At 42.4% G+C, this 115,343-nt stretch carries 82 protein-coding genes and 2 pseudogenes (2 of these 84 cut by a window edge); 17 read left to right on the forward strand and 67 right to left on the reverse strand.

Annotated elements, in window-relative coordinates; translation table 11 throughout:
• From EZ428_RS17985 to EZ428_RS17995, 3 genes are all read right to left on the reverse strand, one after another.
• Positions 1-389, reverse strand: partial view of a Crp/Fnr family transcriptional regulator gene (locus tag EZ428_RS17985; protein ID WP_131554591.1) — the 5' portion only. It extends 220 nt beyond the left edge of the window; the window shows 389 of its 609 coding nt (coding positions 1-389); it begins with the start codon at positions 387-389; its stop codon lies beyond the left edge, outside the window.
• Between the two features lie 149 nt (positions 390-538).
• The gene (locus EZ428_RS17990) at positions 539-1,531 is read right to left on the reverse strand and encodes a hypothetical protein (RefSeq protein WP_131554592.1); all 993 of its coding nucleotides are present in this window, start codon (positions 1,529-1,531) and stop codon (positions 539-541) included.
• Between the two features lie 5 nt (positions 1,532-1,536).
• Positions 1,537-1,944, reverse strand: a complete 408-nt coding sequence (locus EZ428_RS17995) for a hypothetical protein (RefSeq protein ID WP_131554593.1) — start codon at positions 1,942-1,944, stop codon at positions 1,537-1,539.
• Between the two features lie 244 nt (positions 1,945-2,188).
• Here EZ428_RS17995 and EZ428_RS18000 point away from each other — a divergent pair, with 244 nt between their 5' ends.
• The 7 genes from EZ428_RS18000 (at position 2,189) to EZ428_RS18030 (ending at position 12,114) form a co-directional block, all read left to right on the forward strand.
• Positions 2,189-3,271, forward strand: coding sequence for a sensor histidine kinase (locus EZ428_RS18000; protein WP_131554594.1), 1,083 nt, complete (start codon positions 2,189-2,191; stop codon positions 3,269-3,271).
• On the forward strand, positions 3,268-3,996 hold the full coding sequence (locus EZ428_RS18005) for a LytR/AlgR family response regulator transcription factor (protein ID WP_131554595.1): 729 nt from the start codon (positions 3,268-3,270) through the stop codon (positions 3,994-3,996). The genes EZ428_RS18000 and EZ428_RS18005 overlap by 4 nt, the downstream gene beginning before the upstream one ends.
• A 216-nt stretch (positions 3,997-4,212) precedes the next feature.
• Positions 4,213-4,818 (forward strand): RNA polymerase sigma-70 factor, encoded by a 606-nt coding sequence (locus tag EZ428_RS18010; protein ID WP_131554596.1) that lies wholly within the window; start codon positions 4,213-4,215, stop codon positions 4,816-4,818.
• Between the two features lie 68 nt (positions 4,819-4,886).
• Positions 4,887-6,017, forward strand: coding sequence for a FecR family protein (locus EZ428_RS18015; RefSeq protein ID WP_131554597.1), 1,131 nt, complete (start codon positions 4,887-4,889; stop codon positions 6,015-6,017).
• 202 nt (positions 6,018-6,219) lie between these two features.
• Positions 6,220-9,513: a SusC/RagA family TonB-linked outer membrane protein gene (locus EZ428_RS18020; RefSeq protein WP_131554598.1), complete on the forward strand. Its 3,294-nt coding sequence runs from the start codon at positions 6,220-6,222 to the stop codon at positions 9,511-9,513.
• An 11-nt stretch (positions 9,514-9,524) separates the two neighbouring features.
• Positions 9,525-10,946: a RagB/SusD family nutrient uptake outer membrane protein gene (locus EZ428_RS18025; RefSeq protein WP_165501812.1), complete on the forward strand. Its 1,422-nt coding sequence runs from the start codon at positions 9,525-9,527 to the stop codon at positions 10,944-10,946.
• A gap of 40 nt (positions 10,947-10,986) precedes the next feature.
• Entirely contained in the window at positions 10,987-12,114 is a 1,128-nt protein-coding gene (locus tag EZ428_RS18030) for a TlpA disulfide reductase family protein (RefSeq protein WP_131554600.1), read from the forward strand.
• 140 nt (positions 12,115-12,254) lie between these two features.
• Here the strand turns inward: EZ428_RS18030 and EZ428_RS18035 are convergent, their stop codons facing one another.
• The 3 genes from EZ428_RS18035 to EZ428_RS18045 form a co-directional block, all read right to left on the reverse strand.
• Complete coding sequence (locus tag EZ428_RS18035; RefSeq protein ID WP_131554601.1) at positions 12,255-15,359, reverse strand: efflux RND transporter permease subunit; 3,105 nt, start codon at positions 15,357-15,359, stop codon at positions 12,255-12,257.
• Positions 15,360-15,370: 11 nt separating this feature from the next.
• Positions 15,371-16,429 carry an efflux RND transporter periplasmic adaptor subunit gene (locus EZ428_RS18040; protein WP_131554602.1) on the reverse strand — a complete coding sequence of 353 codons (1,059 nt, stop codon included), beginning with the start codon at positions 16,427-16,429 and terminating at the stop codon, positions 15,371-15,373.
• Between the two features lie 92 nt (positions 16,430-16,521).
• Positions 16,522-17,850 (reverse strand): TolC family protein, encoded by a 1,329-nt coding sequence (locus EZ428_RS18045; protein ID WP_131554603.1) that lies wholly within the window; start codon positions 17,848-17,850, stop codon positions 16,522-16,524.
• Between the two features lie 591 nt (positions 17,851-18,441).
• Here EZ428_RS18045 and EZ428_RS18050 point away from each other — a divergent pair.
• Positions 18,442-19,380: a hypothetical protein gene (locus EZ428_RS18050; protein WP_131554604.1), complete on the forward strand. Its 939-nt coding sequence runs from the start codon at positions 18,442-18,444 to the stop codon at positions 19,378-19,380.
• 135 nt (positions 19,381-19,515) lie between these two features.
• Here EZ428_RS18050 and EZ428_RS18055 read toward each other — a convergent pair whose 3' ends face one another.
• The 5 genes from EZ428_RS18055 to EZ428_RS18075 form a co-directional block, all read right to left on the reverse strand.
• On the reverse strand, positions 19,516-20,382 hold the full coding sequence (locus EZ428_RS18055) for a hypothetical protein (protein ID WP_131554605.1): 867 nt from the start codon (positions 20,380-20,382) through the stop codon (positions 19,516-19,518).
• Positions 20,383-20,387: 5 nt separating this feature from the next.
• Entirely contained in the window at positions 20,388-20,633 is a 246-nt protein-coding gene (locus EZ428_RS18060) for a hypothetical protein (protein WP_131554606.1), read from the reverse strand.
• A gap of 46 nt (positions 20,634-20,679) precedes the next feature.
• Entirely contained in the window at positions 20,680-21,744 is a 1,065-nt protein-coding gene (locus tag EZ428_RS18065; RefSeq protein WP_131554607.1) for a DUF932 domain-containing protein, read from the reverse strand.
• A gap of 36 nt (positions 21,745-21,780) precedes the next feature.
• A complete protein-coding gene (locus EZ428_RS18070) occupies positions 21,781-22,182 on the reverse strand; it encodes a single-stranded DNA-binding protein (RefSeq protein WP_131554608.1) in 402 nt (133 codons plus the stop codon).
• A 238-nt stretch (positions 22,183-22,420) separates the two neighbouring features.
• Entirely contained in the window at positions 22,421-22,999 is a 579-nt protein-coding gene (locus EZ428_RS18075) for a UPF0758 domain-containing protein (protein ID WP_131554609.1), read from the reverse strand.
• A 116-nt stretch (positions 23,000-23,115) separates the two neighbouring features.
• On the opposite strand from EZ428_RS18075, the gene EZ428_RS18080 reads away from it, so the two are divergent.
• Positions 23,116-23,517, forward strand: coding sequence for a hypothetical protein (locus EZ428_RS18080; RefSeq protein WP_131554610.1), 402 nt, complete (start codon positions 23,116-23,118; stop codon positions 23,515-23,517).
• 237 nt (positions 23,518-23,754) lie between these two features.
• Here the strand turns inward: EZ428_RS18080 and EZ428_RS18085 are convergent, their stop codons facing one another.
• Entirely contained in the window at positions 23,755-24,651 is an 897-nt protein-coding gene (locus EZ428_RS18085; RefSeq protein WP_225871091.1) for an NAD(P)-dependent oxidoreductase, read from the reverse strand.
• Positions 24,652-24,965: 314 nt separating this feature from the next.
• Here EZ428_RS18085 and EZ428_RS18090 point away from each other — a divergent pair, with 314 nt between their 5' ends.
• Positions 24,966-25,319: a hypothetical protein gene (locus EZ428_RS18090; protein ID WP_131554611.1), complete on the forward strand. Its 354-nt coding sequence runs from the start codon at positions 24,966-24,968 to the stop codon at positions 25,317-25,319.
• Positions 25,320-25,936: 617 nt separating this feature from the next.
• Here EZ428_RS18090 and EZ428_RS18095 read toward each other — a convergent pair.
• The 5 genes from EZ428_RS18095 to EZ428_RS18115 form a co-directional block, all read right to left on the reverse strand.
• Positions 25,937-26,623 (reverse strand): RNA polymerase sigma-70 factor, encoded by a 687-nt coding sequence (locus EZ428_RS18095; RefSeq protein ID WP_131554612.1) that lies wholly within the window; start codon positions 26,621-26,623, stop codon positions 25,937-25,939.
• 353 nt (positions 26,624-26,976) lie between these two features.
• A complete protein-coding gene (locus EZ428_RS18100) occupies positions 26,977-27,543 on the reverse strand; it encodes a gluconate 2-dehydrogenase subunit 3 family protein (protein WP_131554613.1) in 567 nt (188 codons plus the stop codon).
• Between the two features lie 66 nt (positions 27,544-27,609).
• The gene (locus EZ428_RS18105; protein ID WP_131554614.1) at positions 27,610-29,304 is read right to left on the reverse strand and encodes a GMC oxidoreductase; all 1,695 of its coding nucleotides are present in this window, start codon (positions 29,302-29,304) and stop codon (positions 27,610-27,612) included.
• A 10-nt stretch (positions 29,305-29,314) separates the two neighbouring features.
• Positions 29,315-30,508 carry a Gfo/Idh/MocA family protein gene (locus EZ428_RS18110; RefSeq protein ID WP_131554615.1) on the reverse strand — a complete coding sequence of 398 codons (1,194 nt, stop codon included), beginning with the start codon at positions 30,506-30,508 and terminating at the stop codon, positions 29,315-29,317.
• A gap of 30 nt (positions 30,509-30,538) precedes the next feature.
• Positions 30,539-31,468 (reverse strand): sugar phosphate isomerase/epimerase family protein, encoded by a 930-nt coding sequence (locus tag EZ428_RS18115; protein ID WP_131554616.1) that lies wholly within the window; start codon positions 31,466-31,468, stop codon positions 30,539-30,541.
• A gap of 316 nt (positions 31,469-31,784) precedes the next feature.
• On the opposite strand from EZ428_RS18115, the gene EZ428_RS18120 reads away from it, so the two are divergent.
• Together EZ428_RS18120 and EZ428_RS18125 are read left to right on the forward strand one after the other, a co-directional pair.
• Positions 31,785-34,514 carry a glycoside hydrolase family 95 protein gene (locus EZ428_RS18120; protein WP_131554617.1) on the forward strand — a complete coding sequence of 910 codons (2,730 nt, stop codon included), beginning with the start codon at positions 31,785-31,787 and terminating at the stop codon, positions 34,512-34,514.
• A 24-nt stretch (positions 34,515-34,538) separates the two neighbouring features.
• Positions 34,539-34,889 carry a response regulator gene (locus tag EZ428_RS18125; RefSeq protein ID WP_165501813.1) on the forward strand — a complete coding sequence of 117 codons (351 nt, stop codon included), beginning with the start codon at positions 34,539-34,541 and terminating at the stop codon, positions 34,887-34,889.
• Between the two features lie 215 nt (positions 34,890-35,104).
• On the opposite strand, the gene EZ428_RS18130 is transcribed toward EZ428_RS18125, so the two are convergent.
• Entirely contained in the window at positions 35,105-36,850 is a 1,746-nt protein-coding gene (locus EZ428_RS18130; protein ID WP_131554619.1) for an ABC transporter ATP-binding protein, read from the reverse strand.
• A gap of 66 nt (positions 36,851-36,916) precedes the next feature.
• Entirely contained in the window at positions 36,917-37,072 is a 156-nt protein-coding gene (locus tag EZ428_RS24025; protein WP_165501814.1) for a hypothetical protein, read from the reverse strand.
• Positions 37,073-37,493: 421 nt separating this feature from the next.
• Here EZ428_RS24025 and EZ428_RS18135 point away from each other — a divergent pair, with 421 nt between their 5' ends.
• Together EZ428_RS18135 and EZ428_RS18140 are read left to right on the forward strand one after the other, a co-directional pair.
• On the forward strand, positions 37,494-37,739 hold the full coding sequence (locus EZ428_RS18135) for a hypothetical protein (protein ID WP_131554620.1): 246 nt from the start codon (positions 37,494-37,496) through the stop codon (positions 37,737-37,739).
• Positions 37,740-37,901: 162 nt separating this feature from the next.
• A complete protein-coding gene (locus tag EZ428_RS18140) occupies positions 37,902-38,414 on the forward strand; it encodes an RNA polymerase sigma factor (RefSeq protein WP_131554621.1) in 513 nt (170 codons plus the stop codon).
• 138 nt (positions 38,415-38,552) lie between these two features.
• Here the strand turns inward: EZ428_RS18140 and EZ428_RS18145 are convergent, their stop codons facing one another.
• From EZ428_RS18145 to EZ428_RS18185, 9 genes are all read right to left on the reverse strand, one after another.
• On the reverse strand, positions 38,553-41,369 hold the full coding sequence (locus tag EZ428_RS18145; protein ID WP_131554622.1) for a glycoside hydrolase family 88 protein: 2,817 nt from the start codon (positions 41,367-41,369) through the stop codon (positions 38,553-38,555).
• Between the two features lie 2 nt (positions 41,370-41,371).
• On the reverse strand, positions 41,372-43,216 hold the full coding sequence (locus EZ428_RS18150; protein WP_131554623.1) for a metallophosphoesterase: 1,845 nt from the start codon (positions 43,214-43,216) through the stop codon (positions 41,372-41,374).
• A 36-nt stretch (positions 43,217-43,252) separates the two neighbouring features.
• A complete protein-coding gene (locus tag EZ428_RS18155) occupies positions 43,253-45,214 on the reverse strand; it encodes a metallophosphoesterase (RefSeq protein WP_131554624.1) in 1,962 nt (653 codons plus the stop codon).
• Between the two features lie 50 nt (positions 45,215-45,264).
• Positions 45,265-47,544 carry an FAD-dependent oxidoreductase gene (locus EZ428_RS18160; RefSeq protein ID WP_131554625.1) on the reverse strand — a complete coding sequence of 760 codons (2,280 nt, stop codon included), beginning with the start codon at positions 47,542-47,544 and terminating at the stop codon, positions 45,265-45,267.
• A 10-nt stretch (positions 47,545-47,554) separates the two neighbouring features.
• On the reverse strand, positions 47,555-49,261 hold the full coding sequence (locus EZ428_RS18165) for a sodium:solute symporter family protein (protein WP_131554626.1): 1,707 nt from the start codon (positions 49,259-49,261) through the stop codon (positions 47,555-47,557).
• A gap of 45 nt (positions 49,262-49,306) precedes the next feature.
• Positions 49,307-51,019: a RagB/SusD family nutrient uptake outer membrane protein gene (locus tag EZ428_RS18170; protein WP_131554627.1), complete on the reverse strand. Its 1,713-nt coding sequence runs from the start codon at positions 51,017-51,019 to the stop codon at positions 49,307-49,309.
• A gap of 84 nt (positions 51,020-51,103) precedes the next feature.
• Positions 51,104-53,914 (reverse strand): SusC/RagA family TonB-linked outer membrane protein, encoded by a 2,811-nt coding sequence (locus EZ428_RS18175; RefSeq protein ID WP_131554628.1) that lies wholly within the window; start codon positions 53,912-53,914, stop codon positions 51,104-51,106.
• Positions 53,915-53,930: 16 nt separating this feature from the next.
• The gene (locus EZ428_RS18180; RefSeq protein ID WP_131554629.1) at positions 53,931-55,724 is read right to left on the reverse strand and encodes a RagB/SusD family nutrient uptake outer membrane protein; all 1,794 of its coding nucleotides are present in this window, start codon (positions 55,722-55,724) and stop codon (positions 53,931-53,933) included.
• 1 nt (position 55,725) lies between these two features.
• Positions 55,726-58,788, reverse strand: a complete 3,063-nt coding sequence (locus EZ428_RS18185) for a SusC/RagA family TonB-linked outer membrane protein (protein ID WP_131554630.1) — start codon at positions 58,786-58,788, stop codon at positions 55,726-55,728.
• 290 nt (positions 58,789-59,078) lie between these two features.
• Here EZ428_RS18185 and EZ428_RS18190 point away from each other — a divergent pair, with 290 nt between their 5' ends.
• Positions 59,079-60,251: a LacI family DNA-binding transcriptional regulator gene (locus EZ428_RS18190; protein WP_131554631.1), complete on the forward strand. Its 1,173-nt coding sequence runs from the start codon at positions 59,079-59,081 to the stop codon at positions 60,249-60,251.
• A 158-nt stretch (positions 60,252-60,409) separates the two neighbouring features.
• On the opposite strand, the gene EZ428_RS18195 is transcribed toward EZ428_RS18190, so the two are convergent.
• From EZ428_RS18195 to EZ428_RS18210, 4 genes are all read right to left on the reverse strand, one after another.
• Positions 60,410-62,857 (reverse strand): bifunctional YncE family protein/alkaline phosphatase family protein, encoded by a 2,448-nt coding sequence (locus EZ428_RS18195; protein ID WP_131554632.1) that lies wholly within the window; start codon positions 62,855-62,857, stop codon positions 60,410-60,412.
• A gap of 18 nt (positions 62,858-62,875) precedes the next feature.
• Positions 62,876-63,685 (reverse strand): hypothetical protein, encoded by an 810-nt coding sequence (locus EZ428_RS18200; protein ID WP_131554633.1) that lies wholly within the window; start codon positions 63,683-63,685, stop codon positions 62,876-62,878.
• Positions 63,686-63,939: 254 nt separating this feature from the next.
• Entirely contained in the window at positions 63,940-64,290 is a 351-nt protein-coding gene (locus tag EZ428_RS18205) for an RNA recognition motif domain-containing protein (protein ID WP_131554634.1), read from the reverse strand.
• Positions 64,291-64,522: 232 nt separating this feature from the next.
• On the reverse strand, positions 64,523-64,753 hold the full coding sequence (locus EZ428_RS18210) for a hypothetical protein (protein ID WP_131554635.1): 231 nt from the start codon (positions 64,751-64,753) through the stop codon (positions 64,523-64,525).
• A 196-nt stretch (positions 64,754-64,949) separates the two neighbouring features.
• Here EZ428_RS18210 and EZ428_RS18215 point away from each other — a divergent pair, with 196 nt between their 5' ends.
• Positions 64,950-65,312: a nuclear transport factor 2 family protein gene (locus tag EZ428_RS18215; RefSeq protein ID WP_131554636.1), complete on the forward strand. Its 363-nt coding sequence runs from the start codon at positions 64,950-64,952 to the stop codon at positions 65,310-65,312.
• 124 nt (positions 65,313-65,436) lie between these two features.
• Here the strand turns inward: EZ428_RS18215 and EZ428_RS18220 are convergent, their stop codons facing one another.
• The 16 genes and pseudogenes from EZ428_RS18220 to EZ428_RS18295 form a co-directional block, all read right to left on the reverse strand.
• Positions 65,437-65,613 carry a histone H1 gene (locus tag EZ428_RS18220; protein WP_131554637.1) on the reverse strand — a complete coding sequence of 59 codons (177 nt, stop codon included), beginning with the start codon at positions 65,611-65,613 and terminating at the stop codon, positions 65,437-65,439.
• A 59-nt stretch (positions 65,614-65,672) separates the two neighbouring features.
• The gene (locus EZ428_RS18225; protein ID WP_131554638.1) at positions 65,673-66,668 is read right to left on the reverse strand and encodes a hypothetical protein; all 996 of its coding nucleotides are present in this window, start codon (positions 66,666-66,668) and stop codon (positions 65,673-65,675) included.
• A 67-nt stretch (positions 66,669-66,735) separates the two neighbouring features.
• Positions 66,736-67,785: a conjugative transposon protein TraM gene (gene traM / locus EZ428_RS18230; protein ID WP_131554639.1), complete on the reverse strand. Its 1,050-nt coding sequence runs from the start codon at positions 67,783-67,785 to the stop codon at positions 66,736-66,738.
• Between the two features lie 36 nt (positions 67,786-67,821).
• Entirely contained in the window at positions 67,822-68,058 is a 237-nt protein-coding gene (locus tag EZ428_RS18235) for a hypothetical protein (protein ID WP_131554640.1), read from the reverse strand.
• Positions 68,059-68,061: 3 nt separating this feature from the next.
• Positions 68,062-68,673, reverse strand: coding sequence for a conjugative transposon protein TraK (gene traK / locus EZ428_RS18240; protein ID WP_131554641.1), 612 nt, complete (start codon positions 68,671-68,673; stop codon positions 68,062-68,064).
• A 63-nt stretch (positions 68,674-68,736) separates the two neighbouring features.
• Positions 68,737-69,936: a conjugative transposon protein TraJ gene (gene traJ / locus EZ428_RS18245; protein WP_131554642.1), complete on the reverse strand. Its 1,200-nt coding sequence runs from the start codon at positions 69,934-69,936 to the stop codon at positions 68,737-68,739.
• Positions 69,937-69,947: 11 nt separating this feature from the next.
• Entirely contained in the window at positions 69,948-70,580 is a 633-nt protein-coding gene (locus EZ428_RS18250; protein ID WP_131554643.1) for a TerB family tellurite resistance protein, read from the reverse strand.
• Complete coding sequence (locus EZ428_RS18255) at positions 70,567-71,271, reverse strand: hypothetical protein (protein WP_131554644.1); 705 nt, start codon at positions 71,269-71,271, stop codon at positions 70,567-70,569. The genes EZ428_RS18250 and EZ428_RS18255 overlap by 14 nt, the downstream gene beginning before the upstream one ends.
• Positions 71,255-71,938 carry a conjugal transfer protein TraI gene (locus tag EZ428_RS18260; protein WP_131554645.1) on the reverse strand — a complete coding sequence of 228 codons (684 nt, stop codon included), beginning with the start codon at positions 71,936-71,938 and terminating at the stop codon, positions 71,255-71,257. Before EZ428_RS18260 ends, EZ428_RS18255 begins: the two co-directional genes overlap by 17 nt.
• A gap of 29 nt (positions 71,939-71,967) precedes the next feature.
• Positions 71,968-72,339: a hypothetical protein gene (locus EZ428_RS18265; protein WP_131554646.1), complete on the reverse strand. Its 372-nt coding sequence runs from the start codon at positions 72,337-72,339 to the stop codon at positions 71,968-71,970.
• 109 nt (positions 72,340-72,448) lie between these two features.
• Entirely contained in the window at positions 72,449-74,917 is a 2,469-nt protein-coding gene (locus tag EZ428_RS18270; protein ID WP_131554647.1) for a TraG family conjugative transposon ATPase, read from the reverse strand.
• 1 nt (position 74,918) lies between these two features.
• Positions 74,919-75,254 carry a DUF4133 domain-containing protein gene (locus EZ428_RS18275; protein WP_131554648.1) on the reverse strand — a complete coding sequence of 112 codons (336 nt, stop codon included), beginning with the start codon at positions 75,252-75,254 and terminating at the stop codon, positions 74,919-74,921.
• Between the two features lie 17 nt (positions 75,255-75,271).
• Positions 75,272-75,385 (reverse strand): annotated as a pseudogene (locus EZ428_RS18280) (DUF4134 family protein); the annotation flags it as partial.
• A 65-nt stretch (positions 75,386-75,450) separates the two neighbouring features.
• Positions 75,451-76,746, reverse strand: coding sequence for a group II intron reverse transcriptase/maturase (ltrA, locus tag EZ428_RS18285; protein WP_131554649.1), 1,296 nt, complete (start codon positions 76,744-76,746; stop codon positions 75,451-75,453).
• 532 nt (positions 76,747-77,278) lie between these two features.
• A pseudogene (locus EZ428_RS24240) lies at positions 77,279-77,521 on the reverse strand (DUF4134 family protein); the annotation flags it as partial.
• Between the two features lie 84 nt (positions 77,522-77,605).
• The gene (locus EZ428_RS18295) at positions 77,606-78,283 is read right to left on the reverse strand and encodes a hypothetical protein (protein WP_131554650.1); all 678 of its coding nucleotides are present in this window, start codon (positions 78,281-78,283) and stop codon (positions 77,606-77,608) included.
• A 146-nt stretch (positions 78,284-78,429) separates the two neighbouring features.
• Here EZ428_RS18295 and EZ428_RS18300 point away from each other — a divergent pair, with 146 nt between their 5' ends.
• Positions 78,430-79,860, forward strand: a complete 1,431-nt coding sequence (locus EZ428_RS18300; RefSeq protein WP_131554651.1) for a ComEC/Rec2 family competence protein — start codon at positions 78,430-78,432, stop codon at positions 79,858-79,860.
• Between the two features lie 516 nt (positions 79,861-80,376).
• Here EZ428_RS18300 and EZ428_RS18305 read toward each other — a convergent pair.
• The 19 genes from EZ428_RS18305 to EZ428_RS18395 form a co-directional block, all read right to left on the reverse strand.
• Complete coding sequence (locus EZ428_RS18305; RefSeq protein WP_131554652.1) at positions 80,377-81,405, reverse strand: LacI family DNA-binding transcriptional regulator; 1,029 nt, start codon at positions 81,403-81,405, stop codon at positions 80,377-80,379.
• 380 nt (positions 81,406-81,785) lie between these two features.
• On the reverse strand, positions 81,786-84,200 hold the full coding sequence (locus EZ428_RS18310; RefSeq protein WP_131554653.1) for a glycoside hydrolase family 3 N-terminal domain-containing protein: 2,415 nt from the start codon (positions 84,198-84,200) through the stop codon (positions 81,786-81,788).
• Between the two features lie 284 nt (positions 84,201-84,484).
• Positions 84,485-87,673, reverse strand: a complete 3,189-nt coding sequence (locus EZ428_RS18315) for a family 78 glycoside hydrolase catalytic domain (protein WP_131554654.1) — start codon at positions 87,671-87,673, stop codon at positions 84,485-84,487.
• 21 nt (positions 87,674-87,694) lie between these two features.
• Positions 87,695-88,600, reverse strand: coding sequence for an alpha/beta hydrolase (locus EZ428_RS18320; RefSeq protein WP_131554655.1), 906 nt, complete (start codon positions 88,598-88,600; stop codon positions 87,695-87,697).
• Positions 88,601-88,610: 10 nt separating this feature from the next.
• Positions 88,611-90,521 carry an alpha-L-fucosidase gene (locus EZ428_RS18325; protein ID WP_131554656.1) on the reverse strand — a complete coding sequence of 637 codons (1,911 nt, stop codon included), beginning with the start codon at positions 90,519-90,521 and terminating at the stop codon, positions 88,611-88,613.
• Positions 90,522-90,699: 178 nt separating this feature from the next.
• Positions 90,700-93,213: a carbohydrate-binding protein gene (locus tag EZ428_RS18330; protein ID WP_131554657.1), complete on the reverse strand. Its 2,514-nt coding sequence runs from the start codon at positions 93,211-93,213 to the stop codon at positions 90,700-90,702.
• A 199-nt stretch (positions 93,214-93,412) separates the two neighbouring features.
• Positions 93,413-94,360, reverse strand: a complete 948-nt coding sequence (locus tag EZ428_RS18335; protein WP_131554658.1) for a heparin lyase I family protein — start codon at positions 94,358-94,360, stop codon at positions 93,413-93,415.
• 27 nt (positions 94,361-94,387) lie between these two features.
• Positions 94,388-95,347, reverse strand: a complete 960-nt coding sequence (locus tag EZ428_RS18340; protein ID WP_131554659.1) for a heparin lyase I family protein — start codon at positions 95,345-95,347, stop codon at positions 94,388-94,390.
• Positions 95,348-95,750: 403 nt separating this feature from the next.
• Entirely contained in the window at positions 95,751-97,607 is a 1,857-nt protein-coding gene (locus tag EZ428_RS18345; RefSeq protein ID WP_131554660.1) for a glycoside hydrolase family 2 protein, read from the reverse strand.
• Positions 97,608-97,610: 3 nt separating this feature from the next.
• A complete protein-coding gene (locus EZ428_RS18350; RefSeq protein WP_131554661.1) occupies positions 97,611-98,423 on the reverse strand; it encodes an alpha/beta hydrolase in 813 nt (270 codons plus the stop codon).
• Positions 98,423-101,023, reverse strand: coding sequence for a glycoside hydrolase family 3 C-terminal domain-containing protein (locus tag EZ428_RS18355; protein WP_131554662.1), 2,601 nt, complete (start codon positions 101,021-101,023; stop codon positions 98,423-98,425). The genes EZ428_RS18350 and EZ428_RS18355 overlap by 1 nt, the downstream gene beginning before the upstream one ends.
• A gap of 294 nt (positions 101,024-101,317) precedes the next feature.
• Positions 101,318-102,892 (reverse strand): glycoside hydrolase family 43 protein, encoded by a 1,575-nt coding sequence (locus EZ428_RS18360; RefSeq protein ID WP_131554663.1) that lies wholly within the window; start codon positions 102,890-102,892, stop codon positions 101,318-101,320.
• A gap of 79 nt (positions 102,893-102,971) precedes the next feature.
• Complete coding sequence (locus tag EZ428_RS18365) at positions 102,972-104,132, reverse strand: glycoside hydrolase family 88 protein (RefSeq protein ID WP_225871092.1); 1,161 nt, start codon at positions 104,130-104,132, stop codon at positions 102,972-102,974.
• Positions 104,133-104,155: 23 nt separating this feature from the next.
• Positions 104,156-105,937, reverse strand: coding sequence for an alpha-L-fucosidase (locus tag EZ428_RS18370; RefSeq protein ID WP_131554665.1), 1,782 nt, complete (start codon positions 105,935-105,937; stop codon positions 104,156-104,158).
• Positions 105,934-108,225 (reverse strand): GH92 family glycosyl hydrolase, encoded by a 2,292-nt coding sequence (locus EZ428_RS18375; protein WP_131554666.1) that lies wholly within the window; start codon positions 108,223-108,225, stop codon positions 105,934-105,936. Before EZ428_RS18375 ends, EZ428_RS18370 begins: the two co-directional genes overlap by 4 nt.
• Before the next feature lie 31 nt (positions 108,226-108,256).
• Positions 108,257-109,771 carry a hypothetical protein gene (locus tag EZ428_RS18380; RefSeq protein WP_131554667.1) on the reverse strand — a complete coding sequence of 505 codons (1,515 nt, stop codon included), beginning with the start codon at positions 109,769-109,771 and terminating at the stop codon, positions 108,257-108,259.
• A 15-nt stretch (positions 109,772-109,786) separates the two neighbouring features.
• On the reverse strand, positions 109,787-111,232 hold the full coding sequence (locus EZ428_RS18385) for a sulfatase family protein (protein ID WP_131554668.1): 1,446 nt from the start codon (positions 111,230-111,232) through the stop codon (positions 109,787-109,789).
• Between the two features lie 32 nt (positions 111,233-111,264).
• Positions 111,265-114,111, reverse strand: a complete 2,847-nt coding sequence (locus tag EZ428_RS18390; RefSeq protein WP_131554669.1) for a heparinase II/III domain-containing protein — start codon at positions 114,109-114,111, stop codon at positions 111,265-111,267.
• A gap of 23 nt (positions 114,112-114,134) precedes the next feature.
• Positions 114,135-115,343: the 3' portion of a glycoside hydrolase family 97 protein gene (locus EZ428_RS18395; protein WP_165501815.1), read on the reverse strand. The gene runs 609 nt beyond the window's last position; only the last 1,209 of its 1,818 coding nucleotides appear in the window; its start codon lies beyond the right edge, outside the window — the gene reads right to left on this strand; the stop codon is at positions 114,135-114,137.

The raw sequence follows: 115,343 nt of genomic DNA on the forward strand, positions 1-115,343 counted from the left end.
TTGAATTTTGGAGCCCTAGTATAAAGTTCTATCAGATTTTCATGGCTGATCTGAAAAACCATAGTATCTTCAAGCGCATCGATATTGAGTTCAGATGGTGTCTTTCCATGAAAACTACCAATGTCCATTAGCCACCAGTTCTCTGCAGTGAATTGTATAATGTGGGTATTACCTTTCTCATCAATCTTATACATCCTCAAACATCCACGAACCACAAAATTAAACTGTACACAGATATCCCCCTCTTGCAAAACGTACTGTCTTTTCCTGTACAAGCGTGGTTTGAACAACTCTGAAACCAATTGTTTTTCCTCTCCACTAAGGGGAATGAAGCGATTGAAATAATCCAATAGTGGCTCAGTAGGGGTCTGTAAGAGATTTTCTTTCATAAGGGTCTTCACCTCGTAAAGATAAGCAAATCTACTTCAATCATTCTACCCATACCATATCAGCCTCGATGGGGCATATATCCACATTCCCAATCAAACATTAAAATAGCCAATGAAATCTAATCATCATTGGCTATTTGATAAAACTTCTATTTGTTCTTTTTAAGAAGCGTAAATGGATTGAAGGAAACCCCTACGTTAAAATAGAATGTCGGATCAGGCTTGGTTTCAAATACAGCATCCTTGAATGAATCTTGTTTTCTAAATAATCTTCCAGAAGGAGTCATCTTAAACCCTGTTTTTCCAGTGATTACAAAATTACCTATTGCATGTTCATAGATTACCCCACTATTAATATCTAACTGTCTATATTGATATCTCTGATCTGTACCATCTATGTTATATAGGTAAAATGAGGTTTGGTCCATTTCAGTACCTAAAGAAACGCGTCCGGTATTACTGAAAACATATTTTCTAAGATAGATACTTCTTGGAAGCGTAATATCGGCAATCAGACCATTATTGAATTTGTGTTCATAGGTAAATATCGGTATTACAGGCGTCTGTGCAGTAGGGTCAATATTGGCCGCTAACCCTAAAGTCATTTTTGTACGTTCATTGGCTTTTAAAACCATCACACCTGTTATTACCCCCCTAATCCGTTCAAAATGCTTATCGCTACCATCTACTACAACACTAGAAGAGTAGATCGTTCTTTTTCCAAAAAGTTTCGAGAAATAGGTAAAGTTTAAAGATGAAAAAAGGTAGTGAAAATCTTCATCAAGCACCGTTGACTTTCCCGTAAAAGGATCGGTCATATCAGCTTCTGCACTAGTATATCTATATCCCACAGTGGCACCCAATAACCATGTCTTTCTTTTGATAAAATTGAAGTTAGCACTGATCTTTGCTTGAGTAAAGTTGTTGACTTTACTTTCTTGTAAAGAAGTACTTCCCCGTTTAGAAGTAAAACTATAGGGTGCTGCGTTTGAGAACTCGATGTTTAAAGGACGGGCGATTGCAAATTTATCAGCTGCATATGCAACTGCTCTTTTTGGGACACTGACACTATCCTGAGCAAAACATTCCATCGAGAAGAATAAAATACCTAATATTACTGTTGCTTTTTTTATCATTTTCATTTTATCTATTTTAAAATTTTAATTGTTGACTGAGAAGAATTAAAGTAAAAGATCTTATCATATAAGTTAGCCACCTTATTGTTTTTGATAAATTCTTTCGAGGTTGTTAGATCGCCCGCATAAAAGCTTTCCTCGATAATGACAAACCATAATTCTTTAATCCTTAATATTTTCCTCAAAGAAATCAGTTCGCTTGGCATATATAAAAGTCTGTCAAAAGAATACCTGGTGTTGCAAAGAAGGTCACAGAAATAAATCCCCTTTTGAACACCATCCTCATCTACAATATTAATCGTATCCCGATAATCGTTTATCTTCAAGGGCTGCTTGTAGGTGCGAATAAAACGGAACAGGTCAAAGACCTGGATGATCTTTTCCTCTTGCTGGACTTCTGATAAAAGACGATCATCCATTATCTGTGTGGTAAATTCCTGAAACATGTATGATAGATTCATCGTTGCTTAAAAATATGAACAGGACAAAAGAAGTAATAAAAGGAAAGGCAATTTTCGTTATTATACCAACCGACTTACATTTTATACTAAATGCCAGCTCCCAATGGTTTAGTATAAAGAAAGGTATGGTTCGTATAATTTCTCATTATCGTGGCTTAGTTAGTCCTATATTTGTTTAGCGTTTAATTTTTCACAAAAAGCTATGGAATACGGCAAACAAGAGGTTCAGGAAACAAAGGTGATCAGATTTATAACTGAAGATAATTATAGGCTCCTGCGCCATGTTGTACTTTTACTTGGCATCTTGGCTATCATATTCTTTTCAAAACAGGCAACAGAATATAAGGGATCGATTAGGTATCTAAAAGTTTTGCTCATATACATCCCTTTGGTAGCCATGTGTTATATCAATATGAATATCCTAGTCCCGATACTTTTCTTTAAGGGCAAATATGTGATGTATTTTGTATCTCTTTTTATATTGGTCTTTATTTCCCTCGCAACCATTTCTAATGTTATGGAAGTGTATTTTCCACATAATGACTTCATAGACAAAGAAATTGACCCCGATACCAGAAGAGGATTCTATGAGGGAATGGTGATATTGATCCCGATCATACTTGTTACCACAATGATTAAGCTTTTTCAGCAATGGATGAGGGATAATAAAAGGATCCGTGAGTTGAACAATATTACTTTCAAAATGGAATTGAATGAACTTAGAAACCAGATCAATCCACATTTTCTTTTCAATATGCTTAATGGGATCAAGTCTTTGGTTCGTGTAGATCCGGAAAAAGCGACGACCGTTATCATGAAACTATCCGAGTTTCTTCGCTATCAACTTTATGAAAACAATGAAGAAAAAACACTGTTAAAGTCTGAAATACATTTTCTATCCAACTTTCTAGACCTGGAAAAACTGAGGAGGGATAATCTCTCGGTTAAGATTACAAGTAAGACAGAAGCTAAAATAATCAACAGTGTTTTTCTCCCACCAAACCTTTTTACCACTTTTGTAGAAAATGCGGTAAAGCATAGTGTAGATATCAATGGCTCAAAATCATTCATACATATCGACATTGATGTAGTTGGAGATCAACTTTTTTTTGATTGTGTCAATTCAAAAGACCCTAATTACAAACCCTCTTCTAATATAAAAAGTGGAGGATTGGGATTGGGAAATATAAAACGCCGACTCGAACTTTTATATGGTGATAATCATATTCTTGATCTCAAATCGACCCAGACCAAATATGAAATTAAATTAACAATACCATTATGAACTGTATCATAGTAGATGATGAACCCCTTGCAAGACAAGAAATGCAGGCCTTGATAATGGATGTATCCGATTTGGAAATACTTGGCACATTCACTAATGCCCTAACGGCAATTATTTTTTTAAAAACAAATTCTGTAGACCTTATTTTTCTGGATATTGAAATGCCCATGGTTTCTGGACTGGAATTTGCAGCGCAACTTCCTAAAGACTCATTGATCATTTTCACTACAGCATATCCGAAGTATGCATTGGAAAGCTACGAACTGGATGCGATTGACTATCTGTTGAAACCTATCGTAAAATCTAGACTCGAGAAAGCCATTAACAAAGCGAAATTATATAAGGGATTGCTAGCTGATGACACTATAAAAAACACACTAGAAGCCAATACCGGAGATTTTTTATTGATAAAGGCAGATCGGAGATTTTACAAGATCAATTTCTTAGATATTCGCTTTATAGAGGGCCTGAAAGACTATGTGGTTATATATGTCGGCAATCAGAAACTGATTACAGCCATGAACCTAAAGACTATCCATCAAAAAATTCCCCAACATCTATTTTTAAGGGTCAGCAAATCGTACGTCATCAATATCAATCTTGTGGATTCATTTGATCACCATAACATCTACCTTGGCGAAACAGAAATCCCATTGGGCGATGTATACAAAAAAGACTTCTTTAAATTATATTCGGGAGGAACGCTCAATTCCGATATGCCTTAGACAGTTAAAAAACATCCGAACTCAACGAACTGCATAACCACCAATTTGAAGTTTTATTGACTTCCAATCGTCTCTGATGCTTTAAGGAAAAAACCTATTTCACACATGCCTTCAAAAGAAAAGTAGGCATGACACTTACAATTTTTCGGATAGAAATCTCCTCAAGGATCCCAAGAGAGCAAACTTGTAACAAATTCATATATTAGTCTCCTCAATATGCAGGTAAATAATATTCCAGATGACCGGACCCTTCTGGACGCAATGCGTCTAGGAGATGAACGTGCACTGGGGAAATTATACGACCGCTATTGGATGAAGCTGCTTTCAATTGCCATGAATAGGCTCAATGTACAAACCGAGGCGGAGGAATGCGTTCAGGATGTTTTCATTGGAATATGGCGTAGAAGAGAATCGATTGTCGTTACCCATAACCTTGGCGCTTACCTTTCGGCTGCCATCAGAAATCAGGTACTCAATAGGTTGGCACAACGCTATACTAAAAAACATAATCCCGAGTTCCGACCGCAAAAAGATTTGGCCTATGAAACAGCGGACTCAGGAATTTTAGCAAAAGATCTTTTGGCCCTTGTCGAAAATACCGTTTCTATACTTCCCGAAAAATGCCAAATGATCTACCGTTTGAGCCGAATGGATGGAAAGAGTAACAAGACCATTGCCTCCGAGCTTAATATCAGTGAAAAAACGGTAGAGGGTCATATCACAAAGGCGATTCAGGCCATTCGCAAACGTTTATCATCCGATATTACAATCATCCTTTGGACCACATTGGAATGGTATGTCAATTCCAAAATAAAAAATTGAAAAATAATTGATACCAAAGCAAGGGTAACATCAAAATGTCTTGACTTAGTAGGAAAACAGACTTATAGATGAAGCCCATGATCAGCCAGTCCGAACTTGAAGAACTTGCGTACAAATATCAAATTGGAACCATTACGGCAGCAGAAAAGTTATTGCTTGACGAATGGTACGGTGCCCATGATGATAGTTTTTTTTACCATAGTGATGAACGCGGTATTGTTCAACATCGGATGTGGAACGATATCCGTAATGCCATAAGCAAAAAAAGAAAGTTAAAGCTCTGGCCCAAACTGGTTGCAGCGGCCTGCATCGTCTTAATTAGCGGTGTTGCATTATATTTTACCTCAAAAGATAAAGTGTCAAGTGAAACCATATTCACAGGTACCCTAAAAGACATCAACCCGGGTAGTAATAAGGCCATTCTCGTTCTTTCAGACGGAAAGCGTATAGACCTGACCACCTCAAACGGTGGCAACATTGCATATCAGTCTGGTACGGAGATCAAAAAACTTAATGGTGGTACATTGGAATATACTTCAAGTAACTCCGAAATTAAAAAAGCGGGTACGGGCTTTAATACCATTGAGACACCGGTTGGTGGAGAATACAAATTAATCCTCCCCGATGGCTCAATGATATGGCTAAATTCCAGTTCGTCACTACGCTATCCTGTCAGCTTTGACAATAGAGAAACCAGAGAGGTAGAACTCAAGGGAGAAGCATATTTCGAGATTGCAAAGAACCCGTCCCATCCCTTCATCGTGCGCTCAAGAACACAAAAAATAACCGTACTTGGCACCCACTTCAACGTCAACAGCTATGATGATGAGCCCGAAACCAATACCGCTCTCCTTGAAGGTGCAATCAGCCTTTTCAATGGATCTATAAGTAAAAAATTGGAGCCAGGAGAGCGTTCCGTAAATAATGGAAAGGATATCAAGATTACCAAGGCTAATTTAAGCCAGGATATTGCATGGAAGAATGGATATTTTGAATTTCAGGAAACCGATCTAAAGACAGTAATGCGGCAGATCTCAAGATGGTACGGTCTTAGGGTATCGTATTCTGGGAAAATGCCTACGAAACGCTTTACAGGAAAGATCGGCAGGGAGCTCAAACTTTCAAGTGCACTTAAAATACTTCGGTACTTTGAGGTAAACTTCACTGTATCGGATAACGATATTTATATCAACAACTAACCTTTATCATTAACCTAAACCAGACCACATGAGAGAAAACGTACATTAACCAATTTGACTGAGGAATCAAAAAACCGCAGGGGCTCTTCGAACTTCCACCTGCGGCCGTGAGGCCTTGGCTAAATCCCTTTCGACGCTTTGGTATATTCCAAGGACGTCCTGCTATTAAAAAAGATCAATTAACCAAAACCAAACAAAAGTAATGAATTTTTACACAAAGGCAGGGGCTGTATTCGCTATGCGATTTTTAGACGATCCCCAATTCAAAAAAAGGCTGATCATGAGAATTAACCTAACATTTTTTATCGTCCTGGCCTTTCTTGCCCAGATCAGTGCAAAAGGGTTTTCCCAGATCACCATTAAGGCCAGGAACATTTCGGTAAAGGAGATCATCGGGATTATCGAGAAACAGTCCACGTATGTTTTCCTCTACGATGATGCCAATCTGGTAAAGGGAAAGGTTAACCTGGATATTAAGGGGGCTAGCATTGAAGCTGCCCTTTCCGAGGGACTAAGGGGAACTGGCATATCCTACACCATCATTGAAAATAGCGTACTGTTGAAAAAATCCGAGCCTACCATAATTGAAAGGATCAAACAAATATTCAGCGTGGGAAGGGATATTGAATTTAAGATCGCCGGGGACGACGGACAGACGCTTATTGGGGCAACGTTGAAGACTAACCGGTCAAACCTGATTTATATGAGCGACATTAATGGTATTTTTCACTTGAAGGACATTGAGGATAATACCATTCTGGAAATTTCATTTATCGGTTATGAGACGCGTACAATTAAGGCAAGCGAGGTCAAAAGCCTCGTGGTACTTAAGAAGTCCAATGTAAATCTTGAGGAGGTGGTGATCAATAAAGGGTACTATACCACAAGCAAAAAACTCAATACCGGATCTGCCGTACAAGTGACAGCAAAGGAACTGGAAAGACAACCGCTTACCAATCCAATTACGGCACTTCAGGGACTCGTTCCGGGAATGTACATCAGGCAGGCATCTGGGGTTTCTGGCTCTCTGAATACCGTACTCATCAGAGGCAGGAGTTCGCTGAACTCAGGGGTTGTACCGCTGTACATCCTTGACGGGGTACCGTTCAATGGAAGAGCGGTTGATAGCCAGATTGGCACCGGGGGAAACCTAATAGGTGGACAAGCCAATGGGGCCACCGATCCGATGAGCGTACTGAACCCTTTGGATATCGAGAGTATTACCGTACTCAAGGATGCTGATGCAACGGCTATTTATGGTTCCCGTGGTTCCAACGGCGTGGTACTCATTACCACGAAAAAGGCAAAGGCAGGAACAACAAATTTGAGTGCAAACTTTCAGAGGGGTTTTGGCAAAGTCGTCAAACAAATGGAGCTTTTACCCTTAAACGATTATCTGGCACTTCGCCGCAAGGCCTTTGCCAATGACAACCGTACACCTACGGCAGCCATTGCCCCGGATCTCATGCTATGGAGCCAGAGCTCGGGAACGGATTATCAGGATATGCTCATCGGCAATACCTCACAGATAACAGATGCCTCAGTCTCCCTTGGTGCTGCCACCAACAAATCATCAATACTTGTTGGGGGAACCTACCATGATGAGCTTTCCATACTATATGGCGGAAAGGGATACAAGAGAGGGACGATAAATCTATCGGCATCTACCAGCTCTGCTGATGATAGGTTGAAGATCACCATTGGCGGAAATCTTTCCTTTGGGAAAAACAACATGCCGGGAGGCGATTATACATCCTCGTTGTATGGCATACCGCAGAACTATCCACTTTATGATGCCTTGGGCAAGCTGTTTTGGGTAACCAACTTTGCCAATCCAATTGCAACATCAAAACAGGTATTCACAAATGATAACACCAATATTAACCTAAGTACAAACATTTCCTACAAGATTATTGATGAACTGACCTTCAGGACAAATCTTGGATACAACAAGATTGAACAGGACCAGACCTTTCAGGCTGGTGCCAGCACCCTCAATCCGCTGTCCAGCACTCCGGTTTCCGTAGGGTTATATGCAACAAGCAATACACAGGCCATAGTTGCAGAGCCGCAACTGGATTATTCGAAGAAGATAGGCAGGGGTACCTTGAGCCTTTCAACGGGAGGAACGTGGCAGGGAACAAATTTCGAACAACCCTACCTCATTCAGGCCAATACCTTTGCCTCAGAGACGCTTCTTGGCACCTTTAGCAATGCGGCAAACATCACTACCGCAGTTGCACTCACATCACAATACAGATACCTTTCATTCTTCGGCAGGGCAAACTACAGTTTCGAGGAAAAATATGTAATCAATGCCACTTTTCGCAGGGATGGTTCCTCGAGGTTCGGGCCGAACAATAAATTCGGAAACTTTGGCTCAGTGGGGGCTGCCTGGGTATTTTCCGATGAGAAATTCTTCAAAAAACTCTCTTTCCTTTCATTTGGAAAACTTAGGGCAAGTTATGGCATTACCGGAAATGACCAGATTGACAACTATGGTTACTCGGATACCTACACCAGTACATCATCAAGTTATGGCGGAAATCCTGGTTTCTATCCAACAAGGATTGCAAATCCCGACTATAGCTGGGAAACCAACAAAAAATTCGAGATAGCCCTTGAGCTAGGGTTTCTCAAGGACAGGATTACCTTTACCCCTGCTTTCTACCGAAACCGTTCAGACAACATGATCGTGAGGACTACCCCCCTTCCGGGGCAAAGCGGTTTCAGTTCGTATGTAACCAATCTGGATGCCCTTGTTCAAAATCAGGGCTTTGAGCTGGAGCTCAGGGTAAAGGCCATTAAGAGCAAAGAGGTAAATTGGGATTTGAACTTTAATATTACCAGGACAAGAAGCGAACTTAAGAACCTTCCAGCATCCCTGAATACATTATATGCCAACACCTATCAGGTTGGTCAGCCGATCAGCACTTTCATTGGCTATCATTTTCTGGGCTTTGAGAACGGAGTGGCACAGTTTGAGGATAAAAATGGTGATGGAGCAATTACAACAGGCCTGACAGGCGATTATTACATCATCGGGCAGCGTGATCCGGAATACTATGGTGGCTTTTCATCTGGACTGAGCTATAAAAGATTCAGGTTGGATCTATTATTCAACTTTACCAAACAGAAAGGATCGCTTCCAATTTCCTATCCAGGAGCCTTAGGTGCACAGCTCGGCAGTTTGGCAGAATCACCCTTTATACCAAGTACCACAACAACCACTGCATCCTATACCTCTTATAACAGGTACCTGTTATCGGATGCCATGTACGTTGATGCCTCTTACATCCGCCTAAGGAATGTTTCCCTCGCCTACTCCCTTCCTGAAAAATGGATAAATACGATAAAGGTACGGCAGGCGTCAGTTTTTGTACGCGGGCAAAACCTTTTGACCATTACCGACTACAAGGGACTGGATCCTGAAACGCTATCAGGGGTTCTTCCTCCGCTAAAGATATTCACCGCAGGCCTTCAATGTTCATTCTAACCAACAAAAAAATGAGAACAGATAAAAAATATAGCTTTTCAGCACTTGCTATGGTTATACTTACCCTGGCAACCTTACTATCTCTTTCCGGATGTAAAAAACTCCTGGAAATAAAAACACCATCAAACCAACTCGAGAGCAAAAACATCTACCTGGACTCGGTTTCTGCTCAGGCAACCGTAAATGGGCTTTATACTGTAATGTACAATACAACCTCGGGCGGAACGGTCGTGACCACCACCTATGGGACTTTCCTGACCACATGTCAGGGACGCTCTGCAGATGAGGTATATGCTCCAGCTTCTACGACTGATGAATTCGTAAATAATAGCCTTGTTCCCACTACAGGGCTCGTGAATACGGTTTGGGTTGCACTTTATCAAACTATTTACCAGGCGAATAAAGTAATCGAGGGTATGGAGGCTTCCGCGCTATCGCCTACCCTAAAAAGGCAACTTATAGGCGAGGCTAAGTTCTTAAGGGCCTATGCGCATTTTCATCTGGTCAACTTATGGGGTGATGTTCCACTTATTACAACGACCGAAGTAAGCTTGACCAGCATACAGGGAAGAAATTCTACAGATGTTGTTTATGCACAAATGATCCAAGACTTAAAAGATGCCCAAGGAGCTTTGTCGACGAATTATAGCTGGTCAGCCAATCTGAGAACGAGGGCGAACAGTTCAGCTGCAACTGCCTTACTTGCAAGAGTCTATCTATACAACAAGCAGTATGCACTCGCAGAACAGGAAGCATCAAAAATTATCGCCCAAACGGCACTTTACACTTTGCCAAGTGCGCTGAATACGGTATTCCTTAAGGCCAGCAATGAGACCATATGGGCATTCAACACCAATCAGTTTGGCTACCCCTTTATTGGCAGGGCATTGCTTCCAACCTCCGCAACGGTCGATCCAAGCCTTGCGCTAACGCCGTCATTCCTAAGCGCTTTCGAACGGGATGCTACCCGTGCGGATTATGAGGATGATCGTTATGCGGCATGGACTAAAGCGGCACCTAGCGGCCTGCGGTATGCGGCTAAATATATTTCCAATACCGCAGCCGCCAATACCGAGTTTCAGGTCGTACTGAGGCTTGCCGAACAGTACCTTATAAGGGCGGAAGCAAGGATTCAACAGAACAACCTCACTGGCGGAATTTCAGACCTCAACGTGATTAGAACAAGAGCCGGCCTCCACGGAACCTTCGCCACTACACAGGCGGATCTCCTGCTTGCCGTTGAGCATGAGCGCCAAATTGAGCTTTTTCTTGAATATGGAACCAGGTTCTATGACTTGAAGAGAACGGGAAGAATTGATGCGGTTTTGGGAGCAGTAAAAGGAACAATATGGGGGCCTACCGATGCCCTGTATCCAATACCGACTACGCAGATCAACGCCAATGTGAACCTATCACAGAATAAGGGCTATTAATTTAGATAAATAAAGACTATTAAAATTTAAGGATTATACCATGAAAAAAATCATTTTATTACTTATAACAATCTTTCCGACGGTCATATATGCCCAACGGGAAGATTTTAAGATAACGGGCTCGTTTAGTTCAAAAGTGGAGGGCAAGGTCCACTACAATTATAGTGAGCGGGGCATTAGTGTTCAGGACAGCGTAGAGGTTGTGGATGGAAGATACGAGCTTAAGGGCAAGGTATTAGGCATCCAAAAGGCGTATTTTTCTTTCAAGCACAAAGGATCAACCGATATCAAGCAGGCCTGGAGAGATTCCAGGGTCATCTTCATCGCACCCGGGGACTTCAATATAATTGCCGAGGATTCAATATACAAGGCAAAAATTATTGGCTCGGAGATAAATACTGAGTATGATGCTTACATGGCGCCACTGAACGGGATAGCAAAAGAGCGAAAACCATTCTGGGACGAGTATATCAAAATCAAGGCGGCAGACAGAGTGAACAACCCAAGGGCGACAGAGTTGAAGGCCAAAATTGACCAATCTACAAAGGAAAGAGAAGATTTGTTAAGGACATACGTAAGGACACACCCAAAATCATACTTTAGTATCGAGGCTGTGAATGAATTGATGGGACCATACGCAGTAGTTGAAAAAGTTGCAGATCTTTGGGCGGGGCTTGACCCCCAACTAAAGAACAGCTATAATGGCAAAGTTATTAATGCATTATTATCGGGATCCAGGGCCACAGATGTAGGCGCTAAGGCACCGGGTTTTGAACAACCTGATACCGCAGGAAAGATGGTTAGGCTCTCCGAAATTAAGGGCAAATATGTGTTTGTAGATTTCTGGGCATCATGGTGCAAGCCGTGCCGTGCGGAGAATCCAAACGTACTGAAGGCCTACAACACCTACAAAAACAAAAACTTTACCATTGTTGGGATATCAATTGATTTTGAAAAAGACCATGACAAATGGATAAAGGCCATAAAGGAAGATGGTATGCCATGGACCCAGCTCCTTTCTCCTGCCAATATAGATAGAGGTGCAATGAAAACTTATGGAGTGCGGGCAATTCCATCGAATTTTCTAGTTGACCCCAATGGAGTTATTGTAGCAAAAAACCTTCACGGTCCAGAGCTACAGATAAAGCTGGCCAAATTGTTCGAGTAAGCATTGCTCAACACAATGGGCAGCGTTGCACAAGCATAAATTAGGTAGTTAATAATGAAAGCATGCTCGGAGGATTCCGGCATGCTTTTTTAGTTTATAATAAAATATTCCTTTTATGTTTACTTTCTTACTCTTCAATGCTATTCTTTAATCTTTTTCCCTTTTGAGAATCTGGCAATCATATTTTCGATAATAAGGTACATACTTGGCACCACGAATAGCGTCAAGATCATGGAACTGGTCAATCCACCGATAATTACCCAAGCCATTCCGTTTTTGATTTCAGACGCAGCCCCACTGGCAATAGCTATGGGAAGCATCCCAAAAATCATCGCCAGGGTGGTCATCAATATCGGTCGTAGCCTTTCCTTTCCGGCTTCTATCAAAGCATCTTTCACCGCATAACCTTCGGCTTTCAGGTTATTGGTAAAATCCACGATCAAGATAGCATTCTTTGACACAAGCCCCAGGAGCATAATCATCCCGATAATGGTAAAGATGTTCAATGTTTCCATGGTAATGGCTAGGATCAGAAATGCACCAACCAGTGCTACCGGTATAGAAAACAATACCACAAAGGGATATACGGCATTTTCGTAAAGAGCCACCATAATCAGATAAACCAACAGTATTGCAGTAATCAACGCTAGTCCAAGACTACCGAAGGCATCCCCCTGGTTTTTGGAATCACCAAGAAATTCAATGCTGATACCCTCAGGAACCTTGATAGACTCCGCTTTTTTCTTGATCTCATCACCCACCGTTCCTGTAGGCCTACCCGTTACGTTCGACTGAACGGTAATAGAACCCAAACGATCGATACGTTGGAGGGTTGTTTCACCAAGAGCCTCGCTAACCTCAGCAAATTGGTTCAGCAATATCGTTTGTCCCTGCGAATTTATAAAAGGCAGGTTACGTACATATTTGATATCTGAACGATTGAACTTATCCAGGCTTACCATGATATTGTACTCATTACCTTCCTGCTTGAACTGGCTTTTATCGCTTCCACTGAAAGAATTCTGTAGCGTGGCTCCTACTGTACCGGCATTCAATCCCAACATACTCATCTTTTCCCTGTTCAGTTTGATGTCCACCTCAGGTTTTCTGTCCTTAACAGAAAATTTTACAAATTGGGTACCCGGCACTTCTTCCACAACTTTTTTATAGGCTTCTGCAATCTGACGAACCTGTTTAAGATCTACACCTTTCACTGCAATTTGTATTGGAGCACTGCTGATATTTCCGGTAATAGATGTTGATGATACCGTAAACTTAGCTCCGGTTATGGCACTGCTAAGCTTTTGTTGAATAAATGTTCCGTATTCTTCGGCAGTCATGGTGCGTTTTTTCTTGTCTACCAATGACAGGGTCAGCTCCGCCAGATTGGCATTGCTGTTGGTTCCCGATACGCTACCGCTTACAAAACCGATACTGGAAAATACCTTTTGCACTTCAGGCTGTTCTAAAAGAATTTTTTCGGTCTGTTGTACCATCATATTGGTCTTGTATATAGTTGCTGTTGGTTCAAGCTCCATATTTAGAATCAAGTCACTCTGATCTGCCTTTGGAATGAAAGCCGCACCAATAAAGCCCATTGGAACCAGTGCAACCGCTCCTATGATTAATAGTATTGTACCTGATAAAAGCCATCTTTTTTTACGGAGTACCTTTTGTAGCAGTTCTCCATAAACTTCTTTAATATTGTCAATGAAACGTTCAAAACCAACATTAATTCTTCCCCAAAGCGTATCTTCTCTTAAATGTTCCAATTTACCAAAACGGCTTGCCAAAAGTGGCGTGATGGTAAATGAAACAAATAAACTCATCAGTGTAGATATCACTACCACGAGCGAGAATTCACGTAGTATTGAACCAATCATTCCTCCGGCCATAGCCAGCGGAAGAAACACCACCACGTCTACCAGGGTAATAGAAAGTGCAGTAAATCCGATCTCGTTACGGCCTTCAAGGGCCGCCTTGCGCCGATCAGACCCCATCTCCATGTGGCGATAGATATTTTCCAATACCACGATAGAGTCATCCACAAGGATGCCCACAACTAATGATAATGCCATAAGGGTCATCAGGTTCAGCGAAAATCCAAGAAAGTACATTGCAATAAACGTTGGAATAATGGACGCGGGCAATGCTACCAATACAAACATTGAACTCCGGAAACTGTGCAAGAATGCCAGCATTACGATACCTACGATAATTACCGCCAGCATTAAATCGAACATTACTGCGTCAGCCGCGTGAAGTGTGTACACACTCTGATCTGTAGAAATATTAAAATTCAATTTTTGTCCCTTATATTGTTTTTCAATTTTTTCGAACGCCTTCTTCACCAGTTCACTAACATCAACAGCATTAGCATCACTCTGTTTAATAATCTGAACCCCAATTGATGGAATACCGTCAATGTGATTGATAGCCGTAGTCTCGGCTGTCGCATCCACCACTTCGGCAATATCTTTAAGATAAACTACTCCTTGTCCAGGCTGTTGCAGTACAATTAATTCCCGCAATTGATCCAACGACTTTACGTTGGCATCATATCGGATAGAAAGCTGCTGGTTCTGTGTCTTTATACTACCTGCAGGGAAAGAAATATTGGCATTATTAATAGCCTGCGTAACTTGTGAAATGGAAAGCCCATAGCTCAGCAGTTTGTTCTGATTGATATTGATTTGTATTTCACGCTTATCCCCACCAATTATATTTACCTGACCGACACCAGCCACATTCTGCAATATAGGTTTCAATTGGTTGTCTACAAGATCGTACAGATTACGTGATGCCATATTGGCCGTAACTCCTGCCTTGATTACTGGTGTTTCTTCTAAGTTTACTTTATTTACCTGTGGCCGCTTAGCATCGTCAGGCAAATCATTCATAGCCTGGTCAGCTTTACGCTGTACGTCACGTTCGGCTTTGTCCACGTCTGTTCCGCTCTTGAAGGATATGACTATGATGGAAACACTTTCCTGTGAAGTTGAATTGATTTGGTCAAGCCCCTCTACAGAAGAAAAAGCATCTTCCAGTTTCTTGGTCACGGTGGTCTGTACCTCAGCTGCCGAGGCACCCGGATATAAGGTACTAATGGTTACAGTCGGAACTTCGATCTTGGGAAGCAAGTTGTAATTCAAGCTCAGGTACGACTGTACCCCGAAAAGTACCAGTACCGTAAAGATAACGATAAGTAATAAGGGCCTTTTAATGGCTATTCCAGTTATTGACATAGTCCCGTTCTTTATTTAGAAATGTTAATTAATGTACCATCCTTCAAATTAATCTGTCCAGATGTAATGATTTGGTCTCCCGCTTGCAACCCGGCTGCCACCTGTATGTTACTGCCATATTCAACGCCGACCTTGATGCTGCGCAATACAGCTTTTCCGTCCCGTACCACATAAACAGAAGCATCCTGAGTACTCGCGTTGAGTGCCTCGCGGGGAATCATCAGGATTTTCTGTGCTGTTTTCTTTGAAAAATCGGCATATACGAACGTACCAGAACGTAAAGGGGCATCCTTTTCATTAGCAGCGGCAATCTCTACCAGATAGTTATAGGCCTGATTGGCTTGTGGGCTGATAAAGGTAACGGTTCCGATAAATGACCTGTCGGGGTACACATCGGTCGTCAGTTTGATCTTTTGGCCAGGTACGATCTGGTATACTTCAGCTTCGGTAAGATATACTTGCACCTTAAGCTGTGAAAGATTGACAATCGAAGTGATCTCTGCACTGGTGCTGACAAACATCCCTTCTTCAACAGCCTTTGAGCCAATGACACCACTGGTCGGTGCCTTGATGGTCGCATCAGCTATCTGTCTGCGCAACTGCTGAGAAAGGTTTATGGCGTCGTTATAGGTCTGACGAATATCGTTGACCTTTTCCTGTGTGGCCGCATTTCCTTCCAACAGTTCTGTATAGGTCTGCAGGTCACGCTTCAGCTTGGACACATTGGATTCGGATTTCTGTAGGTCGAGTTCCAGCAACCGTGTGTCAATGATAGCGAGGGTCTGCCCCTGCCTTACATTGTCGCCAAGGTTAAACAACAATCGCTGTACATTTCCGCTGCTTACAGAGAGCACTTTTACCTCCTTAAATGGAGCTAACATACCCGTTTTCACCAAGCCAACATCTTGTATTTCTTCCTTAACGATAGTGGTAGTTACAGGTATAAGCACATTCCCAACCTTTGCAGGTTGGTTCTTCTCATCAATTTTCTTTTTGTTGGTGACCAATTTGTAGGCAATAAAACCGATGATGGCAATGCAGATCAGGCTTATTATAAGTTTTTTTTTCATCCGTATAAAGTTGTTTTCAATTGAGATGAAGCTATCATGAGTTTTATACATTTCGTTTTATGATTGTAAACTCATAATGGTTTCATCGTTCTTTAGAGTGAATTATAAAAGGTTTTTAATGTACCCGTTGCTTTTTCAAGGTCAATTCGGGCTTGGTAATAGCTGTATAATGAGTTTAGGTAACTGCTCTGGGCTTCCTTTAATGAGTTCTGGGTGTTCAGCCAATCTGTAAGATTGGTGGTGCCTTTCTGAAACTGCAGGTCAGTAACCTTAAGTACCGATTCTGCCAAGGTTACGTTTCGCTGATCATTTTCTACATTTGCCTGTGCCTGTACTAGTTTCGTATGGGCGTTCTCATAGTCGACCTTAAATCGACCTTCTGACAGTTTCAAATTCTCCTCCGCATTCATACGGTTCAACTTTGCCTGTTTAGACTGGGCGCCACGCTTATAGAAATCAAGAATTGGAATACTTAACTTTAAACCTACAGCCGAATACGGAAGAAGTTCATCATAAGCGCCACTAAGTGTGTTCCCAAAACCAACCGCACCGTAACGAGCATATCCCGTCAACTTGGGAAGTCCCCCTGCCTTGATACGTGCTTGTTCGATTTCTAAAACCTTTATATTGAGTTCCGCTAATTTATAATCGATCCTTGATGCAGGAGAAAATGACCCGATACTGTCATTGGTAGGAACCGAGACTTCCATTCTTGTAGAAGCATCTACATGTAGTCGATCATTTATTGGAAAGCCCATTTCAAACTTCAGCTCATTTTCTGCCAATTGCCTGTTACTTTGGGTAACACGGATTTGAGACAGCGTGTTGTTATAGTCGACACTTACCTTATCAAGATCCTTCTGAAGGGTAGTCCCCTTGTTTACCTGCAACCGATATATTTCCATTTGCTTTTCATAAGTACCCTTATTGTATTCTAAAAGATCCAACTGTTGGTTGTATACAAAGATTTGGAAATAAGCTGTACTAATATTATAGATTATCGCTTCCTGGCTCTGCTCGATATTGAGATCTGCCTGCATTTTACTATACTTATTGGCTTTCAGACCTGTGAGCATTGATTGGTCGAAAATAACCTGATCCAATTGAGCAACGGCACCGGAGTTATATTTCTGGGTTAGGGATATCCGGCGTTCGTCGGGGCCAAATATTCCAGCGGGAATTACACTCTGTTGGAGCTTAAGGTTGTTGTCCAGTGTCGATGTCAGACTCACTTTTGGCAGGTAATCAGCCAGTACCTCCTTAGCCTTGGCATCAGCAGCCAGTTTTTGGTTGGCATAGATGGTATTGTTACGGTTATTCTTTAGCCCGTATTCGATACACTGTTTTAATGTCCAATTCTCCTGGGCCAGGGCATTTAACCAGGAACTGAACAGCAGGAATACAATAATTTTTATACGCATATGATCTTCTTTCTTGAAACCTCTCTTTGATGGAGATTTTACATTAGATGGGGCTAAAGTAAAAGATAGCACAATCCGTACTTTGCTTATTATACGAACCACCCTTGTTTTTATACAAAACATAGCTCATCAACTGCTATATTATTTCACGAAGATTCTCATATGAAATCCTATTGCATTGTATCCGCATGACTTGAAACAGAAAAGGAAAAATGAAAGACACTTTTTGGAAAATCCGTAATCCCTCCTTTATGCAAGGATTATATACCAGAAAATCTACAATACTGCAAAAATTAAGGGCATCGAACCCAGAAGTTAAAGAATTTAAATTATAGATTACTCACTGACAATCAGTTAGGTAATATTTTCGAAAGGCAACTAGCTTTTGTACCGTCAGGGTCAGTTATAGTGCTGATTTCCAGTAAGTTTATATCAGATTTAAGGGCGTGTGCAGAGCTGGATATTAGACTAAAAGAGTTCAATTCGTTGACAGGAACAAAGAAAATGATCCAAAAACCAAATCAAAATAAGGGCAAAAAAAGCACTTCTAAAACAAGACAAAAATCAACCAGATGACACTAAAATGACAGAATGACTCAAATCGCTCGAACACCGCATTTGCCAGCCGTAGTGGGACTTTTAAAAAAAGATTTGATATTCGAAGTGATCTGGCGTCGAGTTTTTTGGGCATTTTCTGTCATAACCTTCATAATTACTTTGATTCTATCGCGGGAAAAATTTGACTCGATTTTTTGTGAGAGATTTGCCAATTTTATGGTAAAATATTCAGGTATGGAAAAGAAAATCTTAAATGGAATAGAAGAAATCCGATCAGCTCTGGTCGCACTGATCGGAACCGATGACCTTCCCAAACCCAGGCAACTGTCGAAGCCCGCACTGGAAAAAGTCGCAAAAGAATTCAAGAAGCTCAACCTGCGCAGCAATGAATGGATAACTGAACAAGAGTTTGAAAAATACTTCAAGGGTTACCATTATGGAACTGGCAAATTTATCAGGGAGGAACTGGGCTTTAGTAATTTTTTCAAGAAAGGACAGTCATATTATTACAACCGTTCAGAAATACAGGCACTTGCGGCTGAACTAACCGAAAGAAAAGTAAACCTAAAAAGGTATATTGAGCTCAAAGCAGATGAGCAAGCATTTCTCACCAGGATCAAGACAGCTGCGCAGAACAGGAAGAAATCAAGCAGGCCATATTACCTCAGCGAAGACCTTTCTGACATAGAAACCTCATTGCCGCCAAGGCCACCAATAGAAATGGTGACTGAAGACCTAAAAACACTTTGCAAGGAGTTCGACCGTTATGACCTTGGTCAATACATCGATGTCTACAGGAGTAATTACGCAATGGTAAAATTTGAATACCATTTTGACCGCTATACATCAAGCAGCATTAAGAGCACCTGCAAAAAATGGTGCGAAAACTTCAATTATGCTAACACAGCCCTAGAAATGTTAACAGGCAAACGAGGTACATTCAAGCCATTGACCGCACGACGCCCGTCTTGAGCGAAGAACAAAAAAGTATCTCAGCAACCTTAAAACTAATGCAAATGACCAATAGCGATGATAAAAGTGGGTCGCGAAAAAATGCAGTCCACCTCTGTACTGCACTTGAAAAGTGAATATGAGAACTAGTCCCTGCTAGTTGTAGATCAGGTTAAAAAGTTCTTCATTTGAGAGTTTGAGCTCTTCCTCGGTCGCGTAATAAGCGATTAGTTCATCCTTTAAAGTTGCCTCTGGCGTACCGTTACCGTTTACATCCAAATTCATTGCCTTGTAAAGACTGATCGGCGCAACAGTTAGCGTAAAATCTTTATCCTGTAGATCAGGGATTTCCCTGCCCAAATATTCCCTGCCCTGATACATGATGGACACCCATTCAATACCGTTATCACCAACTGAATCTGGAACGACATAGCTCAGATAGTCGTCAATAACCTCCCACGTGATCCCAATATTACAATCGTGCTTATCCTTGAGCATATCAAGCACCTTTTGAGCCTCCCCTTTTTTAAGCTCATAACCATTATCCTTGGCACGATCTTCCACGTCCTGCAGTCCCCATAGGATAGAGATTGTTCCTTGCTGGCTGCGCTGGTAGCCTACGATCGCACGTTCATATACATATTTGTTAGACTGCTCAAATGCTGCCGTTGCCAGTGCTAGACTTCCTTCAAATTCTTTTTCAAACATCTTTTCAGCATCACCGTTGAGTTCACCGTTTACGATCTTGCAAAGGTCATCATTGCGCATGATCTCATTGCAGGAGTAATATTTGGGATAGTATTTTTCGACGAACTCCCATACTCCCTCATCTCGCTGAGGGTCTGGGGCATAAATTTCAGCCTCTTCCTCGATCTTGTTAACTTCATATTTTTGTAGCGAAAAAGTTTTGGTATTGGTTACGTTGATCATTAGATCATTGACAAAATTTTCAATTTCGGTTTTCGGTTGCTGGATGTCAGCCTCTAGCGTGAGGGTGAGATTTATTTTTATTTCCTGTGTCATTTTCTTTATTTTAATGTTATTGTGCGCTGCGTTTCTTTGCTTGGCGCCCTCAAAAGGCGGATCCCAAAGAGCCAATGGTATTTTGACCTGAAGCCGGCATATTCAATGATACCCATAAGCAACCCTTTTGTGAGCTGCACCTCAAACGCATCATGCTTTGGAAGCTCCATTTTCTCTAGGCTATCCAACAACCTTAATACCTGGGCAATCTTTTTAACCACGCGGCGCTCGTTCCCTTTCTTATTTTTCATATTTGATCCTGAGTTTAAAGTGGGGCGGTCTCCCGCCCCTGATCGGTTAATTGAATTGTAACGATCCTTTGCTGGCAAAATCTACGCAGAGGTCAAATGCAACCTGTGCCCTTTGCTTTGCCGTCCCCTCTGTGATGGATTTAAATTTAGCCTCGCCATCCTTGAACCTGCGTACATTCTGGAAATATCCCGTAACGGCGTTATAGGCACCAAAGACCGTTCCCGCAGTAGTCGTCATCTGCTGGGCATGATTGCCCATGGCATAGCTGAAAACCTCTTCCACTATGTTGCGGTAGACGCTCGAATTCTCGTCATCGGCTCCCTTCTGCAATTTTTGGAGTACTTCTCTATTTGGCGCCATGGCCACCTGCACGAGTTTTTTAAATTCTTCGTCCGAGATGCGCACCTTTGCCCAGTGGTTAAAGATCTCTTCAAGCTCTCCCGCTAGGTTGCTGGATAGGCCCATAAGGGTGTGCGCCTGTTTCAGCCTGTCACCAGCTCCCGAGCTGTGGCGGATCCTTACCGCATTCTTGTGGTTCCGCATTGCAGCATTCAGCGTATTGTTGCAAACGATGCGAACGGGCGTAAATGCCGCGGTGATGCTGCCGCCCCCGTCGTGCGAGGTGGTCAAAAATAGATACTGCTCGATCAGGTCATCAACTCCCACACGGATATAAGAGGGAAGTTTTGCAGTGATAAAAATTCGCTCGCCCTTGCCCAAAGCGCCCGCTGTTTCGTACTGTATGCCGTCCCCTCCGCCTACGATGCTATCGAAAAACGAAAAGGCATCCACGTTTTGCACCACGCTGTAATCCTTGCCCACTACCCCGAGCACCTGCTCGGTATCGGTGCGCATGGTCGCGAAAAAGTTTGGAACCTCTACGCCTGCGGCTGCTGGCAGGATCTCCCCTTGCTTAAATTCGTTGTTCAAATTATCCAAGGTAAAGAGCGGGCGTTTGACCACGGTGTAATCCAATCCCGCAAATTTTAGGGCTTCGGCTGAAGTTGGGTAGCTGTCCACGATCGTGCCCAGCCCGTGCCATGCTTTTTCCCTTACCGAAAGAAAAGCGTGTTTTTGTGTATCCTCGTTGAAATTTAAATGATGTGCCATGACTATAAAGTTTGATGCTTAAAAAAATTGAACTATTTAAAAAGGTACATCGTCGTTTTTAACTTCTCCGCCTGTCTGATCGCCACCAGTTGCCGCCACTCCAACCGCGGTGCTACTGCCTGCCTCCTTAGGACTGGAACCACCAAACAATTTGATTTCTGAAACACGGAACGTCAGCGCTGCCGCTGCCTCCGCCTCCTTGGTCACATAGGCACGAACGCCCACACGCCCGAAGACCTGCACCACGTCCCCCTTTTTTAAGTACTCCGCAACTCCAGCGTTTCGCCAATAACTGCACTCGAAATACGTCGCAATCTCCCTGCGCTCTTCCCCACTTTTATAGCTGTCGTTTACAGCTACCGTAAAACCCACTACCTTCGTATCCTCAGATACCATCCTCACGACCGCATCAGCGGTCAATCTTCCTGTAATTTCCATAACATGGTTTTTTAAGTAAAAAATTTAAACTTTGCTTCCCTTTTCCGCCATTCCCAAAAGGATTTTTTCAAAAGAAAAAACGGAAAAAAAGAAAGCAATGAAGGCCGTGACCCTTTAAGCTGGGCGGAGTACTAGAATTTACGAGACGGAACCGCGAAGCGGTAAATTCGCCGTTCGTAGCCAGCGAGGGTCACGATATTCGCAGCCTTTCTTTCCGTTTCAATTGAAAAAAAACAACTTATTCCCTACCTAAATAAAGGCGCTTTGCAATGCCCATCACCGCCATTATGGTCGCTGCCTTGGCCGGCCCAATGCCATTGAATTTGCTGAGCGTGGAAATATCCTTTCCGATAAGGCCTGAAAATCCACCCAGCGACTTGAGCATCCTATTGGAAAGTGTCACCGCATCTTCACCCGGGGTTCCAGAACCGATGAGTACCGAAAGGAGTTCGCCATCTGTCAGCACATCCGTGCCATGTTCGAAAAGTCTCTCTCTAGGTTTTTTTGCTGGATCCCAGTTAGGAATACCCCTCCTTTCTTGGATTATTACCTGTTCGTTATACAAGTCCTGAACGGTCTTCCCCTTCTCACCAAGATGGGCTGAATGATGGAACAGTGAAGACATCGCTGAAACCAGGAAATGAAAATCCTGCTCAAAAACGATCACAAAACTCCTGGTATAGGAACCATCTGATTGCTGATCGCTACGGGAAATCTGAATGAATTTGCTATCCCTTGCAGTTTTCTTGAAATCCAGAAAATAGTGCCGCTTTTCGGAGGACGAAAAGCTTTCACTCATTAATACATTGCCTAACATAACAATATGGTTTTGGTACAGGGCAAAATTGGAAAGAAAAGAAGCCTTTAGTCGTATCGCAAACTATTTAAACGTTTTAAACGTTTTTAAAACGGATATAATGCTGACTTACAGCCATGAATGGATTTAACCCAAACTTCTCACCATTTGAATGCCTGACCTGCGGAAAGGAACTGCACGGCAGGCGGGACAAGAAATACTGCAACGATACCTGCAGGAATGCAGGCAATAGAAAAAGAAAAGGCATTGACAGTTGGTACGAACCCTTGTTCATTGCCCAGATCAACGCCATTTTAAAAAGAAACTATAAGATCCTCAAGACCGAAGTGACCAAACACAACGGACCAACATCGGTGGGCAGGTTCCACTTGGTGGACAAGGAGTTTAACTTCAAGTACTACACCAGCATCCTCACCAACCATGCCGGCACCTATCATTTCATCTACGACCACGGCTGGCGTGAACTGGAAGATGGAAGGATCATGATCGTGATGAACCCAAAACAGGCCGAACTCTAGTCCAAACGTCAGCGCAAGTTGTGTTCGGGCTGGAAACGCCATCCTCTTGCGAATGCAAAAGATATAGTATACAGCCAAACGCCCAGAAAAAGAAATAAAAAAAAGAAAGCGGGAAAAACCAAAGGTCCTTCCCGCTCATCTAAATTAACGCTCTCGAAATATAAACGCAAGAAAAAGCGAAATGTTTCAATCCATTTAAAAAAATAGGCCAGCACCTATATTCCCCATTCGGCAAGTTTAGCAATTATCCTTGGCAATCACGCTCCAATCATCCGACCCATGCCCCTTTGCTATCCAGGCATCCATTTCAGCAGCTACCGCGGGCAACACGGTAAGCTTAACACCCTTCGCACTTGCAGCACTCATCATCAAACCTGCATCCTTACGGGCCATGTCCAGTTCCCACGAAGGCTTACTGAAATCACCAGTCCTTAACTTATCCAACCGAGCAGGAGCTCCGGCACCCGGATTCCACGACGCAAACAACGAGGAGATATCAGCTGAATCAATATCCAAAGCTTTTGCAAGTGCAAGTGCATCAGATAGGCCAGCGGTCATTGATATCAGAAACAGATTACCTATCAATTTAATGCCTGCAGCCTTCCCTTCTTCCTGCCCAAAGTTGATTAGCTTGCCGGTCATTTTGGAAAGTTCACCCTCCACCCGAGCAATCACTTCCTGGTCACCAGAGACCAACATATTTCCGCTGCCTTCCAGCGCATTGGGCGGACCCATGAACACCGGCGCATGCAGGTAGGTAAACCCCTTTGCCTTCCAAGCTGCAGTTCTTTCCACAGCCCCTTCTACCGAAGTCGTGGTATGATCAATAATAATAGCTCCAAACTCAAAACCTACGCTAGCAGCTTCCAACACCTCATTCACGGCTGCATCATCCTTCAAGGTAAGGTGAATAACCGCTGCTCCCCTCACCGCCTCCGTCACTTCTTCAAAAGCAAGAGCCCCATCCGTTTCAAGCGCCTTAGCCTTTGATAAGGTCCTGTTCCAAACCTGTACCTGATCTCCCCTTCGGAGCATCGCCTTCACAAAATTCGACCCCAAGAGGCCTGTTCCCAAAAATGCTTTCATAGAATATTTTATATAAGATAAAGTTAAATACTTAACTGATTGTTTCATCCCTAACTTAAGAATTTTTAAGTCCTAACCTAGTATCCTTCAGTCATGGCAAAAAAGCGATCCTAGTAACAGTGCTTAATGATTTCAATGATATCTAACAATAATTAAAAAAATAAGTGTCTATAAAAACGATTTCTATGGCGCTGATGTTATTGATATTTCGGTGCTTGTTTTTTTATTATCATTTACTTAATCAAGAACGCTCTATAAAAACTTCATTTTCTGGACAAAAAATTTTCCACATCACACTGTTGACAATTTAGCTAACAAAATCCTAATTCCATTGTTAATTTAGCGACCCAAATAAAAACGCGATGATAATTTTTAAGTGCCGCTATGTCTTAGAAAACATTTACGTGGATATCATTGAGGTAAAAAGGCCCAACCTCTCCGACGATGCACCCTTTTCCGAAAAATTCCTTTGGTTGAAAATAGAAAAAGAAGCGCTTACGGTCACTCCTCTTACCTTAAGGTCGGTAGATTCTTCGGGCGAGGTTGAAGAGCGCTATTTTGAAGAAGGTTTCCTCAAGTTTAATAATACCATCGGTACCTTCATCGAAAAATACAACTCGGCACAGCATCTCCTTCAATACAATGACTGCCTAGAGGTTTCAGAACAAACCAAAAATGCTATAATGGACTATTTTGCCCAACGAATTAACGCATAATGACAGACTCAGTTTTATCTCACTACGAGAAAATCTTAATTGCGTAAAAACTGAACATGATGTCTCCGAGCGAATCGGCTTAGATTACAACCCATTCTCGAGTCATGATGCAGCACGCATTCACCTATTTAAGTCTTGCAGCTACCTTTTAGAGGCCAATATGCAAAACCTAACCTTCCAAAATATCAAGAACCATCTTCAGGAATAGCTGCTTACTGGAATACTAAAATGAAAAGTGGAGCCCTCCCCATATTCGCTCTCTGCCCAAATCCCCCCCCATGGCGGCGGATGATCTCAGCAGATAGATAAAGTCCTATCCCAAACCCAGATATATCACTATTTTCCTGCACCCGGTAAAAGCGCTCGAATACCTTCTCCAAACCCCTCTTATGCAGCAATGCACTAGAGAATGGACTTTAAATCCAGTGGGTCAAAAACTAAAACGACTGCCCATCCAGGCAGTCATTTTTCCAAATATACCGCCCCTTGTATGAAAGCGGGTTTTTCTCAAGGCAAAACGAATCTTATAGGCAAAGAGCTAAAAACCTAAACCAGGACCCAACCATCGTTTACCATTATGCTGAACAAAAAGTACCATTACCCAGGCTCCTCTAAATCTACGCGCAAATTAATGGCGTCAACACAGCCCTGATATGACAAAGTGCCCTTGACATATGCGTCTTGACAGTGAGTGGGGAAATCTTTAGCTGGTCAGCGATCTGCACGTATGTTAGGTGCTCTTTCCTAGCCAAGGTAAATACCTCCAACTGCTTTTGCGACAGGGTGTCAAGGGTGTTTTCGAGCATTGACCCATAATCAGCGTATTGAAATTTTTCCTGCATGGAATCGTCTTCCAGATTTTGTGTTTTCTTTAGTTGCTCCATTGCTTTCCAGACATTAGCCTGTCGTTTTATCTTGTTCAGGATATTGTTTTTCCCAACTGTATATAACCAAGCCTCCAAAGGTTTGTCTCTATTGATGTCTTCACGGTGTATCCAAAGCTTCATGAAGACATCCTGAACAACTTCCTGTGCCTGTGCATCACATTTCAAATACCTCATGGCGAGCCTGTATATCCTATCCTTGTGTCGGTGGAACAGGGCCTTGAATGCCATATTGCTTCCATTTGCCAGTTGTTCGATAATTAAGTGCTCATTTTGGTTAAGTAGTTCGTTTCCGTACATAGCATTTTGATTTTCGGCCTGACTCTCCCTAAAAATATTTCCTGCGAAATCAGTAGGATGGTTGATGGGATTATCAAACCCGTTTACATTTGGTTTACTATACAAATCAAGGGATACCAAGGCAATATGATTTACTGTAACTCGTATTTATTTTACTCATTCCCGTATTTTTTATCTTCAAAAAAGCCGAAAAATGTCAAATTTAGCCTAGACTGGTGTAAGATTTAGCTTGTTCTTATTAATGTGCAAATAGAAAGATGATGGAAAAAGGATCTAAGAAAATCGAGGTAACTGTATCATATGGACACGATTGCTGAACTTTAGGATTTTTTCAGATCACCTCCTCGGCCCCTGTTTGAATTTGATATCTAAATGACAACGATCTCATAACGGCCGGTCAAAAGTTGTTTGACCCATTGCCCTTTAAGGAGATTGACCTGGCATCAACCCAAAATTAAAGGAGCCGGAAATGATCAACTCGTGGCCCAGGCTCTATCCCCTTTTACATAACTGATGCAACCCTTGAATTGACCAGGCACGGCCTGGTAACGTCTTGCCTTTGTAGCCCCAATTTCCGAGGTAAAGTAACCATCGATGGTCATTTTCTTGAAAAGGTCAAAATAATGTAGCGAACCGGCCACTTTACCCTGATTCATCCCATATCTTGCTGCTTCGCCCTGAAGCCCTAAAAACAACTCCTTTTTCTCAGCCGAGTCTAGGTCCAGAAAATCAGTTTTGAATTTTTCCCTAGCGGCAGCTTCAAATTTGACCAAACCATCCAGAAAAACTTTTCTTTCCTGGGTCGAAAGGCATTCATCAAACATCACCTTCATGTATAGACCGATCTTGGCGGCCCTTGCCCCTCCACAGTCACTCGTTTGTGGAATGATCGTCTCTCCTATCTCATCCAGCAGCAGCACATCCTCGTCCGAAATCCGATCCCTTGGACTTTTGCAACTTGACATCATACCGGTTGAAAGAAAAATAACTCCCCCGGTAAAAACCGTGATCTTCTTTATAGCGTCTCTTCTTTTCATCATTAAAACTATTTATTGATTGTACAATACCCAACTACAAAAGGGGCATCTTGGTAAATACATTGTTAGCTATAGGTTATTTTTTTTGAGTTCTTCGACCGCAAAATTCGCAGCCCTAGCTGTTAATGCCATATAGGTCAGGGAAGGGTTTTGGCAGGCTCCAGAAGTCATACAAGACCCATCTGTCACGAATACGTTTTCAGCACCCCAAACCTGGTTATTGCCATTTAGAACTGATGTTTTGGATGAGCGCCCCATTCTAGCCGTTCCCATCTCATGAATTCCCAAGCCCATTGCATTGCCAGTATCATTGGTCTGTATGTTTACCAATCCCGCCTTTTCGAGCATTTCTGCCCCACTTTTAAGAATGTCCTTCATCATATTATGCTCATTTGCACCAAATGCAGCATCGATTTCAAGTAATGGCATCCCCCATTTATCAACTTTATCCTTGCTTAAACTAACTTTATTCTGGTGTAAGGGCAAACATTCCCCCATACTCACCAAGCCTACCTTCCAAAGCCCTGGTTCACTCAGTGTTTGTTTCAATTCAGCACCAATTGCCACACCGTCATCACTCTTTATCACCCTAGATGCATTGCAAGCAAATGCATAACCCCGCAAAAAATCTTTTTGTTTATCATTTCCAAAGTTTCTAAATCTAGGCAGATAGGTTCCTGTAGGCCTTCTGCCTTCATAGTACTGATTTTCGTAGCCATGGAATTCTCCAGTTATTCTACCATTGTAATTGTGGTCCATTAAGTTGTGACCTAACTCACCACTATCATTGCCCATCCCATTTGGAAAGCGAGATGATTTTGAGTTCATCAGTATCAAGGTGGAGTTGAGCGTGCCCGCGTTCAGGAAAATAACCTTGGCAAAATATTCCCTGACCTCATTGGTCAGCGCATCGATTACCCTGACCCCCTTCGCTTTCTTCAGGTTCTGATCATAAATTATAGAGTGCACCACCGCATTGGTGACCAGGGTCAGGTTACCTGTTCGCTCAGCAGCGGGAAGGGTGGTTGAATTACTGCTAAAGTAACCACCGAAGGGGCATCCCCTGAAACAAAGGTTCCTGTACTGGCATGGCCCCCTGCCCAAATGGGCCTGGGAAAGGTTTGCAGTCCTTGAAATGACCAGGTGCCTATCGGAAAAGTTGGCGGAAAGGCTTTTTTTCAAGTGGGTCTCCATGCAGTTCATCTCCATTGGTGGAAGATACTCACCATCCGGGATCTGGGGCAGGCCATCCCTATTGCCACTTATGCCCACGAAACGTTCGACATAACTGTACCAGGGTGCCAGGTCTCCGTACCTGATCGGCCAATCTACTGCAATGCCTTCCTTGGCATTGGCCTCAAAGTCCAGGTCACTCCACCTTTGGGTCCATCTTGCCCACATCAGTGACTTACCCCCAACCTGATATCCCTTTATCCAGTCAAATGGCCTGACCTGCACATAGGGATGATCGGCATCCTTTGCAAAAAAGTGAGCTGTGGATTCTTCATAGGCGTAACAACGGCTCAATATGGGGTTTTCTTCCCTGTCCTTTAATGGCAATATATTTCTGTGCTTGAATTCCCAGGGGCTCAAGTTTGCCGTGGGATAATCCTTAATATGCTCTACCATCCTGCCCCTTTCGATCACCAGGGTCTTCAGGCCCTTCTCACATAATTCCTTGGCAGCCCAGCCACCGGTAATTCCAGATCCAATCACTATTGCATCATAGGTGTGTTGGGCAACTGCCTTTGTGTTTACATTCATCAACTTTAATTTAGGCTTTAAGTATTCTTTGGCTCACCATACCCGTTAATTTGTGCTTCAATATCGTTTTCAGGTCCTTGTTTGGCAAGACCTCTTCCTTGATCAGGAAATGCTCATCATCATAGGAAGTCAACGCTTCCCCTTGTCCGGCAAACTCCTCGCCCCTCCAATCCTCTATCAGGACAGGCTCCCATTTCTTGGTCCGGGCAGATTCATAGGCCGCATCTAAAATGGCATTTACAATATATCCATCGTAGAAGGTCTCAAGTGGTTCCCTTTTTTGCTCGATGGCATCGAACATGTCGGTGAACATATGTGGATAGCCCAGCTCGTGGGCCTCATCCCCAACGGGAAACATCCAGCCATTGTTCACTTCAGCCTTTTCAGCCACATAGGTATCCTTTTGCTGCACACTGAAAATCTCAAACCCCGTCCTCAAGAAATTATTGAGCCAAATAGATCCCTCTGTGCCTATTACCTCATCCCTTAGATCCATTCCACCCCTGAATGTCCAGCTTACCTCAAATTGACCGATGGCACCATTCGCATACCTAACCAGGCCAATAGCCTGGTCCTCGGCATCGATGGGATGGACCTGCGTCGCTGCCCAGCACATCACCTCGACCGGCCTGACCTGCTTGCCGATAAAGTTCCTTCCGATCTCCACGCAGTGGCAGCCAAGGTCGATGATCGCCCCGCCACCGGATTTCCCCTTGTCCCAGAACCAGTCGCTGTGCGGCCCGGAATGCGCCTCCCTGGATTTAGTCCAGAGCACCTTGCCGATACTGCCATTTTGAATGGCGTTCACCGACTTGAGGAACTTGGGCGTGTAGCACAGGTCCTCGAGGTAACCCGCAAATATGCCGGCACGTTCCACCATGTCCAGCATTCGCTTGGCCTCAGCGGCCGTGCGCCCCAGCGGCTTGGTGCAAAGTACATGCTTGCCTGCCCGGGCAGATTTTTCAACCGCCACCTCATGGAGGTCATTTGGCAGTGCGATCAGCACCACGTCCACATCTGGATGGTTGATAGCCGTATCCATGTCACTGGTATGATGTTCAAGTTGGTAATCCCCTGCAAAACGCTGGGCATTGGAAAGGTCCCTTGAATAGACCGTAAAGATTTTGTCCCTGCGCCTCTGGGCGTGCAGGGTAGTTGCATAGAACCTAGCTATGAAACCAGATCCCAGTATCGCTATTCGCATAATTGATAGTTGGTTATATATGATGGATGTTTACCACCCAAAAGTTTTCTTCACGTGTTCCCTGCTCAGTCTCCAGTCCATGGCCAATGGATTCACCGGCAGGTAGTCCTTGGGAAAGGCCAGTTCAATGGCTACGTTGGATCCCTTGAAGGGAACGGCCCTAAGGGCAGCGGCGATAAGCCCAAAGTCAGTTTTCCCCTGTCCCAGGTACTCGGTCCACGAGCCATCTGTATACTGGTCCCTGATGTGCAGGTAAACAATGTTCTTTCCGTAGACTCGGATGAACTCCACCGGGTCGATGCCTGCCCTGATCAACCAGTTCAGGTCGGGGCCAAGATTCATGTCGGGAATCCTCGAAAGGGTACCCTTCAGGTCATGCATCCCATTCTCCACCTCATAGGTATGGTTATGCAGGTTGGGCTCGATCCCTTCCTCCCTACAAATTACCACTATCTTTTTGAGCATATCGGCCTGTGCATCAAGCTCGGCCTCGGTCTTGAGCCTACCTGCCTCGCCAACGGATATCCCAAAGGTCTTGCCCTTCAATTGGGCCAACCTTGTCACCGACCTTGTAACGTCCTTCAAGATGAAATCATGCTGGCCACGGTCCCAAAGCTTTGGTCCAACGCCATAGGAGGTTCCCGATACCGGAAAGTCATATTTATCGATCAAGCGCTTGATTTCCCTTACCGAATCATCGTGAGAAAGATTGATATCCATCAATTCAATTCCATCCAATCCGGCAGCGCTCATGTCCGAGAATGCCTTTTCCAGGTCTGGGGTACTGTCCCAATTGGGCGGATATTTACTGGCATAGATCCACAGGTGACCATTCACCTTTACCTTTTTTCCACCAAGTACATCCGAGGCATTCAAGATTTGGGGAGCAACCAGTGCACTTGCCAATAACAGCCCTGTGTTCTTTACGAAGGCCCTTCTAGAGGGATAAGATTTTTCCATGATATTTTAATTTATTTACCTTCCCGGCCCGTTAAATTCAGGGCAGGATCGCCCGCTAATTTCCTTTACTTGTAAGACAAATGAATATTGGCTATAGAGTACATCTATTGCTGATTTTCTTTAAACCAATTGTTTTAACAAAAACCAGAAAAATCAACAACTTAATTGCGCTACCATAAAATCACTTTTTTTTTGCGAAGACCTACTCTTCTTGAAGATTTCAGGTGTATATTGTACGTATATGCCCAAGGACTTGACCAATGAATTTCAGCCCATCGGAATTCTCGATTTCCCTGGCAATAGACATTAAAAGAACATGATGCAACAATTTTCAACAAAATTTATAAAGACAACAATTTTAATCCTTGTCATGACGGGAGGCCTGAAAGCGTTCGCACAGGAAAAACGTCCAGAAAAGATTTACAGGCTATGGTATGACGCACCTGCCCCAGAGCTCCCAATCACTTCAATGGATTCGTTGAACAGGATGAGCCTCACAGAGGCCACACCCATTGACCCAGCCTGGGAAAACTGGTCGCTACCCATGGGGAATGGTTATCTAGGTGCCTCCATATTTGGCCGAACGGTTACGGAACGCGTACAGATTACAGAGAATAGCCTGGCTGCCAAAAGTTTATATGGTGGTGTGGGCCTCACTAACTTTGCAGAATTGTATATCGATTTTAATCATCGAACACCTTCAGGTTATACCCGCAGCTTAAGGCTGAATGATGCGGTTTCCACGGTAAAATACACCCAGGATGGCGTGGTTTATCAACGCGAATATTTCACCAGTTATCCCGATAAGGTAATGGTTATCAAGTTAAGGGCAAGTCAGAAAGGAAAACTCTCGTTTACCTTAAGGCCGCAAATACCTTACAAAAAAGAATTTGGTGTAGCATCCAAGAACAACGGGCGGATGGGTAAAGTAACAGCACAGAACGATATCATAACCCTGGCTGGTAAAATGGAGGTTCTAAACATTCTTTTTGAGGGCCAGTTCAGAGTTATTCCATCTGGCGGAAGCATGAAAGCGCTTAATGATGAGACCGGTGATAACGGACGCATTGTGGTTACCGATGCTGACTCTGCTGTTATAGTCGTTGCCGTGGGTACTAATTATAAATTACAAAGTAAGATTTTTTTGGAACATAATTCACTTAAAAAGCTTGATGGTACAGTTTCGCCTCATGGTAAAGTATCGGATATCCTAGAAAAGGCAACTGCTAAAAATTACGCCCGATTGCTTGCTGATCATAAGAAGGATTATATCAATTTATTCTCCAGGGCTCGAATTGATCTAGGTTCCACGGTATCCAAACTACCTACCGACAAACTATTGAAAAACTATAAAGAGGGCATAATTGACACTTACCTCGAAGAGCTATACTTTCAATATGGCCGCTATCTACTGATCTGTTCTTCTCGCCCAGGCACGCTGCCACCTAACCTTCAGGGTATTTGGAGCCAGTATGACATCACGCCATGGACCGGTGGTTATTGGCACAACATCAACGTCCAGATGAATTACTGGCCAGCATTCAATACTAATCTAGTTGAACTTTTTAAACCTTTTGTAGATTATAACCTGGCTTACCGCGAAGCAGCTACTATAGGTGCCACCCAATACATCAAAAAAAATAACCCAAAAATGTTATCGCCCGATGGTGATAACGGTTGGACCATTGGTACAGGGGCAAGTGCGTATAACATATCTTCGCCCGGGGTTCATTCAGGGCCTGGAACAGGTACCATGACCTCTAAGATGTTTTGGGATTATTATGAATTTACCGGTGATAAGAATATCCTCAGAAACATCACTTATCCCACAGTTCTTGGCATGTCCAAATTTTTATCAAAAGTGGTGATAGATACCGCCGGGTTATTGCTTACATCGCCTTCCTATTCACCAGAACAACGTTCGAGGGTTACAAAGGAGCATTATCAAACGGTAGGTTGCGCATTTGATCAGCAGATGATATACGAAAGCCATCAAGACGTGTTAAAAGTTGCAAAAATGATTGGCAGCAAAGATCCAATATTGCCTGTACTGCAGCATCAACTACCTAAACTTGACCCTGTCCAGATTGGATTGGATGGCCAGCTTAAAGAATATCGTGAAGAACAGTACTATGGCGATTTTGTAGACCCTAAACATCGGCATACTTCTCAATTGGTAGGCCTTTATCCCGGCACCATGATCAATTCTTCTACACCGGCCTGGCTTGATGCATCAAGAGAAAGCCTGGACAGACGTGGCGATAAAGCTACCGGATGGGGAATGGCCTATCGCTTAAACCTTTGGGCTAGGATCAAGGATGGCGACAGGGCTTATCTATTGTATCAAACCCTGTTGCAAAGGTGCACGCTTGATAATTTATGGGATACACATCCCCCGTTTCAAATAGACGGAAATTTTGGCGGAACAGCTGGCGTTGCAGAAATGCTTTTGCAAAGCCATGAAGGCTTCATTGATTTATTACCAGCAATCCCTCAAAAATGGAAGACTGGTTCTTTTGATGGATTATTGGCCAGGGGCAACTTCGAGGTTTCAGCCAACTGGAAGAATAACCAGGCCATGAATTTTGCAATCAAGTCTAAAGTTGGCGGCATTTGTAAGCTCAGATACCCTAATATCCAGCAAGCTGTTGTTAAAAACGCTTCAGGTAAGCAAATCATCCTGCTATCTAAAAAGAAAGACTTCGTATCATTTAAAACCAAGGCCGGAGATAGCTTCACTATCAGTGCCATTCCCACCCATTCCAAAGTTACGGCCCCGTCTGACTTGGTTATCCAAGAAAACAGGAACGATGTGGTTGTAATGCAATGGAAAAAAAGCCCGGACGCAATTGCCTATAACGTATACGCCCATTACGGCGACTCACCCGACTACCAATTAGTCCGCCAGCATGTTACCGGCACTACAGCAACTTATAAAATCGCGACAGAAAATGTTGCTAAACATTGCATCTTCAAAGTTACTGCAGTTAACAATCAGGGACGAGAAAGCGATGGGATAAGGGTTAACGTTGTAAAAGACAAGTAGAATAAGTCTTAAATGCCCTGGAGATTGAAAAACTTCAAGGCCTTTACCCTACAGGACTGCAATGCGAACTTTATCGAACTGATCGAAAAGACCAGGGCGCACATAGTGATGCTCGACTTTCCCATTGACGGCAAAAAGTGCATGGAGATCCTTCAGGTCATCAAAGACCGCTATCCTACCCTACCTGTGATCGCCATGAGCTGCAACAACAACATCAATACGGTAGCCTGTGCAAAAGGCTTTGACGGCTACATCGAAAAGCCCTTTGATATTGACCTGCTCTACAGGATACTAAGGAAAATACATCGCAAAGCTTGTCGTACAGTACCAAACAGCAGTAAAGCACATCACCACGAGAACGGAGCTCCGGGATGAGCCAGAAATACTCAGGCATACCCTAATAATGCCTAAAGACTAAAACATCAGCACTTTCTACCATACAAACCTAATTTAAGCTCGAAACCCAAAAAAAAGAAGCCGGAAAATCCAAAGATCATCCCTTCTTCTCTAAATTAATGCCCTCGAGCATATCAAGTTAACCAAACCGCGAATGTTTGTAAAACCTAAATTTAAATCCGCCCCCGAGATAACTATTCCCTACGCTCTCCAATCTGTTGGCGCCACATCGAATAGTAAAGCCCTTTATCCTCCAAGAGCTCTTGGTGCGACCCGGATTCCGATATCCTGCCCTTTTCCAGCACATAGATGATATCCGCATGCATCACCGTCGAAAGGCGATGGGCGATCAGGATGGTCATCTGGTAGCGCGAAGAGGAAATCTCCCGTATGGTACCGGTAATCATTTCCTCGGTCAAAGAATCAAGGGCCGAGGTCGCCTCATCAAAGATCAATAGCCTTGGGTTGCGCAAGAGCGCCCTGGCTATGGAAAGCCGCTGCTTCTCCCCACCCGAGAGCTTCATCCCGTTCTCCCCCAGCACCGTATGAATTCCGTGGGACGCCTTGGCGATGAGCCCAGTTGCAGAAGCCTTGGCCAGGGCAACCTCGATTTCTAGGTCAGTCGCGTCAGGCTTCACAAACAGTAGGTTATCCCTGATCGTTCCCGCATACAGCTGGGTATCCTGGGTCACAAACCCGATCTGCCTGCGCAGCGGGTTATAACGCACCAAAGTCGAAGAGGTGCCGTTAAAGGTAATATCTCCAGATACCGGAACATACAGTCCAACCAGCAGCTTGACCAAGGTGGACTTTCCCGAACCCGAAGGCCCGACAAAGGCAATGGTCTGCCCCCTGCGAATCGCAAAGGAAAGGTCATCGATCGCATTGTAACCAGCAGTCTTGTGGCGGAACACCACCCTATCAAACTCCAGGCTTTCCAGCGCGGACACCTCCACGGAATTCTCGGGCCTGGTCTCAACGGGCCTATTCATCAGCCTATCAAAGGTCCGCAGCGAGGCGTCCGCCTCCCGATATAAAATGATCATGTTGCCAAGGTCCTGCAGGGGATTGAAGATCGCCGTGGAAATGAACTGCATCGCAATCAGCTCCCCAGTGGTCAGCACCTTTCTAAAGATCAGCCACAAAAGGATAAAAAGGATCGATTGCTTCAAAAGGCTCAAAAGGTTTCCCTGCAAAAACGAAAGCATCGCCACCTTTCGGGCCTTGAGCATCTCCAAATCAAATATCTTCAGGGTCTGGGCATTCAGGCGCCTGATCTCGGAAAAGGTAAGCCCGAGGCTCTTGACCAGCTCGATGTTACGCAAACTCTCGGTGATCACCCCAGCCTGGCTGTCAGTCTGCCTATTGATCGAGCGCTGGATGAACTTGATGCGCTTTGATACAAGGCCAGTCAGCGAGCCAAGTAGCAGCACGCCCACAAAGAATACAGGAACCAGCAGCCAGTTCTTTTCCAAGGAGTACCACACCAGAAAGCCAACGCCAACAAGGGCGGAGAAAAGTACGTTCACAAAAGAATTCACGAAACGTTCGGTATCGGTTTTCACCTTCTGCAGCACCGAGAGCGTAGAGCCGCTTCTGGAATCCTCAAACTCCTGGAAGGAAAGCCGAAGAGTCTGCTTGAGCCCATCGTTGAAGATGTGCATCCCGAACCTCGCCACCGCCTTTCTTGCAACAAAGTCCTGCAAAGCCTTACAGAGCCTTGCACCAACGGCAATCCCCAGGGCCAACAGCAGCCAGTAAACGATACCAGACACCAGTCCCCTTTCAGAGAGCCCAGCCCGGTTGGTTGCATATCTATCGATAATCGTCCCGAATATCATCGGGTCCACCAAGGTAAGCACCTGTGCCAAAGCGGCAAAGAGCAAAGCCAAAACGATCAGCACCCAGTGCGGGCGCAGGTATTTCCATAAAATCTTCATAGGCATCTTAGTGGGAAGCCCCTTTGCAAACAACAGGGAACACCATAAGTTTTCCCTTCCTGTATATTAACCCTCCATCGAGGAATAGATATGTTCCAGCTCCTCGCCCAGTTCAAGGTGTACCCCCAGCAGCGCATTGACCTTTTCTGCATCTAGGTCGTTCAACTGATCCTTGGCATAAAGTTCGAGTATGCCACTCTCAATATACTTTTTGATATCCACAACATTATGGGTTTAAGGGATGTATCAGCGCTGATCATCTTTAAAAAAACGGAAAAGACCATCAGCCCTTCCCGTTCATCTAAATTAACGCTCTCGATATATTAAACGCTAAAAAAGCCAGAATGTTTTGAGCCCACCAAAATAAAAACCTTAACCTCGCGCTCCTTAGTCCTCATCACAACTGTACCTTTACAGGCAAACAATACCCACAGCAAATGGTTCCCAACGGATAATGTCCAGAAGAAAGAACATCAAATCCGAACAACAGTTCGAGGCAGCCCTGGTGCTTGAAAAGCCAGGAAACAACAACCGTGCAACAAAGGTTGAAATAATGCAAAGTCCGCGGAATATCCCACAGACTTTTTTTTGGACAACAAAACAAAAAACAGTTCTCAAACGTTAGACCAAAAAAGGAAGTAAAATGACACCCGACCTGCTTTTACGCATCAGTGCAGAGCTGACTGACTACTACAGCGAATGGATCCTAATTGCAGACCGCGACATCGATGGAAGTATCGTCATGTTTACCAAACCCTTCATCGATTTTGAAGGCTTCACCTGTCATCTCTGCGATACGATTCTTGATACCATACCGCTTAATAAAGGACTAGCCATTAAGCTCTATGGCTTCGGTCAGGATGATAACGTCTATATTAAGTTTTGCTAATACCCGCGTAGCTAACCGAGTTAAGGAATTCATCCAAAGTTCATAAAGTCCAGAATTTTAGACAGATCAACAGCGTGTAATGGCTGTCCTATTAAATTATGGGCCAACCCTTTAAAAAGGTACGGTTATTGATCTACGAAAATCAACCTAACCAATAACCTTATGGAAGCACAGCTATATAACCAACTACTAAACGATCACACCCCAATGTTACGTACGTTTGCCTACCGCTTTACCCGCGATAACGAGGAAGTAGACGACCTAATGCAGGACACCATGATCAAGGCCATCAAAAATTATGGCCAGTTCAAAGAAGGCACCAACATCAAGGCATGGTTATTTACCATACTTAGGAATACTTTTATCAACGAATACCGCCGTAACACCAGAAAGAACGCCCTGATCACAACAGAGAAAGAAATATCATCCGCTCACCTCTCCCAAAGTGCCACCAGCAATGCAGGAGAGGCAAACTTTGCCATGGCCGATATCCAAAAGGCATTAGCATCCATCCCCGAACACTACCGAATCCCCTTTGTGAAATATTTCGAAGGTTATAAGTACGAAGAGATCGCAGTTGAGCTGAACATCCCCATCGGAACCGTTAAGACTAGGATTCATATGGCAAGACAAATACTTCAGAAAAAACTGAAACCGTACCGTAGTGCGGTCTAGGTGATACCAAGACCGCCGAGCAATCTGCAACTTTAGGAAAGAATTCCTGGACTCTCCAGTGAGTGCTTCGCTCAGCTGAATTTAAACAGAACGGAACCGGGATCACCAGGATAATACGAAAATTTAAATTAGGTACCCCTAATTATTTAACCTCAAGGTTTCCGTTTGTGTGATCTTACCCGCAACTTGAACAGCCGAAATATTCCATTCAATCTGGTCGGCATTATTTTCTAATGCTATAGAAAACTCAAACGGGTAACTTTCATCAGTAATCTTGTTCCAAGTTTTTGAACTCTTTAACCGGTAGTTGAAAGTGACCTTTTTAACTTTTTCGTTATTTGCAGTCAGCCAAACATAGGCGTTGCTAAATTTGCCGTAGGAGAAAATAGCCGAATTCACTCTCCCCACTTCGGTATCGATCAGCTTATAAGGGCTATTCCCTTGGACCTGATCAGCTTTCTGTTGAAACTGCGGTGCGATCGAAATGTCATCTATCGAAATTGCCATGATTCCCTTCCCTTTAACTTGGAGGTTTATTATCCCATTTTTTATTGTAATTGGCATTGGAGTTCCGTTTTCCTTCCAAACCCTCCCTGAATAATTTTTACTTACATCAATCGGCACCAATTGTGGATTAACGTCTACCTTAAAATCAATTTCCTCATTGCTTTGGTTTAGGAATGCGATATAGAACTTCCCATTGCCATATCCGGTTAAGGTGTTGATTTGTTCATTACTCACCTTCAACACCTGCTTCGGCATCCAAAGGGTTACATCTCTATCGTCATAAAAATCCCCTGTTTCATGACCATACACGTTGCTTTTCAAATATGCATATCCGACTGCAAAAGCACCTGGAAAATTGATTTTGCCTGCTGAAGATGTATAGGCGTCTGAAACGAGGTAATCAAATAACATCGAGATCTGTGGCCAAACGTGATTGTAATAAAACTGGTTGTAGGAAACCTCATGCTGCTTGCGTAACGGATAATCTGGACGGGCATAAACGGTATTGAATTCCCCGTCGATATCATAACCTGGATAGTTGGTGTAGCGCCCAACTACTGCTGAACGGGCAACCCATCGATAAAAGTCATTTTTGGTATGGTATGCCAACCGAAGATAATGTGGGGCAAACTGAGCCAAGAATATTGCAGGATTCCAAGAGATCGTGTTACTGGCTTCTGGGGTGAGGCCAATCTGCGAAACTTGCCACGCTGGAACGGTCTGCTTGGGGGCTATCATTGCTGGTATCGTATCCCTAACTGCTTCAATACACCTAAAATCTACAATTCCTTTTTCGTTTACGGTAATGGTTCCCGAAGGTATTGTTGGATAAAACCAAATGTATTGCAAATATTGTTTAGCTCCACTTTCTGCAGCATCGAGATACTTTCTATCCTTGGACACTTCGTAGAGATTTAACATTTCCATCCATAAGGGAGCATAATCTGTCCAAAATTGAGCAGCCTGTTTTGGACCGGAATCACTAAAATCAATTTGCTTCACGGCAATCCTACGAGCAATATATGCGTCTGCACCCTGTTTCGCTTTGTCTAGATATTGCTGATCACCAGTCATTTTATATAATCCAAGTAAGTTTGGCCAATCGCTCCCAACACTTACTTTTGTTAAATTCAACTGCCGAGAAGTTTGGCTCAAGCTATCTGCAAAATATTTAAAGATGGGAGCTTGATTATTGTAGAACTTATGGAGTACGGCCAGTTCAGAAACTTCCACTGCAGGACCGGCCATTTTGCTCGATGGCTGTTGCCTTGTGATGTTCTTGTTTACAGAAAAAAGGTATTTTTCCCTAGAAATCAGGTATTCGATCATCGGCAAAGCACGTCTATCGTATATCCCTTTATTATCGGTAATGACCGCGGTTGATAGCGGATGCAGACCAGAAACATTTTTTACGGTGCTAGCTACATCGGTGGAATAGTCAAAACCCTTCATTTCTGCGCTCCAGCGACTGTAGACATCATCCAGTTGGAAATCAATCATATTTTCAATGGTCTGATTAAGATTGGCATATACGTTTTTGCGGTAATCCTTAAAACCAAAGATATTTTTTGCTGCATCCATAAAGGCATCTGGTTGTCTACCCTTGAAAGCATAAATCCGTTGTTTAAAAGCATACTTTTGACCTGCTGTCATTTTCGAATCGGTATTGCCGAACACTGGAGAAAAGATCATAGGCTGTGCATTGCCATTTGCATTTCTCAACACTACACCAAAATCGATAAATCCCTTTGGTTGGTAAGGCAAACGATACGGCAAAAAAGATGGCTCGACCAGTACACCATAGGTTAGTCCATCTGATTCAACCATTGTCCCAGGTAAACTACTACACATGTCTTCTGTTGAGAAAAAAGAAATCTCTGGAAACCTTTTTTCCTGCCACACTGGAGGCTGCCAAAGTGCATCAAGTTTGGCTGGTTCAAGTTCAGGCATTCCGGTGAAGCCTATCGTATAATATCCTGCTTCCTTCGCAATAAACTCGTAGCTTAAAACGGGTTCGGTAGCCTCTTTCAATGATAGTGTTGCTGTTAATCGAAAATCATTTGTTTCTGCAAAATCAAATGTGAGCACACCAGCCTCTAGCGAAATACCTCTTGCAACAATTACAATTGGACTTGCTACCTTAAAAAAATCTGCAACAGGTTTTTTCGTCAATGGATCTTCCCAAACTGGGATCCTTACTGCACCAATTTCTTTTTTCATGAACTTGGCCGCTCCGGAAAAACTCAGTTTCGGATCAGCCATGCTTTTCATCACCGTAAACTGTGGCTTGACGTTAAAAGTCTTTCCGGAGACCAAATGTCTTATCGCCGCTAATCCATCAGTTGTTATTTCAATCCGATAAGCCTTATTCGCGATTTGTTTCTGGGCATACAGCTGGACTGAAATAAACAACAGAACGCAGGAAAATAGTTTTGATAAAACTTTCATGATTATTTATAAAATGATTGACGAATGGCGTAGCTCAAATTTACGCACCGTTGAGCTTTTAGGTTAGAGATGGTTGCCTGTTGGAAGATGATCAGCTGTCCGGTTAAAGGTTTATATACCGCAAGGTCGGTTTTCCCGTCGCCATTGTAGTCTCCTGGTGCAGGTATGTCTCCATTTTGACCGATGACGATAGGTTTCATCCCTTCCACCAACCAAGTATTTGTATTGAGTCTTTTATTCATCCTAAATACCGAGGGAATTGACTTTCCCTGACCCTTATAGTCACCTGGAACTGGGATATCGCCCTTTTGACCAAAAACCTTGGTAGTTAGGCCATTGATTTTCCATACCGAGGTTAGCGAATTAAAGGTGGCAAAATCTGCTTTTCCGTCGCCATTAAAGTCAAATGGAATAGCAATGTCACCAAAATCAACATCATTTACCGTAATTAGCTTTTTCGAATAGAGCTGTTTCACCTGAAAGGTTTTAGTCACTGGATTAAACGTTGCAACATCAATCGTGCCGTTCCCATCGTAGTCAGCTGGAATCGGAACATCGCCAGCTTGCCCCAGTGTATCTGTCCTGCCATCCTTTATGGCCCAAAGGCCATCATTGTAGGTAGCTAGATCAGTTTTTCCATCACCATTATAATCAGCTGCCACAGGAATGGAATTCAAATCCCCAAATCTCACCTTTTGATTCAAGTATGTCCAGGTACCTTGCTTAAATCCAATCAATTCACTTCTTCCATCATTATCCATGTCATTTTTTCTTGAAGTAGCGAAGCCATGTTTCCAAGGTTTGGTAAATACTTCAATTGGTTTTTGTCCAGGAACAAACGACTTAAACTCAAGCAGATCTTTGCCAGGAATAAATTTGATCGTGCGAACTACCCCAGGTGGAAAGCTAGATTCTCCCTTGCCACACGAGTATGAAAAATCTGTGGTAAAACTTTTGACTGTCCTTCCATCAAAGGTATCTTCCCGGTAATAGCTTCCGTAGGCATGCCCTCCCAAAAACATAAAGAAATTTGGAAAAGATTTTAACTTGTCATAGATTTTTGCGGATTGGCTATAGCTTGGGTTTTGATAGGTTTGACGTCCCCAATCATTTTTCCCATCCTTGTCTGTATCAGAAGCTGAAACCGTGAAATGGGTGGCCAGGATTACTTTTCTATTGGCATTTTCTTTTTTATCCATCATTTGGTAAGCCCAGTTCAAAGCGGTATCTGCCTCTGCTTCCACGTGTTGCCATTTAAAATACAGGATCATAAATTCTCCTACCGGCGTTTGGATCACATCATAGTGGTTTTGATTGGATTGATCCGTGGGGAAACCTGCCCTATTATAGGATGGAAATTGAGATCTACCAAAATACCGGTCAAAATCCGGAACCGCCGGAAAAGAGGTACCATATTTAGGGTAGGTAAACCTTGAGGCAAAGTTCAGGTCATGGTTACCTGGCACAACACCAAAAGGAACATTTGCCTTTTTAAAAGGCTCATAGGTATCATGTGCCCGCTCCCATTGTAAATGGGTTTCTTCTCCGGGCTCATTAAAATTATCGGTTATATCACCTAAAGAGACAACATACTTGATATTTTCCTTTTCCTTATTGTTGATCACCCAACTCACCATATGCTGGAATGGGGTAAGACCCTGGCAATCTGCATCCAACTTTTTATCATCAAAATCAACGTAGTTTTGGGTATCCCCGAATACGGCAATGGTAAATTCATCAGCACCTGCAGTTGCCAATTGTTTTTCTTCGGGTTTCAGTGCCACAGTGCCCAGGTATACGAATACGGAAACAATCACAATGATCAGGTATGTTTTTTTATACTTCATTTCAATCGGGAGTAACGGGTGAATCTTAAATCGGACCTAAAAAAAGAACTTGCGAATATGGTAAGGGAGGTTTAATGGCTTGGCGTTCAATATTCCAGTCAATAGCGTAGCCTGCCCATTAATCGTTACCTTACCGTCAGTTGGGTTGTAAACCGCAATATCGGTTTTACCATCGCCATTGTAATCTCCAGGAACAGGTATCAAGTTGCTTGTTGTTCCAATCAGGATAGGTGTTGCATTACCGTATACATACCATTCGTTATGTGTCATCGTTCCTGTTTTCTTACGGAAGATCGCCCTGGTATTCCGACCTGTGCCATTATAATCGCCAGGAACAGGAATATCACCTGATTGTCCATAAACCGACGAGCTGATGCCTGGGATCACCCATTGCGCCGTGCCAGTGTTAAAGGTTGCAAAATTTACCTTTCCATCTCCATCATAATCTGCAGCAACCGGAATATTCCCAAAACCTGAATTGGTATAAGTGGTATTAGCGCTCGAATAAGTTTGGCGCACATAGAACTTCTTTTCGGATGGTCTATAGATTGCGCAATCAGAAGTTCCATTGCCATCATAATCTCCCGGAACCGGGATATCTTCAGCAAGAGAACCTAGTGTCACATCTGGTTCAACATTTTTACGCTTCCAAACACCATCCCTAAAAATCGCTGGATCGGTCGTGCCATCACCATCATAATCTCCAGGAACAGCAATATCGGTGCTTAGTCCGTAATTTACATCAAGGGTTGGATTGGTTATTTTCCAAGTAGCCCCAACATAAAAGGTCGGCTGGCTTTTTGAATAGTTGAAATAATCGTTAGTTCTTGATGTGGTGAACCAGCGTGTCCACGGCCTATCAAATTGATTGGTTACCTCACCCGTGCTCGCCACAAAGGTTTTTAAAGTGATTTTATCCTTAACTTTAGAAAACCTCAATGTTCTAAGCATGCCCTCGGGCCTACTGCAACCGGAATAATCAGAATTGTAGCTTTGCACCACCACGCCATTGTGGGTTTCATGTCGCTGTACCTCTCCACCTACATGTCCACCCACTAGCAGGAAGAAATTTGGTAAATCTTTAAACTTATCGTAAAGTTCACCAGACTGATAATAATTATCATGACCCAAAAGACCCCACTCCGCATCGTTTTTTGCATCTTGATAGGTTGGTGTGATGGCGAAATGTGTGGCGATAATTATCTTCCGGTTAGCATATTCTGGTTTAGTAATTTCTGCATAAGCAGCATCACGAGCGGCAACCGATGCACTCCTTTCGTGTTCCCAACGGAAATAAAGTATGGCCAATTCTCCTGCAGGGGTATTTACGACGTCAATATGGTTTTCGTTGGTACCTGCAGGATATTCCCATTTATGAAAATTTGCGTTAGGCCAGGCTGGGGAAATAAATTGCGAGCGCCCAAAATTACTGGTATAACCAGGATGAACAGGATAGGAATGGATGCTCGCACTCTCGAAAAGTTGGTCGTGATTTCCGGGAACGGCCCCAAAGGGAACATTGGCATCTCTTAGTATATTGTAAGCCGTTCTAATTCTTGTCCACTGGTTAGTACCTTCCGTAGTAGCTGGATTAGGATTATAATTATCGGTCATGTCACCCAACGTAATCACATATTTAATGTTTTCGATGGTTTTATTGTCTGCAATCCACTGCATTTGATCTAGCAAGGGTTGGTAGGTCTGACAATCACTATCCCCTGTGTTGTTCTCGAAATCCACGTAGTTCTGTGTATCGCCAATCAGCACCAACGTGAATTCATCACCAGTGGCAGGGTCGTCACTTAAGGCGGAGCGTTCATTTGGCACTTCGTATTTCTCTGTCTCCGCATCTCCAATCAGGGTTCCCTCATTTACTTCAGAACAGGATGGAAGCAATAAGCTTGCTGATAAGATGGTGCATGCTAATAATTTCCCTAGCTTAGCAACTGGGAAACGCAGGAACCTTACTTTGGTTTTGATGATTGTCAAGTGTTTCATATTTATAATTAGTTTAAAATTTCGATTTTAACTTTCACACCTATCCTCTTCTATTGTTCTTCATAGCACCTGATCTCAAACAAGGAAACAGGCGATTGTTTATTTTCATTCTTAACCACAAACTTTAGTTCATCTGTCACAACCGGTTCACCTAAGCATACCGTAGCCATCGCCTGATGGTTATTCCTTATTTCGCCAACAAATTGATCCCCCGAATAAATTTCAATGTCTGATGCACAGTAAGGCTGTACAGCGTAAGGCTGTCGCATCAGTACGTTTTCCATAGGGTGATCATAATCACAATCGAAACTGAAGTCAATGCGGCTGATACTTTGCTTGGTTGACCATCTCACCAGAAGCTGCGCCACATCGCTATCCAATGGAGCTACCCATGCATTTGGCGAGGCCACCGGTCGGTGGATTCCGTTAATGAGATTGTAAGCGTTAAATAAGTCAATCGCTGGTTCAATCTTCATGGCGATATTTTGCCCCATTGGTTTCCTGCCGGGACACCAAAACTCAAACTCTTCTACGCCGATATCAGTTGACGATGATTGCTTGCCATAGTTAGAAACCGCCGGGCTAGTGCTATTGAATACCGAGACGATACCGGTGACCAGCCTAGTGGTCGATGCAATTTCCACCTCTTCATTTTTTAAGAAGCTAACGAAGGCATAACAATGTTCAGAAAAAGTTGTGTTAAAATCGAGGACAAGCACTTGTTCCCCTGTTAGCAAATCGAAATGTTGCTCTTCCAGTATCACATCTGGTGTATGATTGAAGTTTTTTGAACTGTTACGTAATTGAACGGTAAGTGAAGTCGGCTTTGTTGTCTTTAGCTGTACGGTAAGCTGCATCATTTTTCCAGGAGCCACAGGAAGCATTTGCGCCGATGAATGGATAAGACGTAGCCATATCCCATCATTTGGCAGTTCGCCAAGCTTCAATGATTCACCAATGATTTCAGTTGCTATTTGCATCAGGTCTTTTTCATCCCGTAATGCTATGCCTGGTAATGACTGGCCACACTTCAGCAGCTCTTGCTGTAGCTCTTTGATATGTTTTTTACCGATTTCTATCGGAAGCGCACCGTGTTTTTTGCATAACACGGCCGCCATGCCAATGGCCTGCCCACCATGTGCGCAGGTGCCCATTACCCGACTGGAACCAAAGGCGACATGGGTTGTACTCATCAACCTTCCTGCAATATACAGGTTGGGCACATCCTTACTGTAATAGCAACGATATGGAATGCCGTAGATACCTTTGCTATGCCACTGGTTACACCCCGGTTTTTCGCTAAAAACACCATCTGCAGGATGAAGGTCAATGCTCCAACCGCCATAGGCAACAACATCATCAAATATTTTCTGTTCTATGACATCCTGTTGTTTCAGCATGTAATCACCTTCAAAACGTCTGCTTTCACGCTTACCAGGGATGGTACCGACCCACTCGAGTGTCAAATTTTCAGCATCTGGAAAATCACCAGAGTTTTTAATGTGGTTCCACACACCATATACAACTTTCCAAAGCTCCCATTTGATCAGCTCGGTATCATGAACGGTATCCAGCCGACCACCATACTCTATCCACCATAAGCTACAACCACTGTCAGTTGCCGAAAATTGCTTATACCGCGGGATTTCAGTAATGTCCGACAAAGCGAATGATGGAGGTATGAATTTTACTGGCAATCCTGTATCTTTAGTATAAAAGTAGAGTGAATGCCCCAATAGCTCTCCGTATTCTTCACTAGGCGCAAACTTCTCGCCAAACTCATGCTGTGACTCCGCACCCATCCTAAATGATGCCCCTGCTAAAAATGCGGTAATTCCATCTCCACTGGCATCACAAAACAAAGGAGCTTCAATTAAATAAGTGGTGCTATTCTGACTGCAAAAAGCTTTTAAACGTTCAATTCTTCCAGTTACGGATTTTTCCAGTTCGTGTACCGCAGTATTGAGCAACAAGGTAATATTCTTTTCTTCTACTATTTTTTCAAGCAAAATGGTGTCGAATATCAAGGGATTGCTCTCTTGGTTTCTGAATGCGTTTTCAATCAATATTTCGTTGATAACGCCACCTTCTCTAGCCCATCTGTTGTTGTTTCCCATATGGGATGTGGCTCCTAAAACCCAGAGGCGTACTTCACTGGATGAATTACCTCCAAGAACCGGGCGGTCTTGCACCAACACCACCTTTATCCCCTTCCTGGCTGCCGTAATTGCACAACACAACCCCGCTAAACCGCCTCCAGTAATAGCCAAATCTGCGGATAAGCTCACTTGTTTCGTTATTCTTTTCGCTTCTGCGTGTTCAATTCTCATCCTTGTTAGACTAATATAATTCGGCGATTTGTTGCGATACTTTTTTCGATGCCAGCCATGGGATGATGGCCAGCACGAAAACTACCATCCCCATAATAGCAGTAATTGATTTTCCGATTAATGTGAAAAAGCTAAGTGCCAAAAGGATAATGGCCGTTACCAACAGGGAAAAAGCAATAACCTTGAGCCCAAACTTGTTCTGCTTTTTAAATAGCAAAACTTCTTCCCTTTCCAATGCCTTATCGACGGCATTTTTCTTGGACTCCTCCTTATGTCTTAAATAATTCACGTATTCATTGCTCTGTGAAATCCTGCTTCTTTGCCATAGTTCATTGATGATTAAAAGCAATAATGGAACTCCAACCCCCATGAGCATTTCTGCTCCCCTATTCAGTTTAAATCCATTAACAACAGGTAATATCATTTTAAAGAACAGGTTTAGCGATAGCGTAAGAACCGTGATCAGAATCGTTTCTTTTCCCGCCAATCGCTTAGAAAACAGCGACCATAAAGGTGGTGCCAACAAGGGTCCAGCGGTAATGGCTGCAACAGTAAGCACTACTTCTACCATACCTCCCATCATTGGAACTATCAGCGCAATCACAATCATCAATATTCCCAGCCCCCAAGAGGAAATCCTTGCCACTTTCATCAGTTCTTTATCTGATGCATCGGGCTTAAATCTATTCTTATATACATCGTTGGTAAAAACTGCCGAAACCACATTCAAGGTTGTGTTAGCCGTAGCTGAAGTTGAAAAATACATACCTGTTAACATCAGCCCCATTAAACCTGGAGGCAACACCAATTGACAGATTTTCAAGTAGGCATTTTCAGTATCCAGCCCCTGAAGACCTGGATCAATGACCCTATAAATCATGGGCGGTAGCATCCAGATTACTGGACAAATCAGGTATAGCGCAGCAAATAAATAGGCAACCTTACTTGAAGATTTTGGGCTATCCACACTGGTGTAACGTTGGATGAAAGTCCAGTTTCCGCCGATATAAAAAATATGGTATAGCACAAAGGCGAATAAAAAGCTAAATGTATATTCGCCATTCAGGGCATCGAAAAATCCTTTCGGAGCACGGGAGGTAAAAGACGCCAAACCCCCAACTTCATGGATAGCCAGCGGAAGGATAATTAGTACAGCGGCTGTAAGTACCACAAACTGTAGGATATCGGTAACCATCACCGCCCATAAGCCGCCAGCCGCTGTATAGGCAATCATCACCATGCCTAATACAATGGTTGTTTCTGCTAATGGAAACCCCAAAGAAGTGCTCACCAATTTAGCAACAGGATATAGCACAGCACCCTTAATAAATAAGGAAACTATCATAAAAATATAGATGTACAGCTTTTGCACCTTACTTCCCAATCGATGCTGTATATATTCTGCAGCAGTAAGGTTGCCAGTTCTTTTCCATCTGGGAGCGATAAACATACCTGCTATCAAGGCTCCAAATGCCATTGTCCATTGAATGCTGATGGATACCCATCCGTATTTGTAAGCTACAGATCCCCAAGCCACAAATGTACCTGCGGAGAAAAAGCTCATGAACAAAGACAAGCCTCCAATAAACCAGGGCACAGACTCGCCACCTGCAAAAAAACTTTTCATATTTACAGCGGTACGTGAAAACATTAAACCTATGCATAGGATAATTGCAGAAAAAATGAAGATGACGATGATATCTAAATGTTGGTTCATGGTTTATGATATCCTATGATGAGCTGTTATGGTTAGCATTGAAAATTACCACCCTTTATTCTGTATAAGCACTCTGTTTGATTTATCGATTTCTGTTTGAGGTATGGGATAAAAATAAAGCTTGTCATCCCATATGCGATTCTCGACCGTCATTGGCGCATAAGTAAAACTATTATTGACATTTTTTATAATGCTAACACCAGTTAACGCAGCACCCAATGTGTGTGGAGCAATCATCCAGCGCCTTACGTCCCAAAACCGATGGCCTTCAAAGGCCAATTCTATACGACGTTCTTTCCTGATTCTATCACGGAGTGTTGCCTGGGTTTGCCCCGCTGCTAAGATCGCCGGCATGGCCACCGCAGCCCTGGTACGCACTGAGTTAAGCGCCGACAGTGCTGTTATGTTAAGTGTTCCTGGCCCAGTGCCTGAAGGACCATACAATTCGTTCATTGCCTCTGCATAACTAAGGTAAAATTCTGAGAGGCGCATAAAGATCCATTGCTTTGTTGAGGTTTCGTTGAGCTGTAAATCGAGATTTTCATTGATCCATTTCCGCAGGTAATAACCAGTTTTTGTTGCCCTATCTCGAGGTCTTCCATTAATTCCTCCATTAAATGCTTCAACCGTATACAGTGCTTTATTAAACACTGCATTGTTTGTTACAATGGTTTTTGCCAACCTGGGGTCACGTCCGGTGTAAGGACTGGCTGCTTGTGAAGGGTTGTTCCAATCGAAATTGGTACCATTGCTCATTTCGTAGGCATCTACTAAATTTCCCGACGGACAAGTACCTGTTTGACCCTGCGGGAAACCAACGGGCGTTTGCTGCTTTTCAAAAGTATTGCTTGCACTATAACGGCGCTCGAAAATAACCTCATTACTTTTCGTTGTACCCAAAAGCGATAAGGCCTCATAGGTCGCTTGGAAAGCATAGGCGGGTGTAAAGTTCATAATTGCCTTACTAGCTTCTGCGGCCTTAATTAATCGTGATGTCCGATTGGCATCAGTATATCCATAAAGTGGGTTGGTATTTCCAGCTTGGTTATACAGATCACTAGCTGCATAAAGTAATGCCCTGGCTTTTAAAGCTAAGGCAGCTCCTTTGGTAGCTCTTCCCAATTCTGAAGCAGCTGTTGGTAGATCTGCAGCCGCAGCATCACATATGGCAACCACGAAATCGATACAATCGCTGAAAGGCTTTCTAGGGAAACGCGATATCCAGTTGGGATCATTTACGTTAATGATCTCGTCCACAATGGGCACACCGCCATAACGTTTGATCAGATCGAAATAGAAAAATGCGATTAAAAAACGAGCCTCTGCACGATACTGTTTGGTTAGATTGACACGATCGGCATAAACCGTGGGATTGCTCAACTGATAACTCTTCCAAGTTACCGTATCTGTTCCCTGTAGAAAAACCTTTGCATTGTACACGCCTTCATAATTCTTTGCCCAAACATCATCTGGATTAGCAAAGGCCGTAATCCCTCCATTGTTAAAATTCTGGATGGTTTCAAAGTTATTCACTTCTTCAGCTTCATCACTTGCTGCTGCCAACCATGAGGCACCCAAATCTGCGTACCCAGCTGGTAATGTACTGTAAACATTGTTCAGTACATTTCTAATTTCAATGATATTAGAATAGATTTCATTGTCTTTCTTGAAGTCAAGATTTTCTACTTCTGTTACATCGCATGCGGAAACTACCGATAGCAAGAACATGGTGGCAAAAATATATTTTATGTTTTTCATCAGTTATAAGTTTTTTTTGATGGTGATGAAGCTATCATGACTTTTTCCATTTCGTTATTTTCAAAATCATGATGGCTCATCAGACTAGAATTGTAGGTTAAGGCCAACATTATATGATTTCATTACAGGATAGCCAGACATTACCTCAGGATCAGTGAATTTTAAATGATCAAGCGTGAACAAGTTTGTTCCGCGTACAAAAAATTTTGCTTTGCTCAATTTTACTTTTTGCACCAGGGCACTCGGTAAAGTATAGCCAATATCTAAACTTCTCAAACGTAGAAAATCTCCATTCACATACCAGAAAGTAGATTCACGATAGTTGTTATTGTTCGGACCAGCTGATAGACGTGGATAATCTGCGGTTGCTGCAGTCTGTGGTGTCCAAAACTGTTTGGCATAAGTTGAAATCTTTCCACCATCATTTTGTAACGGCCAGAAAAGAAGCGGCTCATTGCCCAAATATAAACTCCTGCCCAACTGCCCTTGTAGCGATGCATTGATATCAAAATTTTTGTAATTAAATCCGAAGTCAAGGCCAAGGTCCCAGCTTGGAAGGGTTGTATTGTTTAATGCAATTTCATCATACCCATCTATTTTACCATCAGCATTCTGGTCCTTATATTTGATATCACCGGGTTGCACTGCCCCGAATGATTGAGTAGGGCTGTTTTGAATGTCTCCAGGCGAGTTAAAGAAGCCAATTGCCTCTAGCATGAACGGCTGGCTAATTCGGTTACCAGTTTTGTATATATATCCGTAGGCATAATTTGGTTCAGGATAATAATCAACCTTATCGGTAACATAGCTTATATTGAACGAAGCCCTAAAACCAAGGTTTTTATTCAGTTTCTTAAATCCAAGCGAAGCCTCGAAACCTTTATTGCTTGTTTTTCCAGTATTTGTAGTCGATACATTTGCACCAATAATTCCAGGTGTAAGTGATTCCCTGGTAATTAGGATATCTTTTCTTTTTTGAAGGAATGCAGTTAAGGAAACATCCAAAAAGTTAAACAACCTTGCATCAATGCCAAGATCATATTTACGTGCCTTCTCCCAAGTAAAATCTGAATTTGGAAGTGTTCCGGATGATAAACCAGCTTGTGCAGCGTTAGCATTTCCAAAGTTATATCCTGTATCGCCAATGTATTGACGAAAAAAGCTAAAGCGCTCGCCTATAGCAGAATTACCAACAATTCCTGCTGAAGCACGCAATTTAAGGAAATTAAAAACCGAGCTGCCTTTCATGAAAGTTTCTTCAGAGATTAACCAAGCGGCAGAGACTGCAGGAAAAAATCCAAATTTATTACCTTCTTCAAAAGCTTCAGTACCACTATAGGAAGCACCAAGTTCTGCAAAATATTTTCCCTTTATACCGTAATTGAATTTTCCAGCAAGGAATTGAAAGTTATAAGGGGTCTCATTTCCCAACATCAATCGATCTTGATGATAGATCACCTGCATGTTTAATGAGTTGTTATTGGCGAGCTCTGGCTTAAATGCCAAACCTGCCTCAAGCGTATTCCTCTTCGCTTGCGTATCATTGTAAGGATAACCTGAGGCAGTTAAAGTTGCAAGATTGGTATTGGAACCAATACCGGGGCTCAACACTGCAGCCCCATTTGCATTTGTACCGATGATTTCTCGAACTGCAAAATTCTTGGTATAACCTTCCTGGTTGGAGTAAACATTATCCGCAGAAAATCTAGTGTTAAATGTTAGTCCCTTTACAAATTGACTAAGGTTATACTTACCATAAAGTGTAGATAATATGGTTCGATAATTGGTTTGGCGAAACCCTTTTGAATTAATATACCCCATCGGGTTATTTGGATAAATCGCGGTTCCTCCATATATCCCATCTTGAACATATACGGGAAAAATATGCGATGGATATTTGTTCAACAAATCCCAAGTTGTTGCCGTACTTGTTGAAGGCGAATTTTTCTGGTAAATTCTTCCACTTAGGTCAAGGCCGAAAGACAGGTACTTGCTTACATTAAGATCTAAGTTAGATCGGAAAGAAAAATTATCTAGCGCCAAATTGGTCGAATAACCCTCATTTGATTCAGTATTGCTGTATATGCCACCTTGGTGAAAATATCCCAGCGACACATAGTATTTGGCTATTTTCTCTCCGCCAGCCACATTAAAATTGCTGCGTGTGCCCAGGGCATAGTCTTTGGTTACTTCATCTTGCCAGTTTACATTAGGATACAATGTGGCGTTTCCCTGATTGTACCCAGCTATTTGCGATGCGCTGTACTGAGGAGCAAAACCATCGTTCACCATGGCCTGGTTATACAATTGTACAAAGTTTGCAGCATTATAAAATTCGGGTTTGCGGGTGGGTGTGCTAAAAAATTGATCTACCGAACCATTGAACTTTAATTTTCCTTCTGTTCCCCTCTTAGTGTTTACCATGATTACGCCATTGGCTCCTCGAATACCATAAATGATAGCTGATGCTGCATCTTTAAGAACGGTAATGCTTTCTATATCTTCTGTTTGCACATCGTTAAGATCTCTTTCAATCCCATCTACCATAATCAACGGTGCGTTACTTGCTGTGGTAGCTCTTCCGCGAAGAAATAAAGTAGGTTGATCATTACCAGGCTCACCCGTACGCTGTATTACGGTTAAGCCAGCGAGTTTACCGTACAAGGTATTGCCCGGTAAAAATGCAGAGGTATTAAGCAGTGCACTTCCTTTTACTTCGCTTACCGAGTAGGTTAGGTTTTTCTTGGCTACCGTATCATAGGCAACCTTTACTACGCCGGTATTTTTTAATTCATTAGCCGCATTGCTTCCTTCATTTTTCTGGGCAAACCCATTAAAACTTCCTAGGAGCAGAAATAGGCCAAGGTATAATTTTATTGATATCTTTAATTTCATGATGTAAGATTTTGGGTTACCAGCCTGGGTTTTGAATTAAACCATATTGAAGATTTACTTCGCTTGGAGGTAGCGGATGAAGGTAATACCAATCATAGAATGGCCTGTCTTCATATTTATATTTTGTATAGGTGTAGGTATTGTTGTTCAATTTTTTCACTTTAACATCGTAAACCGGACCTTTGAATACATCGCCTAGCTTCCATCTCTTTAAATCGAAATAACGGTACTCCTCAAACACGAATTCAATCCCCCACTCATCCTGGATTTTCTTTCTCATGTCGTCTTTTGAAAGTCCTGTTGGCAAATTGGGCATATCTGATCTGTTCCTAATGGTATTAATTCTACCATATACGGTTGCATCAGGCGCTGCTGCAGCTTCATTTTGCGCTTCGGCCTGGATCATGTACAATTCTGTAAGGCGCATGATTGCACACATGGGCTGCCATGTTTTACCTGTTATCGTTCTATTCTCATAGCCGTAAACATGCTTTCTTACTTGATGCGACCATTGGGTACTTGCCTTTGCCGGACTATTGTTTCCATGGAGTGCAACAGTTTCGTGTTCATAATACTGTATGGCAACACCAGTATACAAAGTCTGTCCGTTGTACATGATAGACTGATCAAATCGAGGATCTAAGTTTTTGTAAGGGAATGTGGGATCATTTGGCGGGGTGGTAATCACACTGTTCCAATTTACATAAGAGCCATCTTTATTCTGATATTTTTCGATCAGGTTAATGCTCGCCAGATTGGAAGAAAATCCTCCAGTAAAAGGAGTGCCACGTGGGATCCAATACGCCATATTTGGATTGGTTACCTTCATTGTTCCCCACATTACTTCCGTATTACCTTCATTGGGGCGGTATTGATAAGAGATGGTATAGTTGATATTTTTGTTGGCCGTGTTTATAATGGCATAACCATTCGATTCGCAATAAGTGATGGCATCGCTGGCATATTTTGCCGCGGTAACCCACCTATTCGGATCGTTAGAACCCATACAGATCAACTTATTGTTTCCTCCAAAATTAAGATAAGGCGTTGCCGTATTAAACAGAGGACTAGCAACGTACAAGGCGGCCTTAGCTTTTAACCCATAGGCAAAAGCCTTGTTTAAACGCCCAAAATCATTATTGTCATAACGGGGAGCAAATTCTTGAACAACGATCGCCTCATCAAGCAATTGAATGATGTAGGCATAAACATCACTCAACGGTGATCGAGCTATGTTAAGGTCATCGGTACCTGGGTTCAAGCGTTTTTTAAGTAACGGAACACCTCCATAACGTTTCATTAACTCAAAATAATTAAACGCGATCATTGTTTTAGCTTCGGCCTTAATGCGCTCCTTTTGGTTGGCGGGCGCATCTGGCACTTCATCTATTCGTTCGATCAATGTAAAAGCCTTACGTATGGTTTTGTAATGATCAGGGTAAGAATCCTCACCATCAACCTGATTGGTTAGGTTTTCTGCCTGTACGGTACCAAAGTTAAATTTGTGGGTAAAGTAATTGGCGTTTAGCCTAAAAGAACACCCAAAATCTGTTGCGCTTTCTAAAAGCGAGCCATTAAGGCGTCTTGTGGCAACGGTTTGTACAGATAAATCTAGATAGTAAGGCTTTAATGCATACATATCAAAGACCAGTTTCTGTGCATTTTCATATTTGGCAAAAACAGAATCTTCGTTGAATGTAACCGAGAACGGTTTTTCGAGAAAATCTTTTTGGCAAGAGCTGGCAAGAAGCATGAAGACTATCGATAGGATAGCTACAGTGCCTGGGATAAATCTTTTGAAGTTCATCATCTTAAAATTGAATGTTTAAGCCTACGTTAAAAATTTGTAATTGTGGATAGGCAAAACTGTTAGAAGCCTGTTGCTCGGGATCTACAATTTTTAATTTGTCCCAGGTAACCAAATTTTGTCCACTTAGGAAAAGCCTAGCACTGTTTAAGCCTGCCTTTTTAAGAAAGGAGCCATTAAAGCGATACCCAAGTTCTACATTCTTTAACCTCAGGTAAGAGGCATCACGCATCCACACTGTTGAATTAACATAGTTGTTGGCATTTCCATAAGTAGCCGTTAACTTTGGCCTTGTTGCATTGGCCGCATTTTCTGGTGTCCAACGTTCGTCTAACACAGCTGCCAAGGTAGAACCATATTGATTTGCGGGACGTTGCATGAAACCACTAAGTACCCTACTCACATTCTCGGCACCTTGAAACAATACACTTACATCAAATCCCTTAACCGAAAGCCCGAAATTAACACCATAGTTGATTTCCGGAAAAGTAGGGTCACCAATAGGCACAAAGTCATTTTGATCTACTTTCCCATCATTGTTGGTATCCATATAGCGTGCATCTCCTGGCGTTGGCACAGAAGAATATTGCAATGGCCAGGCGTTTGCCTCCGCCTGAGTGTTAAAGAAGCCATTTGAAATAAGTCCGTAGGTTTGATTCAGCGAATTACCAAGTTGGTTTTGTGGACTTTCTATTGTTCCATTCTCAATGATCCTGTTTCTTGCGAAAGTGTAGTTTCCATTGATAAAGTAATTAACATTACCAGCTTTTCCGTTCCAGCCCATTTCAATTTCGTAACCCTTGTTTTTGATCTGAGCGATGTTATACACGTCTTGAACTGCAGCGGCAACGTGTGCAATCGATGCTTTTTGATATAAGATATTATTACGGGAATCTAGGAAATAATCGAACTTTAGGTTTAGTTTATCTTTAAAGAAGCTCGCTTCAACGGCATAATTTTGTTTAATGGCTTTTTCCCAGGTGATATCTGAATTCCCCAACTGGCCCTCTACAACACCTTCATAACTTCTTAAATCTTCCCCTAACTGTGCACGACTCGCTGCAAAGGTATATTCGGATGGGAAATACATAAATCGCTGGTAGATATTGTTATTGTCTATGATTTTATCATTTCCAGTTTCACCATAAGAAGCTTTAAATTTAAGCTGTGAAAGAATTCCCTTTTCGCCAAATATTTTTTTAACAAAAGGCTCGTTGGTTACATTCCAACCCATAGAGACTGCAGGAAAAGTACCATATCGTTTTCCCTTAGGGAAGTTTTCTGACCCATTGCGCCCAACAGAAGCTTCAAGCAAATAACGTAAGTCATAATTATAGGTAACCCTTCCAACTGCGCCAAGATAACCAATCGCAATTTCTGGATATTCTACGGTGTATGCGCTATTAGATGGCCAATATTGCTTGTTTTGGTTGTACAACACCAATCCACCAACATTGTGCTTACCGAAGGATCTATTGTATTGAAGTGCACTTTCAAAGTAGATGCGCTTTGAGCGGCTATCAAAGGACTGAGTTGATATACCTCCAATAACTTCATCCCTAGCTTGCTGAAAAACGACAGATTCTACGCCACCTACAACCATTTTTAATGGTGTATAGGTAGCCCTTGTCACATCCTTGGCCAGCAGTGTCCGGTAGTCAGAATCATAGCCTAATTTTGACCTGAAGGATAAACCATTAATGATTTTATCCAATTTTTGGTTAAGATCGGCAGTGAGGTTGAACTGGCTCACAAACCTTTCATCATAACCAGCAGATATATCGAGCAGCGGATTTCTACCGACAATAAAACTGTTCAGCATCAGCTTACCATCAATCAAGGCTGGAGAACCACCGGGAGGTGCATTCTGGATTGCACCAAAAGGATTACCGGAGGTATGGTATTTATCCGAATACCCTCCTAGCGAAATACCAAGCACCGTAGTTTTGCTGACGTTAAAATCTATGCTCGAACGGAAATTATAGCGTTTATAAGTGGTATTGTTGCTGTAACCATAGGCCTCATTAAATTCTTTCCATAAGCCGCTTTGGTTGACGTATCCCAGGGAAATAAAGTATTTGGCCAGCTGTCCACCCCCATTAACGGTTAACGTATTCTTAGATTGTGGGGCGGTCTTTTTCATCATGAAATCGAACCAATCTATATCTGGGTGAAAAACCGGATCGCTCCCGTCCTTGTATTTCTGAAGATCATCTGCAGTATAAAGTGGTGGAGCAAGTGGGTTGTCATTCTTAATCGCCTCATTGTAAAGTACCCCATAGTCATAGGCATTGGTTAATTCTGGAAGCCTGGTGGGTGCTTGAACTGCATAATTGGTAGAAAAGCTAAATTTCGGCTGCCCGGTTGACCCACGTTTGGTGGTCACGAGAATTACGCCATTCGCTCCCCTGATTCCATATACAGCAGTGGTAGCAGCATCCTTTAATATGGTAACGTTATCTACCTCTTCTGCATTAATGCTATTGAAAGGTCTTTCAACCCCATCAACTAGCACCAGTGGTGCGCTATTGGCATTAAAAGTACTTGAACCCCTGATACGTAAACTTACGCCATCATTTCCAGGCTGGCCGGTATTTTGTTGGGCAATAAGTCCAGAAGTACGGCCCACCAATGTTTGTGCAAGGTTGGTATTCGGAGATTTTGCCAAATCCTCTCCCTTAACAGTAGTTAAGGCACCAGTTATTGTAACTTTCTTTTGTGTACCAAATGCTACCACCACCACTTCATTTAACGATTCTTCGTTAGCATCTAACGTGATGTTAATTGTGGTCTGTTCTGCCACCTCTTGTTCAATAGTTTTGTAACCAATGTAAGTAAAAACCAAAGTATCGGTTCGCTTAGCGGGGATCACATACCGGCCATCCCTGTCAGTTATAGACACTGTTTTTTGCCCTTTGATTTTTATACTTACACCAGGAATGGGTAAGCTGGCCCTATCTGTTACCTGACCCTTTACATTGAAGTTGCTTTGGGCAAATGCAGTAGTTGCAATAATCAGGGCAAAAAAAACAATAAAAATCTTTAGCTGGTAAAATTTTAAGCTCATAAAAAGTTTTTAAGAATTCAGATTATTTTCTGACTGCAAAGAATGGGTTAAGAGAATAAGAAATTGTTAAGCCCCTATTAAGTTTCTTCACCTCTAGAGATAGTTTTACAAATCCAATCAAAAAACCATATCACAGAAAAAAATGCCATAAAATCACTGAAAAAGAACATAATAGTTATTCAAAAACAAATAATTATCCGACATAAAACGATCACAACCGTTTGCACAAACGCTTGCGATAGTTACATCTTTTCATACATTTGTTACCAACAAAAACGTAAGAACCCCATATGCCTCGAGTAAAATGCCCCAAATGTACCAAGGAACACCATGTTCTAAAAGCAGGTTTCATCCGGGGAAAGCAACGTTACCTTTGCAAAGGATGTGACTACCATTTCACGGTATTCAAGGAAAAGCAGCAAGACAAGTCTTCACGCAAGAGAAGCAGGCAGACCACGATCATTGACATTGCGAATGCCATTGGCATCGCCGTCTCTACCGTGTCTCGTGCATTGAAAGATCACCCTGACATTAGCGAACAAACCAGGCAATCTGTCAAAAAAGTTGCTGCTGAATTAAATTACCAACCCAATACCTTGGCACAAAGCCTCAGCAAGAGGGAAACCAGAACCATAGGCGTAATCATCCCCGACATCGAAACACATTTTTTCGCCTCCATGTTAACGGGTATACAGAATGTAGCTTCAGAAGCAGGATATAAAGTGATGATCAGCCAATCCAAGGAATCCCACGAAACCGAGGTCACGAACACGCACGCCTTCATGACAAACTGGGTTGATGGCCTTTTGATATGTCATTCCAAGGAAACCAAGTCCTTTGATCATATCAAGCTCTACATGAAGAGTGGAATTCCAATCATCCACTTTGATCGTGTATGTGAAGAACTTGAAAACTCCAAAGTACTCCTAGATGACGTGGATGGGGCCTTCCAGGTTACTGAACACCTAATTGCACAGGGATGTAAACGAATAGCGCTCATTTCTGGCCCGGCACACCTGCTGGTTTGCAAAAAAAGACTTGAAGGCTACCAAAAGGCCTTAAAAAGGAATAACATCCCATGGGATGATCAATTAATCTGTCATAGCGATTTAAGCATTGATTCCATTCTCCAACAGGTTGATGGTATACTGGTAAAAGCTGAGACAATTGATGCCATATTCTGTATTTCCGATATTGGGGCGATCCGAATAATCGTGCACCTCAAAAACAAGGGCATAAAAATTCCTGAACAGGTTTGTGTGGCTGGATTTGGCAATGAACCAATGGGCGAAATCATTGAACCCGGCCTGACCACATTCAATCTCCAGACCTACAAATTCGGTGAAACGGTAGCACAGTTATTCTTTGAACAGTTAATTGAGGGGACTGACTTTATTCCAAGAACCAAGATCGTAAAGGGAAACCTGATCATCCGAAAGTCCAGCTCCAGACCAATCGACTGACCCTCACCCTGCCTAAATGTTTCGCAAAGCCTCATAAGCATCCACGCAAGTCAGCATATCCACCGATGAACAAGATGGAAAATTGGAAGATCGAAGACCATGGCCGTATTGAACCTAAAGGAGGAAAAGATAAATAAACCAGGAAACACAATAGCTAATTATTTATCGTCCTCATCTGCTTTTTTCTTCTTTTCAAGTATCACGAACGCACTTCTTTTTGGCGCTGGCATTGTTGAATCCTCACCTTTTACCGACTTCCAAACAACTTCATTCAACTCAAGATCCGGCACAGAATCTTCTTTTGCAAAGTTAAAGAACTCGGAGCGCCTACTACTTTCATTACGGGCAGTATTCCTGGTATCAAGGTTGATTAGCGGTTTAATGGCTGTATAGGGCGTGAAATCAGGGATATTGGTAAAGCACTCGAATAAAGGCATTGCCCCGGCATCGTATTGGCTCATCGGGGGTAAGCCCAGAATTAATTCCATTGTCCTTAAAAAGCCAGAGGTAGAATACATGGTATGAACAGCTTTATTCCGTTTAACATATGGCCCCAGTACAAATGCTGGAGAACGGTGTGCATCTATATGGTCCGGACCATTTTGTGCATCATCCTCCAAGATAAACACGACCGATTCTTTCCAAATCGGACTATGGGAAAGATGTTCCAAAAACCTTCCCACAGCGTAATCGTTATCCGCAACTGCCGCTTGTGGTGAGACTTTCCCGATCTTTTGCCCACTGGTATGGTCGTTGGAGATACGCAAGGTATTGAATTGTGGAACAGTACCCGCAACCACCAATGAATCAAAGTCATGCATCCAGGCCTCCACCCTTACCTGATCTGTAATATCCATATTAAACCCTGGCGAATGCGGGCCCATGTGTCCTTGTAACGACTTGATATTCGCCTTCTGATAATTTCCGAATTCGCCATAACTCCTGTAAGTAACACCTGCACGTTGACAATAATCCCAAATAAAACCATCTTTGGGATAGGTCACCGGTCGCCCGCCCTCGAAAGTAGTGGAACCTCCCCTGCCACCATAACTCGTAGGCCATGTTTTTTCCACGATGTCTGTCGCATAAGCAGCCATACTCCAATTGTGACCGTCTGCACTTACCTCTGCATCAACGTAGAAATTATCCAACAAAACGTAGTCCCTTGCGAAATTATGTTGATTGGGCGTTATGGTCCTTCCAAAAAGCGTGAGGGAAGAATCGCCATTTCCACCAGGCAAATCACCCAACACCTGGTCATAAGTCCTGTTTTCCTTGATGATGTAAAACACATGCTTGATTGGCGATTTCTCCCCCAACTTACGAGGGATTGGATTCCCTGTCTCACCATCTGCCACAACGGTTCTTTGATCATTGAACGGCGTATTGGCATACACCTGTTTGGTATACTCCTTCAACTGCTCCGGTTTTGGTATCGGGATCAGGGAAAGTGAACCTTTAAAAAGTCCTCCGATGTACTGTAACCTACTGTTCGCTGTACTTCCCATGTGGTAACCACTGTTATCAACCTTGGCAACCGGCTGTGGCCCCTGGGGATTGGGAAGGGATGTATTTCCCTTCCCATTTGTGACCAAGATTTTGTTGCCTAGTGTTTTAACATTTGTCGGGTACCAACCCACTGGGATAAATCCCATGCTGGCACTTGCACCAGGTTTGGAAATATCAAAGACCGCTAGACAATTGTTATCAGCATTAGCGATGAAAAGTGTTTTTTCATTATCACTCAAAGCCAAGCCATTCGTTGTCGATCCCGTTAATTGCGTCGCATATAAAGTGGTCGCTATGACCTCAATAACCTTATTGCTACTGGTACTGATCACTGAAACGGTATTATCGTTTGCATTCGCCACAAAGAGATAGTTCCCTTTTCTGTTCAGCAAAAGCTCATTGGGATGATCACCTACCGGAATAAGCTTCTCGATCAAGGAAGTACTAGTATTTAAGACGGCAACCGACCTTCCACCCCACAGGGAAACGTAAAGTCTATTTTCATCTGGCGAAAGCAGGCAGCTATACGCTATTGCCGGCAGTTGTATTCTTTTCAATACCTGTCTCCTTGCGGGATCGATCACATACACACTGCTATCCTCCTTTGTGACGACAAACAACGTGGTATTTGCACGATTGACAGCGATCCCGGCAGGCCCGATCTTTTCCTTAGGCCAAACCTTCCCCAATTTTATCGTATCGCTATGGCCAAACTTTCCATCCTTCAGTTTAAAATTCAATATCCAGTTATCATTACCCCCAGAAACATAGAGGTGTTTTTCATCATTTGTAAATGCCAAACCGTACCAAGACTTAGCTAACACCCGTTCGTCAATGATCTTTCCATTCCTGGGGTCAATGAGCTGTACAGACTGACCGCTCTGTCCATTGTTGGTTACCGCCAAGAGACTGCCAGATGAGCTAAGCTGCATGTTCAATGGCAGATCACCCAAGGGTATCGAAGTACCCGCAGGACTAAGTTTCCAACCGTTTGGCAACAATACCTGTTGGGTTTGTTCCGATTTACCGGGCCACTGCCCAAAAACCTGCCCAACACTAAAGAAAAGTATAAAGATGACGAATGATCGTATATTCATGATATGAAATTAAGCAAATTATTTTCCTAAACTAAAATTAATCAGGGCACGTAAGGTGTATCCATTCTCGGTTCCGAACGGTGTAAGTTCCCGAAAAGCTGCTGAGGCCGCCACATTACTCCTTGTGGCATAAAACACAGGCCCACCTGCCAACGAGAACGAAAGTTTACTTTTTGTGGGAAGAAAATTCACCGATGGCCCAACCATCAGCTTGGCACCCCCCTCCGCCTCATCTTTTTCCCAAAATCCTTCCAAATCTTGACCTATGGCTTCCAGTCCAACAAACCAGGTCTTAGCTAACTGGCGGTGAATACCAAAGCTGGTAATAAAATCAAGCTTGTCCCTGCTGCTGTCGAAAGCCTTTTCAAAGCGCAGGTTTCCAATCATCCGCCAATTCATTTTGTCGAAGGATGCAGCAATCCTACCCGATGCCGACTTTACGTTTGACCAATCGCGACCAATTCCAAGTCCCCCACCCAACCTGAAGCCACTAGATTTCTTGCCTCCAATTATATCCCTTATGATCTCCAGTTGCTGTGCAGATGCCGTTTTACCTGTATTAGCAAACCCAAGCGCCAGACTCCCACTAATGGTAAACCTGTTCCCAAGGCTACCTTTAATCCCCAACTGTTGCCCCAGCCCGTCGTAGCCAAACTGTCCCGTAGCCCTTCGTCCATAACTGCCAGCAAATTGCAAGTTCCATTTGCTTGCATCATTGGTAAGGGTGTTCACAGAGAAAAGGAATGGTTGCGTTGAAGCTGGCGAATGCTGCGCAATAACCTTCGCGGATATCATCAGGCAAAATGCAATAAACAGGTACACTTTCATAATAAGAGACTATGGCTTTGTTAAAATTCTAGACTAGTTTGGGATCCCGCTTGCAATCACTTAAGCAGTATGTACCTTTTCATTCACAGTACCTTGACCGTTCAGTAGGTTCCCAAATAACCCAAGGCCTGAAATGCAAGTACAATGCTAATGCAACTGGTTTAATCTCAGGCAAAAATACATACCCAAGGGATAACATTACATTAAATATGTGTTAAGCAATCGTTACCTGCATGAAGGTGTGCGCAAAGAATTTAGCTAACTTTTCTTGGACGCTTCATTTTTGCCGGCCCAGTCCGAATCGCTACTTTTTGATAAATCGGTTGAATTACGGTATTCAGTTCAGAAGAATCTTCAGCAGGTGTTTCTTCCGCCAGTTTAACGATCAGTTCTCTTTTGCCCATCTTTGTGCCGTTGAGCGCAGTTATCACGCTTTTCGCCGCTTCCAGGCTAGCCATTTCCAGGAACGCATAACCCTTGCATTTATGGGTCTTTTTATCCCGTACGATCTTAATGGTAGCAACCTCGCCGTAAATGGCAATCAGTTGCACCAGTTCTATTTCTTGAATGTCAAGGGGAAATCCCGCAACGAATATTTTAGCCATAATTTAAAAACATGCGGAATCGAACCTGCAAATAAAGTGCCATGTTACTTTAATACAAAGGTATCTTTTTCAAGTCAAGCTACCGTTTTAGGGCCGTGATTTAATCCCTGCATGACCTTAAATTACGCAGCCTTTATCATAACGGGAACCTAACCTTTACAAACATATCCATCTTGAAGCATATCGATGAACCCAACAATGTTGAAAATTAAGCAACCAATCAATAGCCTAATTAGCTCAACTTGAAATTACCCAACAAATCCTGAAGCTCAAACTGGCTGATGGATTTAGGATCGTTGAATTGACGTAACAGTATCGAATCGGGAATAGGAATGCTCCCATTTGAGGTACGCACCAAGATACCGTCCTCGGTTTTTCTGTTCATCAGGTACTCCCCCAAATCCGGGTCGAGTTCCTGCAACCGGATGAGGATTTCATAGATGATAAATACGGCAATTTGCATCCGGCAAAGATATGGTAACACTAAGCTAACAATAAATTATCATTACGTTAACTCCATCCAATCGAATACCAAAAGTTAACATTCTTTTAAACCCATAAATAATGCTACTTCACCATTAGCTAACCTAAAATTAAAACTCAAGAAACAGTCAATGGAAATATTTTAAATAACTTAGCCATAACAAATCAAAAATCACATGACAACACAAGAAGTAGCTTCCAAACTGGTACAGCTTTGCCGCGAAGGCAAAAATGACCAAGCCATAGACGAGCTCTATGCAGAGAACGTCACTAGCAAAGAACCCAAAGGTGCACAAATGGAATTGACCGAAGGCAAACAGGCCGTCAAGGACAAAACACTTCAATGGGAGAAAAGCATTGCAGAAATCCATAGCTCCACCATTTCAGACCCCATTGTTGCCGATCACCATTTTAGTATCGTGATGGATTTTGATGCAACCTACAAAGAACATGGACGCATCAAAATGAGCGAAATCTGTGTGTACGAAGTAAAAGACGGAAAGATTGTTGCTGATGAGTTCTTTTACAGGATGGGATAAAAAAGGCTAAACTACCTACCCAAGCCAAATATCCCAACCAGATCTCCCCTGCCATCAAAAAAAAAGCTTCCGACCAAAAGGCCGGAAGCTTTTAATTTCCCAAATTTGCAATAACAATGATTAATTATTTTGCGTTCTTTTTTTCAGTAACCTCAGCACGGATCACCTGCGCCAGGTTCTTCAAATCCTGCATCCCCTTGCGAACCCTAGTTCCAGCAGCAGCATTTCCATTCTCATAAAACTTGATCGCATCTGCCTCAACTGCAGCCACAAGCTCTTTTACTTTTCCGAAATTTTCCATTTTAAAAAATTAATAAGTTTAAACAATTTAATTTAAGCCCGCTAAGGTAAAAAAAACCATTAAATGCCCAAACCCTGCTCCTGTTCTTTTTTGACCGCCTTATCCTTCCCAACTGAAACCTCGGCAATCTTCTCCTCTTTCTGGTGCTCCTCACGCTTGATGGACTTACCCTCCAATGAATACAAATTCACCTGCTTAAATTCAGGAACCGCTTCCACCAAGATCGCCTCTTTCTTGCCACCCATGTCAACCGTCACCACCGCACGATCCCCATTCTTCAAGGCATTTTCCAACTCTGAACGCTTGTCAGCCGAACCCAACTCCCTAAATTCAAAGCGATCCAAGACCGCAGAAAGGTCAAAACCATAGTTCTCGGTAAAGGTCTTGCTCTTGAAACTACCCCCACGATCCTTTTCCGCATCAAAGTCCAACTTCACCCAAGCCGAATACTCCTTCAACTGGATATCCAGCATGTCAGGGCGAAACACCGAACGACCAGAAAGCAAGTTCAAGCCCTGCGAAAGCGTAAAGCCATTTCCCTTCTCCAAATAAAAGGTCTGACCAGGCGCCGGATTCTTCAAGGTCTTGTAGAAATCCTTCTCCACGTCAATGATCTTCCCATCAGCCATCGTCGCCAATTCCCTTGAAGATTTCAAGTCCACACCCGCATAAATCTGTGCAGCCCCACGAATATCCCTCGAGCCCTCTAAACGGGCATTGAATTCCTTAACCGCCAGCGAAGGCATATCAAACTCCCTCACGACCGCATCCTCACCCTGACGTTGCGAGCTCACGAAATACTTTTCACCAGGTGCCAGCGGCGGCTGTTTTTCTAACACCACATCAAACTTATTGAAATAATAAAACTCCGAAGAGCGAGACTGGTTAAAATGAAGCGCCATTTCAGCCCTTCCCTTTTCCGTCTCTAGCTCATCATACAGGATAAACCTCGATTCATTCGCCGCCATCCTAGCCTCCATTTGTCCAATCAGGTTCTCACCGAAACCCAATTTCACCATTTCCTCTTTCAAGTTCTCTAGATTCTTTGCATCCATCACATCAAATTTATGGGACTAGCTGTCCCGTTAACATTAAACATTTCAAACATTCACCATAGCCCAATCAAGGCCTGTTATTCCTCAGCAGCACTTTCTCCCCAGCATGCAGCTTCACCCGAACCACCTTTACCTTCCTAGAAAAAAGACTTTTCGCAGCATCAATTCCGGCTCCTGCCACCTGACCAGCAATCCCCTCCATGCCATAAACCGAAATCCCACCAACGGCATCAACCGCACCACCTGAGGCCACTTCACCAAATACCGCATCAGGCGCAGCCAATCCCGGCATCCCATCCAAACCGTACATGGTCAATTCCACGGGAACAATCGCATTGCCCAAGCGGATATGCTTGATGTCCAGTAAAAGTCGCTGGTTCACCAATCTACAAAGCCCAAACACCTCATGCCCCTTAGGCACCACCACGTTCTTCAACACCACCGAATCCAGCAAACGAAGCCTAATCGTCGAACCCTGCACTACTTTCCCAGCATCTGCAATTTCCGCAGGCACCGCCAAAAACTCCCTATCAGCCAAGTCCCCATAGATCTTGCCCACCACCTTCTGCTGCGCACGAGCTGGGTTCTGGATATCCAACAGTTTCTCCAGCATCGAGTTCATCTGTTCCATCTCCGGATCAGCACCCTTGTCAGCCTTCATCGATTTCATCAGCATTTCCAGCCGGTCGACATCAGAGTTCATCCCAGCATCATCCTTCTTTGGAGCTGAGCTGGAAGCGTAGCTTTTTCCTCCACCAGCCTCAACAGGCGGTGAATTGATCTCCCTGTTGAGTTGAGCCAATTTCGCATTGATCTCCGCCGTCCTTTCATCCTCCACTGAAGCCTTAAAACCCATACGATCAGCCATTGAACCCGCCCCAGCCGAACCAGCAGTATCCTTTGCACCCTTTTCATAAAAGCCCATCTTGTCAGCAGGATCCTCCGACTTAAAGTCCGCATCCGGCAAGGCCGTATTGATGCCCCTCGATGCAATTACATCCGAGCCTGCTCCAGCACTTCCACCACCAGCTGCATAAAAAGCCAATGCCAAAAAAGGCATCACAAGCAGCGGTAACACCAAGAGGATTTTCCTCTTGTCCCTCATTTTTGTTTCCATAAAAAATTGATTAAATAAATAATTAATTAAACCTCCCTACCTAAAGGCAGATAACACCAGCCACAGACAGTACATGCCAAAGCCAAACCCTAAAACCCCTAACAGTAATTTTGTCCCAACCGGACCAAGTCTTAAGGCCTGGGCATTGAGCCACACTGCCCATCGTGCCTGTATCGCTAAAATACCTTTAGCCAGTTTTTGGGCTTGAGTATAAAGCTGAGCCTCACCCAAATCCTCATCATACACTTTTTTTGCTCTTCTAAAAAAACCCATATCTTAAGGCTTAAGCACATCCTCATTCAAGACCGTCTCCCAACGCTGGATCAAAAACCCGTGCGGGTTATTGTCCGAACGCGAAACATTGCGCAAAAAGCCCTGGGTCACCAGCTTCCTCGACACCGTAGAGGTAGAGCGAACCAAGGCCTGCGTAGCAAAACACTTGAACCTATAGGGATATTCATCCAGGGAAACCTGGACTGAATCCACCACAATCTCCTGGGAAATATTAGCCGAGATCAGGTTGGTATAATAACCCTGCTCCTTTAGGTTATCATAAGATTTCTTCGCCGACTCGTCCGCCAGGTTCAAGGCCGCACCAATGTTCCTCGCAATCACCTTCTCATCGGGATCAAGCGTAAAAAAATAAAAATGGAACATTTTCACATGATCGCGGATCTCCACCGTCACATTATCCTTCCGTTCCGCCGAAAAAGCCTCCAGCGCCTTACCATTGGCCAGGATATAAACCTTTCCCGAAATCTCTCGAACCATTGAAAAGCTCTTCCAGATCGCAAAGCCCGATACCAGCACGCAAGCCAGGATCAGAAAAACAGAGAATCGCTTGATATGCGAAAAGGCAGTATCGATATTTCTAAATTGTGTAAACATAACATTCATCTTAAATCCAACAACACGTTAATTATTAAGCGTTAATCCCAAATAAAACCCAACCTACTTCCCACTTAGCTTATCCCGTTGATGCGCATTGCCACCATCCGGGAAATAATCGCCCTGGGCAGCACCCGAATAACCCTGCGACATCAGGCGAGCATTGTTCCCCAAGGCATCAGCCGCCATCCCCAGACCCACACCACCAGCCGAAGTCGCCATCCTAGAGGAACTAGACACGATCATGTTCGTTTTCTGCAAGATCGTATTGCCACCACCCGCATGCACAATGTAATTGGCTACCGTAGGCACGCAGAAATAAGACACGATACCGATCACCATGAAGATCAAATAAGCCACATCCGTCGAAGAAAAAAACGTTTCCCCCTCCGAACCAATCTGCGAGATATCCAGCTTGAGCATATTCTCCTGGATCTTTCCCAAGATACTACCCAGGATATTGGCAATCGGCAACCACATGAAGATGTTCACGTACCTTGCAAAATAAACCGTCAAGCTCTGCTGAAACCCATCAAAGACCGAAAACCCCAAGACCAACGGCCCCATGATCGTTAGCACAATTAAAATAAAAGTCCTGACCACATTGATACACAAAGCCGCTGCCGCATACAAAACCTCCAACACCTCCGCCATCCATTGCTTGATCGAGTTCCTGAAATTATAGCCCTGCTTTTCCATGAAAAAGCTCATGTCATTGGAAAGCCCTTCCAGCATATTCTCTCCAGAACCATCCGGATCATCAGGGTGCGTATACTTGTACCAGCGTTCCCTGTCCCCATTGCCATCCTCACCCACATACATCTGCCATTTCTTGGTCTTCTTCAATGCAGCCTCCTTCTGCGCCAACAAAATGGCAATCGACCTATTGGAATCCTTCACCATCTCTCCCGTAGCCGATATCGTCGGCTGCAATACCCCATTCACCAAGGCCATCACCATCGGAAACATCACAATCGCCATTCCCAAGGCAAAGGGACGCAGCAAGGGATAAAAGTCAATCGCCTCAGCCGAGGCGATCTGCCTCCACACCCTAACCGCGATATACCACAGCGCCCCAAACCCCGCAAGCCCCCTAGACACATTGATCAGCTTGGCACACAGCGGCACCATCTCCCGATAAACCTTGTCCAAGACCGGCTGCATCCCCGTCAGCGAATCCGAAATCCCCTGCGCAAATGATGGACTGGGCAAAAGCGTGGCTAAAAGCAAGGCCCAAAACCCTACTAAACAATACCTTTTCATAAATTCAATGATTAATTATAATACGACCTTAACTGCTCGATCTCCCGTTTCCCCTTTTTCTTCTGCTGATACAGCACCACCGCTTCCCTGTTGAAACCCCTTAAAAACTCCAGCTTATCCGACACCTCCAAAAAGATCCGATCAATGGCTTGCAGCCGCTCCTCATCACTCATTCGCAGCTTGGAAGAAGTAATCACCATCGTCAGGTCCTCCAGGTTCTGCAAGGAAGCATCAAACAAAGAACCATAGACCGAAGCCATATAGTCCAGCTCTGAAGGATTAAACACATCTGCTCCCCGAAAAGCCCGCAGTGCCGACTTGTACTCCGACACGATAGACTTCTGGGCAGCAATGATATCCGCCACACGTCTATATTTCTTCACCTCAGGGGACACCATCATCAGCCCATCCAGGAAAACCTCGTGTAAACTAAAATTCCCCGAAGCAATAGCCGCCACCTTCTTATAGCCCTGCGAAACCACCGTATACCCTTTTTTCATGTCCGACAGTATGTTCTTTAACTGGGATAGCTTCTCCACGTTCAACAGCAACTGTTTGGCCTCATTAGACTGGGCGCTAGCCACACCCAGCCCGCAAAGGCTCATCACCCCAACCAACAAAACACCTGCACTAATTCTTTTCATAAAACCTCCTTATCGATTTAATATCAACATTTTCTGTCCTTTGCAAATTCATCAACAACCCAGACTCCGAACAGAACCACCTTGCAAAACTTGCTTTCTCGTTCATCGACAAATGAATCTTTTTAAGCCTGCTTAACCGCTCCGCATCGTTCATTTCCAGATCACCCGAAAGCACGATATCCATCAGTTCATCCAAGTCTGCTTTACACTCCACCATCACATTTTCCTGCACCTGCCTGAAATACGCCCTATTTTGACCTGGGCTTAAGGCGGAGCTTTTCAGCAAAGCCCTAAAAGAAGAGTTAATGTTTAACTGAAACTGGATGATCTCTGCCAACCTGAAATCCTTTTTGACCAAACTGCTAACCTTGGACAGTGCCGAGGTAAAAGCCTCGTGCAATTTGAATTCACCCGAAGTGAAATCATTGATGGTTTCTAGGCCACCACTCACTATCTTATAGCCCTTCCAGGCCTGGTCGGCATAAAGCTTCAAGTAAGCAATCTGCTTCAATAGATATTTCTCCTGCGTTTTTTTCTGCCTAAAAATTTCATCATAGCTCTGCGCCTTAACCGAACCTGAGCCCAAACCCAAACCGCAAATAACCATGGCCATCATCACCAGCAACTTGAAATGAGCGCTAAGACAAAAGCCAAAAGGACAGCGCAAATAAAACTTAATGCTCGATCCCATACAGCTCCTTCAGTTTAGCCACCTCATCCAGGGACTTGGCGCGTTGAATACTCAGTAAACTATTCTCCCTATTAAATCGCTTCAAATCCTGCCAGTTGGCCTCCATTGCATCGGCAGCAGCAACAATCAACTCCAACCTCGCCCCATCAGACATCTGCGTCTTAAAGGAAGAAACGACATTCAGTACCTGGTCAACGTTCTTCACGGACACCTCCAAGATCCCCGAATACACCTTTTCAATTGCAGTCAATTCCTCCACCGAAAAATGCCCGGACTTGTTAAATAAATTCCACGCCCATTTGTACTCATCAACTATCCGAACCTGCACTTCGGTCAAATCACGCAATCTTTTATAATAAACAATAGCTGATTTCACCTTCCACAACTCCTCATAGTACTGCCCATATAGTTCTTTTTGCTTCTTGCTCCAATCCGCAATCTCCCCAAGCTTCAACTTTGACAACTGGTTCTCCAACACCTTCTGTGCATTCTGCAGCCAGATCGTCTCGTTCTGCAAACGCTGCACCTTCAAGTCCATCGCCTTGATCACTTTTTTCACCCCTGCCTTGATCACCTCCAAAAACGCCACCTGCGCATTCGCCCCAGTAGGCAATGACACAAAAATGGTCATCGCAGAGATCGGCATTATCACCATAAATTTCTTCATCACATTCATATCTAAATTTTTAAATCCCTTTACTTCATCTTTTGATAGACCCTTCGCCCCACTTTCAAAATCCCAATTTTCGGAAAGAAAGAAATCGTTTTTCCCTTTTTCAGTTCAGTCAATGTTTTTGTGGCTGTGCTGTAGGCGCAGCTCCAAACCTCCCTCTCCAACTCCCGATTTCCAACCTTTCCATCGTTGATCAGGTTATAACCCGTGCTCCTCCATACCTGATAGTTGTTGCCCTCCACTAGCTCTATTTTCAAGGTATCGCTTGCGATACTGAATTCGCCACCTGCCGAATTCACATAGGTCCCAGGCATAAAATCCCGAACCTGATCTCGTGTGCAATTGGCTAAAGCAAAACATAAGGATAGCCCTAGCAATAATTTGATTGCTTTCATCTTATTTGTTTTTAAATGAAATTTTTATTGATTTTTATTTGGGGCTTTGCTAAAAGCTCGGCTTCCCTTGCCAAGCCCAAACCTTAGCTAACTAATCCTTAATTCTGTTTCAAGAAGGGCTTGGCCTGGCCTTTGCTTCCCCTAGAAGCTCATTGGCAAGTACCTGTATCCCCTTCTGCATCGAACCATACTTCCTAGCATACTCATTCACCCGAACTTTTTCCCTCTCTTCAGTCGTATAAGCGAGGTATTCCTCCAGCGACACCTCCGTCCGATAAACTTTTGACAATTGACCACCAATGGAAATAAAAACCTCCTTGTATTTCCTTTTGGGATCATTCGCCTTGTTCATCGACAGCACCTGTGCCTTCTCTTTATCCGTCAAACCCAATAGTTCCTGAATCGCATCAAACTTGTTCTGGTACTTGCTCTGGTCCAAAAGGATCTTACAATCCGAGTTATTGATGATCGCCTGCTTGACAATGGGCGAGGAAATGATATCCTCCACCTCCTGGGTCACCACGATTGCCTCCCCAAAATGCTTACGCACCGTCTTAAACAGATATTTGATGTATTCCGCCATCCCTTCCTTAGCAATCGCCTTCCAGGCCTCTTCCAACAAAATCACCTTACGAATCCCTTTCAGTTTCCTCATCTTAGAAATGAACACCTCCATGATAATCAGGGTAATGACCGGAAACAAGATCGGATGATCCTTTACCTGGTCCAATTCAAAGACAATGAAACGCTCTGAAAGCAAATCCAAATTCGTTCTCGCATTCAAAAGGTAATCAAATTCCCCACCACGGTAATAGGGCGAAAGCACATAAAGGAAACTACTCATGTCAAAATCCCTTTCAGACACCTTACTTCGTTTCAGCTCTTCCACATAGCTACTTTGCAGAAACTCATAAAAGGAATTGAAACACGGAAAGATATCCGCACGACCTTCCAGAAAGTCGAAATAAAGCGTCAAAGCATTGCTCAAAGCCACGTACTCCGATCGCCTAAAGCTTTCATCGTCTTTCTTCCATAAGGCCAAGAGCAGCGTCTTAATGCTCTCCTTTTTCTCGGTATCCATCACATCACCCTCAGACAAAAAGAAGGGATTAAAGGCAATCGGAGATTCCTCGGAATAGGTAAAGTAATAACCACCCACCAAGTCACACAGACCACGATAACTATGTCCAACATCCACCAGCACCACGTGCGCCCCCTGTTCGTAATAAGAACGCACCATGTGATTGGTAAAAAAGGACTTTCCAGAACCCGAAGGACCCAAGATGAACTTGTTTCGGTTAGTAGCCACCCCCAAGGCAATCGGCTCATCCGAAATATCCACATGCACCGGGCGACCGGAAAGCCTATCCCCCAAACGAATCCCAAAAGGCGAAACAGAAGATCTATAATTGCTCTCCAGGTTAAAAAAGCAGCAAGATTGTTCCAAGAACGTATCAAAGGTGTCGTTCATTGGAAAGTCCGCCTCATTGCCAGGCAAACCTGCAAACCAGACCTGTGCCTGCCCATCGGTTTCCTGTTTCGCTACCGCATCCATTTGCGCCATGGCAGAGGAAACCAAATTCCGAACCTCCTTCATTTCCCCCAAATCCGAACTCCAGCACAACACGTTGAAATGCGACTTTACGGGCAAACGACCAGCAGCAATCGCCTCATTCAAAAAATCGTTCACCGCATCACGACTAATCGCATTTTCCCTAGAATAGCCCGATAGAGACTGGAGGCGAAGCTTCTTCGCCTCCAGCTTTTTTAGCGTCACCGAAGAATCACCTAAAAACACATATTGGTTATAAATATGATTGCAATTCAACAATTGCCCCATTGGCGAGGCAAAGCCCACCGAAAACTTGGTCCGATCCGTGGAATACTTATCATAATTGATCCTGCTTCCCACCATCGAAGGCAAATCCTCCACATCTGAAAGCGTAAACAGCTGGCAATGCTGGTCACCCACCCTGATCTCATCGCGCAGATGGATATCTCTGATCACTGAAGCCTGCCCCTCAGCCAGCAAAAAACAGTATCGCTCCATTACCCCAGGCACATTAGCCGTCCCCGCCAGCTCATCATCCGAAAGCCGTTCCAAAGCAACAAAACCACTGTCACTCATCACCCGAACAAACTGCCCCACATGATCCAAGAACTCCTGGACAGCAGCCGCACTTACGGTCTGCGCGGGAACAAGGTTCCTGCGCAGTATGTTCGAATAGGCGGACGAAGAAAGCTTGCGACCCGCGGGCTTTTTCGTCAGGTAAACATAGCAGTCATGATCCATACACGCCCTTTCATTAAAGAAACGCTCGGAAGACCTGGCCAAAAAGCTATCCCCTGTTGATCCATAATCCGCAGCAAAGGAACCCTTGACAAACCAATCCTGTTTATGAAACACACAATGCTGGGGCAACAATTTAATGGCCTTCACCCAAGCTTGGTGATAAGCCTCATATTCCCTATCCGAGAGCGTAAAGATCTCTGGCAACATCACCCTAAATCCAACTGTAATATCCCCCTGCCTAGACAATATACAACCATGCTCCACCTTATAAATCGGCAATATCATTTTAGAATCGACCACGAGCACCTCCCTTCAAACCCGTAAACACCCGACGAGAACTGAACCTAATAAACGAAGGCACACCACGTTTAGCCAAATACTTAGCCAGGCCATGCACGCCAAACCGCCTGGACAGCCTGAACACCGAGGCAAACAAGCCAGAACCTAACATCAACACGGTCGGCAACAATACCAACAAGGGCATTCTCAAGATATACATGACCGCAAACAGCACCAAGAGAAAAACCAATCCACCAGCCAACACCCCAATGTAAACACCCTTCAGCCCCTTGAACTCCATCGGTCTACTCACTCCTTTATTAACCTGATATACACTAGCCATCACCAATCCCCCTAAACTTAAATCCCAAAAAATGACTTCAACACCGTCGCCACCACCACCAAAAAGATGCACGATCCAAACCAGGCCGCAGCTACCTTATTGGTATCCGGCTCACCCGCATTCCACTTGTTGATCGAGTAGGCCGTGGGAATCGCACCCATCAGCCTCTCACAGAACCGTACGTGAAAGTCTCCTCTCATACGGCTCTTCTTATTCGGTCAACTGCAATCTTATTGCGATTTCGCAAGCTTGCAGTAGGTTTAACTCCCCAAGACCAGTGCGCAAACAAATCAGGTTTCGTCAAAGCGATGTCGCCCAATCTGTGTATTGCCCTTACCTTGTGTTTTCTAAACCCTTTAAACTTGTACCGAACCCAGCGTGCCAATTTCATGTTTACCCTTGCTAGGACATTCTTCAATACCTTGATATTGAATTTGCCATAGTAGTTAATCCATCCCTGAATGATGGGATTGATTTGCTTTGCGATATCTTCGAGGGTCATTTGTACCCATACTCCAGAGTTCCACTTTCTGATGGTCTCCCATATCTTCGTCCTTGCTTTCTTACTGATTGCAGGTGAAAAGTTCAGGAAAACTTCCCCGTGAAGGTCTATTGCCCTTCTCGGTTTGAAAGTGTACCCTAAGAAGTCAAACTGGATAATATTGTGTTCCAGTTCACGATGATTCTTCTTGCAGTAAACAATCTTTGTCTTAGCCTCGCTAAGTTCCAGCTTGCAGTCCGCCAACCTTTTCTTGATGATGCTCTTTAGAAATGCTGCTTGTTTATGACTTGCACAATGGCAGATGATATCGTCTGCATACCGTTCAAATGGCACCCTCGGCTGTTCCTTTGCAATCCATTTATCGAATACATAGTGGAGAAAGAGATTAGAGAGTATCGGACCGATTACCGAACCCTGCGGTACTCCTTTACTTCTTTCCACCAAAGTACCATCCTGTAACTGGTAAGGTACTGTTAACCATCTTTTAATGTACATCATCGACCACGGACACTTGATGTGTTTCTCCATAGCCTTAATCAGCAATTCATGGTCTATGTTATCAAAGAAGCCTTTTATGTCTAGGTCTACGACCCAGTGAAGGACACTTACGCGGTCTCTGGCTTTCGCCACCGCATCAAGTGCTGATTTCTTCTCCTGATAAGCATAGGAGTTCTCATGAAAATGTGGTGCAATCATTGGATCGATTGTCATCACGACAACCATCTGCGCCACACGGTCGGCAACTGTTGGAATGCCAAGAGGTCGTTTTCCACCGTCGGACTTTGGTATTTCTACCAACTTCACGGGCGGGGGAACATAGCTACCCGAACTCATACGGTTCCAGATTTTGTAGAGATTGTCCCCGAGCTTTTGCTCGAAGTCCAAAATCGTTACATCATCAATTCCCGCTGAACCTTGGTTCGCTTTCACTCTTTTGTAAGCTTCCATAACAAGCTGTTTTCCAATTTTAAATGACTTTGCGTCTTTCATTTTAAATCCTCCTAATGTTAATTAGTTGTTCAAATTAATTCGCTGAATAAGCCAGTCCCTTCGCTCCACTTCCATTACAGAAGCTTCAACACTACTACAGACTGGTCTGTCCCTGTGCAGGGCATCGGTACTCTCATTCTAACAGGTTCTCTGCTTGAATTTCTCCCTTAGCATCCCTACGACAGGTTCCCAAGTTCCTTGTAAACGCCTCTATGCAGCTCGTGCCATCTCTATACCGGATGCCGTCAGAGCAGTAATCAGGTTTCCCTCTGACTTATCCCGAGCCAAGTATTGGAGCTCGGTTTCGACATCTTCTTCCATATTTCGGTACCTCATCAATGGTTCACTTGCGTTCACCTTCTGCATAGTCACCTGCCGGAATCTAGTCCGACTTTTCACGTATCGCTCACGACCAAGGCTCTTAACCAAAGCCGCATACGCTGGTTTGAAACCTCCTCCTGCAAGGCGATTTCGAGGGGCCCACCCTCATCATTTACAAAGCACCTAATTGTTGTTATTCACGCAACAATTAGTTCATGGCACACAAAACCTTGACCGCACCAATGATTCCCACCACCGCACCAATCGCATACATCAGGTCACAACCCGTATCAAAATAACCCTTCACCTTATTGGTCGCCTCCTGTATCCCCGCATTTCCGTCTTGAGCCCAAGCCGTCATCCCAAGACCCAACAAAAACACCGTTGAAACACACTTGAACCCAACAAATGATAAAATCCTACAATAATCTCTCTTGTTTTGGGGCTTAGCCATTAGGCTTTGCCTTCCTATCTTCATCAACTTCATATTTAATACGTTATAAAACTTATATTCAAATACTTAAAACAATTACTTCAACTAATACCACAGGTTTTCGATTTCATCAGCCGTCAAATGAAATGGAGCCCGTCCCACAATGAAACCAGTCAGTGCAGCAACCGAAGGATGACCGCCAAGTGGACCATATTCCTCCTTCACCTTTTCCAGCAGTCGAAAGAAATCTCGCTTATCCCCCGCCCCTTTCTCCAGTTTCAGGAAGATCAATTTCAGCTCCTGCACCACATCGGCCACCAGCCCAACCTGGTCATACCTCCCATCACTACCTGATGCCGCAAAGCTCACCTGAGCTGAACTCTTCACCTCCACCCCATCAGGCAATTTGGAAGTCCCCATCAATGCAGCATCCACTTCACGTTCAATCTCATCATCTCGACTGCCAACCTTATCAGAGACACCTACCTTACTCAAACCTCCATTAGCAATCGCATCCCCAACCCTAACCCCATCATCAACCTCCCCATACAAAAAAGCCAGCACCTCAGACCGGTAGAACACCAGTCCCACAAAGACATACCAAACCAGATTGAGCACGATCGAAGCGATCAGAAAAGCCCCCCAAGAAAATTGCTGTAACATAAAACCTAAATCAAACCCAAAGACCCCATTGCCCTCAGAACGAAAGCAAAATTGTAAAGAACCAAAACCGAAGCGTGACAATCCCCTACGGTCAGCCCCTATGCTTACACCATATTCCAATGCCTATCCTTCATAAAAGGCGGCTTGACCACCTTGGACAATCCAATACGCACTATAGCTTATCGCTTCACCCTCAAATTGTTACAGTAATTTTATTTAATATTTAAGAAAGAAATACTTAGCTTCATCAATCTAAATTAACGATCATGAGCAAAATGTATATCGGCTATCCACAGGCCAGCCTAGCTAAAGAGCCAGGTAGTGAAACAATCACGAAACAAGCGCTTTGGGGCGATTGGTGCGAGGTACTTGAAGAAAACTTACCTTATGTCAAAATCCGGTGCAGAGGCGCCGAAGGCTGGGTGAAAAAGACAGCAATCCAAAGCGAACAGATCCTCGAGATCAATTTCGTCGACGTTGGCCAGGGAGACGGTTGTTTTATTGTCACTCCAGATGACAAGTTCATCCTCATCGACGCAGGTGAAGGCGACAACATGTACCATTTCCTGAACTGGCGATTCAATCTCCGCTACAACACTAAAACCATCCCTATTGAGCACCTCATCATTTCCCATTCTGATACCGATCATTATAAAGGCTTTGGGAGGATTGTAAATTCCAGCCGTTTTGAAATTCAGCACATCCACCACAACGGGATCATCGAACGGAAAGCCAGCTCTATATTCGGTCCGGTCCAAGACAACTACCTGATGGATATCCGAACGAACAGGGAACAGATCTACGAACTGCTCAAAATATCCTCCAACAGAGGCGATAAATTTTTTCCAAACCTGCTTTTCGATGCCATGGAGAAATCTGCCTCCATGAAAATGTCCATGCTGGAAAAAGGCAGCACCATTCTTGGCTATGGTCCTACTGACAAGGTGCACTTCAATATCCTTGGTCCTGTGACAGAACAAAGTCAAGGCAAAAAGGTGCTCAGGGTATTGGGTAGCCCTGGCGAAACGAAAAACGGACACTCGGTCATCGTACAATTGAAGATCGGCAACGCAAAAATCCTTCTAGGAGGTGACCTCAATGACGCCTCGGAGGAATACCTGACCGAACATTACACTGGCTATTCGGCCCACGGGCTGAACGAGATCGAGCGAGAGGACATGATCAAGAAGGGAAGAGCGGTATTTGAATCCGATGTCCTAAAATCCTGCCATCACGGTAGCCACAAGTTCATGGACGACTTCCTTTCATTTTTCAATCCCATTGCCACCATCATCTCCAGTGGAGACAATGAGACCCATACCCATCCACGCCCTGACACACTAGGGGCTATTGGCAAACATAGCCGAGGGAAAAGGCCACTGATATTCTCCACTGAACTTGCCAGATCGGCAAAGGAAAAACTGAACATTACCGATAAGGACTATGCCCAACTCTACCTGTTGAATGAAAGCAAGAAAGCTGCCTCCCCAGATGAGCTCATCGCCATCAACGAGAAGATCAATAACCTCCGCTACAAAATCGAACGCACGATCGCCGTCTACGGCATGATTACGGTTCGCACGGACGGGAAAAAGATACTCATTGCCCAAAAAAAGGAAGCGAAAGACGCCGGCTTCATTTATTATGAGCTTTTGCTAGATACAGAAGGTAAATTCTATTTTAAACAGCCCAAATAACAAACCCATCCAGAACCATAATTGGATCGACTTAAAGCTCTTCAAAATGAAAAAACTCCTGATCTAACATGCAACGACAATTCGCTTAGCCCCGAAGGTTAAGTAGGTAAAGCCATCAGTACATTTTGCAAATAAACTTCTTTATTCCCTTTATAACATCCCCATTCTCTTGTTCTTTATTCGCGATTCGCGAACAAAGAACATTTATTATTTACTAATGAAAACGATGATTTACTGCAAGAAAACATTTATTCACCGCGAATATGCTGTGAATAATAACGCTAATCACCGCAATAAACACGACAACAGCTTAGCACATCACCAAACGCTACACTAATGAAGGAGAAAAAAAGCCGTTAAAACCAGATATGCTTTAGGTTCACGCCAGGCTAATCCTCTTTTATGATCCAGCAGTTAGCTTGGGGAAGTGGACACAAAAGGAGAAATTTAAATTGACTGGCACCTTCCTCAAAAAGGTGAAAGTTTAGTGACTCAAAAAGTAAGATAGACAATAATTTATTTCTTGAGTGATGATCCTCTAATTATTAAATCTGCTTCCAAGACAATCGTCTTATTTATTGTGACATTATTTTTGGCATTTGCCAACATGTCGATGGCTGTCTTGCCAATCGTTTCTCCCATTTCAAAACCAGGATAATTTACCGTGGTGATTGCTGGCTCTGTCACACTTGAAATAAGGTCGTTGTTAAAACCCACAATTGCAATGTCCTTTGGAACACGAATACCTTGTTGTTTTAAAATAACAAGTGCATATGCTGCAATCGAATCATTTGTGATGAACAGGGCATCAGGTCTTTGCTCCCTTTTCAGTATATCATTCAATAGAACATTTTTAATCGCTATCTCCGTTAGCTGATCGTCAATCAACATATGCTGTGCAAATTCGAGACCATAAGCTTTAAGAGCCTCCTTGAAGCCCTCAAGCCGCTCTTTATAGACGCTGTGCTTAAGATCACCAGTAATGTGCACGATATTTCTGCATCCCTGTAACAATAAATGTTCAGTGGCGATATACCCCGCCTTATGGTTGTCAATGACAACTTTGGTCGATGGGATAAATTGGGAAGTCCTGTCAAAGAGAATAATTGGTACTTTTTTATTTAAGAATTCATCTAGGTATGTAAAATCTTCCATTTTAGTGGAAAGTGAAACGATCAGCGCATCGACCCTGTTGTCGAACATTGTCTTTATATTATTCTTTTCCTTTGTTTCATCTTCGAAGGATTGGCAGATAATCAAGTTATAATTTGACTTATTTACCACTTTCTCAATTCCAGAAAGTACCGAGGAAATAAAAAGGCTGTTAAGTTTTGGGACTATGACACCGATGGTAAAGGTTTGACCTAACCTTAAATTACTTGCAAATTTATTTCGTTGATAGCCCACCTCCCTGGCTAGGTTTTCAACCGTTTGCCTAGTTTTCTTGTTGATCGATTCGTGACCACTCAAGCTTCTACTAACCGTGGTTACGGAAATACCAAGCTTCGCTGCCAGATCATAAATAGTTATGTCTTTCTTTTTCATATTTCCAATTCATCCAAGATCTAGAGTTGCCTATGCAAATGGCATGACTGTTTCTCGCGTTTCATATCATGCTTGTAATACAGTAATTTTAGAATAACATCATTTTGTCCTAAACACTTATTAAGCTACTGCCTGTAATCAGTTTAGGCAGAGAACTAATTACTGGACCAAAGCCTGGTTGGCAAAACATTTCAAGAAGGCCCACTTAGGTTTCCCGAGAATATAGCGTACCCATTCTTTATTTCAATAACGTCGATAAAATTATTTTCTTTCTAGCTTGACATCTTCGCAAACTGATCAGATTAACGAGCAAAAACCACTCTTAGAGCCTCAACATACATTTAGAATATCCTTACCGACATAAATTAAACCCGTCTTTCTTATTCCACCACAAAACTTTTTTTCAGTTTGATATCTATTGATGAAGCGCCAATTCGCACTTCAAATTCGCCTGGTTCAACGGTCCAATTCATATTTTTATCTAGAAGTTCAAGATCCTGTGGCTTAATGACAAATTCAATGGTTTTTGATTCACCGGCATTTAAACTTACTCTCGCAAACCCCCTTAACTGGCTGTCATAGCTAATCACACTGCTTACCTTATCCTTGATATATAGCTGTACAACTTCATCTCCTTTTCTGCTTCCTGTGTTCTTAACGGTTACTGAAACCTTGATTTCTGCCTGTGATTTGATTTTTTCAGCACTTAACTGAAGATTGCTATAGTCAAAAGTGGTATAACTTAAACCATGTCCGAATGGATAAAGCGGCCCAACTACAGCTGTATTTCCATATCCATTGGGTCCGTCTCCAGGCTGACCAGCTTGTGATGCAGGTTTAAAGGGAAAGTTCATTTCTATCTGCCCCATAGACTTTGGAAAGGTAATGGGCAATTTCCCCCCAGGATTGTACTCTCCAAATAAAGTTTCGGCAATGGCTTGTGCGCCTTTTTGACCAGGGAACCAGGTTTCCAAAATGGCTGGAACATATCTATTTGCCCAATTAATGGTTAAAGGTTGTCCGTTTATCAGCACCAATATCACTGGTTTACCCGTGGCATACAAGGCTTGCAGTAATTGTTGCTGGCGACCAGGGAGGTCTAATCCAGTTCTTGACTTACTTTCTCCCGTACGTTCTTCATCTTCCCCTAAAACAGCAATGATTACATCGTTTTGCTTCGCCTGTTCTACCGCTGCATCAATGTCAATTTTTTCTTTAGCGGTTAAAGCAGTTCCAATAATCTCGCTTTCTGGCCAGGTGGCATCCACCATTTCACAGCCCTTGGTAAAACTTACCTTTACTGATGACCCCAAATAATCTTTGATCCCATCTAAGACAGTTGTGATTTTTAAATCAGTTGGGCCATACCTGCTTACTGCAAAATCGGTTTCCGTAGCCAATGGACCCGTTACCAAAATATTCTTGATCTTATGCTTATCCAGCGGCAATGTATTATTATCATTCTTTAGCAACACCAAGGATTGTCTCTGAATATCCATGGCAAAATCACCATGTTTATCTGCACCAACAACTTTATCTGCAAGGTTAATGTCCTTAACATAGGGCTGGTCAAATAGGCCCAGCTGAAATTTAACTCTCAAAACGTCCGCTACACGGTCATCCAGGGTCTTCATGGAGATACTTCCTTCCTTGACCAGTTCACGCAAGGGCAAAATATAATCTGAAGGTGGGGTAAAATGTGTCCTTACGTTTAAACCAGCTTCCACTACCTGTCTAACAGCCTCCTTGTACGAACCTGCCACCGCATGTTTGGTATAAACATATTCCACGGCTTCGCTATCAGAAACCACATAACCTGTAAAACCATATTTCTCCCTTAATAATTCAGTTAGAAAATAATGACTTGCCGTTACGGGAACTCCGTCGTAATCATTATAACTGCTCATTACGCCCATTGGGTGTGCTTCCTGAATGACCCTTTTAAATGGATACAAATGCATCTGGTGCATTTCCCTCGGGGCAACATGCGGGTCTGTTCTGGCCTGTCCGTCCCTTCCACCCTTAGGCACCCCGTAAACCGCGAAATGTTTGATGGTTGCAGCCACTCCTTCCTTTTGAATCCCTATTACCATTTGTTTCCCTAATTCGGCAATTAAAAAAGGATCTTCTGCATAACATTCCAATACCCTTCCCCACCTTGGATCTCTGGGAACATCTAATATCGGTGCATAAATATTGGTATATCCCAAAGCTTTTCCTTCCAGGCCTACAATATGACCTGCCTGTAAGACCAGGTCTTTATTCCAGGTGCTGCCTATTCCAATAGGCGCCGGCAAAGGCGTAGCCTTGGTATGGTTAAGTCCGTGTATGCCTTCATTGGTAAAGTCCACGGGAATGCCCATCCTGGTTTCTTCTATGAACCATTTCTGTGTTTGATTAATCGCATCTGCGTGGTTTCGGTGCGGATAAGTTAGGTAATTACTATAAAATGTGTTGCCCCTGATGATTCCATTGTTCAGCTCATCAATATTGGCTATACCGTCTTTCCATATTTCATTTTTCCAGCTTGCAACTGGTAAAGAGTCTTTTAACACCCTTCGATAGCCGTATAAGGTAGCTAGCTGATTGGTTTTTTCTTCCAGGGTCATCAATGACAGCAAATTTTTTATGCGATCATCAATATGGGCTTTGGGATCTTCAAAAACATCCATTTGGTTGTTTTTGTTAAAATCAATCCATCCTTTCTTATAAATCCTTGATTTGTTTTGAGCAAACGCAAATTGGCTAAATAATAAGAAAAATGTAAAGGCAATTATTTTGAATTTTTCAAGCATGGCAGTGTAAAGGATTTTTTAAAAATAAGTTTATCTCAATTAGTAATCAAAAATATATAACTAAACCGATTTAGTGTAAATAAATATCCCTTTTAGAATATTTAAAAATCTTAAAGGTTATTAATAAGCGAAGGCGGAACCATCTTGCGTTAGATTAAAAATCATCCAAATCAAAAGTTTGGTTCATTAACGTCCAATTCTCCCCGGAATATGCAAATGGCAGCGGCCGTTGAAAATTCCACATCAGTCTTTCCATGTTAAATAATGTTTTTTCATTTTAGTCATTATAAATTCTCCACCTCGAATTCGTAAATACCCGAACCCATTTCAATATTAACTCGGTTGTCCTCTTTTTTAAAATCTACAATTCCCGAAAGTTCTCTTAATTTTTTCCCATCAAAGTTGATTTGGTCTGGAGTACTTACGGGAATAATGATTGTCGCAAATGCGTTTGCAGGAATCTCTACTTTCAAGTGTAATTTACCTGCTTCTTTCCTCCATTCTGACCTAATCAATCCATAAACAGAACGATAGCTCGCCTTAACCCATTCTAATCCATCCTGAGGTTCTGGTTTGATAAAGAAATGTTTAAACCCAGCACTTTTAGGATCGTGTTTGATCCCAGCAAGATCTCTATAAAACCAGGCGTCAACATCGCCAAACATGATATGGTTTTGCGAACCTAAACTCGGTTTCCCTTCCCTTCCCCATCCGCCAGGCAAGGCAGTAGCTCCTTGTTTAACAAGGTAACCCCAACCCGGATTTTTTGTATTATTGACTAACCTAAAGGCGAGGTCCGTATTGTGATAATCTGATAAAGTGCGCAGTAAGTGCTTGGTACCCAAAATCCCGGCATCAATATGTCCTGCACTGTCAATGTTATTTGACAGCGTTTTCAGCACCTCCTTTTTCATGTCATCAGGGACTAGGTCAAAATATAAAGAAGTGGATAATGCGGTTTGGCTACCATTGTCATAGGTGGCCTTGGACCTATCTAAGAAAGTGATGTTATAATTTTTTTTGACATCATCTGCCAGAGACTGATATTTCAACATATCAGCATTGTTTCCCAAAATTTTTGCCGCGTTGGCCATAATTTGTGCATCTAGGAACAGATATGCATTGGCGGTTAGCTTCTTACTGGTTTGTGTATCATAAAATGCCCAGTCACCATAGGTGAAACCACCGGTCAAGCCATTTTTACGCTTTAATGCCAGGTTGTCCACATATAATTTCAATTTGTCATAGTGTTTAGCCAACACTTTCACATCCCCATAATACTGATAAAGGTACCATGCTATTAGGTGATACGCACTGTTCCATTCGGGATCCCAGTGTAAACCCCAATTTGCACTCGGAATAATGACCGGTAATTCACCATCAGGCATCATTGCATCGTAATTATCGTCTAAAAATTTCTCGTAAAAAGTGAGGGTATTAAAATTCATGATCCCCATTTCAGCAGCCAGATGTGCATCTCCCGTCCAGCCATTCTTTTCCCTCTGAGGACAATCTGTCGGGATATTTTGGGCATTGCTTAAATAAGCCTGGATTATAATTTTATGAATATCATTAATTAGCGTATTAGAAGTTTCTAATTTTCCATCCTGCTCAAACAACGTATGTGAAAATTTACCTGTAAAATTCTCCAATGATGGTTTAAAAGGCAAACCAGTAACTTCAATATACCTGAAACCATGATAGGTAAATTGCTGCTCCCAGGTTTCTTTGCCCTGACCCTTGAAAACATAAACATCAGTCTGGAAATATTGTTCGGGATGGGTTGGGGCCATGAAGGACATGATATTCCCCCTTTCAATGGTTCCATCAGGCTTTAAAAGCTCGGCATGTTTCATGGTCATTTTAGTGCCCTTTGGCGCACTCATGCTAATTTGCACATGACCAGAAAAGTTTTCGCCCATATCCACAATATATACCCCAGGTTTTGGCTCTGTTACCGCAACTGGTTTAATGATTTTGGAAACAGCAACTGGCGGGCTTTGCATAGCCATCATTACACCTCCGGGATCTGGCATTAACGTAACTTTTTTCCAAGCATTTTCTTTAAAGCCTGCTTTGCTCCAGTCACCTAATTCTTTATTGGCATCGTAAACGGTTCCTGAGTAAATACCGTCAGCCAAGATTGGACCTGTCGTTGCGTTCCATGAACCATCAGAGACAATGGTTTGCGATCGACCATCCGTGTATTCTATGAATAGTTGCAGTTTTAACCTTGGCCTGCCACGCCACGGTGCCCGCTCCAAATTCCATACGGCCAGATCATGGGTATCATACCAGCCAGTTCCCAATATGACCCCAAGCGCATTTTGCCCAGGAATGACTAGATTGGTGACATCATAAGTGGTGTATAGAATGCGTTTATCAAAACGGGTAAATCCCGCATCTCTCAACCTTTCGCCGCCTGCCTTCTTGCCGTTTAACTGTATTTCTGCCCAACCTGGCGCAGCAAAATAAACTCTTGCTCTTTTAACAGTTAATTTTTGGGCAACAAAATTTTTTCTTAAGTACGGTGCCGGTTCTGACTGCAGAGGTGCATAGTCCAACATCCTAGACCAAGGCTTTTGTCCGAAATCGGCAATTTTAACAGCCTGATTTTCTTTTGTTTCGGGAGCAGCAATCAACCAGCTTTGATCTGATTTAATAAGTAAGGTATCTCCGTCCTGATAAATAACTTTAAGTCTGCCAATGAATCCACCCTGCTTTTCTCCCTTTTTCGCGAAAATCTCGATAGTATTTTTTACTTTCAGGAATTTGATAACATCAACTTTCTTTAGCTCCTCAAATTTCCCTTTTCCACCCGCTCCATAAACTAGTTCCCCATTAATGAAGACATCCGCAAACTGGTCTGCTGTAAATAAAAAATAAGCCGACTTAATTTTTTTTGAGCTGTTAATGGTAAATTCCTTTTTAAGGCTTATTTTTGAAGATTTCAGATCTTTAGGGGCCCAAATCCAATCGCTACCGATAAGTTGATTATCAAAATCATCAAATGAGTTGTTGTGCCTGCCGATCCATTGAGCTTGCCATTCCGATTCCTTTAAAATACCCATTTCCCAATATGCAGGTTTGCTCCAAACTGCATTTTTTAATGCAGCATCCCAAACTTTCACCTTCCAGTAATACACATTTCTGGACTTTAAAGGCTTTCCCATATAGCTCACCTGGTTGGAAGCTGCTGATCTGACTTCCCCGCTATCCCAAATGTCTCCAATATTTTTATCAAGATTCTGTTTTGAGGATGCCACTAAAATCTGATAAGCTCCTTGACTCCAATTTTTTTCTTTAGTTACCGTGATCCAACTTAATCGTGGATTTACTGCATCAATCCCTATTGGATCGATGGTGCTTTCACATCTTAGATTTTCAATACTGGAGGAATTGATCTGAGCAGAAGTGCTCCAACTTCCCAATAAGCAGAATATCAACAACAAATATGTTTTATGAAATGGCATAGTAATTATTTTAGTAGTGGACTATTTATTATTTAAAACCTTATTCAAAAAAGCAGCTATTTCAGGTATTTTTTGTCTGGCGATGATATCATATCGGGCATGGCCCTTACCTTCCATGATATGGAGTTCTGAAAGCTGATCACCATTTTGAACCATTGCTTTTTGGAGAGCGTGGGCATAGGCAACATTGATAAGTTCATCTTTATCGCCATGAAAAGTAATTACCGGTGGAGCGTTTTTTGCAACTAAAGTCGCGTTTTCTAAACCACCCCATAAATTGACCACCGCTGCTATGGGCAGTATTTCCTGATCAGAAATGTAGGCAGTGTAAAGTGCCGTCATCCCTCCTGCAGACCCGCCTGAAATCACTACTTTTCTGGTATCAAAACGATAAGTCTTAGCTTGCTTTTTAATCCATGACAAAGCCAGTTGTGCATCCTCTGAGGCGGTAATTACGGCATGATCTAGGGCAGGGTGAAATTTTCCATCAACAGGTAAGCCTGCTGCCATATTTGAAGACGCACCTGACCCTTTTATGTTCTTACCCTTTAATGACAATCGGTAATTTATTGAAATAATAGCAAAACCTTGTTCAGCGATATTGGTACAAATATCCTTGGTGCCTGATTTATCTCCATTGACAAAGCCTCCGCCATGGATAAACAAGATGACCGGGAGTTTAGCACCTGAAACCTTATCGGGAATATAAAGATCTAGTGTACGGTCTGATGAGGTGTCCTTTTCAAGAGTTTCTGGCTGCGACCCGTACCTTAAATTTTGATAGACCTTTATACCACGCTTGATCCCATGATTTCCTTCGACCGGTTTTATTACTTGTGCCCAACAATTTAAGAAGCTAAACAGCAGCACCATGCCTAAGGTTGACATACACATCCCTTTGATCATCATTTTACCTTTATACATCATTATCCATCAATTAATCAATTGGTTTTAAAGTGATGTTTAAGGGCTGCAAGAACTGCTTTCCTGCGAAACTGTCTCCTTCCAGTTTGATCAGGTGTTTTCCTGCAGGAAGTTGTATGGTACCAACCTGTAAAGTCATTTCTACCCGTTGCTTTGAGGTAGTAGGTTGGTAGGCTACGGGGAACTTTTGATTAGCTATGATAACAAATACTTTTCCTGACTCGTTTTCACTGGCGGTATTGTAACTTAAAGTGATATTAAATTTTGCCGGCTCGTTCAATCTGGTCTTCCATTGAAGTGATTGACCTTTGCTTTTCCAGTTTTTCACGAATTGCTGGTGTAGCTTACCCCCTCCGTATGAAAATCCCTGGCCTATTGTATCTGCATCAAAAACCTGCAATGTATTGGTGCCATTTTTTGCCGACAATAGGATCTGTTTATCAATTTGTGGCTGGATTTTGGCCTTTAAAACAATAACACTATAGGAAGTATCTGGTGCTTTTTTAGGAACGGTGATTATTAGATCCTGGTTATTCAACTGCGTTGTTTGCAACGGTTTCTGAGCTTTATCGCTAAGCAAATAAGCTTTTTCAATTGCTCCTCTGTAACCGCCCAAGGCTAATTTACCGTCTTTTGGCCACTGTTTGACCAATAAATAATAGGTGTTTCCCTTCTTGGTAGTTTCTCCCCATATTTGAGTTGCCAATGGACTGGCTTTTGTACCATAAATAGCTTCGCCGTTAATTTTCATCCAATCGCCAACTCCTTTTAAAATTGTTTTATCACGCTCGTCTATCGCACCATTACCCATAGGGCCTATATTCATTAAGATATTTCCACCTTTGCTGGCTGCACCTGCTAACAAACCAATGAAATGAGATGCAGGTTTCATTCGCATATCAAATTTGCTGTAACCATAGGACTCATTGGTGGTTGGAAGACCTTCCCAGCTTTGGTTTTGAGGACGGAAAAATGCCGGTTTATCCGTGGTGTTAAAATAATCGCCAAAATTCATTTCACCAAAGGTTACCAAACGCCCATTTACAACCACATCAGGCGCAACCTGTCTTAAATTTTCTAAAATTCTTAAATTTTCTGAGATTGGCAAATGCTGATTGGTATCAAACCAAAAAATATCAGGGTTGTATTTTGCCAATTCCTTTAATTGAGGAATCGCTTTCTCATCGACATATTTAGCCAGACGTGAAATATATTGCGGATAATTGTTCCAATCAGTAGTGCCCTTTGTCAAGGCCTGAACATATTTCCCTGACACATCCCAGTCCCTGCCAGAAGCATCTATATGCTCCCAGTCATTGGCATGGGAATAGTAAAACCCAAACTTGATCCCATGTTTTTTTGCTGCATCCCTTAACTCTCTCATAGGGTCTCGCTTGAATGGCGTTAAACGGATATCATAAGGATAGGCGTCAGATGGCCACATGGCAAAACCATCATGGTGTTTGGCCGTAATGATCATGTATTTCATACCTGCATCCTTGGCTGCTTTCATCCACTCATCCGCGTTAAACTTTAAAGGATTGAATTTATCAATTAATTCTTTTCGATAAACATCTTGAGGGATTTTTTTAGTTCTAAGGATTTGTTCCGCATATCCGCCAACTGGCTTACCTTCCCATTCACCTCCAGCAAGAGAATAGACACCCCAATGCACAAACATCCCGAAACGGGCATCATCATACCATCGCATGCGTTCTTTGCTATTAGCCATGGATTTTCTCCACCAGCTACCTTTTTCAAGTACTTTATTGACGGCATCTTTATCACTTTGCAGTTTTAATGCTTTGGTCGGGTCATCAAATTCTTCATACTCGTTGGTAGTTGCAGACTTAACCTGCGCAAACATTGTTTGAACGTTTAGCAACAGAGCTGTCACTAAAAATAATCCGGAAAAATTTTTCATTAAATATTTGGTTATTGATTAATAAATCGGTTTAGCAAATATAACAGTTTATTAATACCATCAGGTATAGATTCAAAATATATGATAAAACACCGCAGCAAATTCAAAGATTAGGGGCGGTGTTGTTTAAAAACTAAAGTTTTATTAAAGATTGATTTCTAATTCATCGTAGAAAACTCTAATTCTTAATTATCTTTTTATGGGTGGTTTCCTTGTCACCTAATATTTTAACAGTATAAATACCAGGAGTTAAATTAGAAAGGTTTAATGTACTATTATTGCTTACCTTAAAACTTTGCATTAATTGGCCCATTGCATTGTAAATGTTTAAAGTTGCCTTGTCATTAAAAGCATTACTTAACTTAACATTTAGGATATCTGAAACCGGGTTTGGAAATAAGCTAACAATGTCATCAGCTAAACCGGGTTCTAGATTAACTCTAGTAATCGTATTTGCCGTTAACCCTGACGAGGTTGTAGCATCCCAGTTAAATTTTTCCCAGCTACCAACCGTGGGAACATCACACCTCATGGCGGTGCTTCCATTTTCTGAACTCACATGATAATTTCCGTTCTTTAAAGAAATCCACCCATCACCTTCTTCAAACCACTTGAATTTACATTCAGCATCTATCGTGGTTTTATTAGCCTTCATTGAATAAGTGCCATTTCCAGACGAAACATACTTATTGTTATAAGCCTTTAATGCAATCAATCCACTACCAGCATCTACCACAAGGAATTTTTGCCAATTGCCCACACTGGTACTATTAGCCCATAAAGCGTCGTTAGGGTCATTATCGTCTGCCTGAACATATTTTCCTGAAGAAGCTTTTAGCCAAACAGTTTTGCCTATGGGATTCTCTGCAATGGTAATGTTATTTAGGTTAAACCCACTTGCTGCCACCGCTACTTTTAAGATATACGCTCCTGCAGTTAAAGACACATTAGTGATTTTTTTATCAGCCCATACCTGATTACCACCTGTGGAAGCCAAGCTCACATTTCCAGTCTTATCAACGCCATCAAATTCAAGTCTAATTTTACTGGTACTTACGCTTGCGGCATACCTAATGGTAATTTCATAGTTTTTTGTTTCCGGCACGTGAATGGTGTAGGTCAGCCATTCTCCGGTAACTGTCCAACCCACATTATAGCCCCCATCAGTGCATGTCTGTACGTCAACATCTTCTGAGGTCCTATAACTGCTACCAGAGTTGCCAGTAGTAGAATCATGGTAAGTAAGGCCTTCTCCGGCTAAGGGCGAATAATCAAAATCTTCAGCTTCGATTGTCCCTGGAAGTTTGTGAATTTCAAATTTAGTAAGTGCCGAGTTACAGGGCTCACCCACAAAATCTGCTTCACGATGATAAGTTAAACCTCCCCAGCCCGGCTGGTCTGTCGCATTCCCTGATTTTTCATAACTACTGATTTTCTTTTTAGCACTATCTATTGTAATATTGGTGTAAGTATAGGCTGAGGAAGCTAGTTTTGCGCGCACTTTGTAATGAGCAGCCACCATTTCATAAACAGGACGTTTTTCATAGCTTGCCCTACCATCGGGACTCACGGCCTTTAAATAATTTAAGCCTTGCCTATCCCACAGGGCTGTAAAGGGAGGATTCCAGTTTAATGTTACCAAGTTATAACGGGTGGTATATTCAAAGCCAGCAAGAAGAAGGTTATTTGATTCTCCGTATAAATTGTCTCCCTGATTATACGCCATCTCTGCCACTGTGGCTAATGCCCCCAATCCTAGTTGTGCATGGTCCTGATCCCTTGCTGATTCTACACATTGACCTCTGGCAGTACCGGAAGACCTGATATAGTTGACTAGTGGACCGTTCATTAAGTAATTTTCTGGTATAGGATAGGTGGAAGGTATGGTGCGATTATACCTGTCCATATAAGGGGTGCTTTCGTAAAGATCAGTTCTTGTTGGAGGCCCGCCAGGTAATGGATCAGAAAGTGGAGCTTGATTTTTGAAATATCTTAGCGCTCTGGCATATAAAGCACTGTCGTCCGTATAAATGGCTATGGCCATCATGGTGTTTTGGGCAATTATTTCTTGATTTCCCCAAGTTAGCGGTGCAAAATAATTAACTGAGGCCTTGAAAGATTTATCCGAACCACTCTGATACAACAGCATTGTTTTAAAGTCTGCCTGATCTGAGGATGACCAACCGCCATAAGTATGCTTGATTATTTCTGCAGCATTTACTAGAAGATAACCATATAGACCCGCCGCTAAAGGGGTTGCACTGCCCGTAAATTTTTTCAGGTTCTTCCATGCCTTAAATATTTCTATGGCTTTCTCGGCATGTCTGGAATCCTTTGTGAAAAACCACATGAGTGCATTTGAATATGCTGCCCTGCAATCGCTTTCCATTTCGTAACGGTTAATGGAGGGACTGGGTTCTCTCTTAATTTCAATCATGGTGTTATCACCACGCACCACATAGCCATAACTGGATTTTCCATCCGCTGCTAAGGCTAAATAAGAATCATAATAAGGTTGCTTTTGGGCGTCGACCATATATTTCATGCGCTCCAAGTCAGACAACTTGTGCAAGATACCCGGATGAACAAATGGCTGGGCATATGAAAATGTACCAAGGCACATGAAAAATAATAAAAGAGGTAGATGTAAATGATATTCAGTAATCGTTTTATGGTAGAATTTACTGTTCATATATACTGGGTTTAACTGGTTAAAGAAATACGGGCGAGAAGGGAATAAAAATGTAATGCCGAGTAAAAAGCAACATTACATTTTTAAAATCATAATAATATTGGATTAAGTGATGTCTTAGGCAGATAACACTTTCTTATATTAATGCTATCGCTTAAGGTAATGCCCAGATGCACTGATGAAACTTATATATAGGCAGTTACTGGGTTGGGTCAACTTTATCAAAACCATTATTTGTAGCTGCATCATCAACCCATTGGCTCATGTTATCGAAGTAAACAACTTCTGTATCATTAGAACCTACATGGTCGCAACAATCGTATGCATAAATACCATACTTTAAAGTAATAAATGATGTTAAGTTATCACTGCTCCAGGTACCGTAGCCCAAATTTATGTTCGATCTGCTTACTTGTGGCGTTGACCTATCGTAAACGGCCTGGCCATGCCATACCACCACTTTTCCATGGTTGGTATTTGAAGCTCTCCATTGAACCACTACTGGCTTCCATACGCCTTTAGTAATATTGGTAGCAACAACATGGGTGTAAGTTTCCACTCCGCAGCTCTTACGGCATGTTAGTGTTAGTGTACCGTTGCTCCATGTTAAATGCCAAACCCATGAGCGAGCACATCCTCCGGAAGAACCTTCATTAAACCCTTGTGCAATGATAGTGCTTCGGTCTGATGGGAAATCGGTAGGAATCATGTAAGCAAAACCCATCCAGCCATCTTTTTTGAAGTTTAAATCGCTTCGAACCTCCACACCTTTTCTAAATCGGTCGGCACTACAATCTTTCGAGCCTGCGTCCCAAACACCTTGAGTCCAATAAAACTTTTGTACGTAATCTCCACCGTTATTATACTTGATAGAGGGAATCATCGTATGGATGTACGATGGAGAATAGATACTTTCCTGAAGATTGAATGGTTCCGCAGAGTTATCCTCGAATCCTGTTTCCTGATGTGAGGATGTGTTTAAATAAGTTGCATTTGCAGCCAAAACCATATCTGGCGCTAGTTTTGTTACTTGCTGACCTTCAGCATTTACCTGATTTTCAGTATCTTTGTGACAGGAATAAGTTCCCAATACACCAGCAATTGCCAGACTCAACACTAAGATTTTTGTTAAGATCGATTTTTTCATTTTATTTGCTTTAATTAATTTAATGATTTAATAATTAGGTTGGTAGGGATTTACTTTCCGCCATGCGTCAGAAGGATTTCCGACCAACACACTTGGCATGTCCCAATACAGTACACGGGTTTCTCCGTTCGTATAATTAGCGTGATCATGACAATACATGCCGAATTTGATAGGTGTACCGTTTTGCAGCGAATCCCCATTCCAGCAATCCTGTCCGATATTGATTCCGCTTATGGTGAATGTTGGATTTGACTGGTTTAACGTTGCATCACCATGCCACACTTCTATCATACCGGTTCCATTTCTGGAATATCTTACATGTATCACCAAGGATTTCCAAAGATTAACCTGTGCATTGGCAATAAATTGTTTGGTAGAACCGCCAGCACCATACCTCCAGGTGAGATAAAGCTTACCATCTGATTCAATACCTAAATGCCAAGTCCAAGTATTTAAGGCAGTACATCCTGCGTTTACATTGTTGATTCCTTGCAAAATGATCGTGTTTTTATTGATAGGGAAATTGGTTCCTCCAGTAGGTAGATAATATGCCCCGCCAAACCACCCATCTTCTTTGATAAAATTGGCATCCTGCGTAAGTTCTGCACCTTTGGTATTGCGAGTTGGTTCGCCCCCGCTCAAAAGCACATTGTTCTCACTCCAGATAAACTTGGCGCTCCAAGTACCATCTTTGGCGCCCGCTCCAGATTGTATGCGCTGGACCTCATTACCATTGGTAGTGTTTCTTGGCCAAAACGGGTACAGCACATTGTTTACCCTATTGGGATCTGAATTTGGGTTAGGGTCATTTACCGCAGTCTCAAAACTTGTTTCCTTTTCATTTGAATTGGTAAGTAATGAGTTAATTTCCAGGGATGGCCCTGAGGCCTTATCATACACTAGTGGTTCAGTTTTATAGCATGCAGCCAAAAACATGGGCATAGAAATGACCATAGCAAAGATTTTGCTTTTTAAATTCTTATTCATAATGAAATGTTTTTGCGCTAAAAAAAAGTTTTAGCTATTAAAGATTGTTTAATGATATCTTGGTTTTTCTACTTCTTCAGGAAGGTGACTTTTTAAAATGATTCCTACCATTGAAAAACAATATCAAAACCAATCTTTGCCAAGAAGAATAAAAGGGATTTACATTGCTTATTTGCAGAAGACTATAGTCGTCAATAAATACGCTCTGTCTCTTCAGTGTTAAAGTGATTGTCATGACTGGTAATATTTGGTATAACAAGTATAAATAACCTAAACCGATTTAGCAAATTTATTTTCAATTACTTGTTAATCAGAAATAGCGGTTTCTCATTAACAATGAGTATGTTATGCGAAACGAAATTACAGGATGTTAAAGTTTATTGCAAAGATGGTGTAGTAACCTTCAATCCAAGTTATGATTGAACGATTTACCCTTATCCCATAATTGATGATGGATTGCCCTTAATTTTGAAGGTTGCATTTTTAATACTTTTCTATCATAGGTCATTAAACCATTTACTTCAATTTCCACATCAGTAGTCTGGGTATATACAGCCGCAGAAAGACCTTTCTCAATCAGACTCTTTAACTGTTCGATGAACAAGGAATAATTTTTAAGCATCTCATCTGCATTGGTAAATGTTTTATATCCCCAATTTTTACCTTGCTGCCAGGTATGGCCGTCCAAGGGCAGGCCCAGGCCACCAAACTCACCCAGAACCAATGCTCTTTTAGATCCATAAATTTCAGGATCGGGCATGGCAGGTTCTGGATAGTTGTGAAGGTCTATCATATCTCCATCCAATGTAAAGTTCCCTCCGCTGGCACTATTTACCAGTCTTGACGGATCTTTTTGCTTCGTCCAGTTGGTAATTTCCTTAGTATTGAACTGACCCCATGCCTCATTAAAAGGTGTCCATACGTTGATGCAGGGAAAATTATACAAAGCATCGATTATTGCGTTCCATTCAGTTTTAAAACCCTTTTCAGATGCAGGAGAACGGTCTTTAAAAGTTGCTTTCCCGATTATACCCGGACGGCTTTCCCATTTATTGCCATTATCTCCACTGGGCATATCCTGCCAAACCAATAAGCCTATGCTATCGCAGTAATGATACCACCTGGCCGGCTCCACCTTGACATGTTTTCTGATCATGTTAAAGCCCATTTCCTTTGTTTTTTCGATATCGAATTTTAAAGCCTGATCTGTTGGTGCAGTATATAAACCATCTGGCCACCAACCCTGGTCTAAGGGACCGTACTGAAAAACAAATTTGTTGTTGAGCTGCATCCGCAATATCCCATCGAGACCTTTTTTCAGGGATGATTTTCGCATGGCAAAATAACTGGTTACTTCATCTATAACCTTATGGTTTCTGATAAGCCTAACTTTTAGGTGATATAAGAATGGATGATCTGTAGACCATAATTTTGGATTATTGATTTGCAGATCTGCTTCTATGCCAGCAGACACAATTTGTTTTGCTATTTCTGTTTTTCCATCTAATGCTATAACTTCAACTTTGTCATGTGGTAAGGCATTTTTAACGATGGTTTTAATTTTGACAAATTCCTGATCAATATCTGGTATATGCCGGGTAGCAGCAATATAAGAGGAGTCAACTGCTTCTATCCATACAGTTTGCCAAATACCCGTAACGGGTGTGTACCAAATTCCCTTCGGGTTTTTCACCTGTTTACCCCTGGCTTGATAGCCTTCATCTGTTGGGTCAAAAACACTTAAGACAATTTCCTGTTGACCTTTTTTTAGATATGGAGTGATATTGAAAACAAAGGGATCATAACCACCTTCATGCTCTCCTGCTTTTTCATCATTGATGTATAGTCTTGTCTGCCAGTCCACCGCACCAAAATGAAGCAGGATATTTTTCCCCTGCATGTTTTCAGGAATGGTAAAGGATGTTTTATACCATAACAAACTATCTGTTCCTACAGTTTTGCCCACTCCAGACAATGCAGATTCTATGGCAAATGGCACCAGTATTCTACCTTGAAACTTTTTAGGCTGATCATCATTTTTAGCATTGATGCTGTACTCCCAGAGTCCGTTCAGGTTTAACCAAGTGGGCCTTACCATTTGCGGCCGCGGATATTCCGGCAAAGTATGATCAGGATCTATATCCTTTGCCCAAGGCGTTTGAATTTTACCTTCGACAGGTTTCCAGCGGTTTTGTTGGGCCTGGCATAGTAGTGTAGCAAAAGTGAAAAAAGTGAAAAATATAGATCTGATGTTTTCCATAAATTAATTTTTGGTCATAATTTGTTTGCTGAAAAAATCAAAATGTGTTTTAACATTGTTTTTCCAGTAAGTAGCGGTATGTCCACCTGATTGGGAGGTATAGGTAGCAGGAATTTTTAGTTCTAGGCATTTTTCATACAACGCATCATTTGCAGAATGAAATTTATCTTCCGTTCCACAATCGAAAATGATCGGCTTTTTTAATGCAGCGTTATTTTCAATTTTTTTTAGAACTGAATATCGGTGCCATAGTGAGTCTGCCTGTTGCAGATCTGCGCCAAGCAGAGCTGTTATTTTATAGTTTTTGGAGTTTCCTACACTTAGATCCACCACCCCGCTGGTACTCCCCGCACTTTTAAATAATTCTGGGCGTGCTAAAAACAAGGACAGGGCTCCATGGCCTCCCATACTTAAACCACTAATAAAAATATCTTGGGCCTTGACTGCGTACCGCTTTTTAATGGAAGGATATAGTTCATCAAAAAAGAAAGATACATATTGCTTGTTCTTTTGTACCGGACTATTCAGATACCAGCTATCCAACAATCCATCTGGACAAACTATGATAAATCCATAATCATTGGCATATTGCTGACAATCTATGATTTTGTTCCATGACTTATAGTTTCCACTAAAGCCATGTAAAAGGTAAACTAAAGGATATTCTTTTGCCCTATCGTAAGACGACGGTTTAAAAACCCAGACAGAATCTGGCAATGGGAGGTTTTTACTTTCCATTACCAGTAAATCCTGAGCTTTCAATAAACCGGACATGAATAACAGGCAAGCAACAATTGATACCCTTCTCAACTTCATCAATTTTTAGTCGTTAATTCAAGCTTTTGTGATAAAACCTGTGTTGTTCTTGAAGTTGTTCCCTTTACGTTTGGTTGTTGCCCGCCAACAGCTATTTCAAAAGAACCGCGTTCGGTAACTCTTACAACATCTTTAGTCAAGTGCGAAAAGCTTTTTGGGGTTAGCACAAAACTTACCTTTTGTTTTTCACCAGCCTTTAGATGAACACGACGGAATTGTTGCAAGCTATGGATAGGTAATACCAACGATGGTGTAAAATCCTTTATGTACACCTGCACCACTTCGTCACCGGCAACTTTTCCGGTATTTTGCACCTCTATGGTTACGGTCACCTCTGCTCCCACTTTAGCAGTTTTTGGAATGGAAAGATTAGAATAGGTAAAATTGCTATAACTCAATCCGTAACCAAAGGGATAAAGTGTTTCCCCTTCGAAATAACGATAGGTACGGCCTTTCATATTATAATCCGTGATATCTGGCAGGTCCTTATCAGATTTATAGACCGTAACCGGCATTCGACCTGCCGGATTATAATCGCCAAATAACACATCGGCAACTGCCGTTCCACCTTCTTCGCCAGGATACCATGCCTGTAGGATGGCAGGCAGATTTGCATTCTCCCAATTTACCGTTAGGGCGCTGCCACTCATCAGCACTAATACAATCGGCTTACCTGCCGAATGGAGCTTTTTTAATGTCTCTGTTTGTAATTCTGGCAGAAGGATGCTTTTGCGGTCATTGGTGCCGCCTTCTCCTTCCATTTGCGGGGAGATCCCTCCGGCGAACACTACCACGTCGTTCTTTCTCGCAGCTTCAACCAGTTCGTTCATTAAGCTGGGATTAACCCTTGCCCATTGAAAATGCAGCTCCGCAAAATCAACATTCTCAGTCACAAAATACTCCAGTTTAAAGTTGTGCAGTCCTTTTTTAAGGCTGATTTTTTTCTTTGTACCACCTTTTGGCCAATGGTCAATAATTAGTACGTCATCTAAAAACAGCCTGAATCCCGTTTCCCCAAGTATTCCCAAATTATAATCACCTTCACTTTCCACAAATAACTGACCGGTAAAACGGGCAGAGAAATTATCGTTAGTGATGTTATCTGCAGGTCCGTTGGTGGTGTAGTTGAAATCAATGTCCTTTTCAGTCTTAATTGCCTTAGGGGTACCCTTTAGAACTTGATTCTGAAAATACTCAGCTTTAATACCTCCCTTGAATGCACTGGCAGGAATGGTATTGAAAGAAATCACGTTGCTTGTATAATCACAGCCTGGCAAATACGTAATGTTTGCTCTTGGCATTTTCTTCTTGATCCCATCCAATACGTTCACCATTGAGGAAGGAATTCCATTATAATTACCAAGTAAAACTTCATAGGCATTGGCATTGGGTCCAACTACTAATATATTTTTTGTGTTTTTGCTTAAGGGCAATGTGTGATCGTTATTTTTAAGCAATACCATACTTTGGCGGGCAGATTCAAGTGCCAGCTTACGATGTTCTGGCAAATCATAAGCATTGGCAGGTATTTTATTGTAAGGCACCAGGTCTGTTGGATCGAACATACCCAGTTTTATACGGGCTGTAAATAACCGCTTTACGCTGATGTCGATTTCCTTTTCGGTAATTAGCCCTTTTTCGACCGCAGTAGTCAAACTTTTGTACGTGTTGCCACAATTGAGATCGCAACCTCCCTTGACAGCTAATGCCGAAGCCTCCTCTGCTGTGGCCACAAGTTTGTGTGTTTTATATATATCTGCAACACCGTCACAATCTGACACGACATAGCCTTTGAAACCCCATTTATCCCTTAAGACATCCTGTAATAAAAAAGGACTTGCAGTAGCCGCCTCGCCCATATATCTATTATAGGCAGACATGACCGACCATGCCTTGCCTTCTTTAATACAAGCTTCAAATGCCGGAGCATAGGTATCCCAAAAATCGCGGGCACTGGTTTGGGCATCAAAGACATGGCGCAACGCCTCCGGGCCACTATGTACGGCATAATGCTTAGGTGTAGCAACTGTTTTGAGATAGGTAGGATTATCGCCCTGTAATCCTTTTACAAATGCAACACCAAACCTGCCGGTCAAATATGGATCTTCTCCATAAGTTTCCTGCCCGCGTCCCCAACGTGGATCACGGAAAATATTGATATTTGGCGACCAAATGGTCAAGCCTTTATAGCGTTGACCATATTCTTTGTTTTGCAGCGCTTCATTATACTTTGCCCTGAATTCACTAGAAATGATGTCCGCTACCCGCTGGTGTAGACCGTCATTCCAGGTTGCACTTAGGCCTATCGCCTGGGGAAAAACAGTTGCAATACCCGAACGGCAAATACCATGTAAACCCTCACTCCACCAGTTATAGGGTAAGATCCCCAGGCTATCAATGCCTGGGGCACCATTACACATCTGTGCTATCTTTTGCTCCAAGGTTAAGTGTGATACCAAATCATTGACCCGCTCTTCCACTGATAGATTGGGGTTCTGGAAATTATATTTATAATTCGGCTTATTTTGCGCATAGGTGTTTAATGAAATTAAACTTGCCAGTATTGAGCCGCAACAAAGTAATTTTATTTTAAAAATCATGATTTTGTTTCTGATGTTTTGGAACGTATGGGTAAGGAAATTAATATTTGTACATCTAATTAATAAGGTTTTGATAAATCGGTTTAGCTAATATATATTATTTTTTCTTTATACAAAATCCATATAAATACATTACAGTATATCCAGTTAATAAACTGGCAAGCCGAATACTGCTTTTATTAGTGACAAAGACTACTTAACACTTGTTAAAATTAATGAAAGGATAAAAAGTATAGTTCATAATTGATAAACCAGGAAAATTTTAAAAAAAACCATGATTGTACATCTTTCCCCCTACTTATCCTCCACCTCAAAAAAATCAAAATCAGCAAACCCCATTTTTACCGGTGCCAAATTAGGATTTACACAGGCAATTCCTATTTTTGCGCCTACCCAACGGCCTTTCGTGATTTTTAAACGCTGAGGAATTTCTGTAAAGTCTTTTCCGTTTAAACTGTAACTGTAGGAACAAGTTTGATCCGCATAGATATGGCCCTTTAACCAAACCTGGTTTTGCTTAATAGCTACACCAAAAAGTTCTTTAGGCACAAAGCCGTCGGCTTTAAAGCCACTTTCAACTAAAGATAAGCGTAACTGACTTTTAATCTGGCGCAGGCATAAAAAGGTATAATACTGGCCAAAAACGGTGATTCCAGCCATTTCACTTTCATCTGAAGGATTAAAAAACAATTTTGTAGTAAAAGTTTGTTCTGGTGCAGAAACCTTTTGCAAAAGCAGATTGCCTGCATACCATAAATTACCCAACTCTGTAGGTGAATTAGCAGCAAATAAACGTATAGAACCAGGTTTTGCTGATAATGAATACCAGGATGGATTGGAATTAGCCTGCCACTGCCATTGCAAACCTAGTTTGGCTGAGTTAAAATCATCAGAAGTTTGAGGCTTAGTTACGGGGTATGTTTTACCAACATTGGGCTTTTTAAACGTTTTTACCGGACTTCCGCAACCATCGCCATCGTCATCCATACCGATTACAGGCCAATCGTTCGTCAGCCACTTGCCTGGTTGCAGGTGAGCGATCCTGCCAAATGCGTCCCGATCCTGAAAGTGAATAAACCACCATTCTCCGGTCTGGGTATCTACAAAACCGCCTTGATGTGGGCCGTTAATATCTGTATCACCCTGATCTAAAACCTTCTTACTTTCGTAAGGGCCATAAATATTTTTTGACCTTAAAACGGTTTGCCAGCCCGTTGACACTCCTCCAGCGGGAGCAAAAATATAGTAGTAGCCGTTCCGTTTCATCAGTTTTAAGCCTTCTAATGTTGGGTTTTCTACTTTGTTCTGATATACAATTACACCATTATCCAACAGCTTTGTACCTTCTGTACTCATTTTATGAATTACCGCCAGGCCACCTGCCAGTTTGGAATGAGCTAAATAAGCGTTTCCGTCTTCATCCCAAAACGGACAAGGATCTTCCCATTGCGCAATGTCTGCAACATGAAATAATTCCCAGGGCCTTGCGGGGTCGGCAGTGCGAGCCATAAATAAGCCTTCATCCGGAGAGCATACATACACATAAAACATCCCTTTATGATACCTGATAGACGGAGCCCACGCACCTTTTCCATGCTTTGGTTTATTATACCACGAGAAAGGAAGTTTTTGATACACATGGTTAATGATCTTCCAGTTTACCAAATCTTTGGAATGTAAAATAGGAATACCCGGAAATGCCGTAAAACTGGATGCAACCATATAATAATCGTCCTTTACACGGATCACATCCGGATCCGAATAATCGGCGAATAAAATTGGGTTTGTATACATGCCGTTTTCATCCTGAGCTTTCGATATGGTTAAAAGTAGAACAAAAATTAATGTAAGGAATAATTTTATTTTCATTCGAAAATAGATATGAGAAATAAACATAACTATAGAGCTGATTTATTTAACAAAAACCAAGAGTTATTTAATGTTTCAATCATTTCTGCTTCAACCTCCACAAGGCTTCCAGTAAATAGTAATCTGCATAAATGATAGGCACATCAATTTCCGAATTCTTTGGATGATGTCCAGTGCTATGGTCCAACAGGAAATAAGGATATTCACTTCTATGGTAAAGGTATTTTTGAGAAGTAAGAGACCTTAACAGTTCTTTTGCCTTAGAAAGATAATACCCTTTCTCGCCAGTGTATTTATTCATTTCTATGAAAGCAGAAGCTGCAATTGCCGCTGCAGAAGCGTCCCTGGGAACATCAGGAATACCTGGCGCATTAAAATCCCAGTAAGGAATATGATCTGCGATTTTATCTGTCTGGCTTAAAAAATAGCTGGATGCCAATACTGCTTGATCTAAATATTTTTTTTGCCTGGTTTCCCTGTACATCACGGTGTAACCATAGATAGCCCAGGCCTGTCCACGAGCCCAGCAACTTCCATCAGCATAGCCCTGGTGCGTTTTTTTTGCCAGCAATTTCCCCGTCTGAGCATCAAAATCCAAAACATGATAGGTAGTATTGTCTGCCCTAAAACGATATTTCATGTCCGTATCTGCATGTTGCACGGCAATTTTATAGTAGGAGGAATCACCAGTTGCCTTGGTTGCCCAAAACAGGTATTCCAGGTTCATCATGTTATCTATGATAACTGGATAATTCCATGGCTTGCTGTCCCAAGATTTGATGGCACCAACCTTGGGATCAAATCTGGAAGCCAGGGATTTTGCACCTTTAATTAAAGCTTCTTTCTGACGTAGGTTTTGGGTGAGCTCATATTCCAATCCGATGGAATTGAACATCATGAAACCCAAATCATGGGTACCTTTGTTGTCCTTTTCCTTTTCGATACCGGCCGTCCATTTTGAAGCCGCATCTTTCCACCTTTCATCCCTGGTCAGTCGGTATAGGTACCATAAGTTACCCGGGAAAAACCCACTTGTCCAGTCACTGGAAGATGTGGCCTTTAACTTCCCGTTATCGATACTTCGTAGGTATTTAGTAGGATCAGGGTAATCCCTCATGTAAGCCTGATAATTCCTTGCTGCTAATTTCACAGCATCTTCACCGCTGGGAATATTCCTTTGTGAAGAACAAGACATGACTAAAAACCCTGCTAAAAGGGCAATGCTATTGATAAATTTCATATTCATTTTTACTGATACCTACTTTATTTTGTGATATTAATTTCCCTGAAGGTAAATCCACGACCCTCCTGCAAAATATTTACCGGCTCTAATTTGAGCTTGTAAATGCCGGGTTTATCAAATGTGATCTTACCGGCCTTGGTAATGATATTTTTCCAGTAAAGCGTTCGTGGATTAAACGTTTTGGCATCTGGGGAAATGGTAATGTCTTTTACCACGTCATTATAAATTAGTTTTACCTGATGCCCACCGGTCCAATCTGTTTTTTCATGTGCTCCTGTTTCTGTACTTACAATTTCCAGATCATAAGTACCAGGAGTCTTAACCATAAACTCCCATTCCAGTTTGATCTCTGCATCTTTCCAGTTTTGAGCTCCACCACCGTTGTTATTGATTGCAATTGTAGCAGGATGGCCATTTTTAGTGCTTTTTGCCTTACCTCCAAAAAGATTGATTTTCCCAGAATGATCCTCAATGATTTGTTTTTCAACAATCGCTTCTCCCTCAATTTCCATGACCAACACAGACAGTACCTTATCCGGAGCTTCTTTGGGCAGCTTGATCTTTAGGACATGATGGTTTGTCGGAGCATCGTATTGCGCTTCGAACTGAACCGGTTTCTTGCTTTTATCCGCCAGCAAGTACATTTTTTTGACCTTGGTCTTTAGACCTTCAAGGTAAAAATCTTCCGAAGGCCAGTTAAATATACCTGCATATAATTTACCTGGCTTTTGGGTAATGTTCCCCCAGGGGAATTCCACGTAGTAGGGACTGGCCTTGCTTTCATAAATAGCTTCTGCGTTAATTTTCATCCACTCACCTACCTGTTTCAGTATTTTTACAGATGCTTCGGGAATCACTCCGTCCGCGGTTGGTCCAACATTCAATAGGTAATTGCCTCCCTTACTGGCAATATCAAATAATAAACGGGTTACGCCATCTGCCGATTTCCAGGTGGCATCATATTTTTTAAATCCCCAGGTATTGTTCAAGGTTGCTGGCACTTCCCAATCCCCTGCTACCGTTGTGGGAGGCACTGTGTTGTCACTGGTTGACTGATAATCAGGCTCAACCCCTCCGCCCAAACGACCGCTGATGATACATTTCGGCTGTAACTTACGAACCAGTGCCTTTAAATCGTCAGCCTGTTCCTTGGTGATACTTAGTGGGGTATCAAACCAAATCATGCCTACTTCTCCATAGTTGCTCAATAATTCCGTCAGCTGAGGTTTTACCTTATCATCAATGTATTGCTGATGATTTCTATCATTTTCCTTAGGAAAGTTATCCCAATTATTCCCCCATCCATTGGGCTCTGCCCAATCTTGTGCCTGGGAATAATAGAAACAGACCTTTATGTCTTGCAGATGGCATTCATCGGCTAAAGCCTTGATAATATCCCTTCTGTAAGGCGTGGCATCTACCACATTGTAATTGTTGACCTTAGACTTGAACAAGGCAAAACCATCATGGTGTTTGGTGGTAATGGTGATATACTTCATTCCTGCATCTTTTGCCGTTTTTACAAATGCCTTAACATCAAATTTAGTGGGATTGAATTGCTTGGCTAAAGAACTGTATTCTGTATATGGGATTTTATAGGTATGCATGATCCACTCCCCAATTTTTTTCTCGTCATATTGCCCTTTCCACTCGCCCGCGGGAATAGCATATAAACCCCAATGAATAAACATGCCAAAACGGGCCTCACGCCACCATTGCATACGCTCATCCTGCGAAATTTGGCTCCATACTGAGCCTTTGGTCAGCAGGATTAATAAAATTATTGTAAATAGCTTTTTCATTTTTTAGCCTTATTTGATATGCCCGAGGGCTGATTGTTATCCTTAGCCCCCCATTTTTCATTAGGAGTCTTTCCTAACTTGATTTCTAATGTTCCACCGTTCATGATATCCTGGTGAGAAAGGTAATTTTTCCTATAGGATTTCCCATTCAGTTTTACAGAAGTGATGTAAGGCATCTCCAAAGGATCTGCCGAAGCTTGAACCGTAAATGTTTTACCATTCTGCAGATTGATATTGATGCTTTGAAATAAGGGAGTGCTAAGCAAGTATTCATTGGCCACCGGATTTACCGGGTAAAAACCCATTGCTGCAAAAAGATACCAGGCACTCATCTGACCGGCATCATCATTGCCGCTTAGGCCACCTATCCCATCATCGTATTCTTCACTTAGAATTTTTCTTACTTCCCTTTGTGTTTTCCATGGTGAATCAGTGAAATTATAGAGAAAGGGAATCTGATGGCCAGGCTCATTTCCATGCCAGTATTCTCCTTTTATGAAGAGACTGTCCAAAGCTTTCTCAAAGGTTTTTTTACCGCCCATCGTAGAAGCCAAGCCTGAAACATCGTGTGGTACATAAAACATGTACTGCCTTGGTGTTCCTTCCGTGATAAAAGGCAGTTTAACATCAGCTTTAAAATCAGTTGCCCAACTTCCATCAGCATATCTGCCATTTACAGAGCCAATTTCTTTCTGGAATACGTTTTTATAATTCGAAGACCTTTTTAGCAGTAGGTTCATGTCCTCCGTTTTGCCCATATCCCTTGCGACAATAGCCAGGGCATAATCGTTAAAGGCATACTCTAGCGTCCTTGACACCTGTTCCCTTTTATGAAAAGCATCCGGCACACTATCTTCTAAAGGGATATAATCATATTTTAGATAAGAATCCAAGGCCCTTCTGCCTTTACCATCCCGATAGGTTTCCTTGTCAGGTATTTCAAAGGCATTTTTTCGCATGAGTTGATAAGCTTTCTGAGTATCAAATCCCCGTATTCCCTTGGTATAGGCAGAAGCGATAAATGCCGTCCCATGATCGCCGATCATGGCATTGGTATAGCTGTTCCAACAGGGGAAAATGGGTAGCCAGCCACCCTGTTCCCCCTTTAGAACCATGGAGTTTACGAACGCTCCAATTTTTTGGGGCTGTAATATTTCCAAAAGGGGTAATTGTGCCCGATAAATGTCCCACATCGAAAAATCATCATAATATTCTGTTCCCTTTAAAACAGCGTTTTCATACTGGTGGGCAAATTTCGGATAGGTCCCATCAACATCTGTAAATAGCCTTGGGTGCTGCAAGCTGTGGTAAAAGGCAGTGTAAAAAATATTCTTCTGCTTTTCTAGATCTGTTTTGACCTGGATCTGGTTCAAGGCTTTATTCCATGCCGCTGCTGATCTTTTTCTTACTTCATCAAAATTCCAACCTGTGATTTCAGTCGCCAGGTTTTTACGGGCATTGGCAATGCTGGTAAACGATGTACCGACCCTGGCTCGTAAGATTTCGCCTTTTTCCATCTCAAATTTTAAATAAGCACCCAGGTCCTTTTGATTGATGAGGCTATCCAGGCCATATTGCTGATTGCCGCTAAAGGTGCCCGATTTAGAAAAGGGCCTATCAAACTGGATCACGAAATACCCACTGAAACCAGCCGGTTGACCCAGTCCCTGATAAATCCTATAGGCAGGATTGTAACCGGAGACCTCTCCTTTCTTACGGTCAATCTTGATAAAGCCCTTATCTTTATCACTATTAGGCGTCATTAACAAATAAAAATCATCTGTCTTACCGGCTGTAAATTTGAGCATGGCACTTCTCTCCAAACCCGTCACTTCGGCAGTGATAAGGTAATCCCTTAATAGGACTTTATAATAATCAGGCGAAGCAACTTCATCTTCATGAGCATAAGACGAGGCATAATCAACCGCAGAAGTTTTCAATTGTCCGCTGATGGGCATTACGGTAAAACTGCCATAATCCTGAGTGCAGGACCCACTCAACCAATGTGTTGCCCTAAGCCCACTGATCTTAGGGTCTTTGTAGTAATAAGGTGCAATGCATTTTTTTTCAGTCAAACGGGTCTGAGGAGTCCATTGGGTCATCCCAAAAGGCACGCCAACCGCCGGGATGACATTAGCCAGTGCTTCTGTTCCTTCACCATGTTTTATCGCAGATTTAGTGGTGCTGTTAGCAGTACCAGTTAGCGGGTTAACATATTTTAAAACATCATCCTGGGCTAATGCACCAAAATGAAAAAAAAGAAATATCAAAAAACTGTATCTCAACATAGAAAAACGATTGTATTAGGCAATAATTACCTTATTTAGTTGTTAAATTTTCTTTACGTTCCTTTAACTGCGCCTCATATAAAGAAGCAGGATTTACATTGGTTTCTCCTACCCCCTCCCATATGCTATCTGGTCTTTTATGCCAGGGCTTCCCCTGTCTTGACTTAGGGGCAATATTCCAGTTTAGTGCCATTGGCGGCTGCTGGTTGATCATGGTCTTGGCGGTGCAATTCCAAAAAACCTGCCAAGCACCTGCCCAGCCGTGCCCTGTACCAGAAGGTCCCCTGTCCTGGATGTTGATTTCCCCATCTGTGGTTATATTATCATATAAGGTCCCCATGGCCCAGCGATTATGCGGACCGCTGTCTGTATGTGCCATTGTTGCAGAAGATCTTAAGAAAACATTAGGCCCACACACATAACCCCCGGTTACGTAATCATGACGTCCATTTCTGGTTTCGCAGTTTCTGAATAGGTTAAGCTGCCCATCGCAATTGAAGGAATACCTTCTTCCACCCGTTATTTTAGAAACAGGATCCAGACATTGAGAATTTTGAACAGTAATATTCTTTGAGGTAGGATAAACATTTACGCAACTGTAACCAAAATATAGGGAGGTTACTTTGTCTATTACACAATCTTCGGCTTTCTTAATGGCGATGGCATTCCATCCATGCTGTTCATCGTCCTCTGCCTTAAATGTTGAAACCATTTTAAGGTTTTGAATACTAACGTTGTTGATTCTCCCCTCAAAATCATAATGATAAAGTGCTCCGCCACCATATTTTTTATCCAAATCCATTACAACTGGGGCATGTAGCGTGATTAGCTTATTTTTTGTATCAACTGCGGTAATTATTCTTTCGAAATTAAAATGGTATTCCTCAACAGGCCATTGTCTGCCGTTTGCAGGTAGCTTTTGAATGCTATCCATTTTTAGGTCATGAATCCAATTCTGGGTAGCCTCGCGATACAGAATAACTTTGTCTCCTATTTTGTAATCACTTATTTTATCAACATGAAAAGAAAAACTTCCAACAGGTACATAAGCATCTGTGATTGTTAATTTACTGGCCTCCAATTTTTTAAGTTCTCCTGAACCCTCAATACTAAAAAGGTCTGCTTTTTTCTCAGATGTCAAGGTAATCACCGTTCCGCTATCATCATTTCCTTCGCCTAAAATCACAACACCACTTACATTAATATTGATGGTTTTTGATACAGAATAATCTCCTTTTTTTAACAATATGGCTCCACGAACTTTATTCACCATAGGCATTATGGAAAGTCTCAAAATCGCATCTTGTATGATTGCGCCATCGTCTTTACCTGTTGGCTTTAAAGTTATTTTTATGGAAGGTGTAGGAAATGAACTTATTCCACCTTCATATCCTACCATGGAAAAATCTGGTATTTTATTCCCTCTGTCATCGGTTTTGTAAATCAATTTGCTCATTTGATTATAATGTACCCATTCAGATTGCCATTGCGCCTGTAATAGAAAGGGCATGGATAAAAAGATGATTAGTAATTTTAATTTTAACATGATTAATTCGACTTACTACTGGTTAGGCTTCCCTTTATAAGGAATGTATTTTCCATTATCATCTAATGGAAGTTTCGGGGCATTTTTTGGATCTTTATATCTGGTTTCAATCAGTTGTTTTTCAAACTCCTTCTCCATTTTTTCCTTTAAAGAGGAATATTCAGGTTTATTGTAAAGGTTGTTCATTTCATAAGGATCCTTTTCTAAATCAAAAAGCTCTGCCCAATCATCTTGATGCGGATATTTTACCAGTTTGGCTTTATCAGTTCTTACAGCCAGTAAAGTAGGGGTTGGCGAGTTGCTTTCATAAAAGTATTGGAATAAGAAAGATTTTCTCCAATCCTTTTGCTTCCCTTGTATTAGGCTTACCAAGCTTTTACCCTGAAAACGTTCCGGAGGTTTTACACCCGCCAGTTCTAGCATAGTTGAAGGAAGATCAAGATTAAGGGCCATCTCATCTACAATTTTACCTCTAGGGAATCTTGCTGGATATTTTATCAGTAACGGGACGCGCATGCTTTCTTCATAAGCTGCCCTTTTATCCTGGAGCGCATGTTCTCCATGAAAATACCCGTTATCACTGGTGAAGATTATTACTGTGTTTTCTTCCAGCTTTAATTCTTTCAAAAGATCTAAAACCCTGCCTACACCATCATCCGCACCTTTGACTGTTTCCCAATAAGGGATCACCCGTTTCATGCCATACAGGTCTGTCCAGTCAAAAAGCTCTTTATCTGCGGCGGCATACTCAGGGTAGATAAATGAAACGTAAGCTGGCTTGTCTTTTTCATTAACAGGCCTGGTTAATTTTACGTTGTCATATAATTTATCGTATCGCTTAGGCGGAGTCCAGCCGCCATGGGGAGCTTTGAACGCTAAAGTTAAAGCAAAAGGATGATCTTTATTTTTTTTGATAAAATCTATGGCATAGTCTGTTGCTACATCATCTATCCAGCCTTTTGTTGGCTCACTCACTCCATCTACTTCAAAGGGGCAATCGTAATATTTTCCATGAGCGATATAACTCGCAGAATAATCATAACCGGGTCGTTTACCCTTTTGACTACCCATGTGCCATTTACCAATCAGAGCAGTTTTATATCCAGCAGTTCTTAATAAGGCGGGCAACGTATTTACAGAATCTGTAAACGGTTGGTAATTATTTACGATACCATTGATATGGTTGTATTGACCGGTAAGCATAGATGCTCTGCTGGGTGAACACAAAGACAGTGTTACGAAAGCATTTCTAAAACGCACTCCTTCTTTGGCTATCCTATCCATATTTGGCGTTTGCAGGTAAGAAAACCTGGCTGCTTTACCCTGTTCCTGCTGTACAATGCTTAAGCCATCAAAGCGCTGATCGTCTGTGATCATAAAAATGATGTTAGGCTTTTTGTTTTGTGCAGTTGCAAAAAGGCTGATCAATAACAAGGAACTCAATATAAAACTTTTTCTCATTTCTAATTATGTATTATTTTAGCTGTTATCTACTAGTTTTTAATCTTTTCTTTTATTAAAGAAAATTTGATGAAGTCATTATTTAAAGCGGGTATGTCAAAAAGAATGTACCTTTTACCATTCTCTTTAATGACCATACCTTTGAATATTTTTCTCTTGTTTTCACTATTTATCGTTTTTAATGATTGGCCATTAAAATTAGACTTCAAAAATTTTAATTGAAGGGGATCTTCTGCAAATAACCTATAAGCTTCATTTTCAAACTGTAATGATGCTGTTAACTCCTTGTTTTTAGCCTTCATAGAAATTGAGGAATCAGATACGTACACGCCATTCCCAATAAAAAGATATTGAAGTTGATCATCTTTAACAGAAGCTACTGCATATTCTCCCTTAAAGGAATAACTCTTGTATTGATTATCTGTCAAGCCTTTTGCATCAGAAAAGATAAACTGAGTGCTTTTGTCCTTATTAATCACCTGAACACCTGTAAAATCCGGATTGACACTTGCCGGAATAATGGCATTTATACTTTTGATTGCGCTGTTGTTATCAAAGGAAGGTTCAAATATGGCAACAAAAGGATTAGTCCATGCTTCTCCTTCTTGCTTTACCACCAACGTGGGCACGGGTAGATTTACAATATCGGCTGGAACCACCTTGTTATTTAATGCTCTTGATTTAGGGGAATTTACAGAAAAAATGGTTCTTTGATCATTTCCTTTCATCCACATATTCATGTAAACAGATGGCTGGCGATTTAACTTTAATTCAAAGGTGGCCTTAAAATCTTGATCAAATTTTATAGACTTTTTATCTGTAAAATAATCGTACCCGATTACGTCTCCTTTTAAAGTTGATAGTTCATCCGTAGATTTCAATAAAAGAACCTTGTCTTTAGAATCTGTAATGGTCAATTTCTGTCCAAGGTTATGGTACAGGTACTCGTGCTTCATGTCTCCACCCTTTTGCTTCTTTGACCTGAAAATATCCACATAATAACCTGTACTATCACTGGTTCTGATGATGCTGAGTAAGCGTAACTGATCTGACTGGGTTTCTGGCTCTACAAAAGAAATATTGCCATAGGTAACATTGCTGAAATAATGATCCTGCTGCGCTTTTTGGGGATAATGACTTTTCAATGCGAAAGGATGATAACCACGCATAAATCCATATTTTGATTGACCATCGACCACTACCGTATTGTGTGCTGCAAACTGTGAGTAAAACTCACTATGGTCTTTTTGCCAATAACTGCTGCCTGCTGCAAAATCAGGTGCTAAAGGATAACCTTTGCCATAAAGTTCTATACTTAGTCCGTTCGCATGTGAATGATTACCGGCGGATGCGTTTGAAGAAATCATTAGCCCGTTTTTCAAATCAAAACCATTTCTCTGAACAAACCAGCTTACGTTTGGCGCGTAAAAAGTAACGGAGGCAAAATCCTGCAGACTCGCTGGAGGTGTTTCGATAAGCTGATCTACATAAAAGAAAAGATCAAATAAAGATTCAACCTTACTTCTATTGTAACTACTTCCCTGGCTGTATTTAAGTGCCCGGGTAAACTTTCTTTCTTCTGAAGAATCCGGATATTTTCTTGACCAATAGATGAGATATTCCATACTTTTTGCCGGGAGCTGGTTATAATGTCCGTCACCAAAAGACACTGCAAAGTTGTTTGGCATGAGGTATTGAGCTGTAGCCATTACTGCTTTTTTCAGTACGGGCATTAATGGAAGCAGGCTGTTTGGCATAGCTCGGTCTGTCAGTAAAATAATGGAGAGTATATCTGTTGAAACATTCAATGAATAACCCGGAGATTCATTCCAAATTCCCGTTTCCTTATCAAAACCTTTTAAACTGGTAGTTAAAGCCGCATTACGCGGAAAATCCTTATTGTAAATAATATCCAAGTAATAATTTGATCCTTTTCCGTCAGCATAAACAGCATTATTTTCTAAAGCCAATGCCAGGTAAGACAAAAAGCGAGCTTCAAAGATGTTCCAGTTATTATCAGGAATCCCATGATCGATCAGGTTATCGGCCCATTTTTTAAATACGGGTGCGGCAACATTACTTGAAAAAAGAGGATAACTCTTTTTCAGATAGCTGTACAAAAAATCATGGCAAACCGTCACAAAAGGTATCTCTCCCTGATGAATCACTTCAAAAGAAGTAAGTGCAGAAATATTGTTAACGTTATCTCCAGCAGCGGCAATAGGTAATTTTCGATCTAATAAACCTGTAAGATAGGTGGTTAATATACCTGAAGCGAATTTTGCATATCGTTCATTCCCGGTAAACCAATAAAGAAAAGCAGCATTCTGTGCATAGCGCAGAATTTGCTGGTTTATTTTTTCAATAATTAAGCCTGATTTTTCCGGAGAAACCCACTCTCCCTTTCCTTCCTTCATCATATATACAGTACCATCTTCCGGATCGGCAAATGGTTTCAGGTCTTCTATTCTTGGTGCAGCATAGGGTGTTTCCCAATCTCTGGATCCAGAAAAACGAACAGTTGGCCTGCTGGCCTTGCCTTGTGCTTTTACAAAATAATTTCCGCTGATATAAATATCTGTATGATGGCTGTTCCAGTACATCTGCAAACGAGATAGCATCCAATTACTGTCCTTATCAACCTGTTTCAAGTAAGGTTCCAGTTCTTCTATCATATCATCCACAACATTTTTGGCCCAATCCGCTTTTTTTAACTTGGATGAAAGTAAACCTTGTCCATCATGATCGGTATAGATACGGGGATGGTTATTCTGTATGTTTAAAGGAATATCAATCTTTTGCGCACAGCTATTTTGTTTTGAGCAAAATAAAATAATGACAACATAAGTTATCCAATACAAAAATTTAAATCTGAACATTCATTCCCTTTTTTAAACAGTACCTATTTAACTATATCAATAATTATTGCCTGCCCTCCGTTAGCTAAAACATTAATAGCTAAACTATCCTTAGCTTTTACTTTTTTTGTGGACGTTTTTATCCCACCCTGTCCATCATCCTCATAAATTGTGGCTTTGTATTTTTTTCCTTTTTGCAAAAAGGATAGGTCAATCTTATCATTCAATTGCTGTGAAGCTGCATTACCAATATACCAGGTATCATTTTTTCTTCTGGCCACAGAAATGTATTTTCCTATTTCACCCTTAAGGTAATGGGTTTCATCCCAAACGGTAGGCACTTGTTTAAAGAATTCAATTTCCTTTTCATTGGTATAATCGGCAGCTTTCCCATACCAAAAAATCGCTTGAAGCGGACTGTAAAACAAAACTGATAATGCCAGTTGGTGTGCCTTGGTTACATTAAAACCCAATTTATTATACCTGGCGGTAAGCGCCTTGCTGGAATTTAGGTAACCAATGGTAAAATCGCCTGGACCGGTTAAAAACCTGGTGAACGGCAATACCAGGTCATGCTCACTGTTGCCACCGTGTTCATTTCCCCTTATGCCTTCTTGTGTGAGCCAATTTGGATATAAATGGTTAAGTCCCGATGGTTTGTAATTATCATGGACATTGATGACAAAACCATGTTCGTAAGTCTTTTTAATGGCCTGGTTTAACCAGGTAATGCCTTGCTGGGTTAGGCCATCCACAAATCCAAACTTCATCCCGGCAACGCCCCAGGTTTTATAGAGCGGTAAAATTTCATCAAGGTATTGTTTTAAGCCTACATAATTAACATATAAGATAATACCTATTTTTTTTGATTTTCCATATTGGATCAGTTCGGGGAGTTTTAAGGCATCTATATAAGTTCTTGGATCTGATGAAGACCTGAACTCCTGGCCATACCAGCCTGCATCTAACAAAACGTACTGGAAACCCTGGGCAGCAGCAAAGTCAATAGTTTCCTTTACCGCTTTATCACCTAGATCAGATCGCATGACCTTACCCGGTTTAATCCATTGCGGCACTTCTTTTACGCCAGGCGTGAGTTTAAAATTAAGGTCGGCAAACTGATGTAGTCCGATAGCCTTTTCTGTAAAGGATACCGTTCTCCATGGAGTCATGAAGCCAGGGGCGGCCTTTACCTTTTTATCCTTAAAATAAACCAGTTGAAGGGAATTTCCCTTTAACTTAGTAAGTACTGA

The sequence above is a fragment of the Pedobacter frigiditerrae genome (assembly GCF_004331645.1).
Taxonomy (GTDB): Bacteria; Bacteroidota; Bacteroidia; order Sphingobacteriales; family Sphingobacteriaceae; genus Pedobacter; species Pedobacter frigiditerrae.

Coding starts and splice junctions, on each gene's coding strand:
- EZ428_RS17990 (WP_131554592.1), bottom strand. CDS start 1,531: ATGAAAATGATAAAAAAAGCAACAGTAATATTAGGTATTTTATTCTTC.
- EZ428_RS17995 (WP_131554593.1), bottom strand. CDS start 1,944: ATGGATGATCGTCTTTTATCAGAAGTCCAGCAAGAGGAAAAGATCATC.
- EZ428_RS18000 (WP_131554594.1), top strand. CDS start 2,189: ATGGAATACGGCAAACAAGAGGTTCAGGAAACAAAGGTGATCAGATTT.
- EZ428_RS18005 (WP_131554595.1), top strand. CDS start 3,268: ATGAACTGTATCATAGTAGATGATGAACCCCTTGCAAGACAAGAAATG.
- EZ428_RS18010 (WP_131554596.1), top strand. CDS start 4,213: ATGCAGGTAAATAATATTCCAGATGACCGGACCCTTCTGGACGCAATG.
- EZ428_RS18015 (WP_131554597.1), top strand. CDS start 4,887: ATGAAGCCCATGATCAGCCAGTCCGAACTTGAAGAACTTGCGTACAAA.
- EZ428_RS18020 (WP_131554598.1), top strand. CDS start 6,220: ATGAATTTTTACACAAAGGCAGGGGCTGTATTCGCTATGCGATTTTTA.
- EZ428_RS18025 (WP_165501812.1), top strand. CDS start 9,525: ATGAGAACAGATAAAAAATATAGCTTTTCAGCACTTGCTATGGTTATA.
- EZ428_RS18030 (WP_131554600.1), top strand. CDS start 10,987: ATGAAAAAAATCATTTTATTACTTATAACAATCTTTCCGACGGTCATA.
- EZ428_RS18035 (WP_131554601.1), bottom strand. CDS start 15,359: ATGTCAATAACTGGAATAGCCATTAAAAGGCCCTTATTACTTATCGTT.
- EZ428_RS18040 (WP_131554602.1), bottom strand. CDS start 16,429: ATGAAAAAAAAACTTATAATAAGCCTGATCTGCATTGCCATCATCGGT.
- EZ428_RS18045 (WP_131554603.1), bottom strand. CDS start 17,850: ATGCGTATAAAAATTATTGTATTCCTGCTGTTCAGTTCCTGGTTAAAT.
- EZ428_RS18050 (WP_131554604.1), top strand. CDS start 18,442: ATGACTCAAATCGCTCGAACACCGCATTTGCCAGCCGTAGTGGGACTT.
- EZ428_RS18055 (WP_131554605.1), bottom strand. CDS start 20,382: ATGACACAGGAAATAAAAATAAATCTCACCCTCACGCTAGAGGCTGAC.
- EZ428_RS18060 (WP_131554606.1), bottom strand. CDS start 20,633: ATGAAAAATAAGAAAGGGAACGAGCGCCGCGTGGTTAAAAAGATTGCC.
- EZ428_RS18065 (WP_131554607.1), bottom strand. CDS start 21,744: ATGGCACATCATTTAAATTTCAACGAGGATACACAAAAACACGCTTTT.
- EZ428_RS18070 (WP_131554608.1), bottom strand. CDS start 22,182: ATGGAAATTACAGGAAGATTGACCGCTGATGCGGTCGTGAGGATGGTA.
- EZ428_RS18075 (WP_131554609.1), bottom strand. CDS start 22,999: ATGTTAGGCAATGTATTAATGAGTGAAAGCTTTTCGTCCTCCGAAAAG.
- EZ428_RS18080 (WP_131554610.1), top strand. CDS start 23,116: ATGAATGGATTTAACCCAAACTTCTCACCATTTGAATGCCTGACCTGC.
- EZ428_RS18085 (WP_225871091.1), bottom strand. CDS start 24,651: ATGAAACAATCAGTTAAGTATTTAACTTTATCTTATATAAAATATTCT.
- EZ428_RS18090 (WP_131554611.1), top strand. CDS start 24,966: ATGATAATTTTTAAGTGCCGCTATGTCTTAGAAAACATTTACGTGGAT.
- EZ428_RS18100 (WP_131554613.1), bottom strand. CDS start 27,543: ATGATGAAAAGAAGAGACGCTATAAAGAAGATCACGGTTTTTACCGGG.
- EZ428_RS18105 (WP_131554614.1), bottom strand. CDS start 29,304: ATGAATGTAAACACAAAGGCAGTTGCCCAACACACCTATGATGCAATA.
- EZ428_RS18110 (WP_131554615.1), bottom strand. CDS start 30,508: ATGCGAATAGCGATACTGGGATCTGGTTTCATAGCTAGGTTCTATGCA.
- EZ428_RS18115 (WP_131554616.1), bottom strand. CDS start 31,468: ATGGAAAAATCTTATCCCTCTAGAAGGGCCTTCGTAAAGAACACAGGG.
- EZ428_RS18120 (WP_131554617.1), top strand. CDS start 31,785: ATGATGCAACAATTTTCAACAAAATTTATAAAGACAACAATTTTAATC.
- EZ428_RS18130 (WP_131554619.1), bottom strand. CDS start 36,850: ATGAAGATTTTATGGAAATACCTGCGCCCGCACTGGGTGCTGATCGTT.
- EZ428_RS18135 (WP_131554620.1), top strand. CDS start 37,494: ATGACACCCGACCTGCTTTTACGCATCAGTGCAGAGCTGACTGACTAC.
- EZ428_RS18140 (WP_131554621.1), top strand. CDS start 37,902: ATGGAAGCACAGCTATATAACCAACTACTAAACGATCACACCCCAATG.
- EZ428_RS18145 (WP_131554622.1), bottom strand. CDS start 41,369: ATGAAAGTTTTATCAAAACTATTTTCCTGCGTTCTGTTGTTTATTTCA.
- EZ428_RS18150 (WP_131554623.1), bottom strand. CDS start 43,216: ATGAAGTATAAAAAAACATACCTGATCATTGTGATTGTTTCCGTATTC.
- EZ428_RS18155 (WP_131554624.1), bottom strand. CDS start 45,214: ATGAAACACTTGACAATCATCAAAACCAAAGTAAGGTTCCTGCGTTTC.
- EZ428_RS18160 (WP_131554625.1), bottom strand. CDS start 47,544: ATGAGAATTGAACACGCAGAAGCGAAAAGAATAACGAAACAAGTGAGC.
- EZ428_RS18165 (WP_131554626.1), bottom strand. CDS start 49,261: ATGAACCAACATTTAGATATCATCGTCATCTTCATTTTTTCTGCAATT.
- EZ428_RS18170 (WP_131554627.1), bottom strand. CDS start 51,019: ATGAAAAACATAAAATATATTTTTGCCACCATGTTCTTGCTATCGGTA.
- EZ428_RS18175 (WP_131554628.1), bottom strand. CDS start 53,914: ATGAAATTAAAGATATCAATAAAATTATACCTTGGCCTATTTCTGCTC.
- EZ428_RS18180 (WP_131554629.1), bottom strand. CDS start 55,724: ATGATGAACTTCAAAAGATTTATCCCAGGCACTGTAGCTATCCTATCG.
- EZ428_RS18185 (WP_131554630.1), bottom strand. CDS start 58,788: ATGAGCTTAAAATTTTACCAGCTAAAGATTTTTATTGTTTTTTTTGCC.
- EZ428_RS18190 (WP_131554631.1), top strand. CDS start 59,079: ATGCCTCGAGTAAAATGCCCCAAATGTACCAAGGAACACCATGTTCTA.
- EZ428_RS18195 (WP_131554632.1), bottom strand. CDS start 62,857: ATGAATATACGATCATTCGTCATCTTTATACTTTTCTTTAGTGTTGGG.
- EZ428_RS18200 (WP_131554633.1), bottom strand. CDS start 63,685: ATGAAAGTGTACCTGTTTATTGCATTTTGCCTGATGATATCCGCGAAG.
- EZ428_RS18205 (WP_131554634.1), bottom strand. CDS start 64,290: ATGGCTAAAATATTCGTTGCGGGATTTCCCCTTGACATTCAAGAAATA.
- EZ428_RS18210 (WP_131554635.1), bottom strand. CDS start 64,753: ATGCAAATTGCCGTATTTATCATCTATGAAATCCTCATCCGGTTGCAG.
- EZ428_RS18215 (WP_131554636.1), top strand. CDS start 64,950: ATGACAACACAAGAAGTAGCTTCCAAACTGGTACAGCTTTGCCGCGAA.
- EZ428_RS18220 (WP_131554637.1), bottom strand. CDS start 65,613: ATGGAAAATTTCGGAAAAGTAAAAGAGCTTGTGGCTGCAGTTGAGGCA.
- EZ428_RS18225 (WP_131554638.1), bottom strand. CDS start 66,668: ATGGATGCAAAGAATCTAGAGAACTTGAAAGAGGAAATGGTGAAATTG.
- traM (WP_131554639.1), bottom strand. CDS start 67,785: ATGGAAACAAAAATGAGGGACAAGAGGAAAATCCTCTTGGTGTTACCG.
- EZ428_RS18235 (WP_131554640.1), bottom strand. CDS start 68,058: ATGGGTTTTTTTAGAAGAGCAAAAAAAGTGTATGATGAGGATTTGGGT.
- traK (WP_131554641.1), bottom strand. CDS start 68,673: ATGTTTACACAATTTAGAAATATCGATACTGCCTTTTCGCATATCAAG.
- traJ (WP_131554642.1), bottom strand. CDS start 69,936: ATGAAAAGGTATTGTTTAGTAGGGTTTTGGGCCTTGCTTTTAGCCACG.
- EZ428_RS18250 (WP_131554643.1), bottom strand. CDS start 70,580: ATGAAAAGAATTAGTGCAGGTGTTTTGTTGGTTGGGGTGATGAGCCTT.
- EZ428_RS18255 (WP_131554644.1), bottom strand. CDS start 71,271: ATGGGATCGAGCATTAAGTTTTATTTGCGCTGTCCTTTTGGCTTTTGT.
- EZ428_RS18260 (WP_131554645.1), bottom strand. CDS start 71,938: ATGAAGAAATTTATGGTGATAATGCCGATCTCTGCGATGACCATTTTT.
- EZ428_RS18265 (WP_131554646.1), bottom strand. CDS start 72,339: ATGAAAGCAATCAAATTATTGCTAGGGCTATCCTTATGTTTTGCTTTA.
- EZ428_RS18270 (WP_131554647.1), bottom strand. CDS start 74,917: ATGATATTGCCGATTTATAAGGTGGAGCATGGTTGTATATTGTCTAGG.
- EZ428_RS18275 (WP_131554648.1), bottom strand. CDS start 75,254: ATGGCTAGTGTATATCAGGTTAATAAAGGAGTGAGTAGACCGATGGAG.
- ltrA (WP_131554649.1), bottom strand. CDS start 76,746: ATGAAAGACGCAAAGTCATTTAAAATTGGAAAACAGCTTGTTATGGAA.
- EZ428_RS18300 (WP_131554651.1), top strand. CDS start 78,430: ATGAGCAAAATGTATATCGGCTATCCACAGGCCAGCCTAGCTAAAGAG.
- EZ428_RS18305 (WP_131554652.1), bottom strand. CDS start 81,405: ATGAAAAAGAAAGACATAACTATTTATGATCTGGCAGCGAAGCTTGGT.
- EZ428_RS18310 (WP_131554653.1), bottom strand. CDS start 84,200: ATGCTTGAAAAATTCAAAATAATTGCCTTTACATTTTTCTTATTATTT.
- EZ428_RS18315 (WP_131554654.1), bottom strand. CDS start 87,673: ATGCCATTTCATAAAACATATTTGTTGTTGATATTCTGCTTATTGGGA.
- EZ428_RS18320 (WP_131554655.1), bottom strand. CDS start 88,600: ATGATGTATAAAGGTAAAATGATGATCAAAGGGATGTGTATGTCAACC.
- EZ428_RS18325 (WP_131554656.1), bottom strand. CDS start 90,521: ATGAAAAATTTTTCCGGATTATTTTTAGTGACAGCTCTGTTGCTAAAC.
- EZ428_RS18330 (WP_131554657.1), bottom strand. CDS start 93,213: ATGAACAGTAAATTCTACCATAAAACGATTACTGAATATCATTTACAT.
- EZ428_RS18335 (WP_131554658.1), bottom strand. CDS start 94,360: ATGAAAAAATCGATCTTAACAAAAATCTTAGTGTTGAGTCTGGCAATT.
- EZ428_RS18340 (WP_131554659.1), bottom strand. CDS start 95,347: ATGAATAAGAATTTAAAAAGCAAAATCTTTGCTATGGTCATTTCTATG.
- EZ428_RS18345 (WP_131554660.1), bottom strand. CDS start 97,607: ATGGAAAACATCAGATCTATATTTTTCACTTTTTTCACTTTTGCTACA.
- EZ428_RS18350 (WP_131554661.1), bottom strand. CDS start 98,423: ATGAAGTTGAGAAGGGTATCAATTGTTGCTTGCCTGTTATTCATGTCC.
- EZ428_RS18355 (WP_131554662.1), bottom strand. CDS start 101,023: ATGATTTTTAAAATAAAATTACTTTGTTGCGGCTCAATACTGGCAAGT.
- EZ428_RS18360 (WP_131554663.1), bottom strand. CDS start 102,892: ATGAAAATAAAATTATTCCTTACATTAATTTTTGTTCTACTTTTAACC.
- EZ428_RS18365 (WP_225871092.1), bottom strand. CDS start 104,132: ATGAAATTTATCAATAGCATTGCCCTTTTAGCAGGGTTTTTAGTCATG.
- EZ428_RS18370 (WP_131554665.1), bottom strand. CDS start 105,937: ATGAAAAAGCTATTTACAATAATTTTATTAATCCTGCTGACCAAAGGC.
- EZ428_RS18375 (WP_131554666.1), bottom strand. CDS start 108,225: ATGTTGAGATACAGTTTTTTGATATTTCTTTTTTTTCATTTTGGTGCA.
- EZ428_RS18380 (WP_131554667.1), bottom strand. CDS start 109,771: ATGTTAAAATTAAAATTACTAATCATCTTTTTATCCATGCCCTTTCTA.
- EZ428_RS18385 (WP_131554668.1), bottom strand. CDS start 111,232: ATGAGAAAAAGTTTTATATTGAGTTCCTTGTTATTGATCAGCCTTTTT.
- EZ428_RS18390 (WP_131554669.1), bottom strand. CDS start 114,111: ATGTTCAGATTTAAATTTTTGTATTGGATAACTTATGTTGTCATTATT.